We start from the raw sequence: 114,316 nt of genomic DNA, 5'->3' as shown, positions 1-114,316 counted from the left end.
AGCTCATCCAGATCGAGCGTGAACCGACCATCCAGCTCACGCACTTCCTGGCGGATGCTCATCAGATCGCGTGTTCGCCCGCTCATGCGCAGATCTTTCAGAGAGACGTCACCGCCAAGCGAGGCCGAAACCGATCCAGCCGCGACAATTTCCGCATCGGTCAATTGAAAGTCAGCCGACCAGCGTCCCATCAGCAGTGCAGAGGGATGCGTCTCAAGCGCCAGATCCCCAACCGGCTGAATACCATATTCCAGATCATCTACGCGTCCCTGCCAGATGGTGCCGCTCGTTCCAAGATAACGCAGCGCCGGAACCGACTGGCCGGCCCGCTCCATCACGAAGGACAGCGGGGCTGTCGCGACCAGGGTCACAAGCGTCAGAACGACGAGAACACCAAGATAAACCGGCCACTTCATGAAGCCGCCGCCTTTCGGAACGCAACACTTCCGCGAAGGACAGCGCCGCTATCGGCTTCGCGCAGGTCAGCAGAGGTCACGAACAGCCCCTGATTAGCTTCAAGGTTCAACATCCATCCCATAACCGTTCGCGCATCGACCCGGTCAAACCAGACCGTCAACGCGCCATTGCCCGGCTGCAGACGCACAATCTCGAGCCCCGACGCAGATGCCGTGCGACTGAGCAGAAGCTCTAGGCTTTCCGAACTCGTCGAGGCGGCAGAAGCCTCGGTCGAAGCACCGCCATGCAATTGCAGGACGGCCAGCGCTTCCAGTGTTTCATGTGTTTCTTCAGCCTGGCGGGCATAGGCGCGCTTGGCCGAAGCGTTTGCCTCGGACAGAGGCAGATAGATCAGCTGATACAGCACGAATATCAGAGCAAGACCGCCCGCAATGAACAGCATGGCGCGCTCGCGCGTGCTCAAATTCATCCACCAGGATTTCATAGGCTGCCTCCGATCACGGCCTGTCCGATCAGGAAGCCTTCTTCCTGACGCGCGCCGCCGAGCTGCATGGAAAGCCCCATCTGATCGAATGCCTGCTTGAGCGCGTCACGATCCTGATAGGATGTAAATTTGAGACTGGCCGACAAACGCCCCGTCTCGCCGCTGTAATTGAAGGAGACGAGTTCAACCCCTTCGACCTGTTCAAGGCCTTTGTAGAACGCCGACAGAAGGCCGCCAAAATTGGCAGAACTGCTTGTCCCGCCTCCAAGCGTTCGGAGCTTCGCCTGGGAGAGCCGGTGCGGGTCTACCGCGCGGGCTTCATCCGGATAGACCGAAACATACGCCGCACGAGCTTTTTCATAGAGCGCATCAGCTTCCTGATTCAGCTGGAAGGTCGAGACACCCAGAAAGGCGAGCCAGGCCAGGATTACGCTTGCGGCAAGCACAGCACTCTTCTGCCAGACACCCAGATCGAAGCGAAGCTTTGATTTGCGCGCAAATGGCGTCTGCCGCAGATCGAGTCCCACGACAAATGACAGACGCTCTGAAATCAGGTCGACATAATGGCTTTCACCAGCCGCTTCGAAGTTCACACCAGACACTGAAGCTTCAGATGAAAGCATCGCGCCATCACCTTGAATGAAAGGAATTTTGTCTGCCGAATAATCCTGCAGCAAAGCGGGCAAAAGCTCATGCACATGCGCCGGATCCAGCGAAAGCAGGCCATCGCCCTGCGCCAGCAGAAACTGACCATCACCGTCATAGATGAAGGCATCATCCGTATCTGAAAACAGGCTGGTGTCAGGAATGATGAACACACGGTCAGCCAATGCCGGACTGACCGCCGAAACTGCCTCCAGCCAGCCTGCCATGCGCTTTTTCGAAACAATCGCAACTTTGCGGCGGCGCGGATGATCCGGATTGCGCGGACCAAGCGCCACATGAAGCTGGCCGATTGGCTCAGCCAGTTCATCCTCGAGCTGGAAGAGCGCTGTTTCGCGGATTTCCTTTTCCGTGCGCGCGACAGTGTCAATCTCACTGAGAAAAACGTCCCGACCGGAAACGATCAGCAGCACACGGCTGGAGGTGTCATCCAATGCAGCCTCATCGGGCTCCAAAGCGTCCAGCAAGCCATTCGAGCTTTTCAGATACCAGGAAAAGCCCGCATCCGGCGTCGTGTCGTCAAAAGCAATCAGCGTGTTCATTCATCCACTCCGAGGCGACGACGCAACAGTCGGATGGCTCCGCTCTGCCCGCGTTCGAATATCGCCTCATAGCTCGACACAGTGTCGAGATAAACCACCTCACCGCGCAATCGAAACAGATGTGCTTCGACACTGAGCAGGCTATCCAGTCTTTGTTCAGGATCGACCACCGCAAACATGGGCTGGGCGAAGAACTCTTCGGTATCGGCGAATGACCGCCCCTGTTGTGCTTCCAGCTGGCCGTAAATGCTATCGATGCTGACAACGCCCGCAAAAACCGGCGCCAGCAACGGCGCCTGATCGGGGGTCAGCATGTTGATATTGAACTGACCAACCTGATCATTCGGCAGCGTACAGATCAGAGGGCGAATGCGGCGAAAGACCTCCGGCGAATAGCCTCGAATGGCCAGCACTTCCTGCGGCGAAGCCAGATAAGTGTTTCCCGCCGCATAGGGCTTTTCCTGACTTGCATAAAAGGAGGTTTCAGCACCGAAGGAGCGCGGCGCGTTATCCGCGTCGATCCAGTCCTGTGTCGCAGCCAGCATTTCCCGCGCCTGCGTCGGATCAATCTGAAGCGCCTCGAGCATCGCCAGATAGAATGCGCCGGCGTCCACGACATCGGGGTTACTGAGCGCCTCTTCCGACTGAACCAGACTGTTGAGATTGAAGCAGTTGGAGGCATCCGAAATGACCGCGCGGATCTCACCGCCCTCCACCGGGACGACCAGCGGCTCATCCAGGCCGGGCGTGCGACGGTCCAGCTTGCCTTCGGTCAGTTGGAGCGCCTGTTGAAGCTTCACCTTGGCGAAATCTTCGACACCCACAGCCAGCCACAGCGCCTGGCTGCGCGAAGACGACAGGCCCGAAAGCCGATACGCATGTGTGACGGTTTGCACAATCGCCAGCGAGAGCACCGAAAGCGTTGCGACCAGCAGCAAGACAATCAACAGCGCTGCACCGCGTTCTGATCGGGCGTCTGGTCTGAAAACACGCCGGAGAAGGCTCATGACAGAAGCCCCCCGGCTGGCGTGATGAATAGCCACTCAAAGTTTCGGCCATTTTCCAGACCAAGCTCGAGCCTGACGGCGATCGGCGCCCCGATCGGTTGGCCGGGGCCAGACTGCCATTGCGGCACCCAGAAATCGCCCTGACGAAATTCGACGCGGTAGGAGGTGACGCCTTCCAGAAGCACCTGATCCAGCGTTTCGCTTCCCTGCACGGCATCCGGTGTCAGCTCGACCTTGCGCAGAAGCTTGCCCTCTTCCACGACATAGCGAACATTGATGAGCCCGCTGCGCGGCTGCTCGAAATTCGGGTTGAGCCAGCCATCGCGAACAAAAGCGAACAGCAGGCCACGCTCGGCAATCGTGCCGCCCATGAAAATGGATACCGGATCGAGCCCATTTCGTCCCTGAAACTCGCGCGGCACCCATTGGGCGAGATCATCGCGGATAAGCGCGTGCGTCTGACTGATATCGGATACCCGGCGGGTGACATCTGCCATCGCTTCGCGGCTATCTGCCGACCGCATCAGGATCGTCGCCCCGGACGTGGAAATGATCGTGATGACGAACAACGCCACCAATACTTCCATCAGAGAGAACCCCTGATCAGCGCGAGACGGACTATTCATTGCGGAACCCGTTCAGCACGATGAGAGTCTGTTTCTGGCCGTCCTGCTTCACATCTACCGTGATGCGCTTGAGCCCTTCTTCGCCTGTTTCATAGACCCGGCGCTCCCACTCAAAATCGAAGCCGCCCATCTGGGCTTTTCCGACCGTATCACTGGTTGTGAGGATCTTCTGAAGGCGGCTTTCGACGAGCACATTTTCAGCAACCATGGTCGCAAAAGCCCGCGCCTCCAGATCAATGGCAGAGCGCACATTCTGCGTGATCAGCGTCAGCGCTGACACGGCAGACAATGAGAAAACCGCAAGCGCGACCATCGCTTCAAACAGCGAAAAGCCAGCCTCATTGCGCGTGGTTTCAGCGGCGGGAACGGATGACATCCAACCCTCCATCTCGCTGCACGGTAAACCGGACCAGCCCGCCTTTATGGCGCATTTCAATGACAGCGGTCTCGGCAATACCGCTCGGATCAAACCAGATGTCCGGCCGCAATGGTTCTGGTTCATCATCGAGGCTGAATGCGACGCTGCGCGGCTCAATGATATCCGTTCGCTCGAGTTCGACAGCTTCCGGCAGCTGAACCGTCAAAAGGCGCGTACTCGCAGGCGGGGCCTGCCATTCGCCATTGCGAAAGATGAGAGGACTGAGCGTGTGATCCTCAAGGGCCACACCGTACGCAGAGCCGCTCATCATCGCTGCCTCACGCGCCATGCGGACCTGATCCTCAAACAGGCTCTGGGCTTCGTGCAGCGGTGTCGGACTACGCGGAATGGAGAGAATGACAAAACTGCTGGTCAGGCCAACAATGAACAGGGCCACCATGATTTCGACCAGGCTCAGCCCGGCGTCAGATGCAAGTGGCCCTGAACGCATTACTCTTCCCAGTTCCCCACATCTGCATTGAGTTCTTCGCCGCCCGGACGGCCGTCTGCGCCAAGCGAATAGATGTCAACGCGGGCATGTTCGCCCGGATACTGGTATTGGTATTCATTGCCCCACGGGTCTTTCGGCAGCGCAGATCGGGTGAGATAGCCACCTTGTCGATACCGTTCGGCCCGTTCGGAATTTGTTGGCGGCTCGATCAGAGCTTCAAGCCCCTGCTCTGTCGATGGATAGTCCAGCATATCCAGCCGGTATTGTTCCAGCGCAGCTTCGAAGGCACGGATATCTGTCTTCGCTTTGGACACCATTGCCGTATCGCGCGCCGGTAGCACATTGATCAGCACGACCGTCGCCAGCAGGCCCATGATGAAGACTGCGACCATGATCTCGGTCAGGCTGAAGCCTTCCTCACCGGTTTGCCTGTCATCTTGTCTGCGTTTTCTGAAAAGACGTTTCAGCACGATAAACTCCGTTCTCTATCCAATCACCAGCGCGTTCAGGCGCAGGATCGGCAACATGATCGAAAGGACCACAAGGGCGACAATGCCGCCCAGAAATAAAATGATCAGCGGCTCAAGGAGCCCCAGCACAACAGCCGTCGCCGATTCAAACTCGTCTTCCAGATATTGCGCACTCCGCAGCAACATATCCGGCAATTGGCCGCTGGCCTCACCGCTGGCAGCGAGCTGAACCATAAGGGGCGGAAACACGCCTTGCGCTTTCATGGCGCGGCTCATGCCACCGCCTTCTCTCACCCGTATGATGATCTGACTGACGGCATCCTGAAAAACCAGATTTCCGAGACTGCCACGCGCCGCCGCCAGACTTTCCAGCACGGGCGCGCCATTACCAAGCAGCGTCGAGAGCGTACGGGCAAAGCGCGCGCTGTTCATCTGCACCAGCATGTTTCCGATCACCGGCAGCTTCAGCAAAACACCATCGACCGTCCGCTTTACAGGCTTGCGCTTCAGGAGGAAGCTCGCGCCCCAGATGGCTGCAAACAGCGCGATCAACATGAAGAGCCCATAATTCTGCAAGGCATGGGAAATGTTAATCATGACGCGTGTCAGCGTTGGCAGATCCTGTTCCATCGAAGCGAACTGCTCGACAACCTTTGGCACAACAAATGTCATCAGGCCGATGATCACGGCAATCGCAGTAAAGGCGAGCACACACGGATAAATCAGCGCTGCTGTGATGGTCTGGCGAACCTTGCGAGAGCGTTCCAGATATTCGGCCAGACGTTCCAGTACCGCACCAAGCTGGCCGGACGCCTCACCCGCCGCCACAATGGAACGATATAACCCGCTGAAAACTTTCGGATGCTCGGCAAGTGCCTCTGAAAGCTTGAAACCCTCGGTTACGGATGCGCGCACTGCCAGCAGAACTTTTCTGAGCCCTGGCTTTTCAGCCTGCGACGCTGCAGCCTGCAGCGCTTCCTCCACAGGTGTGCCTGAGCGGATCATCATCGCCCATTGGCGGGTGACCAGAAGGAGATCGGATTGTGAGACCGGTGAAGGCTGAAACCGCGCCGTGAACTGGCTGGCTTTTTTCTCTTTGGCCTCACCTATCCTGACGGGCGTGAGCTGACGAACTCTCAGTTCACGACGCGCCGCACGTGCAGAATCGGCTGCGATCAGCCCTTTCTCACGCTTCCCATCGCTCCCGAGAGCCACATACTCAAAGGTTGGCATTTCCGTCTCCATCACGGCGACAGACGCGCAGCACTTCCTCAGCTGTGGTCACGCCATTCAGAACATGGCGGACGCCATTTGCAAACAGATCCTCTGCAGTCTGGAAGGCATAGTCTTCCATCTGGTGTTCAGAGGCTTCCTCATGGATCATGCGGCGCAAGTTCTGATCGACCACGAAGAGTTCAAACACGCCAGCCCGTCCGTCAAAGCCGGTATTGCTGCAAGCCATGCAACCCTTCGCCTTGTAGAAGGTCAGTCCGTCTGCGCTGTCCAGGCCCAGCTCCTTCGCTTCATAGTCGGCTGGCTGATATGGCTCCTTGCAGGATTTGCAGAGACGTCGCACGAGACGCTGCGCCAGCACCGCGCGCAAGGTCGAACTCAGAAGGAAAGGCTCAATGCCCATATCCCGAAGACGGGTCACCGCAGCCACGGCAGAGTTTGTGTGCACGGTCGACAACACAAGGTGACCTGTCAGACTGGCCTGTACGGCAATCTCAGCTGTCTCCACATCGCGGATCTCGCCGACCATCACAACGTCCGGGTCCTGACGCAGAATGGCGCGAAGGCCCGCAGCGAAGGTCAGTCCAACCTTGGTGTTCACCTGTGTCTGCCCAACCCCATCAAGGCCATACTCAATCGGGTCTTCAACCGTCAGAATATTGCGTGTCTGGTCGTTCAGGAGCGTCAAACCGGAATAGAGCGTCGTTGTCTTACCCGAGCCCGTTGGGCCGGTGACCAGCACAATGCCGTTTGGCTGACGCAGAACCTGCTTGAAACGGTCCAATGCGGCCTGATCCATGCCAAGATCAATCAGATCAAGTCGCGCCTGTTCCTTGTCCAGAAGACGCAGAACGACCCGCTCTCCATAGCGGGACGGCAAGGTCGACACGCGAACATCGATTGCGCGCCCGCCAAGGGCGAGTGAAATCCGACCATCCTGCGGCACGCGCTTTTCAGCAATGTCGAGCCGCGCCATCACCTTGATCCGTGACACCAGAAGCGGCGCGAGACGCCGCGACGGGCTGAGGACATCCATCAGCACGCCATCAATCCTGTAGCGGATGGAAAGCTTGTCCTCATAAGGTTCAATGTGAATGTCGGACGCGCGCCGTTTCACGGCCTCGAAGATCAGGCCGTTGATCAGTTTGATCACGGGCGCATCATCTTCGGCGTCCAGAAGATCGGCTGTCTGCGGAATGCCTTCGACCAGGCTTGCCAGATCTTCGCGATCACCCAGACCGGACTCGTCATAGTCGGCATCAATCCCGCGAGAGGCATAGACGTTGGACAGGGCTGCGTCGAACTCACCACGCGTCATGGGCTGCAAGGCAAAGCTGTGCCCGATGGCGCGTCGTGCCTCGATCACAGCGCGCGGGCGCGCCCCTTCGCGAATACCAAGGCGCAGCACCTCGCCTTCCGAGGCCGGAGCCAGAAGGATGACGCCGTTTTCCTTGGCATAACCATAAGAGATGACGGGATCAGTTTCCGTCGACATTCGACCTGTCTTTCACTCTACTCGTACCCGGATCAGCTGTCTGGCGGCGCAGCGCCAAACACATCCGAGATGTATTGATCCATCGCGGATGGGTCGCCCTCATTCCGGATCAGTTCCTGCGCCTGAAGATAACGATATTTCTGGACCGTTGTCAGTTTGGCGTCCGCTGTGTCGCGCACAATGGTCGGACGGATAAAGACCATCAGATTGGTCTTTGTCACATTGTCACCGCGCGATTTGAAAAGATTACCGACGGCTGGAAGGTCTCCCAGAAGCGGTACCTTGCTTTCACTTAAGGACCGCGTCTGCTCGACCAGGCCGCCAAGCACGATGATCTCGCCATCATCGGCGAGAACCGTCGTTTCAATGGAGCGCTTATTGGTGATGATCTCACCAGAAGAAGCGCTACCGGCAATGTTGGACGCTTCCTGCTTGAGCTGAAGCTTTACCACGTCGCCCTCACCGATTTGCGGGGTCACATCGAGCTGCACGCCCACATCCTTGCGCTCAATCGTCACGAAGGCGTTGGTCAGATCGCTTCCAACCGCAGATCCTGTGGTCACAGGCACTTCTTGCCCGACAATGATGGAGGCCGTTTCGTTATCGACAACCATCGCCATCGGCGTCGAAAGAATGTTCGAGGTCACGTCACTCTTCACGGCGTTCAGGATCACCCCGAACAGCGTATCGCCGCTGACACCGCCACCACCGATCGAGATACCTTCCAGTCCGAGAAGAGACGAAATGGCCGACGATTGCAGGTCAGATGCCACATCATCGCTCAGTTCACCTGCACCAGCGAGTGCGCCGGTCAGCGCAAGCATGTTGGGCGCAGAACGCGAATAATTCGTCGTCGCAAAGGGAATGGAACCGTCTGTACCGGAAACAACGAATTGCAGGCCAAGCTCATCAACGGCGTCATCGGACATTTCCACAACAAGCGCTTCAACCATGACCTGCGGACGACGCACATCCAGAGCGGCAACCACACGCTCCATGGCTTCCAGCATTTCGTAATCTGCACTGATCACGATGGAATTGGTAGGTTCATGCGCGGAAATGGTCGGCGCATCCGATCCACCCGCCTCAAGATTTGCCTGTTCCGACAAGGCTCCGCCAAGGCGCTCCAGCACCGGGACGATATCAACCGCCTTGGCATTATTGAGCGAGATCACCCGGATATTGTCGCGTGCGCGCTCTGATGAATCGAGCTGGGTGGCAACCTGGACCGCTCGTAGAACGCTGGTTTCCTCGCCGCGCACAACAACCGTGTTCGTTGTATCGGATGCCACCGCGCGAAAGTTCATGGAGAACTCACTGTCGAGATCATTCAGCAGGGCTTCCATCTCAGAAGCTGGCACGTTTTTGAGGGAGATGGTTTTGACCACCGTCTGATCTTCATCAAGGCGACGCACAATTTCCCGGACGCGCGCCATGTTGGAGGCATAATCCACAACAACCACGGTGTTGCTGTTCTTGTTCGCGACGACCTGCCCGGCCGGATTAATCACCGGTTTGATCATGGTCGCAGCGTCCACGGCGCTGAAATAGTTCAGCTTCAGGATCTGCGTCACAAAGGCATCATCGCCGCGACTGATCATGACTTCTGCATCACTTGCCGCCGTTTGTTCCGGCACGATGCGATACGTCCGGTCTCCGGCAGGCACTGCAACGAACTGGTGAACGCGGAGCGTCGCGAGGAACACATCAAACACTTCACGCGTGGTGAGTGGCGCCTGAGAGGTTACCGTGACCCGTCCACGCACCTGAGGATGCACGATGAAGGTGTAACCGGTAATGATCGACACATCTTCGATCAGGTCTGCGATCTCGACCTCTTTGAGGTTGATCCGGTGAACCTGCTCGTTCGGGGTGTCCATCTGCGCCATAGCGCCTGGCACGCCTGAAAGCCCCAGCACCGCCATGGCGGCGAGAAGTGTCTGGGTCAGCCCGAGACCCGTCCGATGTTTACTCATTGCTTTCCCCGGCAAGTCGTCCAATCTCAATGGTACGCGACATGGCCCGACCATCTCGCGTGAAATCTAGTTCCAGCTGCGTTTCGTCGCGCAGCCTTGGATAAAGGTCTGAAACGGAATCTTCGTTCAGGTCATACCCATTCAAACGGTCCAGACGGTCTCCCGCAACCAGGCTGAGCGTTTCCAGAAGCGCTGGATCAGAATTGCTCTGAATGATCAGACCAATCTGGCCGGCATCATCAACTTCGCGTCGTAGCCGGATACCGTTGTAGAAAACATCCATGCTCTCGACGCGCACATCCGTCAGGTCGACAGTCTGAGAGGTCGGTGCGTCATCTACTTCGCTCTGCGCCCCTGTTTCAGGTCTGGCTGATGCGTCCTGGCGTCCTTCCAGATCAATGTCGAGCACACGGGTTTCATAAGCATACAGCACCTCGCGCTGTCCCGATCGAGACAGGATCACCCGGTCCTCCAGAATGCGTTCCAGCGTGACGCCATTCACGACCCGATCACCCACAGAGAAGCGTTTCACACTGTTATCCGGCAATTGCAGACGAACCGAACTGCTTTCAGGGTCGGTCGATGCGATCAGTGAACGAATCTGCAGATTAAGGGAGGTTTCCGGCGCGCTTTCCTCAATCGCGTCCTCACTCTGAACGAGCTGGCGATCAAAAGGATTGAACCGGCTAAAAATGCCTGGGTCTGCCTGCAGGGTTTCCACACGCGGCGCGGCGGTTTGTTCCGTCATGCGCCCGGTCATATCCACGAACGCTGCAGGTGACAGAAGCACCCAGATGATCCTCGCAATTGCGAGCGCCAGCAATGCCAGACAGATCAGATCGAAGGCCAGTCCGAAACCGGTGCCAATGCGTCCCTTACGCTCCAGAAGAGCGCTTCCAAGACCTGACATTGCTGATTTCGAAACCCGCACGCGTGTTACTTTCATTGAACTCGGCCGAACCAGCTTAAAGGCTGCTTCGGCCGATGTCTTGTGTAGAGCTTTTAATCCTTACCCCCGCAGGGGCGCTGATTAAAACTCTTTCTTCAGCCCGAAGGAAATGGATGGTCCCAGATCATAGGTATCAACCGGAACCGTGACGCCACCACCCTGCTGATAGGCTTCATATCCATCGCCGAAGAGGTTCTCAGCGTTGAACGAGAATTCAAAGCTCGTACCGGCAATTTCGAATGGACGATTATAGACCAGGTCGAAAGTGATCGGCGGCTCTTCAACAATCGCAGGCAGACCGTCAGAGAGGGATTCCCCTGAGCGGATGCGCTCACTTGCATAGTTGAACAGAAGGTTCAGCTCTGAACCGCTATTGGAGTCGCTCAGACCAATCTGCAGGTTCACCAGGTGCTCAGATTGCCCCTGAAGGCGACGACCATCGCTCACGCGACCGGCGGCATTCACTTCAGAGATCACTGGAGCGGTTGGCGTACCACCATTCACGAAGGTTGTGCCATTGGCGTCGATCTCTGAGTCTGACCAGGTGTAGTTGGCTTTGACGGTCAGATCACGGTCGCTGAAGAAGCCCCAGTCCGTCCAGTTATAGACCGGCACGATTTGCTCATACTCAATCTCGGCGCCGTACAGTTTGGCAGACGGCACGTTCAGGAAGCTCGTATTCGTCACGTTACCGATATTGACCAGAACTTCCTCAATCGGATTGGTCATATCCTTGTAGAAGGCACCCACGGTGAGGAACTGACCACGGTCGAAATAGTATTCGGCGCGCAGGTCATAGTTCTTGATCTCAGCATTCTGAAGGAATGGGTTACCAACGAATGACACATCCGTTTCCGTGTTCACGAACTGCGTTGGAGCAAGTTCACGGAACTGTGGACGGGTCAGCGTTTCCGAATAACCGAAGCGCAGCTGGAAATCCTGGAATGGCGTAAAGGTGAGCGTCGCGGCTGGCAGGAAGTCTTCCTTGTTGTCGCAGCTCTGATCCGCCTGACGTTCGATACAGGCTTCAACGAAATTGTTCTCGCTTGGACCATCAATCGTCACCGTATCAACAGCCTGAAGCGCAGATTCAAAACGGCCACCAAGGGCTGCCCGCATGAATGGCGTGATCTGCGTATCGACCTGGAAGTATGCCGCATCGACTTCAAGTGTCGCGATATAGGCTTCCGGGAACTGAATGCCGCCGGTTTCCTGGATGACGCCCGGGCCACCATTAAACAGTGCGCTGTAGATATAATCGAGGCGGATGCCGTCTGTGTTTGCCAGACCACCAACACCTGTCACGTCGAAAATGCGGACATTGGCATAGCGGTCATTCTCGACATACGCATAACCGCCTTTCAGATTGATCTCGCTGAAATAGTCACCGCTGAACGCCAGCGGAAGCTCGAAATCAATGCCGAAATCCGTCGTGTCATCATCGACGCGGCTGTACTGAATACGGTTTGCTGCCGGAGAGCTCGACAGAACAAAGCTTCCGTCATTTGCTTCACGATACCGGTTTGACAGCTGGAACGGCGCATCACGCAGCGCTTCGGAATAAGATCCGCGCCAGTTGACTTTCAGGTCCATCAGTTCCGGGAAATTATGCTCACCAGCAATCTGTGTCGTCCACAGCTGGCGCTCAAACCACTCAAGCGAGTCATCACGGAAAACACCGGCGTCTTCTTCGGTTTCACCGATGACCGTACGGGCTTCTTTTTCGCTTGAACGTGTGCCGAGCGCTGTGAATTTCAGCTCGTGATTATCATAGAGGTTCAGGCCGATCACGGCGAGCGCGTTGGTGCCGACCGTGTTTTGTGTCGAATAGCGTTCGCGTTGTTCTTCCGCTTCGATTTCCGGAGAGTTGGCAGACGGACGAACCGCCTGTCCGCGAATACCCTGACGTGTTGACCAGTCATTCGAATAGCCGATGGAGCCCAGCACACCAAGCTCGATGTCCGGCGTGATGTCATAGCTGTTGCCGCCTGTCAGACCGCCGGACCAGTTCAGGCCCACATCACCGCTCTGCATGACCAGCAGAGAGGAATTGTCCGTCAGAGCGCGACCGAATTCATAATTCTCATTCGAGATATCGAAGTTTGGCAGCTCACGCGCGCCGTCGTCATAACCAAAGATATCGGTGTCAGAACCATCATAGAGCAAGCCGGACTGGAGGCTTGTTTCGGTATCACCGCCAACGCTGACAGACACTTCAAGGAAGCGGTCGTCAGGAATACCCTTGGTACGGATATCAACCAGACCACCACCGAATTCACCCGGGAGGTTCGGAGAATATGTCTTCTGTACGAGAATACCGTCCAGTGCAGAGGTCGGGAAAAGGTCGAGTGGTGCCACACGACGCAGCGGCGCCGGGCTTGGCAGTGGCGAACCGTTCAGGGTCGCACTTGAGTAACGTTCGTTCAGGCCGCGCACATAGACGAATTTGTCGTCTGCGGTTGCGACACCCGCGACGCGGCGCAGAGCAGCCGCCGCATCAGAGTCGCCCTGAAGGTCAAAGTCGCCGGCGTCCAGCAAGCTCGAAACCTCTGAGGTTGAGCGCTTTTCGTCGGGAATAAAGCGGTAGCGAACCTGGACAGTCTCCATTGTGCGCTGATCTTCAGACTCGCCCGCAGGCTCATCTTGTACAGGTGGCTGCTCGGGAACCTGACCTTCCTGGGCGAAACCCGGCGAGAAACAAAGAAGCGACGCGCTCGTCAGAAGCAGGATGCGGACAGGCGTTGAACGGGTGAGCATTTTAACCCCCAGAAAATGGATCGGTGGAGCGGGCTCCACATGAAGTGACTTATGAGTCGGAACGGGGCCGGACATGCCGGCCCCTATCCTTTGCGTTCATCTTATTCGACGGATGTGACGTCGCCGTTCTCGTCGACGGTCCAACCTGCAAACCAGGTGTCATCTTCGTTCTCGACAGCGCCGATGAAATCGACCGCTTCGAGTTCGCCGATGCCGGTGACGTCGAAGGCTGAAACAGCGCTTTCGCTATCGCCAGGAACCACGCCCGGACGGCCCGCACGGAATGTGAAGCCTGACAGGGTCTGGTCGCCTTCGACAATGTTGTCTTCAGCAACTGGCGTCAGTACTGGCTCGCCGCTGTCCTGACGGATGTTGTTCGCGTTATCGAGGAAGAGCGAAGCAACGGTCAGATCACCATTGTCCAGATTGTCGAATGTCTGCTGGTCATCGATGTCGATACCATCGTCGAAGCCGACGATAATGCCGTTCACGATTGTACCGCCCATGCCACGGCGAAGCACCGCACCGGCATCCACAGCTGCGTCACCAGAGTTGATCAGCGTGAAGTTGGACAGGTTAGGCATAGACATTGGCGTCAGGTCGTTTGGACGCTGGTTGTCGCCTTCGATACCACGTGGGTCGTCAGACATGTCGCCTTCGCCCGGATAGACGATTGAGTACTGCAGAGAACCCTGCCAGCCGTCTGTCCAGTCGAGCGAGTCATCACCGCAACCAAGCGCAACGAGGTGATCAGCAGAAACCGTACCGCCGAACCATTCGAAGCAGTCATCCAGGTTGTTGTAGACCTGAACATAGCTGACTTCCGTGCCAGAACCGACGCCCTGGAAGGCGATGCCGTTCAGCTCGTCTTCGTTGGTCAGACGCACACCGGCATATTCAACGCGGGTGTAGAAGATCTGACCGGAGTCGTCGTCAGCTGTCGCGCCGCCGAAGAAGCCAGAAGCGCCTTCACCGGATTTCTGACATTCGATCGTACCGCCTTCAGCGCCGTCTTCTGCACAGTCATTGATAGGAGCACGGCCGTTCAGGACCAGACCGCCCCAAATGCCTTTTGTGGTTTCGTCCGCTGCAACAGAACCGTCCAGAACACCTTTTGCCGTGAAGACGACTGGTGCACTTGCCGTACCGTTCGAGAGGATGCGCGAACCACGGGTGATGACGAGATAGTCGTCATTGCCTTCGGAAACGACCGTGACACCAGCATCAATCGTCAGTGTCGCAGAAGCAGAACCAGCGAGTGGAGCAGCTGGGTCCGGACCGCGGTCCACACCGATGAAGACCGGATTGACGAGTTCGTAAACGATGTCGTCGCCATTGCTGAGCGTGATGTTGCTCGTGATCGCGTTTTCACCATCAATCTGGCAAAGCAGTTTTTCGGTGTTTGTTGCAGCGACCGTGATCGTGCCAGCGTCTTCTGTGCCGGTTGGGCAAACAGCTTCCTGCTCTTCGAACAGCGTGCCAGGCAGAGCGAAGCTCGCCCAGTTGCTTTCAGCCGTTTCATCCGGACCGAACGCACCGATGTAATCGACCGTGTCGAAGAAATCACCTTCCGGCTGTGTCGCTGGAACGTTGAGTTCGTTCTGACCTGGGAAGAAACGATCAACGAGCGAGTTGTTGCCCGTTTCAACATTCGTCGTGTCAGCCGGATCAAGCGGATCATCGTCCTGGGTGAAGTTCACTGGGTTATCCAGGAAGAATGACGCGATGGTCAGCTCACCATTGTCGATGTTGGTGAAGGTCTGAGCGTCATCAATGTCGATACCAGATTCGAAATCGACGATAATGCCGTTCAGGAAGTTACCCTTCGTGCCGCGACGCAGAAGCATACCTTGCTGGTTGCCTGCCGTGCCACGTAGCGTGAAGTTTGAAAGCGTTGGAGACGAGAATGGCTCCAGATCGTTTGGACGCTGGTTGTCAGCTTCGATACCGCGTGGGTCATCAGAAGATGGAACCGTAGAGCGAACCGCTGCGAACTGCAGATTACCCTGCCAGCCGTCTGTCCAGTCAATCGAGTCATCGCCAGCACCGGTAACAACCGCGTACTTCACGTTGACCGTACCACCGAACCACTCAATGCCGTCGTCGAGGTTGTTGTGAACCTGAACATACTCGACCAGCGTGCCGTTACCGACGCCCTGGAAAGCGATGCCGTTGAGTTCGTCTTCGTTTGTCAGGCGCGAACCTGCATACTCAACGATCAGGTATTCAATCGAACCTGAGCTGTCTGCCGGATTGTCACCGCCGAAGAAGCCGGAAGCGCCCTCACCAGACTTTTCGCATTCGGCTGTGCCGCCCGCGATACCGTCTTCAGAACAGTCATTGATTGGCGCAAAGCCGTTGATGACCAGACCGCCCCACTGAGCGTTCGTTCCGAACTCAATGATGGAAGAACCCGTTTCCTCGTCATTGATGGCCGCGCGCGCTGTCATGCGAACCGGAGCACTTTCCGTGCCGTTCACAACCAGCTGAGAACCGCGCGTCACAACCAGATAGTCGTCCGTCGCTGTCGCTGTACCGCCAGCAGATGCGCCATAGACGCGAACGCCTTCGTTCAGAGTCAGGGTTGCAGACGTACCCCCATCCTGGCCGATGAAGACCGGACCTTCGATCGCGATCGTTGTACCGGCTGGGATCTCGACGTCTGTCGTGATTTCACCTGTCAGCGAACAGACATCAATGCTTGAGAAGCCATCAGCCGCCACAGAGTCAAAACGTGTCTCGGACGAACCGGTCGGACAGCCTGCAGTTGGCACAAGATTGATGGTCGCAGACGGTGTAGGTGTCGGCGTTGGCGTAGGTGTCGGTGTTGGTGATGGCACCGGCGCTGGAGCGCCAGGAGAACTGATGTCGGTGTCAGAACACCCGACCAGTGCGATAGCGGCCGCACTCGCAAGCGCGAGCGAGCGCAGGGTTCCTGCGATCTTCATACGTTGAGCCCCCTCAAATGAGCTGTTGGCGTTTTTCTTCAGTCCTGTGGCGCTCGGATGGATTATTATTTTTCCGTAACTACCCATGACTGCATCCAGCTACTCGCACAGCACTGTTACGCTTTTTTGACATTTGCCAGAAAGCTGGCGCCCGCCATCATTTGTGGGGTTTGGGACACACTATCCAAAGTGATAGGAATTCATCACGCACTCAAAAGAGCGTTATATGATTTTCCCTGCAAAAACAGGCCATGCGAAGTAGACGATCCAGAAACCGAGGCACAAAGCAGGTCCAAACGGCACAAGGTCCGCGCCTGGTTTTTGGTCAGTATCCAACATCATTTTCCACTTGTAGATTAGCAAAAGCAGAATCCCTGCCGCACTCGAAAGCATCAAAACCGGCGCAAGTGCGAACGGGCCAAGCCACGCTCCGGACGCGGCAACCAGTTTTGCATCGCCCATACCGATTCCCTCTCGATGACGCACCGAAACATAAAATCGATTGAGGACCCAGATCAGACCATATCCGATGCCTGCACCGAACAGATGCAGACATAAGGTGCCAAGACCATACCAGGCGCTGATGCCGAGCCCGGCCAATATCAGCGCATATGTGATCAGGTTTGGCAGTCGGTAGCGTCGTAGGTCATACCAGATCAGGGCGACCAGTCCGATGAAAAGCGGCAGCGATAGCAGAACGTGCGGCGCGTCATATTCTGCAGACCAGATAAACCAGCTGACAAGTGCGATCGACAACAGAAGCAGACTCCAAACGACGGTCTGGATCACCGCTTCGCGATCTGTCCGCGCAAAAGGCTGAAATGAGTCTTCCTGTTCCATGGATTGCCGCGCTAGTCTCCGTCAAAACACTGAATATGAAAGCGGGAGGAAGGTCTATGGATTTGCAGGAAATGATTGGCGGGGAATGTCATCCAAGCTTTGCCAATGTGGCAGATGCTTTTGCGGAAAACTTCGAGCTTCGCAAAGAGGTTGGCGCCAGCGTTTGTGCGTTTCACAAAGGCGAGAAAGTTGTCGACCTGTGGGGCGGCCACACAGATGAGACGAAAGAGACGTCGTGGAATGAAGACACGATGTCGGTTGTGTTTTCCTGCACGAAAGCCGCAACAGCCCTTTGTGCCCATTTGCTGGTCGAGCGCGGCCAGCTGAATCTCAATGCGAAGGTCGGCGACTACTGGCCGGAATATGCCTGCAATGGCAAGGAAGACACCACGGTTCTGATGATGCTGAATCACAGCGCCGGAGCTGCAGCCTTCAAAGACCCGATCAAACCGGGCGGATTTGCTGACTGGGACTATATCATCGGCGAGCTGGAGCGCATGGAGCCATGGTGGAAGCCAGGCATTCGCAACGGCTATCACATGATTTCGTTTGGATGGACCGTCGGCGAATTGGTTCGGCGGGTTTCTGGCAAATCTCTCGGCACCTTCTTCCGCGAAGAATTCGCCGAACCGCTCGGCACTGACTTCTGGATCGGCTTACCAGAAACACTGGAGTCTCGTCTTGCTCCCATGATCGCATTCATTCCGGGACCGAATGATCCGCTGACGCCTTTCACACAAGCTGTCGTGACAGATCCGGAGTCTTTGCAGCACAAAGCAATGATGAACATGGGAGCCCCGGATTTTAACGCACGCGAAACGCATGCAGCCGAACTCGGTGGAGGCGGCGGCATCTCCAATGCACGCGGCATGGCGAAGCTGTTTTCATGTCTGTCGCCCTCTTCCGATATGCAGATGTTCTCGTCAGATCGCATCGCTGCGATGGGCCAGGTTTCGGCTGCAACGCGTGAGGACGCGACCCTGCTCATTCCAAGTCGTTTCGGTCAGGGTTTTATGGCGAGCATGGACAATCGCGCCCTTCCGGGAGGCCACGAAGCCTCAGTCATCATGGGACGAAACGCCTTCGGACACGTCGGAATGGGCGGTAGTGTCGTCTTCTTCGATCCGGACTGTGATCTGGTCTTCGCCTACTCCATGAACCGCATGGGTGCCGGTATTCTGCTCAATGCCCGCGGTCAGTCTCTCATCGACGCGGCGTATGAGTCTCTTGGTTACCAGAGCAACGCATCGGGCGCATGGATGCCTTAGCTAAAACGCCTGCAAACAGGCTCTTAAACGCCGTTAATTGCATGCGTTTTCTATTAAATTTGAAGGATCACCTGCACCAAATCTTTTTCCGATTTCGCTAGCTTGCTGGCGAAGTTGGAGAGAGTGAGGGCATGAGCGAAGTTGCGCACGACCTGAAACACGCTGAGTCGGAGCGGGAGATACCTCGTCGCCGGGAATTCAGCGTGCATGCAACGCCGCGTCCCGGCCTCGAAGACGCACGACCGCTGAAGAAACGCCGCGTGACGGACCTGAACACGGTCCGCAATATTGCGCGCGCCATAGATATGGCCGGAATGATCCTGATCGGACTGATTGCCCTGTCCGGACTGGCTGGTGGTGTCTTCGGCGTCGAGCTTGGCACAGCCCTTCCCTATCTGATCATGCCGCCTTTCCTTGCCTGGGGGCTCTGGTCTTCCGGCTCCTATCGCTTTCCTTTCTCAGAGAAGATTATCGACCATCAGGCCCGGGTTTCCATCGGTGCTTCAGTGTCGCTCGCGGTTTTGCTCCTGTTCGGGGTCGTGACCGGGCTTGGCGGTGAAAGCTATTATTTTGCAGGCACAGCCGCCGCCGTCTTCGTCTTTCTGCTCGCCGCGCATGCCCATCATGTTGCCCTGACAAAACATCTGACCCGTCGCGGTCTGATGAGCGAAAACGTTGTCATCGTGGGAGCCACGCCAAATGCTGAGCGTCTGATTGCACAGAACGCGTCTGACCGCGAACTCAACATCGTCGCCATTTTTGACGACCGGCTCGGTCGCGCGCCCAATGAGATCAGCGGCGTTCCAGTTGTTGGTACACTCGATGACCTTCTGGCGTGGAGCAAGCTGCCCAAGATCGACCGCATCATCGTCACGGTGACGTCCAATGCGCAATCGCGCGTCCGATTGCTGATCGACCGTCTGCGCTATCTGCCGAACCGTGTTGTGCTATTGCTGGATCTCGACGAATTCAATCCACAGGGTGCCAGCCTTGCGCAGGTCGCCCACACACCCGCCGCCTATGTATCAGGCGCGCCGGAAGATGCACGCCGGGCAACCGTAAAGCGGATTTCGGATATCGTTTTTGCGTCGCTCATGCTTCTGGCGTTCGCGCCGCTGATGGCGCTGATCGCTCTGGCCATCAAGCTGGACAGCAAGGGCCCTGCACTCTTCAAGCAAAAGCGACACGGGTTTAACAACGAGACCATTCGTGTCTGGAAATTCCGGTCCATGCGGCCGGATCAGAAAGCCGAAGACGGCATCATCACGCAGGTGACTTCGGACGATGATCGCGTGACCAAAGTCGGCCGCTTCCTGCGCCGCACCAGCCTCGACGAACTGCCACAGCTCATCAACGTGTTGATGGGAGAGATGTCGCTGGTGGGACCGCGCCCTCACGCTGTCGGCATGACGACAGAGGCAACCGAAGTGCATAAACTTGTCAGTGACTATGCGCACCGCCACCGCGTGAAACCCGGCCTCACGGGCTGGGCGCAGATCAACGGATCACGCGGACCAGTGCACACCGCAGAAGAAGTTCGCGAACGTGTCCGCCTGGATATGGAATATGTGAACCGATCCTCGTTCTGGTTTGACCTCTATATCATGATCATGACGGCGCCATGCCTTCTGGGAGATTCCAGCAATGATCGCTGAACGTCTGACCGCAGGGGCTCCTTCACACGTAGCAGAACCTGAAGCGCTGCCCGGCGAGCGCGTGGTCTGCAATGAAAACTGGCAGCAGATAGCAGCTCCATCGCTCAGCGTTCTGGTGCCGAACTATCGGGACCGTCCGGCAAAACTTCTGGAGGCATTATCTGACTGCATTGCAGCCGATCAAATCGAAGTCGTCATCTATGACGATGGCAGTGACATGCAGGACCTCACCGAAGAAACCGTTGTTGCCGTCCAGCAATTTCGCGGCGCAGCCTGCCTGATCTCGGCGTCAGAAAATCGTGGACGCGCGTTCGGCCGCAACCGGCTTGAACATGTCGCACGCTCGGACTGGATGGTCTTTCTCGACGCGGACATGGTGCCGGACGATGCCTCATTTCTGCAGCGTTATATTGAGCATATTCAGTCGGACGCGCGACCTGCTCTGGTCGTCGGTGGCTTTTCATTGCAGCAGGCAAAAGAGACGCACGCCAATGAGCTGCATTGGGCGCAGTGCGAAGTGTCCGAATGCCTGCCGGCCAGCGAGCGAGCGCAAAATCCGGGGCGCTTTGTGTTCACCAGCAATGTGCTGGTTCACAAACAGATCATGTCGGACGTGCCATTCGATACAGCTTTTTCTGGCTGGGGTTGGGAGGATGTTGATTGGGGCCTGCGTGCCGCCGAGCGATTTCCCGTCCATCATATCGACAATACGGCGACACACCTCGGGCTCGACACACCTGACGTGCTTCTGAAAAAGTATGGACAGTCTGGCCGCAATTTCTGGCTCGCAGCCCATCGCCATCCTGACGCTCTGAAAGATACGTCTCTTTATCGTCTGGCCGGCTTTCTCGCGCCTTTTCCGGGAAAAAGCCTGCTCGCTGCCCTTGCCAGCATGACCGCCCGATTACCCGGATGGAGCATGCCGAAATCCATTCGACTTTTCGCCCTGAAACTTTACCGAGCAACTGTCTATGCGGAGGCTGCTCATGAACAAAGCTGAAGCCATGCCCTACACGCCTGATCGTGGTGTCCTTTCAAAGGTTACGCGTCGTCTGACGCAATGGCGGCATGCTGCGCCCGTGACGATCGCGCCCGAGCGCCCCATCCTGACTTTGTCATTTGATGATTGCCCGAAATCAGCGGTGAATGTCGGTGCACCGATCATGGAAGAGCTGGGTGTGCGCGGCAGCTATTATGTAGCAACCGGCCTGTTGGATCAGGACACGCATATGGGTCGCATGGCCAATCGCGATGATGTCCGCGCCCTGCTCGAATCCGGGCATGAAATCGGCGCACACACACACTCTCACCTGGATTGCCGCAAGGCAGAAGATGAAGTGCTGCTGGATGAGGTGTCCAAGAACCTGCTCGAGCTCGACACCATCACACAGGGCCACCCGATCGAGAGCTTCGCCTTCCCTTATGGTGAGACTTCATTTCGCGCCAAACTCAAACTATCGCGTCGCTTTACGAATCTGCGCGGTGTTCTCAGCGGCATCAATTCGGGCAATTGTGATCGCGCGCAGCTTCGCGCAATCGAACTGGAAGGCGACCCGGCCTCAGCCGAGCAGGCGCTCTTCGCGATCCGCAATCTGGCAGAGCATCCGGGCTGGTTGATCCTCTTCTCCCATGACGTGTCCGACACACCGAGCTCCTATGGTGTCACACCGTCTGCGTTACGCAGCATCATCGAGACGGCGAAGGATCTGGGTGTTGAGATTCTGACTGCTGGCCAAACGGCCAAAAAGCTGGGGTTTGTTGTATGAGCCAGCACGCCCCCCGCGTCTCGGTTGTCATACCGACCATCAAACGCCCTGACGGGCTGACACGCGCCATCGATAGCATTCTGTTGCAGGAAGGTGTGCCGGAAGACGATGCGGAGATCGTTGTCGTCGATAATGATCCTGAAGGCTCAGCTGAGCAGGTCGTCCATCGCTTCAACAATTCGCGCTTCGCGCTTCGTTATGTACATGAGCCTTCGCCGGGCGTTGCGAACGCACGCAATGCTGCGATCAGCGCCATTAACAGCCGACTGATTGCGTTTCTGGACGATGACGAGTCCGCACCGCCAACCTGGCTCGCCACCCTGCTGAACGCGCATGAACAGTATAATGCGGCCGTCACCTTTGGACCGGTCATCACGGCCCTGCCCGCGGACAATCTGGAACACGCAGAATATCTGAAAGCCTTTTTCGCACGCAAAGGGCCTGAAGCGTCCGGCGTGATTGACGACTTTTATGGCTGCGGCAATTCCCTGTTCGACATGGAGCAGATGCCAGAGGGACGCCCCCTCTTTGACACACGCGCCAATGAGACCGGCGGGGAAGATGATTTCCTCTTCCACAAGCTGGATGATCTCGGCAAACGTTTTGCCTGGGCTGCAGATGCGAGCGTGTTTGAACATGTCCCAGCCAGCCGCGCGACCCTTCGCTACACGCTGAGACGCTCATTTGCTTACGGACAATCACCCTCCACCCTGTGTGTGTCAGGTGATCGCTTCAGTCTGCCGGGCCTCCTGTTCTGGATGGCCGTCGGTCTGGGTCAAAGCTTCGTCTATGGCTTTGTGGCGCTCGCCATGATGCTCGTCCGCGCAAAGCGCCGCGCCTTCTGGTACGACAAGACCATGCAAGGCATCGGTAAAGTGTTGTGGTTTGGTCCGTTCGAATTCAAATTCTACGGATTACACGCGACCTGACGAGCCCTGCCGTCCCCGCAAATTCTGAGACGGTTTCAACAGAGGCTCCGCATAGCCCACAGGGGCTTTCCTGCGCGCTTTTGTGCGGTCGCGCGCATCGAGCGCCAGTTTTCCGGCAATCGCGGAATACATCACCCAGGTGATGCTGTTCTGCTGCAGGATCACGCTCTCTGAAATGCTGAAAAGCGCGAAGATGATGAAAAAGCCGAACGCATAAACGGAGGTGATCCGGGTATGCATGGTGAGGAGTGATCGGACGATGTTCAGCAGGAAGTCGATCAGGAAGAACGCAGCTCCCACACGGCCCATCGCCAGCATGATCTCAATCAGGCCATTGTGCGCTGTCGGCACTTCCCACTCTGTTTCCAGACGCACCATATGAGCGGGCGGGCTATCCTTCGCCCAGAATGTTCCATAACCAAAGCCGAGATTTGGCCGGTCTTCCATAATACGAAAGAGGACTTCCCAGATATCCGTGCGCCCTGTGAGCGTGAGGTCACGCCCGAGAATAGCAACCACGGTTTCCGGTGACACCAGCACAACCAGCACCACGGCCATGACGCTGGATATGCCGAGCCAGAGCGCGCTCACCGCAATCAGCTTCCCCCGGCGCATCCAGAGATAGGCTCCGATCACACCGATCCCTAGTAAGAGACCTAACAGCGACGTCTTCGACGTGGACAGCAGAACCAGCGCAAGTGAAATCAGAAAGCAGAAACCCCACAGCTTGCGACGATCGACATCGACGACAATCAGAAACGCGTAGAGAAACGCCGCACGCGCCAGATGTCCGCCCATGGCGTTCTTTTCAAACCACAGCCCCCGCCAGGCACCGACATGTATTTCGTGCATGATGCCAAAGCCCGGCATCAGCGCGCCGGCGAGGAAATTGCCGATCGCCAGGATCAGCCAGGTGACGCCCAGACAGCGCAGCAATTCTTTCCAGGATAACGTCGCAGCCAGATAAAAACCGAAGGCTGTTGTACAGATCGCTGCAAATCCGCGGCGCAGTGATGTCCCCGGGTCGAGCGACCACATCATAGACGCCATGGAGAGCACGGCCAGGGCAACGAGGAAGGGTGAGCGCAGCACAATGGCTGTCATGTTTCGCCAGTTCAGAACGATCTGGCACATCACATAAGCGTAGATTGGCAACCAGATGAAGCGGAGGAAAGCGCCGCCCTCCGGATTTTCTTCTGTTGCAAACAAACGCCCGAGCAAAGCCTGCGAGAAAAGAAGCAGGCAGAAGACGATGATACCTTTTTCCGCATCACGCCAGAACGTCCTGGCGGGTGCTTGAGCGCCCGTGTCTCTATATCGCGAAGCGGTCTGCGAATCTGGCATCAGCCTTCACTCCCGTCGCGACGACCCCGAGGCAATGGCCACCATGGGCTTCGATTTCATCGCGCAGGGCATGAATTTCATCAACCGATGTTTTGTCCAGCTGCATGACCAGCACCACACCGTCCATATGCCGACAGACGGCCAGGCCCGCCCGGCTCTTTTCGATCGGCGGCGCATCAACAATGGCCCAGTCCGTGACATGTCGCAGCTGGCGCCAATAGTCCGGGGCAGGTGTCAGGTTGAGCTTTTGTCCGGGCCTGAGCCCCTTCGCGCGGAAAGACGTGACATATAATTGCGTGGTGCCGACCTGATGGGCCGCAAGCAGCTTTGGAGGACGCTGAACTTTTCCGTCCTGCGAACGCACTTGCGGGTGGACCTGATAGAATGGACGGACATTCAGCGATGCATCCAGAGCACGGCCAGGCTTTCCAAGTTTGGAAAAGGTGCGCCCCTCAAAACCGCGGTATTGCTGGTTATGCACGAGGTCGAGATCAATCAGCCAGGCTGATTTCTGTGAGCGCCCCGACATGATAATCGCAAGGGATGCCGCCACACTCGGCGTATCGACCTTCTCATCCGTGCCAATGAGCATCACCTGACGCCCGCCCTGATGACCGGGAATACGCTCCAGGGAACGGCTAAGGGGTTGCAGATCTCGACGTAGGTCTTTCATGACGCGCGCTTAAGCCCTCACGCTGGCAAGGACTGGAAGCCCGGTTGTACGGGTGACGCAGCTCGCGGTCGCCAGTGTTGGACGGGTGAAGACCCAGATCAGCGCAAACATCAGACCTGTAAAGCCTCCAAACAACAGTCCAGCCGCAGCAACGAGCTTGCGACTGCTTTCCCCTTTTGCTGGCGGACGCGCAGGTTCAAGGATTTGAATATTCTCTGTGTCTGCTTTCGCGATTTCCCGCTTCAGGCGCTCTTCTTGTTCGCGGATGGAAATCGAACGCACCTGGCTCTCAAGGATCGCCCGATTGCGCAGAAGGTCCTGATACTTCGGCTCGAGACGCGTCAGTTGAAGCTGACGCTCCTCAATCTGGCGCTTCTGGCGTTGCAGCTCTTCGAAACGCCCTTCGAGCGCGCTTGAATCGGCCACGAGTTCGGCGCGGCGGGCATCCATGGACTGATAAACCTCATTCGGTCCACGGCGGATCACGCCCGCGCCATTGCCCTGCTGGTCGATCAGTTCCTGCATCTGATTGATGCGGCGATCGAGCTGCTGAACCTGAGGCGTTGATGGCTGGTATTTGGAAAGCAGGCCCTCGCGTTCGAGCTTCAGGTCGAACAATTGCTGCTGAAAGTTTGTTTCGACGGACAGATCAATGGTCGGCTCCGTCAAGGCAAGCTGGGAGATCAGCGCGGAGAGCCGTTTATCGACTTCGCTTTTCTGCGCCTGAACCTTGAACATCTCATCGGTGATGCTGGCATATTGCGCAGCCGTTGTGGTTTTCTCGGTATCGAAATCACCAATCCGGTTTTCGGTCAGAAAGCGCTCAATCGCCTGATCTGCTGCCAGAAGCTTTTCATTCGACGCTTCACGCTGCGTGGTCAGAACGCCCTTGTCATCGCCCAGGAAGATCTCTGAGCGATACTCAATGTAAGTCTCGATCATCGTGTTCAGCACATCAGCTGCAACAATCGGGTTTTCGTTTTTGAAACCGGTGCGGATAACAGGGTTTTTCGGCGCAGCGCCCGCATAGAAATTCTTCTGCACAGCCTGCACCGCCTGCTCATAGATCAGGGGTTTGTCGGCTGCTGGCGCCTTATTGTAGGCCTCGGCCATTTTCGGGTAAATCACCTCAAGGCCAAGCTTCTGGATGACACGGTCGGCAATGACCGGGCTATGCAGAAGCTCGATTTCAGATTCCGTGATTTCTTCCTGACTGAGAACGCTGGCGGTCACATCCCCGACCAGCGGATCAAAGACGCGCTCTTCACCGGCCGTCACCTGGATACGGGAAGTTGCCTGATACTGTTTCGACAAGGTCAGGGCGAAAAGCACGCTTGCGACAAAGATCGGCAATGCCACCAGCAGCACGATCCATTTTGCGCGCCAGAGCATTAAGATTATATCGACAAGTGTTAACTGTGGACGTCCCGACCGGCTCGCAGATGCGGCAGAAACCGGCCTAGCAGCCGTAACCGTCGTCCAACCATCATCCGCAGGCATATTTCAGGCCTTTTGCTCCAAATCCCTAGGGTAGACTCGTCAATTACATTTAATATTTCATTGATGATTAAGGACGATCCTCAGCCCCGAATTGAGGAATTGGCATATACCATGAAGACACAGGCTCTGCTCATTCTTGGCGCGCTCGTTTCCGCTTGTGCCTCGACGTCATCTGTTCAGAATGAAGGCGTTACACCTCCACCAGCTTTTGAAGCGTTCACGCCTTCAAGATCCGCTTACAAGATTGTCCCTGGTGACCAACTGGAAATTTCCTTCCTGGCGGCTCCGGAACTCAGCCGCACCGTCACGGTCGGTCCGGATGGTCGTGTGCAGCTTCCCATGATCCAGCCCGTCATGATTGCCGGACTTTCCACACCACAAGCGCAGTCCGCTGTTCAGCAGGCCATGGCGCAGGCGCTGGTTGATCCGACGATTGATATGCTTGTGACCACCTTTGCACCGCAACAGGTGTTCGTGGGCGGCGAAGTAGGCCAGCCAGGTGTGTTTGAAATGCCCGGCCAGATCGATCCGCTGCAAGCGATCATCATGGCTGGCGGCTTCACCGACAGTTCGAATATGCGTCAGGTTATCCTGGTCCGGCGTGATGCCAGCGGACAAACCCAAAGCTATGCCTTCAACGTGCGGGACGGGATTTACAATCCACAGCTCGCGCGTTTTGGTGCCCTGCAGCGTTTCGATGTGATTTACGTACCGAAATCACCGATCGCGCAGCACAACCTTTTTATACAGCAGTACATTCGTGATGCACTGCCCGTTAATTTCAGTCTGTTCTATGACGTTGCCGGAGGCAATCGCTGAAGCTTAGTGTGCAAGCTTCAGCCACTCACGTGCTGCTTTTTGCGCTTCGGCAATTTCTTCACTGCTCATGTAGTCAGCCAGTTCCTTACGGGACTCCTTGGCTTCGGTGTAACCACGCAGAGCTGCAAGATTGAACCATTTGTGCGCTTTGACATAATCTGTCGCGACACCCATTCCAGTGGAATAGACGAGGCCCATACGGTAAAGGTCTTCCGGTGCAGACTCCGGACCGAGTTCTTCGCAAGGGCTTTCGAGTTGTGTTTCAGAAAAAGCCATTCTGTCTCTCCTGTACTTCTGAGCGCCGCCCCATTTCTTGGGATCGATCACGCCCACCATCACGTCAGCAACTGCCGACAGGTGAAGTAAGGACAAGAGTCATTGCTTGATGGTTAATTAAACTAATTTTGTCGCATTTAAATATAGACAAAAAAATACATGATAACTTTTGATTCAGCTTGGTTTCTGCACTCCTAATATTCGTATGCAAAACAGACTTCACACGCCAACACAAAAGAAGTAGGTGCGACATCCGCATCGTGGCTCGCCCGCTCAAAGCAGGCTATGGTCCACCAAAACTTCGGGATTTGCGCATGTCTTTCGAAATCAAACCCATCTCACTGAAACTCCGCGATCAGAATGCTGAGGCATTTCGCAATGCCCTGATGACCTCTTTCAAAGAGACGGGATTTGCCGTCATCGAGGATCACGGACTGGATCAGGCTCTGATTGATCGCGCCTATAAAGCATCACGCGACTTCTTCGCCCTGCCCGCTGACCTGAAGCAAAACTATTTCGATCCGCAAGGCGGTGGCCAGCGTGGATATACGCCGTTCGGCACGGAGAATGCAAAAGGCGTGGCGGCGATCGACCTGAAAGAATTCTGGCACACGGGCCGCAACCTTCCGGCAGATCACCCGAAAGCCGATATCATGGCTGAAACGCCAAGCGTCTCCGAGGTCAGCGACTTTGACGGTGCCACCAACGAGCTGTTTCAAGCGTTCGACATGCTCGGCCAGGATCTGCTGCGCAGCATCGCGATTGGCCTCGACCTGGAAGCCGACTACTTCACCAAGCGCGTAAAGGAAGGAAATTCCATCCTCCGCCTGCTGCACTACCCGGCTCAGGAAACGCCGCCAGCTGAAGGATCTGTCCGTGCGGCAGCTCATGAAGACATCAATGTCATTACGCTTCTGCTCGGTGCGGACGAAGCTGGCCTGCAGGTCAAGCCGCGCGGCGCTGACAACTGGATCCCGGTCTACGCACCTGAAGGTTCAATGGTGATCAATGTTGGCGACATGCTACAGCGCCTGACGAACAATGTCCTGCAGTCCACCACGCACCAGGTTGTGAACCCGGCTCCCGAGCGGTCCCGTTTCAGTCGTTACTCGATGCCATTCTTCCTGCACTTCGAACCGGATGTTGAAATCGCGTCTCTGGACAATTGCGTGACCGATGAGAACCCAAACCACTATCCGGGTTCGATCACGGCGAATGCGTATCTGCTGGAACGCCTGCGTGAGATCGGCCTGATCAAAGACTGAAACGCGGGGAGATCCGGGAACCAGAAGCAAGCTTAACACTTTGTTCAGAAACCATTCAGCTTCCAGCTGACATGTTTTGCGCATGTGTGTGGGGGCCAGAACAAAGGAGGCTTTCTCATGAAGCCATTCAGGATGGCCGGCATTGCGCTTCTTACGGGCAGCCTTGTCCTCGTCGGAACAGCGACGCCGGCATTTGCAGATGGAAACCCACGCGGTGGACGCGATTTCGACCGCGGTTATGCTGGCAAGAATGATCGCGGCTATGGGCGCCCGGGCGGTGATCGCCGGTATAACGGCCATGACCGCAGAGGCGATCGCGGCGACCGGCGTGGAGGCTGGGATGGCCATTGGGATCGCGGCAAACGTGGCAGAGGCGATCATTATGACCGTCGCTATCAACCGCGCGTGAACCCGTATCGCTATTCGAACTATAAGCGCTTCCCTGGCCCCAACTATCGTCCAAGCTATCGCTATGATCCGAAAGTGCGCGTTCGCTATGCACCGCGTGTCTATTCCATTCCGCGATACCGCAATTACAGCCCACGGTATGGGGTCGGCACACGCGCCTATTATCCGTCCCGTTATGTTGTGAACGATTACTGGCGTTATGGTCTTTATACCCCGCCGCGCGGTCACTACTGGGTCAATTATGATGGCGATGCCTATCTGACCGCTATTGGAACCGGCCTGATCGCTGGCGTGATTATCGGCGCCATTGCTGGCGGATACTGATCCCGAAAATTCAGTGGCTTGCTTTCCGAATGATGCCTGAAAGCAAGCCACGATCACGTTTTAAGGGCGAATGTCTTCCTGTTTCGCCACTGCATATATTCGTAGCATTTCGTGATCTGTTTTATTTCTTTACTTTTCAGTGTGGTAGTTGCCAGCCACAGAAGAACTGCTTTTTTCGCAGTCAATTCACTCCCGATCACATAAAATTTCTGTTACTCTGGACACAATCTAGTCACGATTATGCATAATCGTAGTGGTTGAAGACCGGAATAAATGCGGACACGTCGTTATAGTTGATTTTTAAGACGTTCCGCGGAACCAGTTCGTGTTTGTAGCGTATCGAATATGTAGCTCTTAATTTGCTCGGTGGTGGACATATGAAAAGCTCTTTTGCGCTCCTTTTAGGCCTGACAATCAGCTGCACGCCAGCCGCGATCGCGCAGAATTTGCTGACAAACTCCATTCCCACTACGACACCTGCAAATCCCAACTTTCAGCTCGATGATGTGGACGCACCGACGACGCTCGGTCAGATCAAAGTATCGCAAGGCCAGATGCCTGCGTCTCCTACGAGCCATTTCACAGATTTTGAAACACAGGAACGTTTCTCCACGGCCGCTCAGTTCGAGTTTGGCGGAAAGAACGGATCTGAGACCTTCACAATTGAACCGCGCTTTTCGCGTGAACGTTCCAGCGATTCCGGCCTGAGCTCCTACTCTGCCGAGATCCGTCTGGGTAACTTCATGACGATCGACAAAGGCCGCAAAGGCAAAGGCTGGTATGTCTTCGCTGCGACGGATGGCGAAGCCCTCAGCTTCAAGCCTGGCGCAATTGGCGGCGATACCAACATGTCTGTCTCGCTGACCGAGCAGATCGTGATCGGCGACGTTCAGGCCGGCGTTTCAACCTTTATCGGCGATACCCAGCTGACCATCAGCTATATGGAGTCCGAAGCGAAATACTCAGCTCCCGGCGGTATCAGCAACTCCAAAACCGAAGGCTTTGCCGGCATTTCGCTCGCGAAAAACTTCTAGAGCTTTTCGGACATAGCAAAAAAAGGCCCTCAATCTGAGGGCCTTTTTCTGTATGTGATCCCTGATCTTGTCCGGAACGCTATTCGAAGTCACGTTTCCACTGAATGGACAGGCTCTGACCTTCATTCGGAACGCTCTCTGCCTCAACAGAGACGTTATCGCGGGCTTCCCACTCAACGCTGACACCTGGCGCACCAGAAGCCGTTGAGCTCAGCTCGAGATAAACATCATCTGACAAATACCGGCCCGTCGCGACCTGGAACTGTCCTCCATCGGTCTGACTGACATCCACCGAGTCGAGACCGGTGATGTTTTCGATCCCGCCCATCAGGTCAAAACCGCCGCCGCCAGACAGTTGTGCAAGCGCAGCCGCGAGACGTGCCGCTTCCAGCCCGGTCAACTGAGATGGTGAGCGGCCGAAGAGAACGCGCGAGAGCACTTCGTCTTCGGGCAGACTTGGTTCTGCGCTCAAATCAATGGCAGGCCGTTCCGGCGTTCCGGTGATCGCGACTTTCGCCAGAAAATCTTCCGTATCGCGAACGGCAAGAATATCCAGCCGCGCATCCATTGGATCTCCGGCAATCCGGATATTGCTATCCGCAAATGTGAAGCGCTTGCCAAGCAGTTCGAACCGTCCACGAACAATACGGGCCGTGCCATTGATGTTCGGATCATTCGCCGTGCCTGTGATGGACGCATCAAGTGCAAGCTCAGCATCCATGCCCTTCCCTGTCAGATAAAGACTGCGGGGACCGGAAACCTTGATATCCAGCGTCACACGACGTTCGCGCTCAGGGCGAACCTCTTCGACTTCCTCTTCAAACGAGACGTCGAGTGTGGGGGCAGACGGGCTCGGCAACCGATCCAGATTGAAACGGCCCTCATTGACGGTGAGATCGCCCACAATCTCGAATTTGTCATTGTCCACGCCAAGGCCCAGCGTTCCAGACGCCGTGGCTTCGACCTCGCGCCGGTCAACAACGGAGAGATTGTCAGCGCGGAGTTCCAGTGTGCTGTTGAAGCCCTCCGCCATATTGAGCTGGCCTGTCCCGGTCAGCGTGCCGCCTGTTCGGCCATTGGCATCAAAGCGAGCAAGCTGAAGCACCTGATCAACAATGGTCAGTTCGAAATTGATCGCTTCCAGATCCGTGCCGAAATCCTCATGCTGCAGCAAGCCTTCCGCGAATGTCATTCGCCCTTCCAGGCTGGAAGGTTCAAATGCGAGATTGCCAGAAAGCTCTGTATTGATCTCCCCGCCAAGCTTCAGATTTTCCGGCAGGAAGATCGCAGCCATATTGTCGATCACCCCATAAATGCGTGCTTCAAAGCGTGCATTTTCGACGGGAGTCGGCTCAAAATATGGGAGGCTGGCCTGCGTAACAGCCGGTACATCGAAATCGAGTCGTGCCTGCAGGTCCTGACGATCCGGTGTCGTGATTGTCAGAACGCTCTCTTCTGGGCCAAACACACCGTTGAGATTCAGATCTACCGGATCCACGTCTCGTCCCGGCACGGAAACCTGCTGCAAACCGCCACTGAGCTGGCCAGTCACAATCCCGGCTTCACCGCGATCGAGCGAGAAGGTCAGATTGGCATCACCTTCGACTGGCTCACGGCCCAGCATCGCCAGCAAGCGTCCGAGTGAGACACCTGTCAGGTCAACGCGTGCGGGCTGCGCCGATGCTTCGTTCAGCGTTGCCTCGAGCGTGCCACCCACTGCGCGCAAGGAAATGTCTCCGAAGAGTCCGTCTGGCGTTCGGCGCACAACAAAAGGATCGGTGCTTTCAAAAGGTTCGTTGAGCATCTGACCAACAAACACACCGCGCGCCTCAGGCGCTTGCGATATTGGCTCAATGACTTCACCGGATACCTTCAGCGTTGCGGGCTGACGAAGTCCGCTGAATGTCGACGTGCCTTCATAAGCGGCCTCATATTCCAGTTCGGACATGTCACCGACCACGGTCGCAACCAGATTTCCATCCTCGAAACTGCCTGCCATCAATTGGGTCACTTCAGCACGGGCATTCATGCGGGTACCTGTTTTCGCGAAGCGAACATCAATCGACTCAGCGGGGAGAAGGTCTGGCAGGCTGCCGGTCAGACGCGCATCGCCCTCAATTGCATCGAAATCACCGCCGTCACCAACCAGACTCGCTGTCAGGTCCAACGTCTGCCAGCGCCCGACGAGGTCCGAGACCCGCCAGCGCGCGCCCTGCTGACCGACATTCGAAGTCAGAGTCAGAGGCTCACCATTGTAAACACCGTTTACACGGAGATTGCCGTCGAGAATATCGCCGGACCGGCGACCGCTGAAATTCACAACCGGCCGGACCAGCGCCGCGCCACCGCTTCCAACCTCGGATGCCGCCATTCGCAGATCAATTTCGAGGTCATCCAACATGCCCTCGACCGCGAACGTACCGGTGAGGTCCGGAGCTGTTTCATACAGAGGATAGGTCTCGCTGGTTTCGACCTCACCACTGGCGACCAGCCTGCCCGTATGAGCGCGCTGAAGCTGCCCTGTCACGGTGGCTGCCGACGTCGTCGCTCTGAGTTCGGTAACCGTCAGATCCATCTGCTGATTGAGACGACCACGCGCGCGCAGGCCAACTTGCGGCCCAAGCCAGTCAGACAGCTCTTCTGAAACATTTTCGAGCCCGTTACCTGTCAGATCGACTGAAAAGATCTGTCCCTGGCGACCCTGTTGTTCAATGGTCCATCCACCTTCCACACGGCCAGACGAGAGGAAACCGAACTCTGCGAGATCAACAAAGACGTCACCGTTGAGCTGCGCCGTCCGGACATCGCCGAGAGTCGAGGAACCAACCGCTTTGACACGGGAATTCGGCGTTTCGAGATCGAGATTGTTGATCAGAAGGCTTTGTTCGGAGATGTCATAGGCAATATCGCCAGACAGCGTCAGAAACCCGAAACGGGTTTCGCGTTCGCCAAGGTCGAGTTCAATGGCTTCGCCGCGAATGGCCGTTTTCACATCAATCACGTCACCGACATAGTTGATCGTCAGCGGACCTGATACGACATCAGAGGCGAACACATCCGTGGTAATCCGTCGGCCACTCAAACGTCCATCGAACTGATAGCCATCTCCCTGCGAACGGACATCGCCCGCCAGGACAAACGGCTCAAGATCCACACCATCGGATTGAACCAGCATGTTAGGCCGCAAAATCGTCAGCGCGACATCTGCAGATCGCCTGCGTTGCCCAGACACCATATTTCGCACATCGAGACGCATCGCCTCGGACTGCAGGCTCGCCGTCATGGTTTCGACAGCATCGACGGGATCAAACTCAGTCGAAAATTCGAGCGCAGGTCCCAATCTGGAGACCAGCTCACGCGTCATCGGATGGCGCGCCAGATCGACATTCACAAAGGCAGCCTGTCGCGTAAAGTCCGGTTCCAGCTCGATATTGATCCAGTCCTCACCAGCGATATCGACCACGCCTGTGCCTTTTACGTAGTCGCTCTTTTGCTGAAGATCGATTTCTGCCGTGATGTTCTGGCCATCCGGAATACGCGCAAGGCTCGCAAAGAGTCCGCCCGCAGGACCAACAAGCTTCAGCTCACCATTCAGCGGCGTGCGGCTATCCCAGGCCAGATGAGCGAACAATTCGTCGCCCTCTTCAGACTCAGGACGAACATCCAGATTGATCAGAGCTGCATCGGCTGACCACCAGATGTCACCATTGGCTGCGCCAGCGACACGGCGAGGCAAGACACCTTCCTCAAGGAGGAAGCGATCAATGTTCAAACGATCAAGTCGCACAAGATTCAGCGGGAAGCTTCCGGACGAAGAAGGGTCTTTTTCTTCTCCCGGCTCCAGATCCGGACGCCTGGCAACATTGATATCGCCAAAGCTCACGAGATTAAGTCGAAGCCGTTTTCGAACCAGTCCAAACGGTTTCCAGGCCAGTTCAATGTCCTCAGCCGTGGCCCAGACGCCTTCGCTATCCTGCAGCTCGAGCTTCTGGATCCTGAAGGTCGACAAGAGGTCACCGCGCAGGCCCTCGATCTCGACCGATTGCCCACGTACGTTCATATTTTCCAGACGACGCTCAAGGTCATTCAATCCTGTTGGACTGGACACATACCAGCGCGCTGCAAAAAACAGGACAACCAGCAATACAACCAGAACACCGAGCGCGATCGCGCTGTAGCGCCAGAACCTGCTTTTCTTTTTCGGAGCTGCTTCAGTCATCAGAATGCCTGCCCCAGAGAAATATAAACCTGAACGGGGTCATCATTTTCCGTTTTATCAAGCGGTGTCGCGATATCGACACGCAGCGGGCCGGCAGGCGTATCATAACGCACGCCAAACCCTGCACCTGTGCGCAGGTCTGAAAAGCCCGGTATCTCACGCGTGGTCACACTGCCCGCATCGACAAAAGCCACAACGCCAATATTGCCGCGCACTTGCCAGCGGGTTTCAAAAGCGAGCTCAAGAACCGAACGACCACCGGTTGGCTCATCATCATCCGAGCGCGGACCAATGCCCTGATAGGCATAGCCACGAACGCTGCCGCCCCCACCGGAGAAGAAGCGCGATGTCGATGGAAGTGCTTCGAGGTCAGCGCCCCAGACCGTACCTGCCTTGACGCGCCCTGCCAGGACGACCTTGCCTTCATCAAGCACGGGATAGTATCCCCGAAGCTGTCCATAGGCGCGAATATACTGTGCAGAATCACTCCCGAAGGAGACGGTCGGTTCCAGCCCGCCATCGACGCGCCAACCCTTTGTGGCATTCAGAATGCTGTCGGCTCTATCGAGGCGCGCCTTGGTATAGAGGCCGATGATCTGCAGATCGCGCTCACCAAATTCGTCCTGCTCGCTGACCAGCGAGCCCTTCACGCCATAGCCATAGGAGAAACGCGGACCTTTCACGACTTCCAGTCCACCGGACAGACTGAATGTCTGCCGATTGAAAGCGTCCGTGTCCTCATTCGAGAGCTCTGAGCCGAAGATCAGACCTTTGCCATAGCCAAACTCGTTAGGCCTGCGCCACTGGACTTCGAGAATTTGTTCCAGCTCAGCGATCGCAAGCGATGCGACCAGCAAATCGCCTCTGCGCGTCAAGTTTCTGCGCGTGAGTTCGCTGGTCAGGCCTGCGCCTTTGTCCGTGCTGTAACTGGCGCCCAGTTCAATTGTATTGCGTTTGCGTTCCGCGAGCGTGACCAGAACATCGTAGATTTCATCCCCGTCCGCCGACTCGCCAGATGAGGTATCATCGAGACGGGCATTCGATATCCGGTACAGACGCGTTTCATCGAGGCGTGCTGCGAAAAGTGACAACATGGCAGGATCATAGAGTTCCCCTTCATCGAAGGGGATCAATCTGCGCAGATAGCTCTCTTTTGTCCGCGTATCATCATTGACGAAACGCACTTCGCCGAAACGGACGCGGGGCCCTGATGAGAGACGATAGGTTACATCCAGCGTTCCAGCGTCGCGATCTCCGATCACCGACCGGTCTTCAGCTCCGACAAAAGCGTATCCCAATTCGCGCAGCGTACGTACGAGCTCTGTTTCCTGATTGATGACTTGCGCCGGGATGGCATCATCACCGGATATCAGCTTCATGGCCTCTCGGGTCGCGATGGCGTCCGCCTCACGAGGCCCTTTGTCGATATAGGCGATTGCCAGTTCACCCAGAACAAAGCGCATCCCCGGATCGAGCAGGACAATCGGGTGAAATAGCTCTTCACTGACCTCGTCTTCTTCGATCAGTGTTTCGATGTCGGGGTCATAATAGCCTTTTGCATTCAGCTCGTCGCGAATGACTTTTATGGCTCGCCTGGCCTGTCGTTTCGCTTCAAATGCCGTTTCTGCGACGTCCTCATCAGGCAAGGCATTCCGCAACTCACCCAACAGGTCCTGATTGGGTGTTTCGCTGCTCTGGCGTAATTCGATGCTGTCCGCTGCAGCCGTGTTCACAGACAGAGTCAGAACGGCGCAACAGGCTATGATTGTGTGAGTGGAAAGCGACTTTATCGAACTCAAACAGGTCTGCGATAAATACCCAATCCTATGGCGATTATTCAAAACTTCCCCAACACCAAAAGCGGTTCATTTCATGATCGGCTGGAACCGCAGGCCCGACAGTACATTTGTATCAAAAGAATGATCACATCCAATCGCAGCTTATAACGTTCAAATCCCGTTCGTGTTCCCCAAATCACATATATGACAATGATTTCATCGACCGACCTTTCACTGAGCGCAAGCTGAAATGATCAATTGGCTCTTGCGCATATTCTGGTTGGTCGTTTTGCTGGGGATTGTGGGCACGGCTGTGCGATCACTGCCGCCGGAACACAACCCGATTGCCGACCTCTCAATGGATGATCCGATCGGCATTACGACCGAAATGAAGCTTGCACGTTTTGCGCATGAACCAGATGCGTGCTTTGCCTATCTTGATCGCTCGGAAATCGCATATACGCGTCTCGACGATAGCCCGGAAGGTGAGAACTGCGGCTTTTACGATGCGCTCACGCTCGACCGATCTGAACTTCCCTATTCAGGAACGCTCCGCATGACCTGCGCACTCACCGGCGCGCTTGCCACCTGGGAACGACAAGGCATTCTGCCTCGCGCTTCTGAGGAGCTGGCCTCCCCTCCCGTTCGCATCCTGACCTATGGAAGCTATGTCTGTCGCCGCAAATATGGCCGCTCGACAGGTAGCTTCAGTGAGCACGCCACGGGCAACGCTGTTGATATCTGGGGATTTGAACTGGAAAACGGTCAGATCATCAGCGTCAAATCGCATTGGGGCACTGACACAGCTGAAGGACGTTTTCTGAAAGCTGTGCGCAATGATGCCTGCCGACTGTTCGGCACTGTTCTGGGCCCTGAATATAATGCGGCTCATGCAGACCATTTTCACTTCGATATGAGCTTTTCCGGAATCTGCAGATAGCGCGCTAATTTTTTGGAACCGACTGGCTGGTGGCGAGTTCCTCTGATGTCCACAAGGACTTTCCCCCACAGTCTTGCGGAAGCCCGATCCGCATTCGACCCGCTGAAGTTCCCCCCGTCCGATATAAAACTTCAGCGGGTCACCTTTTTTCCTCGGCGTTTCAGATCCGAAAACATTCTTCCGACATTCGAATGAAAATATAAAAATCGAGTAATTTCAGAATATCCTGAAACATAAATCTCCACGTTTGTCGCACCTGAACAGAATTGACGATTTGCTCAAACTGAGCTTGAGTTGTGGCAAGATTGAACGCAATCAATCGTTCGGGGATTTTAAATGAACAACTATAAGCTGAGCGGCCTTTTGGCAGCGACGTCCATCTTTGCTCTGTCAACGATGGCTTTTTCACCTCAGGCAGACGCACTGACGGTTCGGGACGATGTCACCGTTGGTGGATCTGAAACACTCGCCGATGACCCGCAATGGGATGGCGTGGTTCAGATTTTCATGGGCTATCCAGGTGGCTCGATCAACTACAACTGTACGGGCACATTGATCAATCCACGTACAGTGCTGAGCGCTGCTCACTGTTTCAACGATTATCCGTCCACGTATTACGGGTCGAATGGTGAGCCTCTCACGCCGATTATCGCTTACGGCCCGGATACATTCACTGCACTCTTCGGATGGCTGGATGCTGGCGCATCGGGCACATCGTTTGAATTTGATGCGCGCAACGGGCTTGTTCTCGGCAATCAGGTCATCATCCATCCTGACGCAGATCCGGCATTCGGATCAGCACTCGGCTTCCCAGCCGCTGACGTTGCAATGGTCAGTCTTTCAAGTCCGCTGGCAAACATCCCGAGCTATTCCATGCTCTTCAGCCCGGTCGGCGTCGGTGAACATGTCACCATGGTCGGCTATGGCGGCCACGGTGTTGGCTCAACGGGCGACGTTGGCATCGATGGAAAACGTCAAGCCGGTGAAAACCTGATTGGCATGCTCGGTTCGCAGGTCGACTTCCTGTCTGCGATCTTCGGCACTGATGCTTCTGCTGCGTATGCTGGCGATCCTGGCGCCTCTCAGTCCATGTATTGGATCGACTTCGACAGTCCGGTTCGCACAGGCGAAGAATGCGGACGCGACGGCATTGGCGACTGGGCTTGCTCTGACGGCACCGACTGGTGGTATTTCGATAACCCGTTCACGAACACCTGGTTCAACACATCACTCTCCAACGACATCTTCCCAGGCGACGCGCTTCCGAATGAAGCTGGCACAGCCGGTGGCGATTCAGGCTCAGCGATTTTCTTTGATCAACTGGGCGACCAGCCTCTGATTGGCGGCGTTCTGTCTGGCGGCTATGGCTTCCTGTCTCCAGTGCCATCTGGTTATGGCGATGTCAGCTATTACAACCCGCTCTATAATTTCTATGAGTTCATCTCGATCGCGAACCCTTACAAGTATGTGAGCGCGGTTGGCGGCGATGGAAACTGGAGCGATGCGGAACATTGGGTTCAGGATCTGGACCCAGGCTATTTCATCATTGATGAAAACGGAAATCTCGTAAACGGTCTGCCAGACGCTCCGGAACCTGGCGTCGGTGGTACCGATCCATCTGAAGGCGTTGTGCTGGACGTTGACATCAATCCAGAGACGTCAGGCGAGACAGACGCGACATCTGCGGGCGTCAATGCAGCAGCTGATGTGAGCCTTGCCAGCCTTTCTCGTCCGTCAAATCAGGCCGTGCCGGGTGCGATTTTCAACGGTACAAGTGACATTGGAACCGGCGTTGTCAGCATGGCGCGCGAAGGCGGCAGTGTTGATGGCACGGCGACACCTGAATTGATCACCTACCTTTACGGTGACATCGGCACACCAGGCCCACTCGCTGGACCAGGCTCAACGGGCTTCGTACCGACGAATGGTCTGAACGCAGACGGTTATTTCAATTATTTTGACGTGACCCTCAGCCAGGCTGGCACGACCACTGTCGATATGGACGTTGTCATTGATAGCCTGACACTCGCAAACACAGACGCAGGCCTCTACATTCCAGAAGAGTATCTGCTGCTGTCTCTGATCGAAGCGCAGATCATCGGTGGCACCGTTCAGGCTGACGGTATTCTTGCGTCTCGCGATGTTCTGAACTTTGGCGGCATGCTGACCGGTGGTGGCACCATCCTCGCCGACACAGTGTGGAATGCGGGCCTTCTTGCGCCAACAGAAGGCATGACCATGCTTTCTGACCTCGTGCTGACGTCTCAGAGCATTTTCGGGTACTCGGGCGCGTCTTTGCTGGTCGATGGTGATGTTTCACTCAATGGCGGCGTCATGTTCGGCACACCTTATGCCTGGGGCGATCAGGGCCTCCTGATCGAGTACACAGGCGAAGCAACCGGCGAACTCGCAGAGGCAGATCTTGCAGGCGTTCTCTATGCCAGCTTCGCCTCCGGTGCCGGCCTCGTTTACTACGAGATCGAAGCCGCTGACTTCAGCACAGAGCTTCCGGATACGGCTGACTCGAACGTTCTGGCCATCGCAGACCACCTGGACGATGCGCGTGGTTCGCTCGCACTTTCGTCAATCTATAGCCAGATCGACTATATGAGCGGAGAACCTCTGGCGGATTCACTGTACTCGCTTCTGCCGGATACAAGCTTCAGCGTTCGCAACGTTGCCGTGGCCAGCGCCGAGCAGGTCAGCACGCACCTCGCCCGCCGCTTCTCCAGCATTAAAGCTGGCAAAGCTGATGGGCAGGCCGTGAACCAGATGGGCGGATCACCAATCCAGACCGCTTCACTTGATGGCATGTCTGCTTTTGCCATGTCGGCCGCCGCTGCAGCCGATGGCGAACCAGCAGCCGCTAAGGAAGGCTGGGGCACATTCGTTGAACTTGCCTACATGACAGGCGACGAAACCAACTCACTGACAGGCAATGACAGTGACCTAGACGGTTACTCCATCACAGCCGGTGGTGATGCCCAGATAGATGATGGTTTGCGCCTCGGTGCATTCTTCAACTATTCCGACGCTGAAAATTCGGGTTCAGCGACCCTTGGAAGCGTTGAAAGCTCTGGCTTCTTCGTAGGCGCTTATGGCCTGTACGACTTCGACAATGGCGTGAACCTTTCCGGTTATTACGGCATTGGCGAAACAGACTATGACATCACGCGCGTTCAGATGCTGACCGGCGGTATGACGCTTGGCGAAACAAACGCGACGCAGGCGATTGGCGGCGTGGCCCTGTCGAGCCTCTATGGTGTCTCATCCAGCGTGTTCTTCGAGCCATCTGTCTCCGTTGAATACTTCAATGCAGATCTCGACGCATACACGGAGTCCGGAACAGCAGGCGGCCTGATCATCGACAGCCGCTCCATCACAAGCACACAAGCGAAGATCGGAACTCTGGTTCACTTCTTCGATCCGGCTAGTGATGCAGGCTTCCGTCCAACGCTTGGCCTTCGTTACGTGCAGGATCTTTCTGCTGATGACGAAGCTGTTGTCTCACGTTTTGCAGGCACCAATTTCGGTAGCTTCACAACGGTATCCGGCGATCTGGATGACAACTGGTTTGAAGCTGAAGCGCGGGCTCAATTCGTGAAGTCGGACCGCTACGAAGTCAGCGGCTTCCTGACCCAGACGCTCGATCGCGATGATCTGGACTACACGTCATTCGGTCTCAACATCCGTATGAAGTTCTAAGCGACCCCATCCTTAAAACGAAAAGCCCGCCCTCGTGTCACGAAGGCGGGCTTTTTTATATATCGGCTTTGACCTCTACAGTGAGCCGGTGAGATCCATCGGACCGGAGAATGAAAGCGTGCGGACTTCTGTTCCACCGCTATAAGGCGCGTACACATCAGCTGTGCGCGATACTGGTGCCTCAATCTCTCCATTTCGCATCTTCAGCCAGTCGGCCACAGATACACCGAGCTGCAAGCCCCGACGGCCATCTTCTGGCGATGTGATATAAACCTGCTCCAGGTCCACAATGGTTGCGATCGTATCCCCAGTGTGTGTCTGCGACGTCTCAATGACGATCCGTTTCGCGCGCGATTGCGCATCAGTCGACACTCTCACCACCTCACCAATCTGATCGAGGCGCTCATCGAAAACTGGCAGTCCAACCCAGGCATGAGACTCTCTGAAGCTGTCTGCCGGAGCCATTGCCGTCACACCATAATCAGGCAAACGGTCTGTTGAATTGGCATTGAAGCTGGCGGGGTCAGCGAAAGACGGGGCGCTGAAAATAAGTCCCGTCGCGAGTGCGGCTACGAGACGTTTCATCTCGGTCTCCTTGATAGGGCTGATATTGTGTTCTTGCCCAATCAAGCTTTGAAGCCCGGCCGAAGTTCCAAATATTTTGTAATATTTCTCTGCAGAGGTTTTCGGAACTTCCAGAATTTAATCTCGTTTAAGACCGCAGATACCGAAGGAGAGAAACCATGAAATTTCTGACCGTTACATCTGCAATTATTGGCTCCACTGCATTTCTCGCAGCGTGCACATCCACCGGTTACACTGAACGTAACGCAGCAGCAGGTGCTGCAGCAGGCGCCGTCGCAGGTGCCGTTATCGGCAACAACACAGGCAATGGCGACGCTGGCACAGGCGCAGCTGTCGGCGCGGCACTTGGTGGTCTGGCCGGCGCAGCAAAGGGCTGCACTGAATCAGCCGACTGCGACACACCAGGTGTGAAAGACCAACCTGACGAGAAAGACAGCGACGGTGATGGCTATGTTGACGCTGTTGACCGCTATCCTTACGACTCGCGTCGCTGGTAGTTCCTCAGTCATAACACGCACAAAGCCCGGCTCTGCCGGGCTTTTTTATGCCCCACACATCCGATTGCGATTGAATATTTCTCTTTTTTGCGAGAAAAGCGGATAATCAATCTTACGGAGGCCCTAAATGCGCATCGGTGTTCCAACAGAAATCAAAAAACAGGAATCTCGTGTCGGCCTGGCGCCCGAAAGCGTTGGCGAGCTGATCCGCGCTGGCCATGAGGTCTTTGTTCAGCATGATGCTGGTGTCGGTTCGGCGTGCACAAATGAAGAGTATGAAGCCGTCGGCGCAAAAATTCTGCCTGACGCAGACGCCGTCTTCAAAGCAGCTGAGCTGATCGTGAAGGTTAAGGAACCTCAGCCTGAAGAATGCGCAAAGCTGACACCGGACCATACCCTCTTCACCTATCTGCACCTTGCCGCCGATCCGGTACAGGCAACGGGACTGATGGAATCCGGCTGCCTCGCCATCGCATATGAAACGGTGACGGACCATGAAGGCCGCCTCCCCCTGCTCACACCGATGAGCCAGGTCGCCGGTCGCATGTCCATGCAGGTCGCAGCCTGGGCGCTGATGCGTACCACACGCGGCCGCGGCGTGCTGCTCGGGGGCGTACCCGGCGTTGCACCTGCCAAGGTCGTGATCATTGGCGGCGGTGTCTCCGGTACGAATGCTGCCGAGATTGCGGTCGGCATGCGCGCAGACGTGACGATCTTTGATCGCAACAACAAACGCCTTGCCGAGATTGATGCGCAATTCAATGGCGCCGTTAAGACGATGTATTCGACCAATGCGAGCCTCGCCGAAGCCGTCAAACACGCTGATCTGGTAATTGGCGCTGTCCTGATCCCGGGCGCTGCCGCACCGAAGCTGGTCTCACGCGAGCAGCTCACAACCATGCGTCCCGGCGCCGTCCTCGTGGACATCGCCATCGATCAGGGCGGCTGCTTTGAAACCTCTCATGCAACGACACACGCAGACCCGATCTATGAGATCGACGGCATTCTGCACTACTGCGTCGCCAACATGCCTGGCGCTGTCCCGCGCACATCCACATATGCGCTGAATAATGCGACGCTGCCATTCGTGCTCAATATTGCCAACAAAGGCGCCAAGGCAGCGCTGAAAGCTGACCCGCACCTTGCAGAGGGCCTCACCGTGGCTGATGGCAAGATTGCGCATGAAGCCGTAGCTCATGATCTGGACTTGCCCTTTGTTTATCCAGACTGGATGACGAACTAGGCGTAACCTACACCGGATGATTGCATCCGCCGCGTAATCAGCCCCATACTCCCCTGCATGTGAACTGGAGCGGAGTTGGGGCTTTTTCATGAAAAATCGGGTTTTGAGTGCAGTCGCCGTCTTTGTCGCTGCGATGGCGGCCGGTTGTACGACATCGACTGTCGCACAGGAAACGCCGGCTACAATGACGAGTACAGCATCACCAGGCTGGTCGCTCGTCATTCATGGCGGTGCAGGCGTCATTCGCCGCGACTCCATGTCAGCGGAAACCGAAGCTGCGTATATGTCTGCGCTTGATGGCGTCCTCTCAACCGGCGAGACCATGCTGGCAGGCGGGAGCCCTGCGATTGATGTGGTTGAGACGATCATCCGGTCTCTCGAAGACGATCCGCTCTTCAATGCAGGGCGCGGCGCCGTCATGACGGAAGTCGGCACGTTCTCGCTAGACGCTTCACTCATGCGCGGCGATACGCTGGATGCTGGCGCCGCGGCGGGCCTCTCCAACGTCAAACACCCGATCTCAGCAGCACGCAAAGCGATGGAGCAGTCGCCGCATGTCATGCTGGCTGGCGATGGCGCTGATCAGTTTGCCGCCCAGCAGGGACTGGAAATCGTCGATCCGAGCTGGTTCTACACCGACCGTCGCTGGGAAAGCCTGCTGAAGGCTCTGGAACGTCGCGGTGTCGCCTCACCTGAAAACCTTTATGGGCCCAAACCGCAGACCAACCCTGTTGAGTCCATTGAGCGTGAAGACCTGTCAGATCTCGCCTTCCCGGATGACCGGAAATACGGAACGGTTGGCGTTGTTGCAAAGGACCAGGACGGCAATATTGTTGCAGGCACCTCAACCGGCGGCACGACAGCGAAGCGCTGGGGCCGTGTCGGCGACAGTCCGGTTATTGGCGCCGGCACTTACGCAAAGAATGATGTGTGCGGCGTGTCTGCCACGGGAACCGGTGAATATTTTATCCGGCTCAGCATCGCCTATGCCATTTGCTCCCGTGTCGAATTGCTCGGCGAAACCGCACAGGAAGCGGCTGACTATATCATCCACACATCCCTGACGGATCTTGGCGGAGACGGCGGCGTGATTGTGCTCGGTCCGGATGGCACACCCGCCTGGTCGTTCAACACCGAAGGCATGTATCGGGCAAAAGCATCATCTGATGGCAAGAAGCTGATCGAGATTTTTGGCGACTAGCACCGATAAAAAAAGGACGGCCATGCCGTCCTTTTTCGTTAAAGCTAGAATGCGATTTCCTTGCCGACGAGCCCCGGCAATTTCAACAGGATCAACAAATCTCTCAATTCCTGACGTGCTGCAACGTGGCTCATGGTGAAGGTTATGTTCGAACCTTCTTCGGTCAGGTCCAGAAGCGTCAGCCCCATCGGGAAGAGCTCGCGATAAATCACACGCTCCGAAAGCCCCGGCGCCAGTCGGAAGCCAATCCGTTTCGCCAGATTATCGAGCGCCTCACCAACGCGCTGTTTGTTGCGTGCTTCAAGCGGCGACATACGGTTACGCATGACGATCCAATCGATCGGCTTGCGCGTTGTCTGCGCTTTATGCTTCCGGCAAGCCCAGACCATTTCTGCGTAGAAACTTGGACGCACCACTTCGAGCGTTTGCGGGTTCACATCGCCCAGCAGGTCGAAATCGACAAAGCTGTCATTCAGCGGCGTGATGAGCGTGTCTGCGCAGGAGTGCGCAAGTCGCGACAGAAAGGTGTCACCACCCGGCGCGTCAACAATCACATAGTCGCACGCAGCCTTGAGGCGCTTCAGGCTACCAAGGAAACGTTCGGCTTCCTCAGCTTCAGCTTCATCAAGGTTTCGCGCCACGCTCGCATCAACCCGCAGGGTTTCCGGCATGGGAATACGAGAGCCTGTGGAGTTGATCCAGCGCAGACGATTTTCCAGATAACGCGTTGAGCTGCGTTGGCGTACATCGAGGTCGATCATGCCAACCTTCTGCCCCATGCGCATAAGCGCAACAGACAGGTGCATCGCAACAGTTGATTTTCCGGCGCCGCCCTTCTCATTGCCAATGATAATGACGCGGGCTTCGTGCGCATCGACTGGAGGCTTTTCAGCCGCCGTCGTGTCGTCTCGGTTCAAGAGAGCAAATCCTTCAGGTTTCAAGAGCAAGCTCCATTTTGCATCGGACTATCCTCCAGAGTGAATGTCACGCCTTCCTATTGCGGCTCATTCGACTCAAGCAGTCGAAACGCTCTGCAGACCTGACTGACGTTAAGAGGGTTCGCAGCGCGTCATTCTACGAGTCGGCAGTTGGGATCGACAGCGAATGAGAAAGAACAGCCAGAGAGCTGTGCAAAACATCATCGAGACCAGGTCTGCCAAACGGTTCCTATCTGGGCTCTTTTGTTTTCTTTGAACTTTCACCCGTCACAGCGAGAGGCTAAGTCCACGAATCACAAACAAAGCGTTTAATCATGAGTCGGAAATTGACTGATTTGGGTTAACCAAGCGTTTAAGAAAATTAACTCAGCTTGACGAAGCAAGCGTGGCAGCGCATGGGCTGGGGAAAATTGACAGGGAGCCCGTCCACCATGATCATCGTTCGAACGCTGACTGATTTGCGCAGCCTAATCGGCAATTGGCGCGCAAAAGGCCACCGGATCGGCTTTGTGCCAACCATGGGCGCGCTGCATGCAGGACATTTGTCACTCGTTGATAACGCCGTTCGCCAGAGCGACCGCGTGGTGACAAGCATTTTCGTCAATCCAACACAGTTTGCAGCGCATGAAGACCTCGGCAGCTATCCGCGGCATGAAGCAGAAGATGTCGCCAAACTCACCGCACATGGCTGTCATGTGGCTTACTGTCCGGACGTTGCAACCATGTACCCGGAAGGTGAAGAAACCCGCGTCTCGGTACCTGAACTCGGTGCAAAACTGGAAGGTGAGTTCCGACCACACTTTTTCGGCGGCGTGGCCACGGTCGTGTCCAAGCTCTTCAATCAGGTTCAACCGGACAAAGCGTTCTTCGGCGAAAAGGACTATCAGCAGGTTCAGGTCATCAAGCGTATGGTGAAGGATCTTTGCATTCCGGTCGAGATCGTGCCCGTTCCAACTGAACGTGATGTCGACGGGCTCGCACTTTCATCTCGCAATGCCTATCTGACGCCAGATGAGCGCCGGATCGCTCCGGCGCTTAGTGCCGCCATGCACCGGGCAGCCATCCGTCTTCGTAACGGAACGCCGGTCATTGCGGCGACCGAAGAGGCCATCCGCACCATTGAAAAGGCTGGCTTTGACCGCGTCGAATACATCAAGGCCTGCAACGCAGAGAACCTTGATATCATCACAGATGCCATGCCTGAGCGACCAGCCAGGCTTCTTGCCGCAGCCTGGCTCGGCAAGACACGCCTGATTGATAATATTCCGGTCTAGAGCACTTCAGGCCAGAGATCGCTCATCAGTACGGATTGTCCACTCGGCTGCACAATCCGCACATGTTTGCGCTGCAGTTCGCGCGCATGATGCACCCCGCAGCTATGCGCGATCATGGCCACGTCCTTTTCCATTTTCTCGACAAAGTTCTGAACGCGCTTCGCCTTGACCGCCGGATCGAGACCGTTCTGGAGGTGCGGCTTATGCGTCGTCACACCGGTCGGGCAGTTGTTGGTGTTGCAAGCCATCGCCTGAATGCAGCCAATGGAAAACATGAAGCCACGGGCTGTGTTCACGGCATCGGCACCTGCGCAATACGCCCAGGCGACTTCCGCTGGCGTGATAAGCTTGCCTGAACAGATCACTTTGATCCGGTCACGGAGGCCATGGCGGGTCAGCGTATCGACAAGCATGGGCAGAGATTCCCGGAGCGTCAGCCCCACATTGTCGAGCAAAGCCATTGGCGCAGCCCCCGTTCCGCCATCTCCACTATCCACCGTGATAAAATCCGGCGCCTTGTCCTGTCCCACCACATGAATATAGCGGCACAGCTCCTCCAGCCAGTTCGTTGAGCTGATGACGGTCTTGATGCCAACAGGCTTCTCAGAAAGCGCTCGCACGCGGCAGACAAAGTCGACAAGCTGTTCAACAGAGCCAACTTCGGGGTGCCGATTGGGCGAAATGGAATCCTGACCTTCCGGGATGCCGCGAATAGTCGCGATCTCTTCGGTAACCTTTGCACCCGGCAGGAGCCCTCCCTTTCCCGGCTTGGCACCCTGAGAAAGCTTCAGCTCGATCATTTTAACTTCGGGGCGCGCTGCGATCTCTTTCAGTTTTGAAGGACTGAACGCACCGCTATGGTCGCGAACGCCATATTTCGCCGTTCCGATCTGAAAGATAATGTCGCCGCCGCCTTCCAGGTGATAGGGCGACAAGCCGCCCTCCCCGGTGTTCATCCAGCAACCAGCCAGCGCCGACCCGCGAGACAGCGCCTGCACCGCTGGCTTGGAGAGCGCCCCAAAACTCATGCCAGAGACATTCACCACGGAATGAGATGTGTAGGGGTTTGGACAATCCGGGCCAAAGACCACAGATTTTGGCGCTTCAGATGGCCCAGCAATCGGCGGGAAAGCTGCGTTGACGAAAATCGGTGTGCCAGCCGAACTGAGAGAGCGCGTCGACCCGAAAGGTTCGGTGTTGTCCTCACCTTTGGCTGACTTATAGACCCAGTCTCGCTCCGCCCGGTTAAATGGCAGCTCTTCGCGGTCCAGCGCATAGAAATACTGACGGAAAAACTCACCCAGCCGTATAAAGAGTTCGCGAAAGCGCCCTACAACCGGATAGTTCCTGCGGACCGCATTCTTGCTCTGATTGGCATCGATGAAGAACATCACAATCGCGGACAGAACCAGCAGCCCAACGAGAAGTACGAAAATCGTCGACAGGATTTCGAGCCCCTGCACCGTCACCTTGGTCAAAAAATCCAGCACGTTGTCCCCACCTCCTGTTCGGCGCTCCCGAGAGACTCTCCCTCGCTAAATAGCGGAATAGCCGATCCAGAGCGCAGCGCAAACCAGGATGGCCGCGAGGGCATGCGGCAGATAGTTCATGATCGTGAAAATACGGATCCGCTTCTCGAAATCAGCCTTGTCGTTCACGTTCGGGAACGGCACATCAGGCTCTGGAACGCCCAGAAATGAACAGAGCGGCCCCCACCCTTCTTTCACATGCATAACCAGAAGACGATCTTCCGGAATCACCGCCTTCACCTCGGCCTCATGCGCCTTGAAGACAGCAATCGCAGCCTCCCGGTTCTCAAAGGCATTGTTGAACACACGCTTCCAGATCAGGTCATCGAGCATCGGTTTCATTTTGCGGATAAGCGGTACAACACGCGCCAGCCAGCCAGGCATGCGCCTCGAAACCTGATAGATTGTGCTCTCCGCACTCGCATACCAGCTTTCTGGATCGCGCGTTGTCAGAACGACCTTCGCGTCGGGATATTTCTCAGCAAGTTCCTTGTAGAAAATGCAGGCCGGAAAATCGACGCAGGCCTGAAAGCCATCAAATGTATGATCCCAGTCCGGCTCGCCGCCCTGCGAAATATCATACCAGAGATCAGCCTGCTTCTGATCGGCAAACACCTCCATCATGTGATGGCACTTGTCATAGCCGAGCGTTTCAAGCGCCGCTTTCATGGACAGCGTTCCAGTACGCCCAAATCCTGCGCCAATCACTTTCAATGTCATGCTTGCCTCCCATCTCCCACCATCGTGCTGGGATATTGAAGGCCTTAAGCAGACTTAGCAATCACCAGACGCCAGCTTCCTTAAGGGCAAGACTAAGCTCCGGCGGCACATCGGCTGCTCCGGTGGATGACAGATCCGACGGCGCATCCTTTGGCGCAAGATATCGCCACCCCTGAAACGCTTTGCGTCCCTGTGGCTCTGTCAGAATGAGCTCCGGCTCAAGCGCCAGCTCACAAAAAGAGCGGCCGTTCACATCTTCAAGGTTCCGGACTTCGTGGATCTTCTGACGCACAAGAATGACGCCCTTGATCACCCAATAGAGGGACCCGCCATCCATAAGCTCATCAGCCATTTTCGGCGTTTGCCGCGTTTGATGCACCGGATGGTCATCCAGCCCAAGTTTCCGACGTTCCCGGACAACCTGCTCCTGCCAGACGGCAAGATCCTCAACGCCGCTGGCGCCGACACACAATTTTACGAGATGAATCATACGGTCAATCTATATCAGATCAGCCGCAATTAAAGTCAGTCCGACTTCGCCATAAGGGTTTTTGCACTGCTTCCGAGCTGTGTCTGATAAATTTTCTGATCGCGCTCTGTCGCAAAGAAGAACTGCACATTGGTGACACGCACGCGATAGGCTCGCTCAAAGTCCTGGCCCAGAAAGCTTCCCTGCACATCCACCTTGAATGCCGTCACATATGTGAAGCCCAAATCCGTGTTCGGCTGCAGAAAATAGGAATGCTGATAGGTATCGACCTTGGCCCCCTGCGGCGTCTCGAACGGGGCCAGCGCGCGATAATCAACACGCAGGATTTCACTCATCACAGGCTCAAGCATGGCATAGCCTGCCAGGTGTTCTGCCGCCCACACATCCAGCGGGCCATCATTGTCCGACGGCACATGCTCGAACTTGATCTGCCAGGCTGCACCGATTTCCTGCGCTTCGACAATCGAGCCCATGCTTGCGCGCAGATCATCAGCGAAAAGCCAGGAGTCCGGCGCATCCTGTGCGCCCCATTCATCTACGGCGCGATCAAGCTCAGTGCTCTCGCCCTCCGCTTCGAGAACTTTCCAGCGGGCTTCCAGATCGACAATGCGCGGATCATAGGCCACTTCACGGAAGGCTTCACCATCGGTGATTTCCACGACAAAAGCGGCACGAATACTCGAGGGAGGTTCGACGCGTGAAAGCGCCGTTTCCAGCGGCGCATCAGCGGTTGAAATCAGAAACGCCGCAGCGATCAGATCCAGTATCATTCCCGATCCTTTTCACCCTCCCGGGCCGTCAGATCAGGCTCAGGTCGTATCAGACCTCACTGAAACCTAAATCCGCGCCAGGGTCGATCTTAAATGTTTTGGGTATTTGATACTCAAAGGCTTTACGAAGTTTCAACATTTTGAAGACACGTGCAGAAAAAGCTTTGAAATGCAGTTCTGCGCCCGAATTCCCATAAATGCTGGGCGTCATGCCAAAATTCCGGCGATAAACACCGTTCGCGTAAGCCGCATTCGCCCGGACCAGAGACATATAGGTCTGAAATTCGCAGCTCAGTGAGACATTCATCACGCCGTGATTAACGATACGGTGCGGCCCGAATTGCGGCCACGTCGCCATCAGTCCCGGCTCCAGATCAATGATCTGAGCGGAGTCGTCAAAGGCGAGTTCGAACGGCACTTCTTCTTCCGTTTCCTTCAGAACCACACGCTCGATGTCTTCATCTTGCAGGAATGGCTCCTTCGGCGTGTACAGCCAGACGCGCTTTACGCCGCGCACCTGCCAGAGCGTCACAAGCGGTACATCAAAATGGTAATAGACCTGAACATCCGGAGAGGAGATCAGAACGCCCATATCCTGTTTGAAGGTTTTCACGCCCGGAGACTGCGCTTCAATATCGCCGAACATATCGGCGCAAAGGTCGCGATATTCCGGCAGCGCGAGATTAGCTTTGCGCAGGTTCAGCCAGATCCGGCCATGCTTCACCGCTTCCAGAATATCTGCACCGCTCAGGCCTTCTGCTGTGCCTGCACGCAGAGCCTGGCGCTTGGTCGGGTCCTTGCCCATCGTATAGATGCCAAGCTGCTCACGCGGGTAGCGATCCAGGAGCTCGATCAGTCCATCATCGCTGAACATTTCGCGTTCATGCAAATTATGCTTCGCGATGATGTTCTTTTTTGAAAAGCCTTGCGCCTTCTCGGCATCCCAATCGGTCAGGATCTGTGCAGACATGGATCATTCCCCAGTTTGAAGCTGGAAATGCATAAGGCATGCCAGCTAACACTCCGGGAACACGCTTATCGCAGAGCCGCAAAATTGCTGTTACGAAGCCGGATCTGATTGATCCGGCCTGCGTAAGATTTTCTCAACCATAAAAGCGCTTCAAGGGCCTTACTTGCTCCACTTCGGCGCACGGCTGGCCAGGAAGGCGTTCACGCCCTCAATACCTTCTTCTGTCTGCCAGCGACCGGCAGAGTATTTGGCGGTCGTATGCGAGAGATCCTTATCGAAGGACTTGCCGACTGTATCTGCAAACAGACGCTTGATGTCAGAGACAGCACCCGGCGCATTTTCAAAGGCCAGCTTGGACAGATATTCCAGCATGTCTTCCATCTCGGTCTCGTTCGAAACCGTATAATGCACCAGGCCAATGCCCTCAGCATAATCGGCATCGAAACTTTCGCCTGTCAGGAACAGCGCCTTTGCCCAGCGCGGACCAATTGCATCAGCGATATATGGCGCGATTACAGCCGGGATCAGTCCGAACCGGACATCGTCAAACTGAAAGTTCGCATCTTCCATCGCAACCGCGACGTCACAAGCCGCGATCAGACCGATGCCCGTGCTCACAGCCGGACCTTCGACCAGCGCAACAGTTAGCTGCGGCAACTCCTTGAGTTTACGAAGCATTTCAGCAAGCGCATACGCTTCATCTTCATTCTGATCCTTGGTGTAATCCTGCGCCAGCTCAAACCAGTGCGGATCAATACCCGAGCAGAAATCATCACCCGCACCACGCAGAATGACCATGCGAAGCTGATCTTCCCCACGCAGGGTTTCGAGCGCATCGGCAAGCTCTTCGACCATTTTGAAGTTCAGCGTCGAACGCTGAAGCAGGATCATCGCCACACCGCCCGGTGTCGCATCGAGTTGAATGGTTTCGTAAGTGCTCATGACGGGTCCGCCTTGATTGGAACTGTTCTTTTCACCTGATTGCGCCAAGCGATGGCGCAAGACAAGGATTGTCTCCTGTCCATATCATAACGACCGTGGGTTCATAGCGTTGCCGCAAGCGCGGTTTGTCGCAAGAAGGGGGCATCAGGCCCAATAAAATCAAAAAGCTCACGCCTCATTCGGCACAGAGTCTTCACACATTAAGGTTAATCTCGGATAGAGGTTAGCGACATGACATCTATTCTGAGCCGAGTGCCATATCTGAAAGACATTCCGGCCCGCGCCCTGAAGGCTGCGGAGAAGGATATGTCATGGTTTTCCGTCCCCGGCGGCGGCAACCTCTTCGATGAAGGCGCAAGCTCTGACGCGATCTATTTCGTTCTGAGCGGCACGCTGGGCGCCTTTCGCCGGTCTATGGATGGACGGATCGAATTTTTGGGTCACATCCGTCCCGGAGAGCCGGTTGGCGAAATGGCCATGCTGGCCGGTGAGCCCCACTCCAATTCTGTTTTCGCGATCCGTGACAGCGAGGTCGTTAAACTCCCCCGCGCGACGTTCATGCGTCTGGTCCGCAGTTCACCGGAAGTGATGGAGAAAATCTCCCGTACGCTTCTGGTTCGTTTGCGTCAGTCCCGCCGCCAGCGCGTCAGGGCTGAGCCAAAGGTGTTCGCGCTCACAGCCGCGTCCCCGACCATCGACCTTCGCCTGCGTGCCCGGTTGATTTCTGAAGCTCTGGCCCGCCTTGGACTAAAAGCTGCCATTGTCGGCGATGAGGGTGACCACAAGTCGGCAGAGTATTTCGACGATCTCGAAGCCAATCATGACATCGTAATCCTGATCTCGACCATGGGCGACAATAACTGGTTTCGCCTGTCGCTTCGCCAGGCGGACCGGATCTGGGTGATTGGCCGCCCGGATGCGCGCCCCTCCTCGCCGCTTCTTCCAGATGAGACCTCGCCGGCCAAACGCTTTCGCTTCATCGATATCGTTCTGATCGAGCACAATAACGGCCGGCGTGTATCGACGCCCGCTGACTGGATCGATGCTTCCGGAGCAGCGCGATGTTTTCGCTGGAAGGGCCTTGGCGCAGATGAAAGCGATCGGCTTGCCCGGATCATGGCCGGGCGCTCGATTGGTCTTGTTCTTTCGGGCGGCGGTGCGCGCGCCTATGCCCATATCGGACTTGTCAGAGCCCTGCGCGAAATCGGCTGTCCGATCGATTTCGTCGGCGGTGCCTCCATGGGCGCGATCGTTGCGGCTTGCGTAGCCAAGGGCTGGAGCGATGACGAAATCGATTACCGGATCCGTAAGGCCTTTGTGGAAAGCAATCCCCTCGGCGACTACACCCTGCCGGTGGTGTCTCTCGTTCGTGGCAAGCGCGTCGACCGACGGCTGAAAGAACATTTTGGAGATGGCTGCATCACCGATCTGGAGATGCCCTTTTTTGCGGTGTCCACCAATCTGAATGACGGCGCGATCCGCATGCATACGCGCGGCGTGCTTCGCCAGGCATTGCGCGCGACCATCTCGCTACCGGGAATTCTCCCACCCGTCGTGGACAATGGCGAAGTGCTGGTCGACGGCGCGGTGCTCAACAATTTCCCGGTCGGTATCATGAAAGACACCCATCGGGGCTATACCATTGGATGCGATGTCGCGCGTGCACCTGAAGGCTTGCAGGCGTCAGACTTTGTGAATCCGCCAAACTTCTTCGGATGGGTAATGCGTCATGGCATTTCCTCCCCGCCACCGATTGCCAGCCTGTTGATGAAGACCGCGACCATCAATGTCGATCCGAATGAGGGGCGCTCACACGCCGACATTCTGGTCTTGCCGGATCTGCCCGACATCGATCTGCGCGATTGGCAGGACTATGACCGGACAGTCGAGGCCGGATATGAAAGCGCGAAAGCCTCACTCGCCAATGCGAGCGGACCGATTGCCCGCATTCTCAAGAATGAAGTGAAGTGGACATCCTCAAACTGAGGCTAGGCCAGACGAGATCCGTTCGGAACTTTCTGATCCGGTGAAAACATGACGATCGCACCTGCTTCATCAGCAAACCCGAGCGTCAGAACCTCCGACATAAAGGGGCCAATCTGGCGCGGCGGAAAATTCACGACGGCTGCGACCTGCTTTCCAACCAGAGTCTCGAGATCGTAGTGTGTGGTAATCTGCGCTGAAGATTTCTTTTCACCAATTGCAGGCCCGAAATCGATTTTCAGCTTGAAAGCCGGTTTGCGCGCTTCCGGAAACGGTTCGGCGGAAACGATGGTCCCGATGCGGATGTCGACCTTAAGAAAGTCATCAAACGCAATGTCTGGCTGGGCAGGTGCTGTCGCCTTAAAATCCATATGCATGACACGCCTCCAATCTGGCGCTGATGTAGCCAGCTGCTGTCGCTGCGACAACTGAAAGGAGTGTTTAGCGGCGCGGGCTGCTCTATGCTGCCCGCTATTCAGGGGATGAGTCGGTCTGGGAGAGGAAAATGGAAGCGCTACAGGATCTGTTTGGGAATGGCATTGATCTGGCCGCCGTCGCATCGGGCGCAGGCCTTTTCGGCGGCGGCGCAAGCACGGCGCTCGTCATGCTGGTCAGCGGCGCCTTCAAGCGGTTCGTCATAAGAACGCTGATGACTGCCATCCTTACAGGCGTCGGATTTCTGTTCCTGCTCGATTATCTGGGTTTTGAAATCGTACCGCCCGAAGAGCTTCGCTCGGTAAGCCCACAAATCTCACCTTATGGTCAGTCCTTCGATGCTGCGCCTGGCGCCCTTCCCGAAAATGGTCAGGAAGACGCCCGCATACAGGATGGAAAGCGCGCTTATATCGTGCGCTCACCTTTCTCGCGTCAGGACTGAGGCCTTACGCAGCAATCGTGCGAGAGATCGGATACTGGCGCTCGGCATCCATACGGAAGCGTTCGTACATTCTCCAGACCGCTTCATTGCGATAAGTGAAGCCGAGCTTGTGCAGATCCTTGTAAATCTTGTCGACAGCGTAGTCTGGTCCCTGCGTCGCCAGTGATACAACGATGCGTGTGTAGGCTGTCGGGTCAGTCCGTTCTCCGAAATGCGCCAGGGCCCAGTTTGCGAGTTGGCGGCATGCGGTGGTGGAGACCTGATACTCTCTGACGAGACGGTCTTCAGCGGAGGAGTCGTGATTGTGGTAGTAGGTCATTTTTTTCTCCCAATCACCCACTTTTTTTGATGGGGCTTGTCGGGAGATTATCGCAACGTCAGCTTGCGATCAGATTGAAAACCGGCCGTCAAACAACCGGTTTTCAGTAATCATTCAGAAGCCATAACAGGCAAAGGGCTAGCCCTGTGCTTTGATTTGCTCAACAGCAACCAGCATGAGCTCTTTCAGCTGAGCCAGGACGTCTTCACGCGACTTCGCGACGCCTTTGGCTTCAAAGTCACCGAGGACTTTGCGGATCACGTCTTCGTCGCCTGGTTCTTCCAGGTCAGCAACCACGACGGTCTTGGCATAGTCTTCGGCTTCCTGACCGGCATAACCGAGCAGATCAGCCGCCCAAAGGCCAAGCAATTTGTCACGACGAGCGGTAGCTTTGAAAAGGGATTGCTGGTCGAGCGAATATTTTGCCTCTTCGGCACGTTCGCGATCATCAAACTGAGACATGCGTTCTGATTCCTGATCAATCGGATTTCAACTGGCCTTCTCTTAGCCCGTATTGAACTGGGTTTTCCAGTAAAACCGACATGAAAAGTACCAGAAAACAGTCTCCCTTAGGGAAAGCCGAAGGAATTTACGCGATTTCCTGTCTCGGATATGGCAAAAACATGAGAAACCGTGTAGGGCTCGCCAGCTTGATGGCACGCTTACCTGGCGTGTGCAGGCAACCGGAGAAATGACCGCATGTCCCGCCGTCGCAAGATTTATGAAGGCAAGGCCAAAATTCTGTATGAAGGCCCGGAACCAGGTACACTCATCCAGTACTTTAAAGACGACGCGACCGCGTTCAACGCGGAAAAGCGCGCTGTCCTGGATGGCAAAGGCGTCCTGAACAATCGCCTCTCCGAATACTTCATGACCCGCCTTGCAGGCATCGGTATTCCGACCCACTTCATCAAGCGCCTCAACATGCGTGAGCAGCTGGTCAAGCAGGTCGAAATCATTCCTCTGGAAGTGGTCGTGCGCAATGTCGCCGCCGGCTCTATCGCGAAACGCTTCGGTATTACCGAAGGCGAAGCCCTGCCGCGCACGCTCGTCGAATTCTACTACAAGAAAGACGAGCTGGGCGACCCGCTGGTCACCGAAGAACACATCGCCGCATTTGGCTGGGCCAATCCTCAGGAAGTTGAGGATATGGTTGGCACAGCGCTGCGCGTGAACGATTTCCTTGCAGGCCTTTTTGCCGGTGTCGGCATCCGTCTCGTCGACTTCAAGATCGAGTTCGGTCGCCTCTATGAAGGCGAAATGGTTCGCACCGTACTTGCTGACGAAATCAGTCCTGACAGCTGCCGTCTCTGGGACATGGAGACGAATGAAAAACTGGACAAGGACCGCTTCCGCCGCGACCTTGGAAACGTGACGGAAGCTTATGCGGAAGTTGCAACGCGTCTGGGAATCATTAAGACGTCAACCGACATTGCCGAGGTGATTGACATCCGCGGCGAACGTAACGGAGACAAGTAGTCCATGAAAGCGATCGTTTATGTTGACCTGAAAAACGGTGTGCTCGATCCACAGGGCAAGGCCGTCTCCGAAACGCTGACCCGTCTCGGCTTCAATGAGGTCACAGGTGCCCGTATCGGCAAGCGCATCGAGCTTGAGCTCGAAGATGGCCTGGAGCCGACGGCTGCTGAAGCCCGCGTCAAGGAGATGTGTGAGACGCTGCTCGCCAACACGGTCATTGAGCGCTACGATATTGAGCTCATTCAGGGCTGATCTCAAAGTCTGAAAGTTTGTCGTAAAATCGTCATCGCCTCACGTTAGGCGATGAGGCTGACAGCGTTTGGAGTTTGAAATGTTCAGAAATCTGATGATTGCATCAACGTGTCTGGCAGGCCTGGCCGTTACGGCTTGCGGCCCTTCCAGCGCTCCATCTGAAACCCGCGCCGAGCCTCAGCTTGTCTTTCCGGATATGCCTGCGCCGGGCAATTTCAATCGCGCCTACACCCTGACAGAGAATGCGGCTGGAAACATTCGCGTTTTCACCCGCGAAACCCGCGATGATACCGATCTCTTCATCACGGAAAAGCAGGCTGACGGAAGCTGGTCAGAGCCTGTCAAACTCGACTGGCCAAAACGCTACAGCAACGCCAATCCTCATTTCAGCCCGCTTGACGGTCGTCTCTATTTTGCGAGCGACCGTCCCCTGCCCGGCGAAGAACGCGGCAATGACATGAACATCTGGTCGATCGAACGACTGGAAGACGGATGGGGTGAAGCTGCCCCTGTGGCCGGTGACGTCAACACGGGCGCTGGGGAGACGTCGGTCACAACGACGGCGAATGGTGAGATGTTCTTCGTCTCGAAACATCCGCGTGGCCAGGGCGGTCAGGACATCTATCTTGCAACGCTGGACAACGAGACTGGTGAATGGAAGCTTGGTTATCTTCCTGAAAAGATCAGCTCTCCGCGCGTCGAGTCTCACATCGCGGCAACGCCAGACGGCCAGCATATCATCTTTTACTCCTACCGCTCACCAAAGCTTGGTGTGGTGGATCTCGTCGCAGCCAGCCGCAATGAAGCTGGCGAGTGGATTGGTCCCTACAATCTCGGCCCGGTCATCAATACGCGCGGCATTGATTATGGCGCAGGCTTCTCCGAGACCGGAGAGACCTTCTTCTTCTCACGAGAGGGCCAGATCATGTCACTTCCGACAGCCGAACTCCTGCCCATCCTTACAGAAGCTCAAGCGGCCTATGAAGCTGGCAATGAGGAAGGCTTTCTTGGCATGGGCGGCGAATAAATTTCGAAATTCTGCGACGGAATTCGAAACTGGCCACGTTCTACTCATGTGATCGAAAGAAAACGCCGACACGGATCAATGATTGGACACCCCGTCCGCCCCCGTCACCTGATCCGAAACAGGCGCAGCCTGACCGGTCACATGCATTGGACTGGCTGAAATGCCCGGTCAACGCAATTGAGAAAGCCCGGCATTCGTCCTCTGGTGCCGGGCTTTCGATTTCCTCTCATTCCCCCATTTGCGACTCGGCAAATTCAAGGTAAAGCAGGCGGCATGAAAACTGCCGTGATTGTCTTTCCTGGTTCTAACTGCGACCGCGATGCGCTGGTCGCGCTTGAAACCCTTGCGCCAACGCCGCCACAACGTATCTGGCACAAAGAGACCAGCCTGCCAGCGGACCTCGATTTCGTCGTGGTACCAGGCGGCTTCTCCTACGGCGACTATCTGCGCTGCGGTGCGATGGCCGGCAACTCTCCGATCATTGCAGAACTCAAACGCTTTGCAGAAAAAGGCGGATACATTCTCGGCATTTGCAATGGCTTCCAGATCCTGACCGAAACCGGCCTTCTGCCTGGAGCCCTTCTGCGCAATGCTGCGCTGAACTTCGTCTGCCGCAATGAGCGCCTCATCCCGGTCAACACGGATTCGGCCTACACACGCGGTTATGCCGCCACCAGTGAGATCACCATTCCGGTTGCTCACCATGATGGCAATTATTTCGCTGATGCTGAAACACTGGAACGGCTCGAAGGCGAAAGCCGGGTCGCATTCCGCTACGCCGATAATCCGAACGGCTCTGCCAACGACATTGCGGGCATCCTCAGCGAGAATGGTCGCGTGCTCGGTATGATGCCACACCCGGAACGCGCTATTGGCGGGCATGAAGGCGGCGCCGATGGCCGCGCCCTGTTCGAAGGCGTCGTGAACAGCATGGCGACAGCCTGAGGTCTCGGCTCCTACAACAGCCCCACTGCCCTGCAGGCATAAACAATACCGACCGCCGTTAGCAGCCATTTCGTCCAGTCACGAAATGAAACATCTGACATGCGGTGAAGAATAAGGCCGCCAATCCAGGTTCCGATCATGGACAACGGGATGGCGGCAATAATCAGCCAGACCGGCGGAAACACCACATCGTCACTCGCATACAGTGCCGGAAGGCTCCAGATCACCGCTTTGGTGAGATGTGCAAAAGCCTGCGTTGCGCCTTTGGTCGCAACAATTTCCTTCCGTGTCATGTCTGACTTCACAAAGAAAATATCGATCACTGGCCCGACCACACCTGCAAGCGTATTCAGACTGAGCGCGACAAAGCCCAGAGCCTCGGCATGATATTTCTGCTTTACATCGAGGGCGAACCACCGCTTCGGCAACCAAGGCAGAAATGCAAGAAAGCTCAGCAGGATATAAAGCATGTTCTTGTCCGGTCGCCAGAACAGGAATGCCAGCAGGATCATCACTGGCACGCCGCCGATCAGATAGCGACCGAAGACAGACCAGGAAATGTGATCGCGCAGCAAAAAGGCGCGCCAGCCATTCGAAACCAGCTGAATGGCGCCATGGAAGATCATGGCCATGGAAATCGGCATGAGCGCCGTCAGTACGCCCATCAGGATCAGGCCACCCGCCATTCCAAAAATGCCAGAAATGATCGCTGTCACCAGCACGGTCAGCATGATGGTCATTGCTGCGACTGCGCCCAATTCACCCTCCCGCGATAAGACCTGAAAACGCTGAACCATTAACGCCAGCGTGCAGAGCCCCCAAGCCTCGCCACAAACCCATTCGTAAGACGAATAACCTGTATTAAGGCGCTGCGACAGTGTTTCGCCTGCCCGTCCCGCCTTTAAACCCTTAGTTTTAGTGAGCTTAATGGGAGGCAGACATGCACTTTGATTTCTCAGAACGAACACAGGACTACATACAGCGCGTCAGTGACTTTATGGATGCGCACATCTTCCCGAATGTGGAAACCTATCGCCGCCAGCACGACGAAGTTGGTCGCTGGAACATTCCACCCATCGTCGAAGAGCTGAAAGCCAAAGCAAAGGCGGAAGGCCTCTGGAACCTGTTTCTTCCGCCCAATGCAGAACATGATACGCCAGATTATCATGGCGCGGGCCTCAGCAATCTCGAATACGCGCCGCTCGCTGAACTGATGGGACGCGTCAGCTTTGGCTCAGAGGTGTTTAACTGCGCTGCCCCCGATACCGGTAATATGGAAGTGCTGCATCGCTATGGCAGCACGGCCCAGAAGGAAGAATGGCTCAAACCATTGCTCGCTGGTGAGATTCGCTCCGCCTTTCTGATGACCGAGCCGCAGGTCGCATCTTCAGATGCCACAAATATTGAGACCCGAATTGAGCGCGATGGGGATGAGTACGTCATCAATGGACGCAAATGGTGGTCATCAGGCGTCGGTGATCCCCGCTGCAAGGTCGCCATCGTCATGGGTAAGACCGACCTGAATGCGCCCAAGCACGCTCAACAGAGCCAGATTCTCGTTCCAATGGATGCACCTGGAATCGAAGTCGTCCGAATGCTGCCTGTGTTCGGGTATGACGATGCACCTCACGGCCATGCTGAAGTCGTTCTGAAGGACGTTCGGGTTCCGGTCGACAATCTCATTCTTGGTGAAGGTCGTGGTTTCGAAATCGCTCAGGGGCGGTTGGGGCCGGGCCGGATCCACCACTGCATGCGCACGATCGGTGCCGCAGAAGTAGCGCTTGAGAAAATGTGCAGACGCCTGCTTTCGCGCGAAGCCTTCGGCAAACCGGTCGCTGAACACTCCATCTGGGAACAACGCGTCGCCGAAGCACGTACCGATATCGAAATGACACGCCTTCTGACGCTGAAAGCGGCGTATATGATGGATACAGTCGGCAACAAGGTTGCCAAGAACGAAATCGCCATGATCAAGGTCGCGGGTCCGCGCGTTGCCTGCAAGGTCATCGATGATGCCATTCAGGCACATGGTGGCGGCGGTGTGACCTCAGACTACGGGCTCGCTGAATCCTATGCAGGCATTCGGACGCTGCGCCTCGCCGATGGGCCTGACGAAGTCCATTGCCGTACCATTGCACACAATGAGTTCCGAAAGTATCGCGACAAGAATTACGGCAAGACCGTTGATGCGGAGAAGATGACAGAGGTCGTAGGCTCACGCTAAAGCGAAGCAAACACAGAAAAGCCGGGCACTCTGCCCGGCTTTTTGCATGCTACTGGTAACTTACCACCTCAAATTCAACGCCATCTTCATTATGAAAATAAAACCGGCTGCCCGGATCATAAGTCTGATGGGAGTGCGTCTCATATCCGGCCTTCAATACGCGTTGTTCTATCGTATCGAGATCGTCGACCAGAATGCCGACATGATTGAGACCGCCTTTGCTTGAATAGCTATCAAGCCGCTCCGTTACGTCACCACCTGGTGTGTAGATCGCCAGATACAGGTCATCTGTACCGACATGCACTGTGGTGCCCTGGTTTTTCGACAATCCGTGCCAGCGGATCTTCCAATCAAAGATCTGACAGAGCTTTCTTGCGAACCGGTATGGATCGCTGGACGTGAAGTTTATGTGCTCAAGAGCCGGAGAAGCCATCGGACGTTTCCTCTTGTTCTGGTTTCAATTTCGATGGCATGGGTATAATTTCTCAAGCTAACTTGAGATCAAGGGTTTTCTTATGAAAAAACCAAATGACATTCTGTCGATCGGTTATATCGCCGAACGCACCGGACTGAGCGTATCAGCCATTCGGTTTTACGAAGAAAAAGGTCTGATCACGCCGCATCGAAATGCGGGTGGCCACAGGCGTTATATGCGTTCCGATATTCGAAGACTTTCCTTTGTGATGGTGGCGCAACAAATGGGGTTCTCGATCGACCAAATCCGATCCTACATGAAACGACTGCCAGAGGGGCGAACCCCAACCGCAAAGGACTGGAAAGCCATCAGCAGTGAATTTCGCGACGTTCTGGAGCAGCGCATACAGTCTCTGTCCCGCCTGAGGGACAGACTGGATGGCTGCATCGGCTGCGGCTGCCTGTCTCTTGATAAATGCCAGCTTTACAACTCGGACGATAAGGTTGGCCTGACAGGGGCCGGTCCACGATTGATTCTCGGCGAATCAGAAGGATAGACTTGATTATCCGATTGGCTTGCGCCCTACTCCCTGACGAAAATAAGGGAGGAAAATTTGACTTACGCACCATTTGATCTGACGGGTAAAGTTGCCCTCGTCACCGGCGGAAACCGGGGTATCGGTTATGGTATGGCTGAGGCCCTGGCTGCTTCCAATGCCCATGTCGCCATCTGGGGACGGAATGCGGAAACGAATGCTGAAGCCGTGTCCACGCTATCCGAACTTGGCGCAGGAACGGTGAAAGCCTGGTCTGTCGACGTTGCCGATGAAGACGCTGTCGTCAAAGCCATGGCCGAAACGAATGAAGCCTTTGGGCGTCTCGATAGTGTGATCGCCAATGCTGGTGTTGGCTTTGGCGCGCCATCCTTCATCGACATGGATACCGAAACCTATCGCAAGAATATGCGCGTCAATCTCGATGGCGCTTTCTGGACTCTGCGTGAAGCGGCGCGCTGCATGGTCGAACGCGCCAAGGCAGGTGATCCGGGCGGCTCGCTCGTTGGTGTGGCATCGCTTGCCGCCATCGAGGGCGCAGCCCGCAACGAAGCCTATGCAGCGACCAAGGGCGGTCTGATCTCAATGCTGAAGGCGATTGCGGTCGAGTATGCACGTTACGGCATTCGGGCAAACGCCATTCTGCCAGGCTGGATCGCGACAGACATGACCAGCTATGCGCAGGGCAATGATACGTTTGAAAACAAGGTCATCTCCCGCGTACCGGCGCGCCGCTGGGGTGAACCAAAAGATTTTGGCGGCGTTGCCGTCTATCTGTCATCAGATGCGTCCAGCTATCACTCAGGTGACTCGCTGCTTGTCGATGGCGGATACGCGATCTTCTGATAACTCGTGATCGTCGCACGAAAAAAGGCACCTTCCTGTGAAGGTGCCTTTCTTGTTTTCAGAAGCCTTTTCCGATTACTCGGTTGGCTCCTCAGTCATTTCTTCTTCAGCAGCGTCAGCGGCTTCTTCTGCTTCTTCAGCAGCGTCATCGAGAGCTTCTTCAGTTTCAGCAGCGGCATCTTCGAGTGCCTCTGCAGACTCATCCATTGCCTCTTCTGTTGCTTCTGCAGCGTCGTCCATTGCTTCTTCAGCTTCAGACGTCATTTCCTCTGCAGGCGTTTCGACTTCTGCAGGTGCTTCAACTTCAACTTCTGTTTCTTCCGATGCTGGCGCACATGCCGCAGCGAGACCGGCTGCCATAACGGCGATAACCAAACGTTTCATGATAACCCCTTCTTTCCCAATGGCCGATTCACGGCTATGCCTGTATTCATCACATTTTTGCGTGATCGTCACGAGACATAAATTTAAGCATGGCAATGAAACCGCGAAAAATGGTGGTTTTGAGCCAAAAAAGTGCAAGAGGGAGAACAATATGGGCTTGAAGACACGGCTGAATAGCTTGTTGGATATCCAACATCCTATCATGCTGGCAGGCATGGGTGGGGTATCTTATGCCGAGCTGGTCGCCGCGATGTGCAGCGCTGGCGGGTATGGCGTTCTGGGTATGGCGGGAACATCGCCAGAGTTCATCGACGCGCAAATGAAAAAAGTTAAGACGCTGACAGACAAGAAGTTTGGCGTCGATCTGCTGGCTGCAGACCCGAAAAGCCTCGAAGCCTCTGTCGACGTGATCATCGAAAACGGCGCCGATAGCTTCGTTGCAGGTCTCGGCGTTCCAATGCCAATCATGAAGAAGCTCAAGGACGCTGGCGTCAAAGTCATGGTTGTCGGCGGCGCTGTGAAACACGCAATCAAGGCCGAGGAAGCCGGTTGTGACGCTGTTATCCTGCAAGGCGGTGAAGGTGGTGGACATACCGGCCTTGTCGGCACCCTGCCCCTCGTTGCACAGGCCGTTGAAGCGGTCGACATTCCGGTCATTGCTGCTGGCGGCATTTATGACGGTCGCTGTATTGCTGCGACGCTTGCACTCGGCGCTGTTGGCGTCTGGATGGGCACCCGCTTCATTGCGTCTGAAGAAGCCCACGCTGCCAACATGTACAAGCAGGCGGTCGTTGGCGCATCTGACATCGATACGACCCGTACGCGTTGCTATTCTGGCAAGCCAATGCGTTGCCGCACCAATGATTATATTCTCGATTGGGAAGCCCGTCCGGAAGATATCATGCCGTTCCCGCAGCAGGCGGTTCACTCTAATCAGGTCGACGTGATTGGTGGGATTGGTGGCGTCACAGACGAAGCGCGCCTCAGCATGGACAAATCCTGCTTTGCCATGGGCCAGTCTGCCGGTGGCATCAAAAAGGTTCAGAGCGTCCAGGAAATCGTCAACGATCTGGTTGCTGATGCGGAAGCTGCGATCAAATCATCCAGCAGCCTGCTCGCTTAACGCACGCGAACTTCAAACGATTATGCCGCCGCGAGGATCCTTTCGCGGCGGTTTGTCTTTTTCATCTGTCGATTTTTTCTCAGCCGCTCGTTCGGCATCCTTGCGGAGCACATAATCCATCTTCTGTGCTGCAAGCTGTTTGATATCCGGCTCGCGGGTACCAATCGGGACAGGAAAGCGAACCTCCCGTCCCGTCTTTTCATCAATCGCAATGACTTCGAGTGCCTTATCGGTGACAGGCATGACCTCAATCAGGATGCTGCCCCGCTCCGCACTCATATGTGGCGCTTAGGCGGCTTTCGGCAGACCGAGCTGCTTCCAGATTGCAAGCAGAGCTGCCACCAGATCATCCATCATGGCCTCGGTGTGCACCGGTGAAGGCGTGAAGCGCAGGCGCTCTGTGCCTTTCGGGACCGTCGGATAGTTGATCGGCTGAACATAAACGCCAAAGTCAAACAGCAGCGTGTCAGAGAGCGCCTTGCAGCGTTCCGGATCACCGACCAGAAGCGGCACGATGTGCGTCTCGGATTCCATCAGTGGAAGACCTGCGTCACGGAATTTCTGCTTCAGCATCTCGGCTTTGGCCTGATGCTCTTCGCGCAGACGGCGTCCCTCGTCAGAGCGGAGCTTCTTGACGCTCGCCAGAGCGCCCGCTGCCATGACAGGGCAAGTCGACGTCGTGAAGATGAAGCCGGGTGCCATGGACCGGATGGCATCAACCACCGATTCGTCAGACGCGATATAGCCGCCCATCACGCCATAAGCCTTCGCAAGCGTGCCTTCGATGATGTCGATACGGTCCATCACGCCATCGCGCTGCGCAACACCTGCACCTTCATGGCCATACATGCCGACCGCATGCACTTCGTCCATATAGGTGATGGCATTGAACTCGTCCGCCATGTCGCACAGCTCTTCCAGAGGCGCGATATCGCCATCCATGGAATAGACCGACTCAAAGGCGAAAACCTTCGGGCGGTTCGGATCGTCGTTTTCGACGAGCGCACGCAGATGGCCCATATCATTGTGACGGAAAATCCGGCGGTCACATTTGGCCCGGCGAATACCCTCGATCATGGAAGCGTGGTTCAGCTCATCGGAATAGATGATCAGATCCGGCAAGATGCGTGACAGCGTCGACAGCGTCGCTTCGTTCGACACATAGCCAGATGTGAACAGCAGGGAGGCTTCCTTGCCATGCAGGTCAGCCAGCTCGCGCTCCAGATCAACGTGAAAACGTGTCGTACCAGAGATGTTGCGCGTACCACCGGAACCAGCACCAAAGGAATCAACCGCCTCATGCATGGCATTGATGACATCATCATCCTGACCCATGCCGAGATAATCGTTCGAGCACCAGACGATAATGTCTTTCTCACCGTGATCGAAACGTGCAGTCGCACGCGGGAAAGAACCACGATGTCGCTGCAGATCGATGAAGACGCGATAGCGACCCTCGTCACGGATGGTGCTGATCGCATTCTCGAACGCTTCAATGTGTTTCATTTTTCTCTTCGCCTCGCGGACGGTGCTGTCTGTCTGAGCACCATTTCGTGCCTGACATTAATCAAAACCATCCAAAAATAAAAAGAGCCCTTTCGCCGCAGAGGCTGAGGGTCGCAGTCAATTATGTCTAATTTGCCACACTCGCGCAACAGAAATCTGTTTTTAAAGCATTTTTATGCAACCGATAGAATTTATCTATCGTGACATTCGGCTTTTCCGAAATGAAATTCCTGCAGAAAAGACAGTTCAACGGTCCTGCCGCACTGAAAACACGTCCATTTTTTGTGGGTTTTGCACAAACCGGTTGAATTTCATCGATCAAAAAAGGCTTGCTGCAAACTTTCAATGTTAGCGTTCTCCACTGGAATGGGAGACTTTTCATGCGGAATCGTTTGGTCGTCATGTTGTGCGCACTTGCATTGGCACCTGTGTCATATGCTCAGAATGCGTCAGATATCGCCAGCGTTCAGAGCGGACATGACTGCGAAGGCTGCAACCTCTTCCAGGCCGAATTGTCCTATCGTGATCTCGAAAAGGTCAATCTGTCTGGTTCACGCCTGCGTCAGGCGGATCTCAGCCTCTCCACAATGAACGATGCGAATTTCCGCGCGGCAAACCTCTCTGTTGCGAATCTGTTTGCCGGGCGTTTCACCAGCGCTGATTTCCGCGACGCAGACCTGTCGCAGTCGAATATGGTCGGCGCCTATTTCGGCAGTGCTGACTTCCACGGTGCCAAACTCGCTGGCGCAAATGTGTCAGGTGCCGAAATGGCAACGGCCAAAGGACTGACACAAGCGCAACTCGATCAGGCATGTGGCGATGAAGCGACAGAATTACCTGAAGGACTGCGCATCCCATCTTGCCGGAAGCTGCTTCGCCGATAAACTCAGAATTCGGACGGCTTACAAGGATTTAAGTCGATCTGAATTCGTTAAGAGTCTATTTGAGCACTATGCGTTTTTCACATCTCGTTCCTTGTTTGATCCTTGCAGCGCTCAGCACGCCTGCCTTCGCCTTTCCAGGACAAGAAAAACCAACCGTCGTTATGCTTCAGCGAAGCATTGGTGGCATGATCAGCGGCTCTGATCTCACGCGTGCCAATTTCAATGGCCGCATTCTCCGCAATGCCAGCTTTGTCGACAGTGACCTCACCCGCTCATCCTTTGAAGGTGCACTTGGTCAGAACGTTCGCTTTGTGGATACAGACATGCGCGGTACGAACTTTTCTCATGCCCGCCTCGAAGACGTCGCCTTCATGAATGTGAAGCTCGACGAAGCGCGCTTTCGCGATTTTTCCTCGCAGAAAATGGCGATGCGGACCGTAGACGTCACGCGCTCAGATCTTCGCCGCACGCATTTCGAGGGTGCGCAATGGACGGATGTTCGGATCACGCAGTCAGACATGTCTGATCTTCGGCTGACAGCAGCCCGGCTCAACGATGTCGCGTTTGAACATGTCTCATGCGCCGATGGCGATTTTTCCTCTGCCAATCTGAATGATGTTGAGTTCCGCAACACCAACCTCTCCGGCGTTGCTTTCATCAGCAGTGTTCTCAACGATGTCCGTTTTGTTGATGTCACCGCCCGCGACACGCAATTTCAGGATTCGCGCCTGAACGACGTCTCCTTCGTTCGGACAACGGGGCTTTCGACGGAGAGCTTTGTTGGTGCTTGCGGATATGATGTCCACGGCCTTCCCGATGGCGTCGTCCTGCCACGCTGCTAATACGTCCTGACACCTACATATGAAAAAGGCTGCGAATAAATCCGCAGCCTTTCAACATTGATTGCACCGGTTTAATTCAGCGCGCACCGTAACGGTCATCGATCTCCTTTGCTCGCTCAGCCGCCTTTTCAGATGACTTCTCTCTTTCGCGCTTCGCTTGCTCAGCTTTTGCAATCGTCAGATTGACCTTGTTAATTCGCGCGGCAAGCTGACGTAGATTGTCCGCCGCAGCCCCCGGCTTGCCGTTCATGGCGTTGTATACCGCCTGCGACAGATCAGAGAGACTGCGCTTCATTGTGTTGTAATCACCTTCTTCCATCGCAAGCAGATCATTCTGCGAGAGAGTTTCGACCCAACTTAGAAAGCGGCTACCCTTGGCATAGACCGTATGTGCATCGGCCTCGCCCCACGCGCCCTTATGTTCGTTGAACATTTGACGCCATTGCTGAAACTCAGTCAAAGGTTTTGGCGTTTCTGCCAGAGCTGGAAGTGTGAAGATCGCCAACAATGCGGCCAATAATAACTTTCTCATATGCGTCCCCTGTAAAAAAACGTCATTTCGACCATGACGCGCCCACGTCCAACTGCGGGCGCACTTCAATCGAAACTTACGTAAAAATGACAAGGAACAACATTCAAATCCAGTGCGAAAAGCAGCAAAAAGCACTGATTTTTATATATTTATTTGCACGTCGGAGTGTCCTGTGAGCCGAGCGTTTTACGTGTGTTCGGATTCAGGAATTCCGCGATGAGACTTTTCGTTTTGACGCTTTAGCCTCTTCCGCCTCGATATGCGGTGCGTAGGTGCGAATGGCCTGTTGAAGCTCGGCGAGCTTGTCTCGCATCAGAAGATCAATATCTGGGGTATCAAGTTCAGCGGTCGGACGCCCGAACAGAAAACCTTGTCCCACCGTGCATCCGAGCTCCCTGAGCTGACGTGCAACCTCTTCTGTTTCAACACCTTCAGCCGTCGTCTCCAGCCCCAGGCTGCGGCCAAGCGAGATCATCGCATCGACAATCTTGCGGCTGTCTTCTGTGTCTGACATCGAAAGTACGAACGACTTGTCGATCTTCAACTTGTCGAATGGCAATTCCTGCAAATGATGCAGACTGGAATAGCCTGTGCCAAAGTCATCAAGCGCAATGCGCATGCCGCAATCTTTGAGTTTTCGAAGGACATCGCGTGCAGCATCGATATCCTGGATCAGAGAGTTTTCCGTGACCTCCACCTCAAGGCGGGATGGCGTGAATCCGACCTCATTCAGGACACGCATGAATTTGTCACTCAGCTCAGGGTCACGCAGCTGCACAGGCGATACATTGAGCGAAAGATAAATACCCTTATCGGGCCAGTCCGCAGCCTCCAGGCAGGCCTGCCGCAGCATATGGAGCGTTAAATCGCCAATCAGCCCTGTGTCCTCCGCGATGGGAATGAACACACTTGGTTCGATTTCGCCTTCGATCTCGTGAGTCCAGCGGGCCAGAATTTCATAGCCCTCATGGCGACCTGTGCTGAAATTGATGAAGGGCTGAAAATAGGGCCGAATCTCATCCAGCTGAATCGCCTGGCGCAAATGCAGTTCCAGTTTCGCGCGTTCAACGATCTTCTGATTCATATCGACTTCGAAGAAGCGATAAGCGCCGCGTCCGGCATCCTTGGCACTGTAAAGGGCCAGATCCGCGTTGTTTAGAAGCTTGTCGCCCGTTTCGTCTCCGTGGGAGACCGCAATGCCGATACTCGCACCAATACGGCAAGTAATGTCGTCAATCTCGAACGGCGCCTCGAGCGCCTTCAGAATGCGTGTCGCCAGCCTGGCTGGATCATCTTGTTTCTGGTCGTGGATACGCGCCAACAAGGCAAACTCGTCACCCCCAAGTCGGGCAAAACAATCATGTGCTCGGATAAGCTCGCCAACCCTTTCAGCGATCGCCTGAAGCAGGCGGTCACCGACAGCATGGCCATAAAGGTCATTGACCGGTTTGAACCGGTCCAGATCAATCATCAGAACAGCAAATGACAGATTACTGCGAGACGTCTCCGAGACGGCTTCCTGCAGACGCTCATTGAAGTGACGACGGTTCGCCAATCCTGTGAGCGCATCGTTCATCGCGAGTTCCTGAAGACTCTGTTCGGCCTGCAGACGCTCGCGCATCTCGGCACGCATGCGCCGATACATTTTGAAATAAAACAAGCCGCTTGCGACGGCCAGATTCGTGAGAACCATAAAGATCTCATCGAGTTCCCAGGCCTCATGAGATTCGGAAAAGCTGTGGAACTGTTCGAAGATATCAAGTTCGGCACTAAGGAAGAAAACGCAAACACAGCTGATAACAATCAGCACGACATCGCTGATTGCTTTTCGATTCCAGGCAGTCCACCACCGCCAGAAGCTCTCAAACCGTGACTTCATTCCTTTGATTATCCTGCACTTCTTTTGGGCAAGACTAGCTGAACACGAATAATTCGGTCTTAACGTCTCAGCTTGAATTTTTAAGCACTTCCGCTGGGTAAGGTCGCATTGCGCGCGGTATGGGTGGGAACCATTTCACCCCGCTGCACTTTCATTCAATGGATTGAAACGGTTTAATCGCCGCAGGAATCATCCAGAGGGATTTGGGGTCACCATGGAAGAACTATTTACGACGTCAGGGTTGTTCACCCTGCTGATGCTCTTTTTGCTGCAAGCCGTTCTGGGCTTCGACAATCTGCTGTATATCTCAATTGAATCAAAGCGCGTCGGTGAAGAAGGCGGCAAGGCAAGTCTTGTCCGGCGCTGGGGCATCGGACTGGCCATCCTGTTCCGGATTGTGCTGCTGGTCATCATCGTGAATCTTTTCACCTTCCTCGCAGCGCCATTCCTGACCATTCCCTGGACAGGCATCTTCGAAGCAGAGTTCAATCTGCAAAGCCTCGTCACATTGTTTGGTGGTGGCTTCATCATCTATACGGCGATGAAAGAGATTTCGCATCTGCTCGCTGTCGATCCACTTGAACATGCTGAGCATGGTGAGAAAAAGTCTGTCGTTCAGGCCATTATCCTGATTGTGACCATGAATGTGGTGTTTTCCTTCGACTCCATTCTGTCGGCGATGGCGATTGCCAACACCCGGACAGAAACGGGCGAGATTGAATATCAGGTCTGGATTATGGCTGTCGCGATCATCCTGTCAGGCATTGGCATGATCCTGCTGGCTGACCGCGTATCCGAATTCCTAAAGCGCAACAGAATGTACGAGGTGCTCGGCCTGTTCATTCTGTTCATTGTAGGCGCCCTTCTTGTCTCAGAAGGAGGCCACCTTGCGCACATGAAGATTTTCGGTTTCGAAATCCACGCCATCGAGAAGTCCACCTTCTACCTGGTGATCTTCGTTCTGGTTGTCACCGACATCATTTCCACCCGTTACCAGAAAACCCTGTGGGCTCAGCGCGAGGCGGAGATACGTCGTAAGGTTGACACTCTGGCAGCCGCAGAAGGCATCAAAACGAGTGGGCGGAGCGAGTAGACGAGCTGGGAGCAACATTTGAGATCCTCCTGAGATCTGAGTTTGGGAAGAAAGAGTTATTGTTGTGAATATGAGAGCTGATGGATTGTTGATCGATCAGCTCGCCCTTCCCCCCGGAAGCAATTCACTGCGAAGCTGAATCTGGATCAGATCGGCATACGCAGGATCTCCTGATAAGCTGAAATAACAGAATCACGGACAGAGACCACGGTTTCCAGTGTGGCTTCCGCTGCCGCAACGGCGGTCACCACATCAACCAGATCAGCGCGCCCGGTAGCGGCCTGAACCATAGCTGTTTCAACCGTTTGTCCGGCTTGAGACGTTGTATCCACCGCTTGCGTGAGCAGCTTGCCGAAGCCTGCCTCGCCGACATCCGGCATCGACGAATTGCCCTGATCGGCAATTGCTTTTGCGGTGTTCATGTATGCGCGCGCAGCGCCTAAAGAATCAATCGCCATGATCTAATTGCCCCCGGCCACTAACGACGCAGAAGATCCAGCGCGCGATTGATCATCGTGCGGGACCCCTCAATGATGTTCAGATTGGCCTCGTACGTGCGTTGCGCCTCGCGAATGTCTGCGAGTTCGACGAGTGTCTGAACGTTAGGAAGTTTCACATAACCCTGCGCATCAGCGGCCGGGTGTGTCGGGTCGTACTCGACCGGAAAAGCGGACATATCGTCTGAGGCCCGCGTCACTTTCACGCCGTTTGCGCCGGTTTCACGATCCAGCACTTCTTTGAAGACCGGAACGCGGCGGCGATACGGATCGCCACCCGGTACATCCGCCGTTGTGTTCGCATTTGCGACGTTTTCGGCAGCCAGGCGAATACGGGTTGTCTGTGCACGCAGGCCTGTGGAGGCAGCAGCCAGAGCAGAATAAAGATCTGCAGACATGTGTTCGTCCTCTCTTCACCATGCCGGGCGCCAGGCACCGACGAAACCTCTATTGTGGTTTGCGCGCCGCCATGCGGATCATCGACAAACCCTTCTGGTACAAGCCGATGGCCGCATCGAAATCCGTCCGGATCTGATTCAGCTTCAGCATTTGTTCCTCAACCACCACGGCATTGCCATCCATGGTCACTTCGCTATCCGGCTGTGCCACCGTCTGGACATTCGGGGATGCTGGGGGGCTTCCCTTCAGGTGCTGCGACGATGTGGTTGCCAGTCCGACCCGTCCGACTGACGGATTCTGATAGCGGGACACGCTCCGCTCGAACGTCGTCATATCGACATCTTCGGGGACGTATCCGGGGGTGTTTGCGTTCGCGACGTTTTCCGCAACGGACTTCTGGCGCTGCCCCAGCATGTCGAGGCGCGACGTCAGAAGATTGAAAGCGGAAAGGTCACTCGGCAATTTCATACCGGTAAAATACTGCCGAGTTGGTTAATGTCCTTTTAAGAACAAATCGTCGTTTCGGTTAAGACCTCTTTAACCCGCCCGGTCCGGGTGGTAGTAATCGTAACAGGAATTTGCCAGAGATTCGGGTGTCATGGACGAACTGTCTATCCTACGCAGCGTTGCCGCGCTCCTGATCGTTCTCGCACTCTTGGCGGGCCTTTTCTGGGGATTACGACGCTTCTCGGGCCTCACACCAAATACAGAGAATAAATCAGATCTGAAGGTCACAAGCTGGCGCCCCTTTGACGGGCGACGCCGACTCGCCGTCATACGTTGGGGAGATGAAGAACACCTCGTTCTGACCGGCCCGACTGGAGATACGCGCATTTCATCCCGCAAGCTCGCCGCTCAGAACGCTGCCCCCGAAACCCCGGAGGATCTGTCGTGAAGCTATTTGGCTCATGCCTTCTGGCAGGACTGATATGCCTCGGCCTCCCCGCTTTTGCGCAGGAAGTCACCGTTGATCTCGGGACAGGTGCGGGGCTGAACCGGAATATCGTTCAGCTTATTGCTATCATTACTGTTCTCAGTCTCGCCCCGTCGATACTGGTCATGACAACAAGCTTTGTGCGGATCGTTGTGGTTCTGTCACTGTTGCGCACCGCGATTGGTCTGCAGCAAAGCCCGCCGAATGCGGTGATCATCTCACTGTCGTTATTCCTGACAGCGTTCGTAATGGCACCGACATTCAGCACCGCCTATAATGATGGCATCGAGCCCTACATGGCGGAGGCCATTGGCGTCGAAGAGGCCGTGCCTCGCACGCTTGCGCCCATCAAAGCCTTCATGGCAGAGCACGCCAATGAAGCCGATGTCGAGCTCTTCGTCGGCATGGCGAATGTGGAGGAGCTGCCTGATACCATGGCTGAGCTTCCTTTTGAGGTGATCGCCCCAGCCTTCATGATTTCCGAACTGAAGCGCGCGTTTGAAATCGGCTTCATGATCTTTCTGCCGTTTCTGATCATCGACCTCGTGGTCGCATCCATTCTGATGAGCATGGGTATGATGATGCTGCCACCGGTGACCATCTCCCTGCCCTTTAAACTGATCTTCTTTGTGCTGGTCGATGGCTGGCGATTGCTGACAGGCTCTCTGGTCGAGAGCTTTGTCGCCGGACCACCGCCCGGCGGCTAACCATCAGCTTGCGCGCGCCCAAAGCGCCTTTAATTGCGCAGCAGTTTCATCCGACTTTTCAATGAGCCCCCAATGGCCCGTATCCCGAAGGATATGCAGCGGAAAGCCCCACATTTTGTGGAAACGCTCAGCCACATCCATTCCCACAAATGGGTCGTGCTCGCCCCAGAGCACCATGCCGCACTCTGGCAGGTTTTTGAGGTCATCAACCCAGGAACCACGAAAATTCAGTCCCGCGGCTGAGCGATAGAGCTTCACGATGGAGCTGCGCATGCGCTTGTCAAAATACGACACATCGTGATCGGCTATCTCTTTCGGCATGCCTGCATCAATCAGGCTCTGCTTCATGTCCATGAAAGACGACAGAAACATGCTCACTTCACCCAGAACAGGCGTCGCCCAGGTTCTGGCCATGCGGTGGCCTGAATATTCGCGATCAATAAGGGCGTTGGCGACCGCAAAGGAACGGATCAGATCTGGCCTCAGACTGCACGCGCGTAGCGTCAGCAAAGCGCCCCAGTCATGGCCGACAATGTCTATCGGTCCACCCGATGCCTGAACGGCCTGCTCAAGCTGCGTGATGAGCCAGTCTGTGTAGGCTTCTTTTGTGCAGGAAAAGCCGGAAGGAATGTCGCATCCGAACCCCGGCAAAGCAGGGGCGAAATATTCCGATTGTGACAGCCCGAGAGATGAGATCAATGGCTGCCACATGAAGGGGGTATCGGGAACCCCGTGTACGAAAACGACCGTCATGTTCCCTCCCCATCAGATTGTGCGCTGCCTCTATTCGAGATCTTCTTTCAGCACGGTCATCTGGAATTGATAGGATGTTTCACCTTCTTCCTCAATCCGGAAGAGCAAGGCGATGAATTCACTACCAAGATAAACTTCGAGGGAATCGGAAGCTTTATCGCGTGAAACAACGCGGATATCTGAATTCAGTTGTTTCTTCAGATATGCTTCTACGCGCTGAGTTTCTTCAGGGCTCATGGGCTGTCCTTTCTGATTTCGCACCTGTCATTACAGGTGAAACAGCGGAATAAAAAGCATTGACCCGACGATTCGCCGGGTCAATCACTTCGCTATCCTGTCAGATAACGCTCATTCATGGCCTTCGTTGAAAAAATTCTGTTCCATCTGCTTGGCCGCGCCCATGCATGGACCAGACACAGGCTTGGCCGGTACGCCTGCCACGGTGCATTCCGGAGCCACTTCCTTGAGAACAACGCTGCCAGCACCGATCAATGCGCCATCACCGATTTTGATATTGCCGAGCACTTTCGCGCCGACACTGACCAGAACGCCATTTCCGATTTTCGGGTGACGGTCTTCAAATTCCTTGCCGGTACCACCGAGCGTCACACCTTGCAGAATTGAGCAGTCATCGCCCACGACCGCCGTCTCGCCAATAACGATGCCCGTTGCATGGTCGAGCATGACACCTGACCCGATTTGCGCAGCCGGGTGAATATCAACGTTGAAAAGCTCTGAGGATCTCGACTGGAAGAAAAAGGCGAGCGTGTCCCGGCCTTCATTCCATAGCCAATGCGCGAGACGGTGCGTCTGCAGCGCCTGAAACCCCTTGAAGAACAGGAAAGGCTGAAGGAAAGAGCGACATGCCGGGTCGCGCTCCATAACAGCGCTCATATCGCGCTCGGCGGCTTTCGCCAGCCCGGGATCCGATTCATATGCATCTTCAAAGATTTCACGAATCTGAAGTGCGTTCATCTCTGTGCTGGAGAGCTTTTGTGCCAGATAATAGGATAAAGCGTCCTGCAAATGATCATGCGTAAGAATGGCGGCATTCAACAGGCTGGCCAGAGTTGGCTCTTCAGCAGCACTCGCAGCAGCCTCAAAACGAAGGCGCGCCCAAACAGGCGCCGTCGCGCCCGGCGACCCAGTTTTCCTGGAATCGCGGATTTCTGTCGAAGCTTCAGCGGTCATAAAGACCTCCCTCTTGGACGGCAGCGCCGTCAACGTGCCAGAAAAGCGTTAGCAATGTATTCCGGCAATTTTCCAATATTGGCGAGCCTGTATGCGTTTAACAACATAACATGGGTAAACAAGTCCGTGATTTCACCCTTGTCCATCATGTCCATGACATCACGAACATGCACACGGCGCACGGCCAGATCCTCCGTCTGATCAGGCTCTCCCGCACATGGCGACAAACCATATGCGAGAAATGCATACCCAACTTCATCCGTGATGGAATTTGAAAAATGTGCGTTCTCCATCAGGGGAATATAGTGGTCGGCCGCCAGATTCGTTTCCTCTGCCAGTTCACGTTTCGCCGCGTCGAGCGGTGCTTCCCCAAGCGGGCCACCACCTTCTGGTAGCTCCCAGGAATAAGCGCCGAAGCAAAAGCGATCCTGCCCAACCAGATAAGTAAAGCCGTCTTCGTCGACCGGCAAAACACCAATGGCGTGCTGTTTGAAGTGCACCTTGCCATAGATGGTTTCATGACCGGTCGGCGCAACACACTCATAATGGTGAACACTAAGCCAATTGGTTTCGTAGACTTTCTGCTCGCTGAGCACTTTCCAGCCTGTCTGAGCGGTCATGCCAAAGCCTTGTTCGCCGTTCCAACATCCTTTTCTGAATGACTCGTCTTTTGCTTATGACCAAGCACAAATACGGCGGGTGCGAAATAAAGTGCCAACAACGCTGAACCGCCGACACCGATTGAAATCGCACTGGCCAGAGGCAGCCAGAACATGTCTCCCGTTAGGATCAGCGGCACAAAGCCCCCCATTGTCGTGAGAGTCGTCGCAACGATATGGCGCGTTGCTTCAACAATCGTATCGATCTGCGCCTGGCGGTCGCCTTCCATGCAGGCCGGATTGGCCTTCAGCGCCGAGAGCACGACAATCGTGCCATTGATGGAGATACCAAGCAGTCCCATTGCACCGATGATCGCATTGAAGCCAAACGGCAAACCAAATGCCCAGACGCCAATGAAAGCCAGTCCGATCGACAGAAAGCCCGCACTGAGCACCAAAGCTGACATCCGGAATGAGCTGAAAACGAGCGCAACGCAGCCCGCCATGGCGATTACAAGTGGAACCGCCGTTCCCAATAGATTGCCCACAGCATTGCCCCGTTCGGCGGCTTCACCGCCCAGAACGATGTTATAGCCGGGCGGCAATTGAAAACCCGATTGATCAAGCCGCGCCTGGAAGTCTTCAAAGACGGGCGCAGGCAAGACATACGGATCGAGAGAGGCCCGGATCATATTTGTTCGCTGGCCATCCTTGCGGGTAATGATCGAAATCTCCGGTGTAATTTCGAGCGAACCGAGCGCCGACAATGGAGCACCAAGACCGCCATCCGGACCGACGCCTACGCGCTTGTCTTTCAAGCTCTCCAGCGTTCCGCGGCGGTCATCTGGTGCGATCACACGGACCGGAATTTCCTCAACGCCTTCAAGCACGCTGCCCGCAAACAAACCTTCCAATTCCGCGCTGATTTCCTGCGCAAGATCCTGCAGGCGCACACCGGCGAGTTCGGCTGATGTTTCATCGGCATTGAAGCGGATTTTCGGCGCTCCGACCTCCATGGTCGCCCAGGTGTAAGTCACGCCCGGTGTTTCGGACAGAATCGTACGCAACTGATTGCCCAACCGGTCAAGCGTGCCGATATCAGACCCTGTCAGATAAAACTCAATCGGTGAGTTTACCGGCGGCCCTTGCTCGAACGGCAGCGCAAGGAAGCGCGCATCTGGAAAGCTCGCCCGTAACTCACGTTGCAGCATTGGCAGGATTTCATGCGTTCGCTCAACCGATTCGAGCGTCACCCAGCCGGAGGCGAGCCCGGTCACACCATTCTGCAGATTAAACGCATTGTAGTAGACGCGCGGCGCGCCCTCGCCGATCACCCAATGGACATCCTCAACACCCGGATAGCTCCGGATGAGTTCCGTTGCCTGCTCCGTCAGCGTGACCGTGTCATAGATGGATGCGCTTGTTGAAAGCTGCACATCCAGTTGAAGCTGGTTGCGTTCAGTCTGAGGGAAGAACTGGCTGGGAAGTACCACAATGGCCAGATAGAAACCGAGGAAAGACAGCGCCACGCTGATCCCAATCGGCACATATGGCATGCGCAAGGAGTGCTTGAGGGACCAGCGGTAACCTTCTGAAAGATTTGGGAAACTGATACCATCCCGCCACCATCGTGGCTTTTCACCGACACGTCGATCTCGGTCAAACCAGCCCGCAAAAGCAGCGACGATCGTCATTGCCACGAAGAATGACGAACAGACGGCGAAGGTGACCGAAACGCCAATCATGCCGACAAACTCACCCGCGCTGCCAGGCATCAACGCGATGGGCGCAAACGCAAATGCGGTCGTCAGAGTCGATGCGAGAAGCGGGCCAAACAAGTGCCCAAGAGACTGTTCCAGCGCTTTCATACGGCTGGCACCTTTGGCGCGCTTGAGGTCGAATTCATCGACCACAACAATGGCATTATCGATCAGCAAACCAAGCGCAATCACGAGACCTGTCACCGACATTTGGTGCAATGGCATGCCAAATATCCGGAACAGGATGAGCACCAGACAGACCGTCAGGGGCAAAGCCGAACCAACAATCAGAGCGGCCCGCCAGCCCATGAAAATGAACAACACAACGAAAACGATAAGGGCTGAGAACACGAGATTCTTAGCCAGTCCGTTCAGGCGCGCTTCTGTGTACTCGCTCTGATCGAACACGACATCTACACGCAGCCCTCGAGGCAAGGTCTGGCGAAATTCTTCAACAATGTCGCGCGCGCCAGCCGCCCAGAGGTCGACGCGGTTATCGGCCTCCACATAGGCCCCAACCATGATAACCGGCTGGTTGTTAACCCGCGCCATCACAGCTGGCGGCGTTTGCTCTGTCTTTCGAACATCTGCCACATCGCCGACCCGGATCGCTGTACCGTCATCTCTCTGTATCAGAGGCACAGACCGAACGCGGGCAATGGATTCAAATTCACCTGCGATTTCGAGGCCGAGGTTAGAGGATTCATTACGAAGCTGCCCTGCCGGAGCTTTTGCATCTGCCCGGGCGATCAGACCGGCCGCCTGCTGCGCACTCAGCCCTGTGGCTGCCAGTTTATCCGGATCAATGACGACGCGAATTTCTTCGGTCACTTCACCAAAGATCTCGGTTTCCTCTGTGCCGGGATAGTTCTGGAAACGATCTTCCAGCTCTCCGGCTAGGCGGTTCATGACAGCGAGCGGCGGTTCGCCCTCGCCAACCCAGCCAATGGCAACAGCCAGCGTAGTGGCACCGACATATTGTCTTTGAACATAAGGTTCACCGACGCCTGCAGGCATTTGGGACTTTGCCAGCTCGACCTGCTGGCGGATAAGCGTCCAGCCTTCTTCGACTTCCGACTGACTGATATCCTCACGCAGACTGATGCGGATTTGCGAAACGTTCGGACGGGATGTCGAAATCAGCTCGTCAATTTCGGTTAGTTCCTGCAGCGCGCTTTCAAGCGGCTCGGTGACAAGAGCTTCAATCCGCTGAGCGTCGGCACCGGGAAAATAAGTAAGCACATACCCATAACGCTCAACGAGGGTCGGATCCTCCTGACGTCCGAGATTGAGCAAAGCCCCGATCCCGGCGGCCAGAATGATCAGCACCGTCAGAATGGTCAGATGGGCCTTGCGATAGAAAAGCGTCGCCAGAGACATATTCAGCCCTCACCGCGTGCGTCAGATGAGGTGGTCACCGGCGTTACGAGCATTCCGGGCGTCAGGCGGTGAAGGCCATCTCGCACGAAGACATCTCCGTCCTGCAACGCGCCTCGGACAAAGGCTCTTTCAGCTTCAGAATGGATAAGATCGACGAGACGCTTTTCGATCCGATGGTGCGCACCATCTTTCATGACGACATAGATCGCCCAAAGACCACGATCTGACTCTGTCAGAGCGGTCACCGGGACCCACATGCCTGACTGCTCTATGGCTTGCTGCGTTTCAAGACGCGCTACGCTGCCCGGCGAAATACCTGCATCTTCCGGCACGTCGAAGACAGCCGTCATTGTGCGCTGATTGGTTTCGATGATGCCCGTCAGTGTGCGAAGGCGGGCCGAAAAGCTCTGCGCTTCGACACGGATAGGATAGTCTGAACCTACGCTAAGCCGCGAGGCAACGTCGAGCGGCAGGCCGACCGAGATCTCAAGCACGCCATCTTCGACGACTTCCAGAACCGGCTGTCCGGGCGGGGCAATCTCGCCCTCATCCATGAAACGCCGGGTCACGACACCATCGAAAGGGGCATCAAGGTGAGAAAGCGCGATCCGAACACGCAGGTTTTCGGCCTGAGCCTGCGCTGCCAGAAGGCGTGCTTCCGCAGAGGCCGCCTGAGCTGAGGCCTCATCAAAGCTTTGCGAGGCAAGCAAGCCCTTCTCCTCAAGGATGGTCTGGCGCTCGACGGTGGCATTGGCCAGCTTCAGAGCGGCTTCGGCTTCGCGAATATTGGCGAGAGAGGCATTCAGCTGCGCTTGCAGGGAGCGAGTGTCGAGTTTCGCCAGCGTCTGTCCGCGGCGCACTTTGTCGCCAACATCGGCTGCGATGTCGACCAGTCGGCCACCTGCCTCAAATCCCAGAGAACTCGACCTGCGCGCTGTCACCAATCCGGTATATTGTTCCTGTATATCGAAAGCAGAACTGGCGCGCACTTCGCCAACACTCACGGAAATCGGGTCCGGTGCATCATGTGCGATGTTCACGGCGCTCGTCTCGCCGCGCTGTGAAAGAATGAAGATGATCACAGCCAGGATGGCCGCGCCAATCGTCGCGAGGAAAATTATCCCTCTGCTCAATCGCGGCGCAGATTTGTCACGTGAACCCATAAATGCCTCCCAGCTGGTGAGAGTACATGTACTTCAGAAAACACCGTTTGAAAAGTGAACGGTGTTCATTATTGCGAATTTGGGAAGGATTTCGCGCTCAGGCAGAGAGGCCGCGTGCAAGGAGATCGGCATGGAACTGGATGAACTGATCGCGCGAAACGGGCCGACCACCAATGTCCATTTCACCGAACCCCGGGATATGGATCATCAACAGAGCAAGGCCGTGCATACTGGACCAGAGCGACTTCGCCGTCAGGTCTCGCGGCAGATCCCTTCGGAACAGCCCTGCTTCCACCCCCTGATTGACCTGATCCAGCAATGCTTCATAGGCTTTCATGCGACTGGATTCTGGACAGGCCTCCTTAAATGCAGGCGCTGGATCACCCTCCTCATCCAGACTTGAAAATGCAGCGATATAGTGGTGCGGCCGCTCTATGGCTGTGTGGATATAGGTTTCCACACAATCGCGAATGATACGCTCTTTCGGTCGATCCGGATTGGACGTGACTTCCTCAATGCGCTTGATGAGGCGTTCGAAAAATGCCTCCTTCAGACAGGTCATCAATTCCGTCTTCGACGCAAAATACTTGTAGATTGCCGATGGCGAATAATCGATTTCATCTGCCAGACGACGGATGGACAGCCCTTCCGGCCCCTCTTCGCGAAACACGCGTTCAGCCGCATCGATGATTTCATCGCGCACACGTCTACGGCGGCGCTCTGCAGGCGTTTCGAGAAGATTTGTCTCAGATGTGGTTTCGCTGGTGGACATTGATATCGACATTACCCAGTTATTTATCGAGTTTTGAATGCTGACAACAAAAAAGTGAACAGCGTTCTCCAATTGAAAGAGGAACAGATGGTCTTTGCCAAATTCAACCTGCCCCAAGCCGACGCACAATTGCCGGCGCCTGGTACAAATGGCCTGAGCCCAACCGAGTTCCTTTCGACCCGGCGCTCAACGCCGGTCAAAACCATGAACCCTGATAGCGCCGCACCATCAGATGATGAGCTGCAGGAAATGCTTCAGGCCGCCATGCGTGTGCCCGATCATCGCAAGCTCGGTCCCTGGCGGATCATCATATTCAAGGGTGATGCGCGTTCGAGGTTTGGTCAGATTTTAAAAGAACGACATGCTGAGCTCAATCCGGATGCCAGCCCTTCCTCACTGGACGAAGAGGCCAATAGACTCCTGCGCGCACCGCTCTGTCTGACCGTGGTATCCTCCCCCGATCACAGCCACAAAACGCCGGTTTGGGAGCAGGAATTGTCGGCAGGCGCGCTCTGCATGAACCTGCTCTATACGGCCCATGCTGCCGGATACGGCGCCTGCTGGATCAGCGAATGGTGGGCCTTCGACAAGGAAATCGATCGCAAGCTCGGCCTGAAAGACGGCGAGCGCGTCGCCGGACATATCTTTATTGGCGAAAGCCGGATGGGTCTGTTTGAACGCCCAAGGCCTAATTATTCAGATCGGGTCACACACTGGGATGAGGCTTCCGCCTAGCCCCTTCCGCGATATGGCGCGACACCGGTTTCGGGAACCCAGAGGCCCTCCGGAACCGGCCCAGATTGCCAGAAAACATCAATCGGAATGCCGCCACGCGGATACCAGTATCCTGCGATACGGAAATAGCGCGGCTCCAGAAGCTCCATCAGGCGCTTTGCAATATAGATCGTGCAATCCTCGTGAAAGGCACCGTGATTGCGAAACGACTGAAGGAAAAGTTTCAGACTTTTCGACTCCACCAGATGTTCATTCGGCGCGTAGTCGATGACAATATGCGCGAAATCTGGCTGACCGGTCACAGGACAGATCGATGTGAACTCCGGCGCAACAAAGCGCGCGCAATATAGCATGTCAGGATGCGGATTAGGAACACGCTCCAGCGTTGCTTCCTCAGGCGTTTCAGCCGCTTTTGCGTCCGAGCCAAGCTGCCCCAGTCCGGTATAGATTTCTTCGGCCATTCTTCTTAGCTCCGCACCAAAAGAACCATATAGACGAGATAACCAAGCAGCAGCAGAGCCCCTTCCCAGCGCGAAATTCGTTTTCCCGAAAATGCGAACAGGAATAACAGCATGACTGAAATGCCCAGAGCGCCCAGATCACGCGTCAGATTGATTTCGTCCATGGGCAGGTTGAACGGCATGATACCGGCCGTAACGCCCAAAATGCCAAACACATTGAATGTGTTGGAGCCAAGAACATTGCCCAGTGCGACATCAGGCTTTTTCTTCAGGGCTGCGATTGTGCACGTCACAAGCTCTGGAAGACTGGTACCGATCGCCACGACAGTGATACCGATAACGGTCTGCGAGAGCGCAATGCTCTCAGCCAGTTCAATACAGCCCTCGATGAGGAACCGCGCACCGAAAATGATGCCAGCCAGACCGCCCAAGGCCATAGGTATGGACGCGTAAAGCGGTAAATGCCCATCCATGAGCTCAGCTTCATCGCTGTGCATATGGGCTGCCGTCTCATCCCCGGTTTCGGTTCGATCTGTCAAAAAGCTCGCGACGATAATACCAACCAGAATAACGAACAGAACAATGCCTGTAATGCGCGACGCAAAGCCATTGAAATAGATCAGAGCGGCAAGCGCGAGGGTCGCGCAGAGCATGAAAAATCCATCTCTGTACAGGGCTTTGGGATGGGAAATGATCGGATAAATTAGCGCTGTAACGCCAAGCACGAGCAGAATGTTGGCAACATTCGATCCAAGGACATTCCCGACCGCAATACCCGGACTGTTCTCCGAGACCGCATTCAGTGACGCCACAAGTTCCGGCGCCGATGTGCCGAAACCCACAAGCACCGCGCCGATGAACAGATCAGACACACCGATCTTGCGCGCCAGACCCACAGCTCCCCGGACAAGGACCTCGCCTCCAACGATCAGAAGCACAAGTCCGAAGGCGATATAGATCCACATCATTAGCATTACAGAAAACTCTCGAAAAACTGGCGCCCGTTATGGACGAGCAAGGCGTTTTCGCCAAGCATGTCAAAACTGCTTTGACGATAATTTGCAGTGGGAGGAAAGCTTATGGCCATTACAATCGATTTATCTGGTCGCGTGGCACTTGTCACCGGCTCTGCAACCGGACTTGGCGCCAGTCTGGCCCTGAAACTCGCACAAGCCGGTGCACATGTTATTCTGAACTATTCCAGAAGCGCGAAGGAAGCCGAAGCAACGGCTGATGAATGCAGAGCGCTGGGAGCGCAGGTGCAGGTCGTTCAGGCCGATGTTGGCGAAGACGCCGATTGCAGGAAGCTGGCAGACGCTGCGTCCGGGCTGGGGCGACTAGACGTACTGGTCAACAATGCCGGCATTACCAAGCAAGTCCCGAATCACGCCGATCTGGAAGGCCTCAGCAAAGATGATTTCCTTCGCCTGTATGGCGTGAATGTTGTTGGCCCCTTCATGATCGTTCGTGCTTGCGAAAAATTGCTGCGGGCCAGTCATGAAAGTACGGGCGTGTCGGCGTCGGTATTAAATGTTTCATCCATTGCCGGCGTCACGGGCATTGGCTCGTCAGTCGCTTACGCTGCCAGCAAGGGCGCCTTTAATACAATGACACTGTCGCTCGCACGGGCGCTTGCCCCAGCCATTCGCGTGAACGCCATTTGCCCGGGCTTTATCGGTACGCGATGGTTCAAGGACTATATGGGCGACGAGAAGTATAGTGACTTTGAAGACACAGTTCGGAATGCAACACCCCTGCGACTCGCAAGCTCGCCGGATGATATCGCAGACGCTGGCTTCTTCTTTCTAACAGATTCAGCGGCCCATATCACCGGAGAAACCCTGATGGTTGACGCTGGGACGCATCTGGGATTCGCACCACTGACCGCACGTTAACGTTAAAGGTGCGTGATATTTTTCGCGCACGTTTTATGATCAGGCGTGCTTTTCATCTGCCCAGTGCTTAGGCAGAAAACCCCGCAATACGGTAGCCAAGACTTATCGTATTGCGGACACAAGCGCATCATCCCATTTCTCCATGGAGCGATCACGTCGTGTGAGGGGATCTTTTTTCAAAGCATCACATAAGCATGTCGTGACGCCCTCGCGCTCTATGAGTGCGGATATGAAAGTAATTGGGGAAACAATAAAATGATCCGGAAACTTCTTCTGGCTGGCGTCGCCGCTATGGCTGTTTCAGCACCTGCTGTTGCTGAAGTCAGTGGCAACGTCGCTCTCTCAACCGAGTATGTCTGGCGCGGTATCTCTCAGAGCAACGAAGATCTGGCTGTATCTGGCGGTTTCGACTTCTCTCAGGACATCTTCTACGTCGGCACCTGGGCATCGAATGTTGACTTCGAAGATCCAGACGACACGAACCTCGAGCTCGACCTGTATGGTGGTGTCGCCAGCGAGTTCGGAAACGGCGTAGGCTGGGACCTCGGTTTCATCTACTACATGTACCCATCTGCAGACTCTTCTGACCTCGACTTTGTCGAGCTGTATGGCGGTCTGTCGACTGAGCTTGAAAATGGTCTGGCTCTCGGTGGTTACCTGTACTGGGATCCAGATAACGAAACAGTTTACCTGGACACGTCTGCTGGTTTCGCTGTCACGGACAGCTTCGGTGTTGATGCAACACTCGGCGCTTACCTGGACGGTTTCGACGAGTACACAAACTGGAGCCTCGGCGCGACTTACTCTGCAGTCGGCCTCGACTTCGACCTGCGTTACTGGGGTAACGACGTTGATGGCGGCGGCGACATCGCTGACGACCGTATCGTCTTCACGATCGCTAAATCTCTCTAAGCGATCGACAGCCCGGTTTACTGAGCTTTTCGAAAGGCCGCACGGCAACGTGCGGCCTTTCTCTTTGACTGATCCTTCCGAGCGGCAACTGCGTACAGAACGGAAACTTCGGATGTTTCATGTTCAAAAGTCTCCAGCCTTCCTACACGGCCGTGATCGTCGGCGCTTTCGGCGGCATTGGCCGCGCAGTTTTCGACGCCATAAAGGTAGATCCGCACTGTGAAAAAATCTTCGGGCTATCACGCTCGAGCATACCTGCGATCGACTATGACACACCCCAGTCTCTCGAAGAGGCAGCCACTCAGATTAGCACTGAAGTTTCTTCCATAGATGTGCTGATCATCGCGACTGGTGCGCTCACCGCCCCTAATGGCACGCCCCCGGAAAAATCCGTATCTCAGCTTACAGCAGAAGCCATGGAAGAGATTTTCCGCATCAATACCATCGGCCCAGCTATAACGCTGAAGGCGTTTACGCCGCTTCTGGCGCGTGATCGACGAACGCTCACCGCTACGCTATCTGCCCGGGTTGGTTCTATCGGTGACAATGCGCTTGGAGGCTGGTTCAGCTATCGCGCTTCGAAAGCAGCCCTCAACCAGATCACGCATAGCGCTGCGATCGAGCAATCGAGGCGCAATGATCAGTCGGTATGTGTTGCCCTGCATCCAGGGACCATTGAAACCGGGCTCAGCAAACCTTACGCGCGTAACCGGTTCACACATTCCGCCGAAGCCTGCGCAACAAACCTTATTCAGGTTCTGGACACGCGCACGCCCGAGCAGTCTGGAGGCTTTTTCGACTATGCCGGCAAGGAGATTTGCTGGTGATCACGCGGAATCTGATCTTCATTCTGGGCGATCAGCTCAGTCGGTCTCTGCCAAACCTCATGAGTGCAGACCGGAAAAAAGACATCGTCTTCATGTGCGAAGTTGCCGAAGAAACAACTTATGTCCCGCACCATAAGCAAAAGCTGGTTTTCATTCTGTCCGCTATGCGCCACTTCGCAGAAGAATTGCGCGAAGACGGCTGGCAGGTTGACTATGTTAGGCTCGATGATGCGGACAATTCCGGCAGCTTCACAAGCGAGCTGACACGCGCTGTCAAACGGCATAAGCCCCAATCTGTTACGCTGGTTCATCCTGGCGAAAAGCGCGTTCTGGGCGATATTCAGCGCTGGCGCGACACCTCAGAGACTCCACTGAAGATTTATGATGACAATCGCTTTGTCACGGATCTGGCATTCTTCCAAAAATGGGCTGAAGGTCGCAAAACGCTTCGCATGGAATACTTCTACCGTGAGGTTCGGAAGGCTACGGGTCTGCTGATGCAGGGCGACGATCCGGCCGGCGGAGAATGGAATTATGATCAGGATAATCGAAAACCCGCCAGCGATGATCTATTCCTGCCAAAACGTTTGCGATTTGAAGCGGATGCCATAACGCGCGACGTCATCGACATGGTTGAAGATGAGTTCGCAGGTCATTTCGGCACCACGGAAGCCTTCGGCTATGCTGTGACGGCCTCAGATGCGGAGCGGGCGCTCGACCACTTTATCAAAGAAGCCCTGCCTTGTTTTGGCGACTATCAGGACGCCATGCTGTCTGGGCACCAATTCCTCTATCACAGCCTGATCTCACCTTACATCAATGCAGGCCTGCTCGACCCGATGAAGGCATGTCAGAAGGCAGAAGACGCATGGAAGGCTGGAAAGGCGCCGCTGAATGCCGTCGAAGGGTTTATCCGTCAGATCATAGGCTGGCGCGAATATGTGCGGGGCATCTACTGGACGAGCGAAGATAACTATACGCGCCAGAACGCGCTGAATGCGAACCGTCCCCTGCCCGGCTATTTCTGGTCAGCAGATACGAAAATGGCCTGCGTAAAAGCAGTCGTTGAACAGACCCGCGACCAAGCTTATGCCCATCATATTCAAAGGCTCATGGTGACAGGCGTCTTCTGTTTGCTTGCCGGGATTGATCCTCATGAAGTCCATGAATGGTATTTGTCGGTCTATGTCGACGCGTTCGAGTGGGTAGAGGCCCCAAATGTGATCGGGATGGCACTTTATGCCGACGGCGGAAAGCTTGGCTCCAAGCCATATGCGGCCAGTGGCGCTTATATCAATCGCATGTCGGACTATTGCGAGAGATGTCAGTACTCGGTCTCAAAGAAAACGGGAGAGAATGCCTGCCCCTATAATTCGCTCTATTGGGACTTTCTTATCCGCAATCGGGAAAGGCTGGAGAACAATCCACGCATATCGCGGAGCTATTCGACCTGGGACCGGATGAAAGACGACCGAAAGGCGGACTATCTGGCGACCGCCAAAGGCTATCTCGCGCAGATTGAACACCTCTGAGCACGATCACAAGACGCGTGAATGCCGACCAAATTCGCTGACGCGAATTGACAAATGTAAGTGGACTACACTTACTGCAGCGAAAACAGAGTAAATCGTCTGCTGGAGGTCACATGTCTGCTTTTGCCCCGCTCTTTGAACCCTTTACATTTTCCGGGCTGAAGCTCGACAATCGCATCGTCATGGCACCCATGACGCGCTCCTTCTCTCCGGATGGTGTTCCGGGCCAGGACGTTGCCGATTACTATGCGCGCCGCGCGGCGGCCGATGTCGGTCTGCTCATCACCGAAGGCACGACAATCAATCGTAAAGCCTCCTCTTTCGACACGCGTGTCCCGAACTTCTACGGCGATGCATCCCTGAAAGGCTGGGCGCATGTGGTTGACGAGGTGCACAAGGAAGGCGGCAAAATCGCGCCGCAAATCTGGCATGTCGGCATGATGCGCAAGGAAGGCAGCGGCCCATTTCCAGACGTCAAATCAGACAGCCCGTCCGGCCTGACGCACAAGGCGAAACCTGTGTATGAGGAGCCAACAACCGAAGAGATCGAAGCGATCATCAAAGCGTTCGTCGATGGCATCGTTACAGCGAAAGAGCTTGGCTTTGACTGCGCTGAAATCCACGGCGCTCACGGCTATCTGGTCGATGAGTTCTTCTGGCATGTGATGAATACGCGTTCTGACCGGTTTGGCGGCTCTCTGAAGGCTCGCGCACAGTTCGCTGGTGAAATCATTGCCGAGGCTCGCAAGCTGGTTGGGCCGGACTACCCGATCATCCTGCGCATTTCGCAATGGAAACAGCAGGACTATGCGGCACGTCTGGCAGAAACACCGAAAGAGCTGGAAGACTTCCTGACCGTTTTCGCAGACGCTGGCGTCAGCTGCATTCACTACTCTCAGCGTCGCTTCTGGGAACCGGAATTCCCGGAAATCGATGGCGAAGACGGTCTGAATTTCGCAGGCTGGGGCAAGAAAATTACCGGCCTCCCGGCGATTACGGTTGGCTCGGTCGGACTGGCGTCTGACTTCCTTGGCTCCTTTGCCGGCGAAAGCTCGAAGACGCGCCCATTGATTGATGTCGTCAATCGCCTCGACAAAGGTGAGTTCGACCTCGTGGCTGTCGGCCGTGCACTCCTGCAGGACCCGCACTGGGCGACGAAGGTCAAAGAAGGCCGCGAGAGCGAGCTGAAAGACTATGATGGCGCGGCTATAAAGACACTTTTCTAATCAGTGGGACATCGGTTGCCGCATCACCTGCGGCAACAAATTCAATGTTCGGCAGCGGGAATAAGAGCTTGCCACCTCGCGCAAGGAACTCGGCTTCCCGCTCCACAATGCCATCGCGGAAATGCCATGGCAGAACGAGAAAATAATCCGGCTTGGCCGCACGTGCCACGGCTTCCGGCACAATCGGAATGTGCGTGCCTGGTGTCACGCAGCCCCATTTATCCGGGTTCACATCCGAAACCGCATCGAGCAGATCTGCACCAATTCCTGCATATTGCAGGATGACATTGCCTTTGGTGGACGCCCCCAGCCCCATGATCCGCTTTCCGGATGCCTTCAGATGGGTCAGAATTTCCTTCAGCTTCCGGGCATGCGCAGCAGATCGTTCTGCAAAGGCCTGATATGGTGCTGACGTCAGAAGACCCGCGTCTTCTTCTTCCTGAAGAACCTTTTCAACGGCTGCACGATTCTCAGTGAGACAGGTGTTCCGGGCATGTGTCGCCGTCACCGCAAAAGAGCCGCCATTCACAAGGTTCATCTCAACATCGATGATTTTCATGTCAGCTGCGGCGAGAATGTCTTTCACCACGGACAATGAATAATATTCGAGGTGCTCCTGACAGACCGTGTCATAAGCAAGCTGGCTCATCATGAGCGGCAGATAGCTCTGCTCGAAATGCCAGATCCCATCGTCAGCCAGCACGGCTGCAACATCGCGCACAAAACTCACCGGATCCGGCAGGTCATAGAACATTGCAATAGACGTGACGATGCGGGCTTTTTTCGAAGAATGGTATTCAAAAGCGCGTTTCGAGAAGAAGTCGACTTCCAGAGCGATATCATCAGGATAGAAGCGTTTGAACTTCGCTGCGCTTGGATCAATGCCGATCCGCTTGATACCTGCCGTGCGGTACGCCTTCAATGAGGTCGCGTCGTTCGCACCGATATCGAGAACCACATCTCCTGCCTCGAGAGGGCGAACGGCTGTTTCCAGCTTCTGTATTTTTGCATCCAGATGACGCACCATTGAGGCATTCAGACCTGACCGATACCCGTAGGTTTCACCGTACATGAGTTCACCAGGATAGTCGTGTGCGAGCTGGACCAGTCCAGAAGATGGGCACCAAGCAAGCTCCAGTGGCGTCACCGATACCGGGTCTTCTGCAGACTTTGGAAAGACGCCTGTCAGGGCCTGCGACCCGAGATCCATCAGGCTCTCCAGCGGCGCCCCTGTAAAGCGACAGGTTTTCCGCCGAGGAAATGATCCTACATGTGTCTTATCCAGAGTCATTCCTGTATCCTCGCAGAAAAATTACCGGGCTATGACTGATTGATTACCTATTCCGACTAAATTTGTGTAAAAATTATCATGGTGAGCCAGATGTCCCAAACACATTCAAAAATTCAGAGAAGTGACGCTGAGTGGAAAGAGCGCCTGACGCCCGAACAATACCGCGTCGGTGTCAAAGAAGGCACGGAGCGCGCGTTTACCCCCGGCAATCTCAACGACGAACATCGTGACGGGCTGTTCCACTGCGTCGGATGCGATACACCGCTTTGGTCCTCAGAACACAAATTTGAATCTGGCACAGGCTGGCCAAGCTTCTGGCAACCGGTTTCGGAAGATGTCGTCGCCACAAAACGTGACTTCAAGATGATCCTTCCAAGAACGGAGTGCCATTGTGCCGTATGCGGCCTGCATATGGGACATGTGTTCAATGACGGACCAGAACCAACGGGCATGCGTTGGTGCATTAACGGCGTGGTCCTGAAATTCGAACCAGAAGAATAGAAAAAAGCCCGGCTCATAGGCCGGGCTAGTCTCACCGGACGCTCGCAAGCTTTGAGGGGGCTAACGTCGCCATCCGGCTAATTTTTGCCTGATCAGTAGGTCGACCAGGAAACCAGCAATTCGTGCGTTTCACCGCCATCCTGCGGATCAAATTTCAGCGTTTCCGCGAAAGACTTCGCGGCACGCAGGAACGCAGCATTGCTACAAGAAACAACCTTATGGTCGCTTGCTGTTCCGGTTTCTGCCACCTGCAGCTGGATTTCGCATTCGCCCGAAAGGCCGCGATCTGCCGCAGTGTATGGATATTCAAGTGAGCCGAGAGAAGCCGGAAGGGTTGTTCCCTTCACATCAATTGCGATGTCTTTTGCGCCATCCCGATCACTGTTTCCTGCCATTGCGACCGGCGTAACGCTAGCAACAAGGGCAAATGTGCCGAGCACTCCCAATATTTTTTTCATGACAGTTATATGACACATTTGCGTATTATTGTCCATATCCGGACGTTTTCAGAGGCAATAAATTTCACAGTGTTCTGATCTATTTATACTTTTTTACGACAGTTTTGTGACTACGCGCATTTAGATGTGTCACAAAAGACGTAGCTGAGGCTCGTCTAATCACTGCACTCATCCGGAATCAGCGGGCATTAAACTCAGTGCTTCCCAAACCGTGCCCATGCCGCATACTCTTCCGTCAGAATGAGGTATCGGGAGACAAATATGAAGAAACAGAAGCACCTGATTTGGGGGGTAAGCCTGATGGCCTTGATTGCCGGGGCTGTCGCACCTTCATATGCAGACCCACCTAATGAAACAGAGATGACAGCAGAAAATATGACAACGCCTCCTATCGCAGAACGCAGACCCGTCACGATTGAACAGGTCGGTCGGACGCGGACTGATGCCTACTCCTGGATTCGGGATGACAACTGGCAAGAGGTCATGAAAGACCCGAGTGTGCTGCAAGCGGATATCCGCGCTTACCTGGAAGCAGAAAATGCTTACACCAAAGCCATTCTCGAAGATCCGACAGAAGCTCTGCGTGAAGCTCTGTTTCAGGAAATGCGCGGTCGCATCAAAGAGGATGACAGCTCCGTTCCTGCTGTGGACGGCCCGTATGCGTATTACACATTCCATCGGACTGGCGGCGAATATGGCGTCTATGCTCGAAAGGCTGCAGCAAGCGCCTTTGATGAAACGGCAGAGCCAGAGATCCTGTTTGATGGCGATGCGCTCGGCGAAGGCCTCGCCTATTTTGATACCGGCGAGATCGCACAGTCACCGAACCATACACTGCTGGCTTCAGCGATCGATGACAAAGGCTCTGAATTCTACACCATCACGGTAAAAAACCTTGAGACCGGCGAAATGCTGGATGATGTCATCGAAGACACGACAGGCGATTTTGTCTGGGGTGCAAACTCCGATGCCATCTTCTGGGTCAAGCGTGATGAGAATGGCCGTTCCTCGGCTATCTATCAACGTGTCCTGGGGTCTGGCGAAGACAAGCTGATCTACGAAGAAGAAGATCCAGGCTTCTTTGTCGGCATCGAAGAAAGCCCATCTGGCGACTATCTCTTTATCCGGACAGCCGGTCACACTTTCGGAGAATACTATTTCTTCCCGTCAGATGCGATTGATCCAGAGCCCACACTCATCGCGCCGCGCCTGGAAGATGAACAATACGATGTCGTTGATTTCGATGGCGCTTTTTACATTCTGACGAATGCGGATGGAGCGGTCGACTTCAAGATTGTCAAAGCACCGATCGACAATCCGGGACGTGAAAATTGGGAAGAGGTCGTCCCGCACCAACCAGGTACACTTATCCTCGGCCTGGAAGCTTTCAAGGACCATCTGGTGCGCATGGAGCGCAAGGAAGGGCTGCCAACGATCGTCATTCGGGCGCGCGAAACCGGTGAAGAACATGAGATCGCTTTCGACGAAGCAGCCTACGATCTCGGCATCTCCGGCGGCTATCAGTACGATACGACAAACCTTCGGTTTGACTATGCATCGCCATCAACGCCGGACCAGGTGTTTGACTATGATATGGCGACACGAGAACGCACACTCCGGAAAACCCGCGAAGTACCAAGCGGACACAATCCGGAAGACTATGTGGTCGAACGCGTCATGGCACCTGCGGCTGACGGAGAAGAGATTCCTGTCACCTTGCTACGCCGCAAAGATACGCCTGTCGACGGCACAGCGCCGCTCCTGCTCTATGGTTATGGATCTTACGGCATTACCATTCCGGCAGACTTCCGCACCTCTCGCCTGTCACTTGTTGACCGAGGCTTTGTCTATGCCATTGCGCACATTCGCGGCTCTATGGCGAAAGGCTATCAATGGTATCTGGATGGCAAGCTGAAGGATAAGGAAAACACCTTCACTGACTATGTCTCTGCAGGCCGCTATCTCGTCGAGAACGGTTATGGATCAGAGGGACGCGTCGTTGGTCATGGTGGTTCGGCAGGCGGTCTCCTGATGGGGGCCGCTGCGAACCTCGATCCTGAGCTGTTTGGCGGCATTATCGCGGCTGTTCCATTTGTCGATGTGCTGACGACCATGTCGGACGAAGAATTGCCGCTGACGCCTCCGGAATGGCCAGAATGGGGCAACCCGATCACCAGCGAAGAGGATTACGATACCATCCTGGCGTATTCTCCAATCGATCAGGTTGAAAACCGCCCCTACCCGGCCATGTTGATCACGGGCGGTCTCACGGACCCACGCGTCACCTACTGGGAGCCGGCAAAATGGGTGGCAAATCTGCGCCATGAAGCACCAGAAGCCGGTCCATACTTCCTCCGCATCAATATGGATGCCGGACATGGCGGCGCATCCGGGCGTTTTGAAGGCCTGAAGGAAGTGGCGACGGAGTATGCCTTTGCACTCGCAGCCGTTGGCCTAACTGACACGCTTGACCTGCAGCGCAAAACCGAGCCAGCAGACGCTGAATAGCTGTTGCTTCGCTTATTCGACACAAACAAAAAACCCGGCCAGATGGCCGGGTTTTTCTTTATCTTTCCAGAAACGAGAGAACGCTTAGTTCTGACGCAGTTCTGCCAGCTGCGCTTCAGCGGCTTCCAGACGCTCATCGAGTGTGAGGCAGCTTTCCGGAAGGTTCTCACCGAGGACTTTCAGGCGCTCACAGCCTTTCTTCTCGTTTTTCAGACCTTCGACACGAACAGATGCTTCAAAGATTGCGAACTGACGCTGTGTTTCAACTTCAGCGCTCATGAAGCCCAACCAACCCTGAGCAGCACGACGGCCATCAGCGAAGCGTGTACCAGCCTGGAAGGCCTCACGAGCAGCTTCACGATTGCCAAGCTCATAGTTGGACTGACCGATCAGAACGTTCGCATAACCCGGCTCTTTCAGACCACCTTTGTTCAGAGCTGTCTGAAGCGCAGAAATCGCTTTCTCATACTCGCCAAGCTCAAAGTACGAACGACCAAGACGTTCGTCCATTTTGCCGTTTTTAGCCTGTTGAGCGGCACGCTGGATCACTGGGATCGCCTTGTCGTACTCACGTGCCACCTGATACAGGTTTGCCAGCAGCTCGAGACGCTCCATCGTCGGAGAAATACGACCCGCATTGATCTCTTTCTCAAGGATTTTCGCGGCTTCATATGGCGCGTTGAAGCGGTTGTAGAAGTTCACAATCCGCATCAGCTCGTCTTCTGTTTTCAGAAGGCCAGCGAGGTACATTGCTTTTTGAACTTCAAACGCTTTGCGTTCTTCGTTCGCAGCAAAATAGTCACCAGAGATCGCGTCCCAGACCTTACGGTCATTCGGATCTCGCTGCAGCAGACGCTCCAGGAGTTGAGCCTTTTTCGCTTTATTGCCCGTGCGATCATAAAGGAAAATCAGGAAGTCGATAACCTGACGGTCAGCATTCTGGCCGTCGGATGCAAGGACTTTCTCAGCGTAAGGCAGCGCGCCCTTATAGTCTTCCAGCTTCTGGTGAATGATCGCCATCTGCCAGTTCTGATCACGCGTTGGCGTTGCGCCCGCATTGATCCATCTTTCCATGTATTCCTTGGCTTTTACGACATTGTCGTCGCGCAGATAGAGCTGGCCAATATTGTAATAGGTCTGAGCGACATCGTCGCCGGTGATCGCACCCGCTTGAATGGCGGCTTCGAGGTCTTTGATCGCACCGGCAGAATCGCCCTGCTCAATCTTGATCGCAGCAGACAGACGAAGCACCGCGCCACGTTCATAGCAGTTAAGCTCCATAGAGCGAAGCTTGTTCAGCTCTGAAAGTGCGCCCGCTGGGTTTTGTTCCTGAAGAAGCTGGGTCTCCGCGTTCAGATAGACCTGACCGGTTTTGGAACTGAATTCAGTTGCCTCACACGCTTGAGCGTGCGCTGTTCCGGCCGTCATGGCTGCAAAAACTGCAGCTCCGAGGACCGATGTCATCCAAGTTGCTTTCCGCATGGTGTTCACTCCCTCGCCGTGTCGGCATCAATCGTCATTCAACTCATAACGGATTGGATAGACAAGGTTTTCCTGACCCATCGCAACACCGTTGCTAACTCTTGCAGCAAAAAGCGCCTTTCTAACGGCCTGCTCGCTACTGCGTTTAAAAATTCTGTCCGAGCAACTGGCTTCCACATTATACGGCCTTCCCTGCGGGTCGATCGCAAATGTTACGTCACAGTCACCGTTCAATCCGCGCGTCATGGCGATTTGCGGATAGTCGGGTACGGGCTGCCGGATCGGGATCGCGACTTGTCGCGTCAGTCCAGGCTCTGGCAATCCGCCGAATGGCATCATATCACTCCCCGGCATTTCTGGCTCCACCGCCTCAACGGGCTTGTAGGAAATGATCAGGGTATCAGTTTTAATCTGTTCAGGCGTCCTAGGTTCCGGCAGGTCGAGCGGCGTCACCTTCTCAACACGCGTGGTCTTACGTGGTTCTTCAATTTTGTCTTTCTGAGGCACGACCCTATCGAACGGTCGAAACTGGACTTCTGCAAGTTGAACCGTATCGGTTCGAACCAGCTGTCCCATCATGAAAAACAATCCAACCGTAAGCCCCGCTGCGGGAACTGCACTCAGGATCAGACCTAACGTTTTACTCCTGCTCGTTTGTGTATCAGCCATTTCGTTTCCTCCGGTTTGAGAGGGCTTAAATGCCCCCTCTCCGAAGGGTTATACCATAACATTACAGAGCGATCTATAAATTGTTACGGTATAACTTCACTACTGCTGCAATGTGAACGAGATCGGGTAAACCACGTTCTTACGTTCAGCAGGCTTGCCTTTCACGATCTTCGGCGCAAATTCCACACGGCCTACCGCACGCTCAGCTTCGCGTGTGAACACGCTATCCGTACAGGATGCTGAGATGTTGTAAGGCTTGCCACGTGTATCCACGTCGAAACGCACTTCGCATTCACCTTCAATACCACGTTCCGCAGCGCGGGTCGGGTAAGATGGTACCGGCGGACGGATCGGCTGAGCATCGCGGTCAGACACGGCGACCGCGTCCATTGCGAAGCTTGAAACCGCACCAACCTGAAGTTCTGTCGGCGCTGAGCCCTGAATCTGCGGTGTAGGCAGATCCACATTGGACTTGTTAGCCGAAAGCTTCGGTGGTGGAGGCGGCTTGTTAGCGGTTTCAATCCGCTTAGCTGCCTGACGTTGCGTCCGACGAATTTCCTGCGTTTGCTCCTGAGGCGTAATACGCTCAAGTGTACGGAATTCACTCTCACCCAGCTCCACCTTTTTAGGGACAATCAATGCCCCCATCATGATGAAGAGGAAAAAGGTGATAACCGCAGCCGCAACAGCGGAAACTGGTAGCGCTAATGCTTTCATGACACGCTCCTTTCCTAGTCGAGTTCCGTTGAGATGTTCACAGCGGACTCTGGGTCAGCAGACACGATTGCCTGCATGGCCTGGTCAAGAACTTCAGCTTCTGAGTCATTATCGACCTGGAGAACCAGTTTGCCCTTCGGGTTTGAGTCACGAAGTTCACGGATGGTGAATTCGAGTTCCCGAATGTCAATTTTCTCCTTGTCGACAAAGACGTCGCTGTTGCTGTCGATCGCAACCAGAATACCGAGCGGCGTGACAAGATCATCATTCTCAACATCGACGCGACTGATCTCGACGCCGGGTGTCTTGATGAACTGAGCCGTCACGATGAAGAAGATCAGGAGGATGAACGTCACGTCCAGCATGGGCGTGAGGTCGAGTGCCTGTTCTTCAGCTGCGCGAGCACGAACTTTACGAGCCATGGCTTCCTCCTATCACGTTGCATCGACCGTGAAGCCGACGCTCTCAACGCCTGCACTTCGGGCCTGGTCAACCACCAGAATAACGAGTCGGTTCTTCGCACGTGGATGCGCCTGAACGAGCACGGCACTTTCTGGTGTCTCCGCTATCAACCGCTCAATGTTGGCACGAACAGATCCGACATCAGCGATACGGCTGTTCACATAAACCAGACTATCTTCGGAAATCCGAATGAGAATAGTCGGTTTCGGATCGACTGGCGTATCCGGCGGGGCCGGAGGTGGCGGTGTCAGATCCAGTGCCTGTTCCTTAATAAAGGTGGCGGTTACGATGAAGAAGATCAAGAGGATGAACACGATGTCGAGCATCGGTGTCAGGTCTACCTCTGACTCCTCAGCGGGTTTGGTGCGTCCTCTCATTCTTCAATCTCCAACTTGTCAGCGACAGTTTCCACCTTGCGAGAGACCGTACGGTCCATGCTTGAGGTGAAAATGATGCCGGAGAGTGAAGCAACCATGCCTGCCATTGTTGGAATGGTCGCACGAGACACACCACCCGACATGGCCTGAGCGTCGGAACCCGATGAAAGGGCCATAACGTCAAACACGGTTACCATACCTGTTACCGTACCGAGCAGACCGAGGAGCGGCGCCAATGCCACCATCGCCTTGGTCAGTGATACGTTTTGCTCTGCTTTCTGCCGGACTTCCGACACAAGCTTGTCGCGGACCCAGTGGGCCCAGGTGGACTTGCGGTCCGACCGGGCATTCCACTCGTCGATCGTGCTCTTCGCAACCTGGGCGTGCCCGAAGTTGAAGTAGAAGAGCCGCTCGAGGATCAGGACCCACATGATGAATGTGGCGCCCATGATCACGACGAGTACGGGGCCTCCGCGATCGAGAAAGTCAAAAAGATCAGCTAGCATGTGCTTGCCTCTTTTCCCAATGTGACGACTTACGCCGCCACACCCTCATTCTCAGCGCGCAGAGCAACCAGACCTGCTGCTTGTTCGTCGAGCATTTGAGACGCCGAACGAGAAGCTGCTGCACAAACAGCGTGGATCAGGAGGAGCGGGATCGCCGCGCACAGACCCATAACCGTTGTCATAAGAGCTTGAGAGATACCATCAGCCATCAGCTGTGGATCGCCCGCACCGTAGATTGTGATCGCCGTAAAGGTCACGATCATACCGATAACTGTACCAAGCAGACCCAGCAGCGGCGCAACAGATGCAAGAACTTTCAGAATGTCGTTGAAACGCTCGATTTTCGGAGACTCTTTGAGGATCTGCTCGTCGAGTTTCATTTCGAGAGTTTCGACGCCGTCCTTGCGATGTGCTTCATAGACTTTGAAGACACGAGCCAGTGGGTTGCCGTCGCCAGCTTGCTTAGACTTCGCAGTCGAACGCATGGAGCCCGTCATCAGGATGATGGAAACCAGTTTGAACAGACCAAGCAGAACGCCGATGATACCAAGACCAATGATCACGTAACCAACTTCACCACCCGCTTCGATGCGGTCGTTGAACGTTGGCAGTTTGCCGTATGTGTCAAACAGTGTGCCTTTTGTCGGGTCGATCGGAGCCATAATGACTTCGCCTTCACCGGCATTGATCAACTTGGACATTGAGCTGCTGAAGTTGCCTGGAGGCTGTTTTGCAAAAGCTTGCAGTTTGCCGTCAGACATTTCAACGAAACGGTTTCCGTCAACCGTGACAGCGTTGAAGATACCAACGCGGAAGACTTCTTTGGTTTCTGTCTGACCTTCAGCACCGATCTGCTGAACTTCAGCTTCAAAAGACTTAACTTCTGACTGAGCGATCATCTCGGTCAGGATAGCTTTTGGAAGCTGGTCGAGGTCACCACGTGTTGGCAGTGTTCGCGCCTGAGCGATTTCAGACAGCGTGTCTGCACGGCCCGGGTACTCAGCGGAAGCAAGCGAGTTACGGATAACCGGCATGGATTCCTGAGCAGCCTGACGGAACTGACCAAGCAGCTGACCGAAGTCACCAGCCTGCTCTTCAAGTTCAGCCTGAAGCGTGCCGATTTGCGTTTCGTTTGCAGCGAACTCGTTTGCAAGCGCCTGGCCACGGCCTTCAGCAGCAGCAAGTTCGTTGCGGAGAGACGACATGCTGGATTCTTGTTCAGCAGTTGCCTGACGGAATTCACGCAGACGCTGTTCGTTTTCCGTTGTCAGCGCGTTTGAGTCGCGGCGAACAGCAGAAAGAACGTCAGACAGTGATGTTTGAGCGAATGCCGGCACAGCAGTGACGACAGCACCGGCGCCGAACAGAGCCGCGGCGGCGAGTGCTTTGAGAGATGTTTTCGTGTTCATCATTGGATAATAAAACCTCTGGAACTGGCCGGGGCTTACTCAGCCGTTACAGCGAATTTGGAAACAGGACCCATCAGAATGTCCTGCTGCTTCGTGCCTTCTGCGATGCGGATCGCATCAGAGATTGGGCGACGGTAGCTGCCAGAAAGGGTTTCCCAAGCGCCATCTTCACGGTTCCAACGAGCGACTTCACCGTTTGCTTCGTTCAGATAAACGAGCGAAACGCGGCCATACTGGAACATTTGAACAGCGACGGTTTCGCCAGCTGCGTTCGTGATCGTACCTTCGAACGTATCGATCGTACGGCCATATTCCATTTCTGCCTGGTAAGCTTCAACGATGAGACGGTAACGCTCAGCCGGAGACACGTCCGGAGAGTCCATCGCAGCATCGAGCTGGTCGAGGCGCTCCTGACGAAGCTCTGGTTTGAACGGCAGGTCAGCAGAAACGAACTGTTTCAGATCTGTGATCATGTCGAGCATCATCGGCGTCATCTGAGCCGTGATTTCGTCGACGCGGCCAAGCTGGTCTTCAAGAGACGCAAGCTCTTCACGTTGAGACGCAACAACGCGCTCTTGCTGAGCTGCGTAAAGTTTCGCTGCGTCAAGGCGTTGCAACATTGTGCGGTACTCGCGCACGAGATCGCCGCGCTCATCATCCAGCTGGTTGATTTGGTTCTGGACCTCTTCAGCTTTCCGAGTCGCTGCTTCGCCCGTCTGAATAGCTTGGCTAAGCGGCGATTGTGCCACAGCTGGCAAACCTACCAGACAGAGACCAGCAACAAGTGCGTTGCAGGCCGGAAAAAGAACATTTCTCATGTTCGCCTCTCACTCCCATTGTGCGCGTGACATCCACGCAAAAATCCGGGCAGCAGAAAGCCTCATGCCCCTGCTGCGAAAAACTCATAGTCCTGCACACACACGCAGGCAAAGTTGTGAAGCCTTGGACGCGAACGCCAATCTGGACCCCAAGCGGATGAATCACCCATCCATTTGTTCTTATTATTGTCAGCAGAACTGACCTTAGATTCTGTCGCCTGTCCCCTAGCGACACGTTGACGCTATCAATCTCCACAAAAAGATCAATACACCAACTTGAACTGTTATGTTATATAACCACACTCCATGTTGGTCGACCTGTCTAATACAGTTTCAGCTGCTTTTGGTGTTTCAAGCAAGCGGAACAATCCACCTTTACATTCAAACGGTCGAGTCAAAATTATCGAAAAATCAAAACGCAACAATGTTTGAATTGAATCAACCCATTGCAGGTGGAAGCATTCAAGAGCGTTCAATCTATCCATGAAGCCGAGGAAAACCCGCCGCTGCATAGCTGTCCTAACAAATGACAAAAGTGATCTCGTAGCGATCAAAAAGATCCGGCAAACCTTTGCAGCGCTCCGAACTGACCAGTCACTGCTTAAGGATGAAGCAGCAAGGCGCGCAAAAACTGCGCATTCGCCTGCACGACCAGGAAGATCGCGACCAGCAGTTTGATTGACAGTTTTTCGGAATGTTCCCGACGAAATAAATGCGGAGCCCCCCTGCAGAAACCTCATCAGGTTTCTGTCCAAATGCCCTGTGTGCTTTGGATAAAATGCCCGCAATATGCTCTCCCAGATGCACCTGTCCTAGGGAGATCGCGGCAAACCGCAAGCGAATTCTCCGACAACGCGAAAGATTTCATGAAGGTGACACAAAACCCGCCACCGAAGCCGCTGGTTCCGCTACCAGCTTTTTCGGAGCGACATCCATAGTGCACTTTCCGGTTCTCGACCGGCGACATGACCGGGTGATGTTGAAACAGCCCCCGAGAGAGACGCGCTGACATTCTGCCCAAGCAGAACACCATAGCGGGCTTCAAAGTCGATCTGGCGCCCCGAAGGTGTCAGCCCTGCTGCCAGTGTTTCAACGATCAGCCCTTCACGACTCGCACCTGTGACAGCATCAAAATACAGGGTTCCTGTTTCGGCCCTTCGCGGTTGAGCAATGACCAGATCAAGGCGCCCTGCCCCAACGTCACGCCCAGCCCCGACCGACCAGCGGCTGGTCCAGATGCCGGACGTATCCAGCCCCTGAAGCTCCGCCGTGGCCATCTCGACACCGCCGGACAAGACCCAGCCCATTGGCGCCAAGGCTCGTCCTTCCAGAAAATAGCTGAAAAGCCGGGATTCATCATGAGGTAGCCCAAAGCGTGTTTGCAACTGCGTTCCGAGCGCGGTTTCTTCGTCCTGAGAACTTGCGATCGCGCCCCTCAGCGACCAGCGGTCAAAATTTCGACCGATGCCAACGCCACTGGCCTGGCGAGCCTGCGCGTCGGAGGTAAAAGCATCCAGTGTGAGCGGCCCGAAGGATTGCGAAAATTGCGCCCAGCTCCCCTCGCTTGTGAACGGGCTGGACATACCATCTTCCTGAAACAGGGTGACGGATGGCGCGAGCCCCGGACGTACACCGCCTCGACCGAAAGCAATTTCCTGATCGCCAAATGCGTAGCGAGCCGAGAAGGTCGGCCTCACGTCTGGCTGATATGGAGCGGTGAAATCGGTCACGGGTGCCGGTTGGTGCCAGCTCAGCGTCATGCCATTCGCCTCAATGGCGCGTGACTTTCCCTGAAACCAATTTGATCGCGCTTCAAAATTCGACGTTCGCACACCCGGTACCTGCTCCAACGCACTGGCGTCCACCTGAAACGCACGCTCATAGCGGTCAATCAACGCCACCCGGTCAAATGCACCGGAATTCTGACTCCAGTCTCCAAATGCCCCAGAGGTGGTGGAAGAAAACAACTGAACAGAATTCAGCGAGCGGCCTTCAACGGTGAAACTTGTCGAACCTTGCGGTGAAAAAGCCTCGACGAGATTGAGAACGCCAACCCCCGAAACGGCATCAGCTCCAACGCCAGCAGCCTCACCTCGAATCAAATCCGGATTTGGATCGACATAGTCATCTGCCGTATCGAGCAAGACACTCAGGGCATCCTCTGGCGTCAGGTTTGGAAAGGCCTCGAGAAGAAGTGCCAGACTGCCCGCGACATACGGGGCGGCAAAAGACGTTCCGGATATGCGGTAATAGTCGCCCACGTCGTCTGCGTCATTGCATCCGCTGCTCTGCCCAGCCGAACAGGTCGGTGCGTCAGGAAAGACAATATCATCATCCGGGCCGCTCGAAACGACGCCTTCGCCCGGCGCGAGCAGATAATAGAATTTTGAATCTTCACCAGCTCGGTTTGAAAAATCAGATATACGGCCAATGTCGTTTTCCGGCGTATCCGGATCGTCTCTCGCGATAATGGAGCCAACGGCTACGACCCGCCCGAGCGACGACGCCTGACCAGCAATATAAGCAGGCTCGTTCGGAGACAGTCCCTTCGCCGGTACGACATTTCCGTCTTCATCCAGCGTTTCAGCCTCCCCGTCATTGCCGGCTGAAATGACGACCAGCACCCCGGCTGCGGCAGCGGAGCGGATGGCGTTTTCAAGGCTTGGGTCACTGTCGATCTCACCGCCGAGCGACATATTGATCACCCGTGCCCCCTGCTCCACCGCATAGTCGATGGCGCGAACAATATCTGAATCGAAGAAGCTGCAGCCGCCATCGTCTCCGGTCTCCTGACAGGATCCCGGCCGGTCTGCTCTGACAGACAGGATAGACGCGTTGTATGCCACACCCTGAATACCTGAATCATTCTTCAGACCCGCGATCTGACCCGCAATCAGTGTCGCGTGGCCATCGCCATCAACATCATCTGCTTCCCGGTCGGCCGCATTCACATCGAAGCTGAGACGGACTTGCCCCTGCAGGTCCGGGTGGGATCCATCCGCACCCGTATCAATCACGGCAACAAGAATGCCCTCGCCGGTCGCTCCATCCGCATAAGCGGATGATGCACCAATCAGCTCCAGACCGCGCGTTGCCAGATACTCTGATGTCTCAAATTCACTCGGCGATGCCGTCGGTGTTGGAGATGGTGTCGGCGTAGGCGTGGGTGTTGGAGTGGGCGTTGGAACCGGCACAGGTGTGAAGGTCGAACCGCCCCCGCCGCCGCCTCCACCGCCAGCACACGCGGCGAGAAATAGCGACGAGACAGCCATCACGCTCACGGTTTGAACGAACGTCGCGCGTTGAAATCTTTTAAGATTGCGCATGGCGTGTCTCCCAGCTGACCATGCAACAGCGTTACCCGTCCGCCATCGGGACGCAAGAGGCAAAGCTGCGCGTCGCGCAAGCAGGCTGTTTAATCAGAAGGAAGAGTGGCTGGGGCGCCAGGATTCGAACCTGGGAATGCCGGTACCAAAAACCGGTGCCTTACCGCTTGGCGACGCCCCAATGAGGCGCCGTATCTACATAAAGCCGGCACGGTATGCAACACGCAAAATTCAGTTTCCTGATTTTCCTTGCACCTTTTTCGCCCGATCCGCCTTTTGTCGATGATCTGAAGATATTCTTTGCAATATTTTTTAAAATCCTTATCATTTATCGATAAGACACAATTCAGTGTTTTTCCGTAGGAGACAATATTGAAGACTTTCATCAGCTCACTTCTGGGCGGTCTGGTTGCTCTGATCCTCTTTCTGGTTCTTGTGCCAATCGTGATCGGGCTCGGAATCGGCATTATGGCGGCCACATCAGGCGGCGGTAATAAAGCGCCGACGGATGCCATCGTCCTTGAAATCGACCTGAGAGACGACTTTGCAGATCAGCCCGCATCGTCCGGCCCGGCCGTTCTCTTTCAGACTACGAGCTTTATTGACATTCTTGGGAAGCTCGACGCGGCCATCGACGATGACCGTGTGAAAGGCGTTTATATTCGCGCCAGCGAAATGGGCATCGGTAGCTCCCGCGCCGAAGAACTTCGCGAAGCTTTTCTCAAACTCCGTGCTGCTGACAAGTTCATCGTCGCACACAGCCAGGGCATGATGGGTGCAGGGCCATCCACGCTTCGTGCGATCTCTGCGGCTGATGAAATTTATCTACAGCCAGGCTCGGATATAATGGTGAATGGCATTTCCCTTGAAACGCTCTTCTTCAAGGACTTGTTCGATAATCTGTCCGTCAAAGCCGAGATTGAGCAGTTCTACGAATACAAGAACTCGCCAAACGTTTACAAGGAAACAGACTATACAGAGCCACACCGCGAAGCCATGACCGCGCTCGCAAGCGATATGTGGCGGATCTCCCTCGAAGACATTGCTGCAGATCGTGGGTTTGGAAGTGTATCCGACCTCAAAAATCTGCTCGAATCCGGACCTTTAAGCCCGGACGAAGCCGTCGCAGGGAATATTTTCGACGGTCTGAAATGGCCGGAAGATGCCGCAGAAGATGTCCTGGAGCAGGCAGGCGAGTCGGCTGAGTTCCTGCCTATTGCGCAATATCACCCCGCCCTTGCAAAACCGACAGCTCCTCTCATTGCTGTTATCGGCGGCGAAGGCGCAATCATCACAGGAACTGGCGATCAGGGACTGTTCAGCGACGAATCCGTCATGGCGTCCGATCCAATTGCTGAAGCCATTCTGAAGGCCGGCCGTGACAAGAATGTCGAAGCCCTCGTCTTCCGCGTCGACAGCCCGGGAGGCTCTCCAACCGCTTCTGACCAGATCTGGCGCGCAATCGAACGCGTCCAGGATGAAGAAGGCAAACCTGTTGTGGTCAGCATGGGTAGTGTCGCAGCTTCCGGCGGTTACTACGTCTCCGCAGGAGCAGACGCGATCCTTGCAAACCGTACGACCATCACCGGGTCTATCGGCGTCTATGGTGGCAAGCTGGCCATTGCAGACGGCCTGCGCCGCATTGGCATCAACCCAAGCGCTATCACAGTTGGCGGCGAGTTTGCTTCAGCCTTCAACACTGAAACCTTCACTGAGGCCCAACGCGCCGAGTTGTGGGAATCTCTGAAGCGCACATACGACCGTTTCCTCGAAATCGTATCTGATGGACGCGGACTTGATACCGCGCGTGTTCATGAAATTGCCAAAGGACGCGTCTGGAGCGGCGAAGCTGCAAAGCAAATCGGTCTTGTGAACGAAACCGGTGGCTATATCGACGCGATTGCCAAAGCCAAGGAACTCGCTGGGATTGAAGCTGGTACGAAGGTGCGGGTGAAGCTTTACCCAACACCAGAAAATCCATTCCAGGCTTTCAGCGAGCTCTTCGGCGCTTCAGCTGAATCAGCCGAAGCGGCTGCGACGCTGAACCAGGTATTGGGAGACGAGCGTTTCCAGACGCTGCTGAAAGAAAGTCTCGCTCTGCAAAAAGGTGGAACGCAGATGAGTACGCCTGAAATTCGCGAAAACTAGTCGCGCTGTATTTCAGCTTAAATGGGAAAGCCCCGGCCAGAAATGGTCGGGGCTTTTTGTATGATCTATGCACGGGTGCCCTAGACACCTAAGCCCTAGCTTTTTTTACGCAGCAACGACGAAACGGAAGCGTAAAGCGAAGTCGTCCTGTGACAAGCCAACTGACCATTGATCGGCCACGTCTTGGCGTCCTCATCCGAACCATTTGGCCCACACAGTGACATCCGCAAAAGTGTAGCCATCTTTCGGCTCAATGCGCACCGGGCTCGCTTAGCGTTTAGCAGCTGTGTGAGATGCTATTGCCAAAATCCTCAGCCTCTCGCCAGAACACACAAGCAAACAAAGAAAAAGGCGGACCGAAGTCCGCCTTTCCCAATTCAGCTTGTCTGTTCCGCTTAGAAGCGCAGTTTGACAGACGTGTAGATCGTACGACCGAATGGGTCGTAAGTCGCAGGGTATGTGTTTGCCTGCTCTTGGTTGTCACCGATGATTGGTGGCTCTTCGTCGAACAGGTTGTCGACACCAAGCGTCCACTTGACGTTGTCGTTGATGTCCCAAGAACCACTCAGACCAAAGAGGTCATAAGCATCAAGGCTCTCAACGATGTAGTCTGTTTCTGGATCATCATCATCCACACCGTTCAGGTGTTCCCAACGGAACTGAGCGGTGAATGGACCATTTGCCCAAGACAGTGTTGCGTTGTGCTTGTACTTCGCGATTGGATCGTCACAGAAGACGAGACCGAAGTTACCCGCACACTCAACAGGATCAGCACCTTCGTATGCGTAGAAGTCCCACTTGTCGAGGAACAGAGCCGCATAGCTCAGGCCAAACGTACCAGGGATCGCGTCGAACTCAGTCTCATAGCTGACCGCGACGTCAACACCTGATGTTTCCAGAGAACCAGCGTTTGCAAGGTTCGCAGAAACCAGCGGCTCGCCGAGCGCGCTACGGTTTACAGCCTGACAGAATGCGTTGTTCGGATCCTGAGTTGGGTTGTTCGCTGGCAGGTAACACTGTCCAAGGATACCGCCGACGCCACCAGCCAGTGAGGTGATGTAGTCTTCGATTTCGATGGAGTAGTAGTCAACAGAAGCCGACAGGCCAGGAATGTAAGATGGCGTCCAGACAACACCAGCCGTCAGCGTTTCAGCTTCTTCTGGCTGGAGGTCAGGGTTACCACCGAACAGACCTTCGATCTGAGAGTTACGTTGCTCGTATGTGCCTACGTTAGGAACACCGGTCGCTGTACACAGAGCGGCAATGCCTTCACCTTCTGGATCTTGCGATGCTGAGCAAGGGTCAGTCGCTGGCGGGAAGCCGTTAGAGACTGCAGAGAACAGCTCAGAGATGTTCGGCGCACGAACAGCTGTGTTGTACAGAACGCGGAAGCGAACGTCTTCAACCGGAGCCCACTCACCACCGATTTTGTACGTTTCGGTCTGACCGGACGTAGAATAATCGGAAATACGGTAAGCGCCTTCAAGAGCCAGGATGTCTGCGAATGGCGCATCTTCGAGGATCGGCACATAGACTTCACCGAAGAAGTCATAAACGTCGAAACCACCAGAGAGCGGAGGCGCAGAGTTGAAGCCAAGCAGGTTGCCTGTGCCGAGGTTATCGTCCGGACGGAAGTCATAGCTTTCTTCGCGGTATTCGAAACCAACAGCCCAACCGATACCACCGCCAGGGAGCGTGAAGTAAGACGACGTGTCGCCGTTGATCGACGCACCGAAGATGGTTTGGTTGTATTCAGACTTGGAAGACAGACCGGCAGAAATGTAGTCTGCTGCTTCGTCAGAAATTGCGTTCGTACCGAAGATGTTGACCGGCACACAGCCGCCGCTTTGGTCGCGACAAACGATGTTGCCATCAGCATCGGTCGTAGCATCAACACCCTGCAGGAAGCGTGACAGAGAAATGTCACCCGTCAGGTCGTTGTTGTCTTGTGTACGGCCAGTCTGGAAGAAGACGTCATAGCCGATACCTGGACCGAACTCGCCACGCAGGCCAGCCTGGAACTGGAATGCGAAGAAGTCGTCGTTAGATGCACGAGCGCCTGTCTCGAGCATACGACGGCCGAGGTAAGGCATAACCATGCCGTCAACCGGGTCGCCATAAGCACCATCGATCTGAGCCAGAACAGCCGCAGCTTCTGGTGTCAGGAATGGGTTATCCGTACCGATTGTGATGGTTGTGAACGCAGGCGTTGGAGCCAGCTGTTGCGGAACCTGGTTAAAGGCACCCGTGAAACGAGCATAAGCTTCGATTTCAGGTGTGATTTCGTAACGAGCAACCGTTGTCGTGTTGAAACGTTCTTGCGGAAGCTGAAGGTAGTTCACAGGAGCGTAGTTATAACGGTCGCTGTTTGCACCCGCATTGACCCAAGGGCGAATGCCGCCACCATCGGTGAAGATCGCCTGGCCTGTTGATCCATCAGAGAATGTGAAGGAATCAAAGAGGTGACCAGCTGGGACACCTGAAGAACCGCCTGGTTCCAGACCGTCAGCGCCGTCGCCGAGAGCAAATGTAGAGAAGTCGCGCTGCCCCTGGAACACAGCTTCACGGTTTGTGTAGCCGAGGTTCATTGTCACGTTACCGCGACCATCAGCGAAGTTTGCACCCATCGTCAGGTCAGCATTCCAGTACTGAGCGTCGCCGTATTCCAGCGTCGACTCATAACCGATGTTTGCTTCCAGACCTTCGAAGTCGTCTTTCAGGATGAAGTTTACAACACCTGCAACAGCGTCAGAACCGTAAACAGCTGATGCACCACCCGTGATGACTTCAACACGCTCAACGAGCGCTGGTGGAATGTTGTTCAGGTCGACAACACCGCCAGCAGTCGTTGGAACGAAACGCTTACCGTCAACCAGAACCAGCGTACGGTTTGAACCGATACCGCGCAGGTTGGCCGTTGCGTAACCACCGCCCGGGTTGTTTGACGTACGGTCAAAACCTGGAACAGCTTGTGGCAGAGTGTTGAGGACGTCCTCAGTGTTGACCGTACCGGTCAATTCGAAAGTTTCAGAGCTGACCGTAGCAATCGGGCTGTTTGCAACAAAGTCCTGCTTGACGATGCGCGAACCCGTAACCTGTACGGTTTGCTGGCGAGCTTCCGCTTCAGTGTCTTCCTGAGCGATAGCTGGTGCGACTGCCATGCTGCCAAGAACACCCGCAAATACGGATGTGGCAAGAAGGCGGGTCTTGAAAATGTTCCCGTTCACGTTTGAACCTCCAGTTTACAAACTGTGCGCGGCCGAATTCCTGAAGAAACCCAGCCACACATATCGACACCCCAGTAGTCGATCTGGTCCTGACGCTACGGGTCGCGTCACATAAGCGTCAATGCAAAGTTACACGGCTGTCACACAAAGCCTGCGAATGTGGCAAAAAAGCTTCACCCCACTCACTGAACGCGCGAAATTTCTACTGTTTCGTTCACGCTCAAGGCAAAAACGACCACACCCCACGCCAATAAAGCGAAATTCAGCATGAAAAGAATCAAGCACGCACGCAGAAAACCGGTAACTCGTCCCGTCGAATAAACACGACGTAACATGCGATATAAATATACCAGTGGTCCGATAAAAATGAGCCACCAAACCCAAACCTGGTGCAGCCAGAGTAATGTCAGGCAAACGCTCATCAGGAAGTAGAGCCAGGTCTGAAAGTGCAAGGCTGTGATGACGTGGTCGTATATATATACACCTTTCCGGAACGGAAAAACGAGGATCAGACACAGAACCAGCATAGGGGCGAGCATGAAAGCGAGCCGCGGTGCCCAGTTGCGGACCGCCATATAGAGAAGCACCCGATTCTCAAGTAACTCGACGCCATTGGCCATAAGCTCCCGGAGCTCTGCGTCATCCTCATCCGTATAACCGCTCTGCCGAATGACTTCCTGGAGTAATGCGTCCTGATCTATCCGCCCGCCTTCATCGCGAGGAAGATCACTCACTTCACCTTCGGGAGAAACAAGAACCGGTCCCTTGTCAGGATCAAGTACGGCGATACCAACTTTCCCGTCCGCTTCAGCCTGCCGGGAACTTCCCGCCCCCTCTGCTTCGTCCTCGTTCCCGGTGTCAGACGACCGGCTCTCCTCTGTTTCCTCCGGTTCAGCCTCCGTGTCCGTTACGGCGATCTCCTCCGATCCTGCAGCGTGCGGCTGAAACCAACCCGTCGCATCGCCCAGGCTGAATAAAACAAGGAAGAAGATGAAACTGGCGAGAAGATAAAGCCGGAACGGCGGCACATACCGCTGACGCTTGCCATCGAGGTAATGTCTGGTCACACGCCCGGGAATGAACAGAAGCGCTGGAATGGTGCGGGCTATGCGACCATCCAGCGAGAAGAAATCACCCAGCGCCTCAGCGGTGAGCCCAAAGATCGGCCGGTGAAAATTCTGAGCGAGCTGCCCACAGGCATGGCAGTATTTGCCAACCGTCAGCGTCTCGCAATTACGGCAAGGTTCACCCTCAACGGAGCCATCTTGTTCAGATTTGGACAGGCCGCCCAACGACATGGCAGCGGCCGTCTCCAGTTCATCGCTCATTACCAGCCCCCTCGCCCAGAAAAGCCGGCGAAATCAGTCTTTCCGGCAGATATAACGTGAACGGTGCACGTCTTCGGGATTGTCTGCATATCCAGTCAGGTTTGGATCGACCAGATTTTTCGCAACCTGATACCACATTGGAATGATTGGCATCTCGTCGAGCATGAGTTGCTCGGCTTCCTTCAGAATAGCCTTGCGAGCTTCCATATCGGTTTCGAGATTGGAAGCTTCCACAAGTTCATCATACTCTGCGCTCGCATAATTGCCGTAATTCATGACGCCCGTCCGGCTTTCCAGCAGGAACAGGAAGTTCTGTGGGTCATTGTAATCTGCAACCCATGCGGCATCACCAATTTCAAAATCGGCCTGACGCAAGCGCGCGTACTGGACCGCCGTATCCTGCATCTGAATCTCGGCTTTCACCCATGGTGCGATGGAATTCCAGTTCGCCTGAACAGCAGGCGCAACCTTCGGATTGTCGTCTGTCGAGCGGTAAATATACGTGAACTCGAATGGGTTGTCGGGGCCATAGCCAGCTTCTTCCAGCAAGCGTTTCGCCTCAGCCTGGCGCTCTTCCTGAGACATGTCAGCCCAATAGACCTCTGCACCGCCGTCATAGTTCGCGATGCCTGGAGGCACGAGTGAGTAAGCTGGTACGTATCCAGCTGTCAGAACTTCGTTGACCATGAAGTCGCGATCAAGTGCCATCGCGAGTGCGTTGCGAACCCGCACATCCTCGAACTTCGGAAGCTCTGTGTTGAAAGCGTAATAGGTCGTAATCAGCGCAGGTACGGCACGAACCCAGCCAGGAAATTTCTCTCTCAGTTCCTGAGTACGCTGACCTTCAAACGCATTATTCATATCGAGACGCCCTGTCTCGATATAGCGTTCGATCGCATCTAGGTCTTCATAAGGGAAATAGACCACTTCCTTGAAGCAAAGGTCTTCGGCGCCATCGAATTGGGTGTTTACAACCGAACGAATAAAGTCGCGGGTACGCCATTCCGTAAGCTTGTAGGGACCATTGACGACAATGTTTTCCGGCTTGATCCAGTCGTCACCCAATTCCTCAACCTTGTGTTTCGGTACTGGGAAGGCCGTGTAGTGCTTCAATAGACCCGGCAGATACGGTGCTGGGTACTCAAGGTCGATCACCAGCGTCTTGTCGTCCACCGCCGTCACACCAAGCTCTTCCGCAGGCAGGTCCTGGTTGTAATAGCCTTCAGCGTTTTTGATCAGGAACAGAAGAGACGCGTATTGCGACGCCGTCTCAGGGTTCAGAATTCGTCGAAACGCATATTCGAAGTCATAAGCCGTAACGGGAACACCATCTGACCAGTTCGCGTCCTTGAGCGTGAAGGTCCATTTCGTCGCGCTCTCGTCAATCTCATAGCTTTCGGCCATGCCCAGGACCGGAGTCGCATCTTTACCGTCGGTGAACAGGCCAATGAACATGTCGCCAATGACGATGTTTTCCCACTGCGATGAGACTTTATGCGGGTCCAGCGTGTCCGGATTGGCACTGATGCCACGGCGGAGGGTTTCGGCACTATTACTACTATTGCTACCACCGCAAGCCGCGAGGAAAGCAGCCGCTGCGACCGTTACATACTTGAGTGACGTGGACCAGTTGGGCATGCTCGCTCCATTACAAAACTTTTATGACACGACGTCGAAGATTGGCGCGACGTTTATTTCAGTTCAAGCTTATTGCTGACAAAGTTGAATGGGGAAAGTCCACCAAAATGAGAAAATCCTGTCTTTTAGGCGCTGTAGGCGTGAGTCTGATAACACTTCCGGCATTGGCACAGGAAAAGACGCCTCTGGAATCGATCTATGCCTGCGCAAACATTTCAGACAACACCGAGCGTCTTGCCTGCTTTGACGCAGCGGTAAGCGCGACTCGCCAAGCGGAAAACCAGGGCGAATTCAAGACGATAACCCGCCAGGAAGCCGAAACCGTCCAAAAGGATGCCTTCGGTTTCTCCATGCCGAGTCTGCCAACCTTCTCGCTGCCGGGCTTTGGCGGCGGCTCCGATGACGACTCAGTGAAGAAAGATGATTCGGGACAGATTGAAGAAGTGACCCTGCCCCTGAAGTCAGCGACGACCGACGCCTATGGCAAGGTGGTTCTGGTGTTCGAGAACGGTCAGGTCTGGCGTCAGAATGACAGTGACAAGATCCGGATCAGCCGCAAACGTCCACCGACGTCTGCGGTTATCAAGCGGGCTGCGTTCGGCAGCTATCTCATCCGACTGAATACGGGTGAACGCTTCAAGGCATCGCGCGAGCAATAGCCCGCGCGAGCTGACCGGGATCAGCGCTCTTTCGGGTCGACGGCGTCACGCACGCCGTCTCCCAGAAAGTTCAGGCACAAGAGCGTTACAGCCATAATCACAGCCGGATAGATCAGCAGCCACGGCTTGGACGACATTTGCGCCTTGCCCTGCGAGAGCAGCACGCCAAGCGACGTCAGCGGCTCGTTGATGCCAAGACCGATAAAGCTGAGAAAGCTTTCCAGCAAAATCACCTGCGGAATGATCAGGGTGATGTAAATCACCACCGGTCCAACGATGTTCGGCACGATATGACGAAGAATGATTGCAGGCTGTGACACACCAGCGGCCCTGGCCGCCTCAATGAATTCCTTCGTCTTCGTCGTCAGTGTCTGGCCACGCACAATGCGGGACATTGTGAGCCATTCAACAGCACCGATGGCGATGAAGATCAGATAGAGGTTCCGCTCAAACACCGTCGTCAGAAGAATGACGAAGAAGATAAACGGAATGGCGTAGAGCGCATCGACGAGACGCATCATCACCTGATCAACCCGACCTCCAAAAAAGCCGGCGATCGCGCCCCAGGTTACACCGATCACCAGGCTGACAAACGTCGCAAGCAGACCGACGGCCAGCGAAACGCGAAAGCCGAGCATCATGCGGGCAAACTGATCGCGTCCGAGCGTGTCGGTGCCCAGAATGTGCAGATGCTCAAAGGTTGGCGGCAGGCTGACACGGTCCGTGTAGATCGTGGCATAGTTATGCGGCCAGAACAGCGGCACCAGAAGCGAAATAGCCGTGAACAGGCCAAGCACGATCATCGCAAACACCGCAGCCTTGTTCCGGAACAGGCGAGCACGCGCATCATCCCAGAGGGAGCGACCTTCGACAGCTGCCTGCTCGAGTGCAGCTTTGTTCTGAGCGTCCTGAATTCCGATCATCAGTATTTCACCCGCGGGTCGAGAATTGCGTAAAGAATGTCAGCGATCAAATTCATCAGAATGATCAGGCTGGCAAAAAGGATCACAACGCCCATGACAAGCGTATAATCCCGGTTCAGCGCACCATCGATAAAGAAAGATCCAATGCCCGGCAGGCTGAATACCCGCTCGATCACGAGCGAACCTGTGATCACACCGACCGATGCCGGACCAAGATAGGAAATAAGCGGCAGAATGGCGATTGGCAGCGCATGCTTGAGCACCACTTCGACTTCCGACGCGCCTTTAGCACGGGCCGTACGGATGTGGTTGGAGCGCATCGCCTCAATCATACTCCCCCGCATGATCCGCGATATTCCTGCGATGTAATAGAGGGCAAGTGTCAGCACCGGTAAGGTGATGGTGTATGCCGTCATCCGCCCCATATCGAGACCGCCGGGCGCGAAGAAATTGGTGCGGAATCCAAAAATTTCGATCCCCACACCAAAGATCAGCGCCGCAACCGGACCGATTACATAGGATGGAACGGATATGCCGAGCGTCGCAAAGCCCATGAGGAAGTAATCGAGAAAGCTGTTCTGTCTCAGCCCCGCAATAATGCCGAGCCCGCCCCCGACGAAAAAGG

General features: G+C 55.2%; 108 protein-coding genes and 1 tRNA gene (2 of these 109 cut by a window edge). 40 read left to right on the top strand and 69 right to left on the bottom strand.

The genetic code is table 11. The features are described 5' to 3' along the window. The 15 genes from gspN to ACFQDM_RS04960 form a co-directional block, all read right to left on the bottom strand. On the bottom strand, window positions 1-416 hold the 5' portion of the coding sequence (gspN, locus tag ACFQDM_RS05030; protein WP_377376294.1) for a type II secretion system protein N. It extends 325 nt beyond the left edge of the window; 416 of the gene's 741 nt are visible here — the first part of the coding sequence; its start codon is at window positions 414-416; its stop codon lies off the left edge, out of view. After that, window positions 413-901 (bottom strand): type II secretion system protein GspM, encoded by a 489-nt coding sequence (gspM, locus tag ACFQDM_RS05025; protein WP_377376291.1) that lies wholly within the window; start codon window positions 899-901, stop codon window positions 413-415. Before gspM ends, gspN begins: the two co-directional genes overlap by 4 nt. Then, window positions 898-2,106 (bottom strand): type II secretion system protein GspL, encoded by a 1,209-nt coding sequence (gene gspL, locus ACFQDM_RS05020; RefSeq protein WP_377376288.1) that lies wholly within the window; start codon window positions 2,104-2,106, stop codon window positions 898-900. The genes gspM and gspL overlap by 4 nt, the downstream gene beginning before the upstream one ends. After that, window positions 2,103-3,113: a type II secretion system minor pseudopilin GspK gene (gspK, locus tag ACFQDM_RS05015; protein ID WP_377376286.1), complete on the bottom strand. Its 1,011-nt coding sequence runs from the start codon at window positions 3,111-3,113 to the stop codon at window positions 2,103-2,105. The genes gspL and gspK overlap by 4 nt, the downstream gene beginning before the upstream one ends. Then, on the bottom strand, window positions 3,110-3,739 hold the full coding sequence (gene gspJ, locus ACFQDM_RS05010; RefSeq protein WP_377376283.1) for a type II secretion system minor pseudopilin GspJ: 630 nt from the start codon (window positions 3,737-3,739) through the stop codon (window positions 3,110-3,112). Before gspJ ends, gspK begins: the two co-directional genes overlap by 4 nt. Beyond that, entirely contained in the window at window positions 3,732-4,115 is a 384-nt protein-coding gene (gene gspI / locus ACFQDM_RS05005; RefSeq protein WP_377376280.1) for a type II secretion system minor pseudopilin GspI, read from the bottom strand. Before gspI ends, gspJ begins: the two co-directional genes overlap by 8 nt. Next, on the bottom strand, window positions 4,093-4,608 hold the full coding sequence (locus tag ACFQDM_RS05000) for a prepilin-type N-terminal cleavage/methylation domain-containing protein (RefSeq protein ID WP_377376277.1): 516 nt from the start codon (window positions 4,606-4,608) through the stop codon (window positions 4,093-4,095). Before ACFQDM_RS05000 ends, gspI begins: the two co-directional genes overlap by 23 nt. Next, window positions 4,608-5,081, bottom strand: coding sequence for a type II secretion system major pseudopilin GspG (gene gspG / locus ACFQDM_RS04995; RefSeq protein WP_377376352.1), 474 nt, complete (start codon window positions 5,079-5,081; stop codon window positions 4,608-4,610). Before gspG ends, ACFQDM_RS05000 begins: the two co-directional genes overlap by 1 nt. Before the next feature lie 12 nt (window positions 5,082-5,093). Next, window positions 5,094-6,311 (bottom strand): type II secretion system inner membrane protein GspF, encoded by a 1,218-nt coding sequence (gene gspF / locus ACFQDM_RS04990; RefSeq protein WP_377376274.1) that lies wholly within the window; start codon window positions 6,309-6,311, stop codon window positions 5,094-5,096. Next, window positions 6,298-7,806: a type II secretion system ATPase GspE gene (gspE, locus tag ACFQDM_RS04985; protein ID WP_377376272.1), complete on the bottom strand. Its 1,509-nt coding sequence runs from the start codon at window positions 7,804-7,806 to the stop codon at window positions 6,298-6,300. The genes gspF and gspE overlap by 14 nt, the downstream gene beginning before the upstream one ends. Before the next feature lie 32 nt (window positions 7,807-7,838). Then, window positions 7,839-9,782 carry a type II secretion system secretin GspD gene (gene gspD, locus ACFQDM_RS04980; RefSeq protein ID WP_377376270.1) on the bottom strand — a complete coding sequence of 648 codons (1,944 nt, stop codon included), beginning with the start codon at window positions 9,780-9,782 and terminating at the stop codon, window positions 7,839-7,841. Next, window positions 9,775-10,692, bottom strand: a complete 918-nt coding sequence (locus ACFQDM_RS04975) for a type II secretion system protein N (protein ID WP_377376267.1) — start codon at window positions 10,690-10,692, stop codon at window positions 9,775-9,777. The genes gspD and ACFQDM_RS04975 overlap by 8 nt, the downstream gene beginning before the upstream one ends. A 120-nt stretch (window positions 10,693-10,812) precedes the next feature. Beyond that, window positions 10,813-13,488 (bottom strand): TonB-dependent receptor domain-containing protein, encoded by a 2,676-nt coding sequence (locus ACFQDM_RS04970; RefSeq protein ID WP_377376264.1) that lies wholly within the window; start codon window positions 13,486-13,488, stop codon window positions 10,813-10,815. 101 nt (window positions 13,489-13,589) lie between these two features. Beyond that, complete coding sequence (locus tag ACFQDM_RS04965) at window positions 13,590-16,436, bottom strand: hypothetical protein (RefSeq protein ID WP_377376261.1); 2,847 nt, start codon at window positions 16,434-16,436, stop codon at window positions 13,590-13,592. A gap of 222 nt (window positions 16,437-16,658) precedes the next feature. Next, window positions 16,659-17,276 (bottom strand): prepilin peptidase, encoded by a 618-nt coding sequence (locus ACFQDM_RS04960; protein ID WP_377376259.1) that lies wholly within the window; start codon window positions 17,274-17,276, stop codon window positions 16,659-16,661. A gap of 56 nt (window positions 17,277-17,332) precedes the next feature. On the opposite strand from ACFQDM_RS04960, the gene ACFQDM_RS04955 reads away from it, so the two are divergent. The 5 genes from ACFQDM_RS04955 to ACFQDM_RS04935 all read left to right on the top strand — a co-directional run bounded on the left by ACFQDM_RS04955 (window position 17,333) and on the right by ACFQDM_RS04935 (window position 22,894). Continuing rightward, a complete protein-coding gene (locus ACFQDM_RS04955; protein WP_377376256.1) occupies window positions 17,333-18,544 on the top strand; it encodes a serine hydrolase domain-containing protein in 1,212 nt (403 codons plus the stop codon). A 131-nt stretch (window positions 18,545-18,675) separates the two neighbouring features. After that, a complete protein-coding gene (locus ACFQDM_RS04950) occupies window positions 18,676-20,199 on the top strand; it encodes an exopolysaccharide biosynthesis polyprenyl glycosylphosphotransferase (RefSeq protein ID WP_377376254.1) in 1,524 nt (507 codons plus the stop codon). Further along, the gene (locus ACFQDM_RS04945; protein ID WP_377376250.1) at window positions 20,189-21,199 is read left to right on the top strand and encodes a glycosyltransferase family 2 protein; all 1,011 of its coding nucleotides are present in this window, start codon (window positions 20,189-20,191) and stop codon (window positions 21,197-21,199) included. Before ACFQDM_RS04950 ends, ACFQDM_RS04945 begins: the two co-directional genes overlap by 11 nt. Beyond that, on the top strand, window positions 21,186-21,965 hold the full coding sequence (locus ACFQDM_RS04940) for a polysaccharide deacetylase family protein (protein ID WP_377376247.1): 780 nt from the start codon (window positions 21,186-21,188) through the stop codon (window positions 21,963-21,965). The genes ACFQDM_RS04945 and ACFQDM_RS04940 overlap by 14 nt, the downstream gene beginning before the upstream one ends. Further along, complete coding sequence (locus ACFQDM_RS04935) at window positions 21,962-22,894, top strand: glycosyltransferase (RefSeq protein ID WP_377376244.1); 933 nt, start codon at window positions 21,962-21,964, stop codon at window positions 22,892-22,894. Before ACFQDM_RS04940 ends, ACFQDM_RS04935 begins: the two co-directional genes overlap by 4 nt. Here the strand turns inward: ACFQDM_RS04935 and ACFQDM_RS04930 are convergent. The 3 genes from ACFQDM_RS04930 to ACFQDM_RS04920 are packed head-to-tail and all read right to left on the bottom strand — an operon-like array spanning window position 22,880 to window position 26,411. Further along, window positions 22,880-24,238, bottom strand: a complete 1,359-nt coding sequence (locus tag ACFQDM_RS04930; protein ID WP_377376242.1) for an O-antigen ligase family protein — start codon at window positions 24,236-24,238, stop codon at window positions 22,880-22,882. The genes ACFQDM_RS04935 and ACFQDM_RS04930 overlap by 15 nt on opposite strands. After that, the gene (locus ACFQDM_RS04925) at window positions 24,207-24,911 is read right to left on the bottom strand and encodes a hypothetical protein (protein ID WP_377376239.1); all 705 of its coding nucleotides are present in this window, start codon (window positions 24,909-24,911) and stop codon (window positions 24,207-24,209) included. The genes ACFQDM_RS04930 and ACFQDM_RS04925 overlap by 32 nt, the downstream gene beginning before the upstream one ends. Before the next feature lie 9 nt (window positions 24,912-24,920). Then, on the bottom strand, window positions 24,921-26,411 hold the full coding sequence (locus ACFQDM_RS04920) for a GumC family protein (protein ID WP_377376237.1): 1,491 nt from the start codon (window positions 26,409-26,411) through the stop codon (window positions 24,921-24,923). A gap of 111 nt (window positions 26,412-26,522) precedes the next feature. Here ACFQDM_RS04920 and ACFQDM_RS04915 point away from each other — a divergent pair, with 111 nt between their 5' ends. Continuing rightward, window positions 26,523-27,230 carry a polysaccharide biosynthesis/export family protein gene (locus tag ACFQDM_RS04915; RefSeq protein WP_377376235.1) on the top strand — a complete coding sequence of 236 codons (708 nt, stop codon included), beginning with the start codon at window positions 26,523-26,525 and terminating at the stop codon, window positions 27,228-27,230. Window positions 27,231-27,233: 3 nt separating this feature from the next. Here the strand turns inward: ACFQDM_RS04915 and ACFQDM_RS04910 are convergent, their stop codons facing one another. Beyond that, the gene (locus tag ACFQDM_RS04910; RefSeq protein ID WP_377376232.1) at window positions 27,234-27,506 is read right to left on the bottom strand and encodes a hypothetical protein; all 273 of its coding nucleotides are present in this window, start codon (window positions 27,504-27,506) and stop codon (window positions 27,234-27,236) included. 260 nt (window positions 27,507-27,766) lie between these two features. On the opposite strand from ACFQDM_RS04910, the gene ACFQDM_RS04905 reads away from it, so the two are divergent. From ACFQDM_RS04905 to ACFQDM_RS04895, 3 genes are all read left to right on the top strand, one after another. After that, on the top strand, window positions 27,767-28,771 hold the full coding sequence (locus tag ACFQDM_RS04905) for an isopenicillin N synthase family dioxygenase (protein ID WP_377376229.1): 1,005 nt from the start codon (window positions 27,767-27,769) through the stop codon (window positions 28,769-28,771). 117 nt (window positions 28,772-28,888) lie between these two features. After that, window positions 28,889-29,503 carry an RcnB family protein gene (locus ACFQDM_RS04900; RefSeq protein WP_377376226.1) on the top strand — a complete coding sequence of 205 codons (615 nt, stop codon included), beginning with the start codon at window positions 28,889-28,891 and terminating at the stop codon, window positions 29,501-29,503. A 377-nt stretch (window positions 29,504-29,880) separates the two neighbouring features. Further along, complete coding sequence (locus ACFQDM_RS04895) at window positions 29,881-30,537, top strand: hypothetical protein (RefSeq protein ID WP_377376224.1); 657 nt, start codon at window positions 29,881-29,883, stop codon at window positions 30,535-30,537. A gap of 79 nt (window positions 30,538-30,616) precedes the next feature. On the opposite strand, the gene ACFQDM_RS04890 is transcribed toward ACFQDM_RS04895, so the two are convergent. Both ACFQDM_RS04890 and ACFQDM_RS04885 read right to left on the bottom strand, forming a co-directional pair. Further along, entirely contained in the window at window positions 30,617-34,756 is a 4,140-nt protein-coding gene (locus tag ACFQDM_RS04890) for a translocation/assembly module TamB domain-containing protein (RefSeq protein ID WP_377376221.1), read from the bottom strand. Then, entirely contained in the window at window positions 34,756-36,489 is a 1,734-nt protein-coding gene (locus tag ACFQDM_RS04885; protein WP_377376218.1) for an autotransporter assembly complex protein TamA, read from the bottom strand. Before ACFQDM_RS04885 ends, ACFQDM_RS04890 begins: the two co-directional genes overlap by 1 nt. 295 nt (window positions 36,490-36,784) lie before the next feature. Between ACFQDM_RS04885 and ACFQDM_RS04880 the strand changes: the two genes are divergently transcribed. Further along, a complete protein-coding gene (locus ACFQDM_RS04880; RefSeq protein ID WP_377376215.1) occupies window positions 36,785-37,474 on the top strand; it encodes an extensin-like domain-containing protein in 690 nt (229 codons plus the stop codon). Window positions 37,475-37,810: 336 nt separating this feature from the next. Continuing rightward, on the top strand, window positions 37,811-41,179 hold the full coding sequence (locus tag ACFQDM_RS04875; protein ID WP_377376213.1) for an autotransporter domain-containing protein: 3,369 nt from the start codon (window positions 37,811-37,813) through the stop codon (window positions 41,177-41,179). 75 nt (window positions 41,180-41,254) lie between these two features. Here the strand turns inward: ACFQDM_RS04875 and ACFQDM_RS04870 are convergent, their stop codons facing one another. Next, on the bottom strand, window positions 41,255-41,764 hold the full coding sequence (locus ACFQDM_RS04870; RefSeq protein WP_377376211.1) for a hypothetical protein: 510 nt from the start codon (window positions 41,762-41,764) through the stop codon (window positions 41,255-41,257). A 158-nt stretch (window positions 41,765-41,922) separates the two neighbouring features. On the opposite strand from ACFQDM_RS04870, the gene ACFQDM_RS04865 reads away from it, so the two are divergent. The 3 genes from ACFQDM_RS04865 (at window position 41,923) to ACFQDM_RS04855 (ending at window position 44,705) form a co-directional block, all read left to right on the top strand. Beyond that, window positions 41,923-42,261, top strand: coding sequence for a YMGG-like glycine zipper-containing protein (locus ACFQDM_RS04865; protein WP_377376208.1), 339 nt, complete (start codon window positions 41,923-41,925; stop codon window positions 42,259-42,261). Between the two features lie 127 nt (window positions 42,262-42,388). Beyond that, a complete protein-coding gene (gene ald, locus ACFQDM_RS04860) occupies window positions 42,389-43,504 on the top strand; it encodes an alanine dehydrogenase (protein ID WP_377376206.1) in 1,116 nt (371 codons plus the stop codon). Between the two features lie 88 nt (window positions 43,505-43,592). Beyond that, on the top strand, window positions 43,593-44,705 hold the full coding sequence (locus ACFQDM_RS04855; protein ID WP_377376204.1) for an isoaspartyl peptidase/L-asparaginase family protein: 1,113 nt from the start codon (window positions 43,593-43,595) through the stop codon (window positions 44,703-44,705). A 44-nt stretch (window positions 44,706-44,749) separates the two neighbouring features. Here ACFQDM_RS04855 and ACFQDM_RS04850 read toward each other — a convergent pair whose 3' ends face one another. Further along, on the bottom strand, window positions 44,750-45,622 hold the full coding sequence (locus ACFQDM_RS04850) for a division plane positioning ATPase MipZ (RefSeq protein ID WP_377376202.1): 873 nt from the start codon (window positions 45,620-45,622) through the stop codon (window positions 44,750-44,752). A 452-nt stretch (window positions 45,623-46,074) separates the two neighbouring features. Between ACFQDM_RS04850 and panC the strand changes: the two genes are divergently transcribed. Next, the gene (gene panC, locus ACFQDM_RS04845; RefSeq protein WP_377376200.1) at window positions 46,075-46,917 is read left to right on the top strand and encodes a pantoate--beta-alanine ligase; all 843 of its coding nucleotides are present in this window, start codon (window positions 46,075-46,077) and stop codon (window positions 46,915-46,917) included. Here panC and ACFQDM_RS04840 read toward each other — a convergent pair. From ACFQDM_RS04840 to ACFQDM_RS04815, 6 genes are all read right to left on the bottom strand, one after another. Continuing rightward, on the bottom strand, window positions 46,914-48,404 hold the full coding sequence (locus ACFQDM_RS04840) for an FMN-binding glutamate synthase family protein (protein ID WP_377376350.1): 1,491 nt from the start codon (window positions 48,402-48,404) through the stop codon (window positions 46,914-46,916). The two genes, panC and ACFQDM_RS04840, sit on opposite strands and share 4 nt — an antisense overlap. Window positions 48,405-48,452: 48 nt before the next feature. Continuing rightward, a complete protein-coding gene (locus tag ACFQDM_RS04835; protein ID WP_377376197.1) occupies window positions 48,453-49,166 on the bottom strand; it encodes a sulfotransferase family protein in 714 nt (237 codons plus the stop codon). A gap of 61 nt (window positions 49,167-49,227) precedes the next feature. Further along, window positions 49,228-49,656 (bottom strand): DUF1489 family protein, encoded by a 429-nt coding sequence (locus ACFQDM_RS04830; protein WP_377376195.1) that lies wholly within the window; start codon window positions 49,654-49,656, stop codon window positions 49,228-49,230. 35 nt (window positions 49,657-49,691) lie between these two features. Then, window positions 49,692-50,426, bottom strand: a complete 735-nt coding sequence (locus ACFQDM_RS04825; protein ID WP_377376193.1) for a hypothetical protein — start codon at window positions 50,424-50,426, stop codon at window positions 49,692-49,694. Window positions 50,427-50,475: 49 nt separating this feature from the next. Then, window positions 50,476-51,396, bottom strand: a complete 921-nt coding sequence (locus ACFQDM_RS04820) for a hypothetical protein (protein WP_377376191.1) — start codon at window positions 51,394-51,396, stop codon at window positions 50,476-50,478. Window positions 51,397-51,555: 159 nt separating this feature from the next. Further along, window positions 51,556-52,338, bottom strand: a complete 783-nt coding sequence (locus tag ACFQDM_RS04815; RefSeq protein WP_377376188.1) for an enoyl-CoA hydratase-related protein — start codon at window positions 52,336-52,338, stop codon at window positions 51,556-51,558. A gap of 231 nt (window positions 52,339-52,569) precedes the next feature. Here ACFQDM_RS04815 and ACFQDM_RS04810 point away from each other — a divergent pair, with 231 nt between their 5' ends. Beyond that, window positions 52,570-54,324, top strand: coding sequence for a patatin-like phospholipase family protein (locus tag ACFQDM_RS04810; RefSeq protein ID WP_377376187.1), 1,755 nt, complete (start codon window positions 52,570-52,572; stop codon window positions 54,322-54,324). A gap of 2 nt (window positions 54,325-54,326) precedes the next feature. Here ACFQDM_RS04810 and ACFQDM_RS04805 read toward each other — a convergent pair whose 3' ends face one another. Beyond that, entirely contained in the window at window positions 54,327-54,698 is a 372-nt protein-coding gene (locus ACFQDM_RS04805; RefSeq protein ID WP_377376186.1) for a tRNA-binding protein, read from the bottom strand. A gap of 128 nt (window positions 54,699-54,826) precedes the next feature. Between ACFQDM_RS04805 and ACFQDM_RS04800 the strand changes: the two genes are divergently transcribed. After that, complete coding sequence (locus ACFQDM_RS04800; RefSeq protein WP_377376184.1) at window positions 54,827-55,198, top strand: hypothetical protein; 372 nt, start codon at window positions 54,827-54,829, stop codon at window positions 55,196-55,198. 4 nt (window positions 55,199-55,202) lie between these two features. Here the strand turns inward: ACFQDM_RS04800 and ACFQDM_RS04795 are convergent, their stop codons facing one another. Further along, a complete protein-coding gene (locus ACFQDM_RS04795; RefSeq protein WP_377376182.1) occupies window positions 55,203-55,517 on the bottom strand; it encodes an ATPase inhibitor subunit zeta in 315 nt (104 codons plus the stop codon). 138 nt (window positions 55,518-55,655) lie between these two features. Continuing rightward, the gene (locus ACFQDM_RS04790) at window positions 55,656-55,979 is read right to left on the bottom strand and encodes a DUF1476 domain-containing protein (protein WP_377376179.1); all 324 of its coding nucleotides are present in this window, start codon (window positions 55,977-55,979) and stop codon (window positions 55,656-55,658) included. Between the two features lie 237 nt (window positions 55,980-56,216). Between ACFQDM_RS04790 and purC the strand changes: the two genes are divergently transcribed. From purC to purQ, 4 genes are all read left to right on the top strand, one after another. After that, window positions 56,217-56,996 (top strand): phosphoribosylaminoimidazolesuccinocarboxamide synthase, encoded by a 780-nt coding sequence (gene purC, locus ACFQDM_RS04785; protein WP_377376177.1) that lies wholly within the window; start codon window positions 56,217-56,219, stop codon window positions 56,994-56,996. Between the two features lie 3 nt (window positions 56,997-56,999). Next, window positions 57,000-57,248 (top strand): phosphoribosylformylglycinamidine synthase subunit PurS, encoded by a 249-nt coding sequence (gene purS, locus ACFQDM_RS04780; protein ID WP_377376175.1) that lies wholly within the window; start codon window positions 57,000-57,002, stop codon window positions 57,246-57,248. Window positions 57,249-57,327: 79 nt separating this feature from the next. Then, window positions 57,328-58,275 (top strand): TolB family protein, encoded by a 948-nt coding sequence (locus ACFQDM_RS04775; protein WP_377376172.1) that lies wholly within the window; start codon window positions 57,328-57,330, stop codon window positions 58,273-58,275. Window positions 58,276-58,548: 273 nt separating this feature from the next. Beyond that, window positions 58,549-59,220 carry a phosphoribosylformylglycinamidine synthase subunit PurQ gene (gene purQ, locus ACFQDM_RS04770; protein WP_377376169.1) on the top strand — a complete coding sequence of 224 codons (672 nt, stop codon included), beginning with the start codon at window positions 58,549-58,551 and terminating at the stop codon, window positions 59,218-59,220. An 11-nt stretch (window positions 59,221-59,231) separates the two neighbouring features. On the opposite strand, the gene ACFQDM_RS04765 is transcribed toward purQ, so the two are convergent. Beyond that, window positions 59,232-59,978, bottom strand: a complete 747-nt coding sequence (locus ACFQDM_RS04765; protein ID WP_377376167.1) for a TSUP family transporter — start codon at window positions 59,976-59,978, stop codon at window positions 59,232-59,234. A 182-nt stretch (window positions 59,979-60,160) separates the two neighbouring features. On the opposite strand from ACFQDM_RS04765, the gene ACFQDM_RS04760 reads away from it, so the two are divergent. Continuing rightward, window positions 60,161-61,444, top strand: a complete 1,284-nt coding sequence (locus ACFQDM_RS04760; protein ID WP_377376165.1) for an acyl-CoA dehydrogenase family protein — start codon at window positions 60,161-60,163, stop codon at window positions 61,442-61,444. Between the two features lie 49 nt (window positions 61,445-61,493). Here ACFQDM_RS04760 and ACFQDM_RS04755 read toward each other — a convergent pair whose 3' ends face one another. Beyond that, on the bottom strand, window positions 61,494-61,877 hold the full coding sequence (locus ACFQDM_RS04755) for a VOC family protein (RefSeq protein ID WP_377376162.1): 384 nt from the start codon (window positions 61,875-61,877) through the stop codon (window positions 61,494-61,496). Window positions 61,878-61,959: 82 nt separating this feature from the next. Here ACFQDM_RS04755 and soxR point away from each other — a divergent pair, with 82 nt between their 5' ends. After that, window positions 61,960-62,415, top strand: coding sequence for a redox-sensitive transcriptional activator SoxR (gene soxR, locus ACFQDM_RS04750; RefSeq protein ID WP_377376159.1), 456 nt, complete (start codon window positions 61,960-61,962; stop codon window positions 62,413-62,415). 57 nt (window positions 62,416-62,472) lie between these two features. Beyond that, complete coding sequence (locus ACFQDM_RS04745) at window positions 62,473-63,258, top strand: SDR family NAD(P)-dependent oxidoreductase (RefSeq protein WP_377376155.1); 786 nt, start codon at window positions 62,473-62,475, stop codon at window positions 63,256-63,258. 75 nt (window positions 63,259-63,333) lie between these two features. Here ACFQDM_RS04745 and ACFQDM_RS04740 read toward each other — a convergent pair whose 3' ends face one another. Then, entirely contained in the window at window positions 63,334-63,642 is a 309-nt protein-coding gene (locus ACFQDM_RS04740; RefSeq protein ID WP_377376153.1) for a hypothetical protein, read from the bottom strand. A gap of 151 nt (window positions 63,643-63,793) precedes the next feature. Between ACFQDM_RS04740 and ACFQDM_RS04735 the strand changes: the two genes are divergently transcribed. After that, window positions 63,794-64,765, top strand: a complete 972-nt coding sequence (locus ACFQDM_RS04735; protein ID WP_377376150.1) for an NAD(P)H-dependent flavin oxidoreductase — start codon at window positions 63,794-63,796, stop codon at window positions 64,763-64,765. Between the two features lie 12 nt (window positions 64,766-64,777). On the opposite strand, the gene ACFQDM_RS04730 is transcribed toward ACFQDM_RS04735, so the two are convergent. Together ACFQDM_RS04730 and hemA are read right to left on the bottom strand one after the other, a co-directional pair. After that, window positions 64,778-65,044, bottom strand: coding sequence for a DUF6898 family protein (locus tag ACFQDM_RS04730; RefSeq protein ID WP_377376147.1), 267 nt, complete (start codon window positions 65,042-65,044; stop codon window positions 64,778-64,780). A 9-nt stretch (window positions 65,045-65,053) separates the two neighbouring features. Further along, on the bottom strand, window positions 65,054-66,271 hold the full coding sequence (gene hemA / locus ACFQDM_RS04725) for a 5-aminolevulinate synthase (RefSeq protein WP_377376144.1): 1,218 nt from the start codon (window positions 66,269-66,271) through the stop codon (window positions 65,054-65,056). 380 nt (window positions 66,272-66,651) lie between these two features. Between hemA and ACFQDM_RS04720 the strand changes: the two genes are divergently transcribed. Both ACFQDM_RS04720 and ACFQDM_RS04715 read left to right on the top strand, forming a co-directional pair. Continuing rightward, window positions 66,652-67,155 carry a pentapeptide repeat-containing protein gene (locus tag ACFQDM_RS04720; RefSeq protein WP_377376141.1) on the top strand — a complete coding sequence of 168 codons (504 nt, stop codon included), beginning with the start codon at window positions 66,652-66,654 and terminating at the stop codon, window positions 67,153-67,155. A gap of 161 nt (window positions 67,156-67,316) precedes the next feature. Further along, complete coding sequence (locus ACFQDM_RS04715) at window positions 67,317-67,997, top strand: pentapeptide repeat-containing protein (RefSeq protein ID WP_377376138.1); 681 nt, start codon at window positions 67,317-67,319, stop codon at window positions 67,995-67,997. Between the two features lie 76 nt (window positions 67,998-68,073). Here the strand turns inward: ACFQDM_RS04715 and ACFQDM_RS04710 are convergent, their stop codons facing one another. Together ACFQDM_RS04710 and ACFQDM_RS04705 are read right to left on the bottom strand one after the other, a co-directional pair. After that, on the bottom strand, window positions 68,074-68,622 hold the full coding sequence (locus ACFQDM_RS04710; protein ID WP_377376135.1) for a hypothetical protein: 549 nt from the start codon (window positions 68,620-68,622) through the stop codon (window positions 68,074-68,076). A gap of 109 nt (window positions 68,623-68,731) precedes the next feature. After that, on the bottom strand, window positions 68,732-70,408 hold the full coding sequence (locus ACFQDM_RS04705) for a putative bifunctional diguanylate cyclase/phosphodiesterase (RefSeq protein WP_377376132.1): 1,677 nt from the start codon (window positions 70,406-70,408) through the stop codon (window positions 68,732-68,734). Window positions 70,409-70,622: 214 nt separating this feature from the next. On the opposite strand from ACFQDM_RS04705, the gene ACFQDM_RS04700 reads away from it, so the two are divergent. After that, the gene (locus tag ACFQDM_RS04700; RefSeq protein ID WP_377376129.1) at window positions 70,623-71,501 is read left to right on the top strand and encodes a TerC family protein; all 879 of its coding nucleotides are present in this window, start codon (window positions 70,623-70,625) and stop codon (window positions 71,499-71,501) included. 146 nt (window positions 71,502-71,647) lie between these two features. Here the strand turns inward: ACFQDM_RS04700 and fliE are convergent, their stop codons facing one another. The 3 genes from fliE to flgB are packed head-to-tail and all read right to left on the bottom strand — an operon-like array spanning window position 71,648 to window position 72,865. Continuing rightward, window positions 71,648-71,959 carry a flagellar hook-basal body complex protein FliE gene (fliE, locus tag ACFQDM_RS04695; RefSeq protein WP_377376126.1) on the bottom strand — a complete coding sequence of 104 codons (312 nt, stop codon included), beginning with the start codon at window positions 71,957-71,959 and terminating at the stop codon, window positions 71,648-71,650. Window positions 71,960-71,979: 20 nt separating this feature from the next. Continuing rightward, entirely contained in the window at window positions 71,980-72,396 is a 417-nt protein-coding gene (gene flgC, locus ACFQDM_RS04690; RefSeq protein WP_377376124.1) for a flagellar basal body rod protein FlgC, read from the bottom strand. 49 nt (window positions 72,397-72,445) lie between these two features. Further along, window positions 72,446-72,865, bottom strand: coding sequence for a flagellar basal body rod protein FlgB (flgB, locus tag ACFQDM_RS04685; RefSeq protein ID WP_377376121.1), 420 nt, complete (start codon window positions 72,863-72,865; stop codon window positions 72,446-72,448). Window positions 72,866-72,995: 130 nt separating this feature from the next. On the opposite strand from flgB, the gene ACFQDM_RS04680 reads away from it, so the two are divergent. Both ACFQDM_RS04680 and fliP read left to right on the top strand, forming a co-directional pair. Further along, window positions 72,996-73,292, top strand: a complete 297-nt coding sequence (locus ACFQDM_RS04680) for a hypothetical protein (RefSeq protein ID WP_377376120.1) — start codon at window positions 72,996-72,998, stop codon at window positions 73,290-73,292. Beyond that, window positions 73,289-74,038, top strand: a complete 750-nt coding sequence (gene fliP, locus ACFQDM_RS04675; protein WP_377376118.1) for a flagellar type III secretion system pore protein FliP — start codon at window positions 73,289-73,291, stop codon at window positions 74,036-74,038. Before ACFQDM_RS04680 ends, fliP begins: the two co-directional genes overlap by 4 nt. A gap of 3 nt (window positions 74,039-74,041) precedes the next feature. Here fliP and ACFQDM_RS04670 read toward each other — a convergent pair whose 3' ends face one another. The 7 genes from ACFQDM_RS04670 to ACFQDM_RS04640 all read right to left on the bottom strand — a co-directional run bounded on the left by ACFQDM_RS04670 (window position 74,042) and on the right by ACFQDM_RS04640 (window position 81,668). Next, window positions 74,042-74,791, bottom strand: coding sequence for an alpha/beta fold hydrolase (locus ACFQDM_RS04670; RefSeq protein WP_377376116.1), 750 nt, complete (start codon window positions 74,789-74,791; stop codon window positions 74,042-74,044). A 30-nt stretch (window positions 74,792-74,821) separates the two neighbouring features. After that, the gene (locus ACFQDM_RS04665; protein WP_377376113.1) at window positions 74,822-75,028 is read right to left on the bottom strand and encodes a DUF3126 family protein; all 207 of its coding nucleotides are present in this window, start codon (window positions 75,026-75,028) and stop codon (window positions 74,822-74,824) included. Between the two features lie 111 nt (window positions 75,029-75,139). Then, window positions 75,140-75,982 carry a serine O-acetyltransferase gene (gene cysE, locus ACFQDM_RS04660; RefSeq protein ID WP_377376110.1) on the bottom strand — a complete coding sequence of 281 codons (843 nt, stop codon included), beginning with the start codon at window positions 75,980-75,982 and terminating at the stop codon, window positions 75,140-75,142. Window positions 75,983-76,011: 29 nt separating this feature from the next. Then, entirely contained in the window at window positions 76,012-76,602 is a 591-nt protein-coding gene (locus ACFQDM_RS04655) for an NUDIX domain-containing protein (RefSeq protein ID WP_377376107.1), read from the bottom strand. Beyond that, on the bottom strand, window positions 76,599-79,721 hold the full coding sequence (locus tag ACFQDM_RS04650; RefSeq protein ID WP_377376106.1) for an efflux RND transporter permease subunit: 3,123 nt from the start codon (window positions 79,719-79,721) through the stop codon (window positions 76,599-76,601). Before ACFQDM_RS04650 ends, ACFQDM_RS04655 begins: the two co-directional genes overlap by 4 nt. Window positions 79,722-79,723: 2 nt before the next feature. Then, window positions 79,724-80,884: an efflux RND transporter periplasmic adaptor subunit gene (locus ACFQDM_RS04645; RefSeq protein WP_377376103.1), complete on the bottom strand. Its 1,161-nt coding sequence runs from the start codon at window positions 80,882-80,884 to the stop codon at window positions 79,724-79,726. 97 nt (window positions 80,885-80,981) lie between these two features. Continuing rightward, window positions 80,982-81,668 (bottom strand): TetR/AcrR family transcriptional regulator, encoded by a 687-nt coding sequence (locus ACFQDM_RS04640; RefSeq protein WP_377376100.1) that lies wholly within the window; start codon window positions 81,666-81,668, stop codon window positions 80,982-80,984. 75 nt (window positions 81,669-81,743) lie between these two features. Between ACFQDM_RS04640 and ACFQDM_RS04635 the strand changes: the two genes are divergently transcribed. Beyond that, on the top strand, window positions 81,744-82,391 hold the full coding sequence (locus ACFQDM_RS04635; protein WP_377376097.1) for a nitroreductase family protein: 648 nt from the start codon (window positions 81,744-81,746) through the stop codon (window positions 82,389-82,391). Here ACFQDM_RS04635 and queF read toward each other — a convergent pair. After that, window positions 82,388-82,852 carry a preQ(1) synthase gene (queF, locus tag ACFQDM_RS04630; protein ID WP_377376095.1) on the bottom strand — a complete coding sequence of 155 codons (465 nt, stop codon included), beginning with the start codon at window positions 82,850-82,852 and terminating at the stop codon, window positions 82,388-82,390. The two genes, ACFQDM_RS04635 and queF, sit on opposite strands and share 4 nt — an antisense overlap. 5 nt (window positions 82,853-82,857) lie before the next feature. After that, a complete protein-coding gene (locus tag ACFQDM_RS04625; RefSeq protein ID WP_377376092.1) occupies window positions 82,858-83,826 on the bottom strand; it encodes a calcium/sodium antiporter in 969 nt (322 codons plus the stop codon). Between the two features lie 105 nt (window positions 83,827-83,931). Between ACFQDM_RS04625 and ACFQDM_RS04620 the strand changes: the two genes are divergently transcribed. The 5 genes from ACFQDM_RS04620 (at window position 83,932) to ACFQDM_RS04600 (ending at window position 89,244) form a co-directional block, all read left to right on the top strand. Continuing rightward, a complete protein-coding gene (locus ACFQDM_RS04620; protein WP_377376089.1) occupies window positions 83,932-84,747 on the top strand; it encodes an SDR family NAD(P)-dependent oxidoreductase in 816 nt (271 codons plus the stop codon). A 255-nt stretch (window positions 84,748-85,002) separates the two neighbouring features. Continuing rightward, window positions 85,003-85,659: a TorF family putative porin gene (locus ACFQDM_RS04615; protein WP_377376086.1), complete on the top strand. Its 657-nt coding sequence runs from the start codon at window positions 85,003-85,005 to the stop codon at window positions 85,657-85,659. 119 nt (window positions 85,660-85,778) lie between these two features. Next, window positions 85,779-86,486 (top strand): SDR family NAD(P)-dependent oxidoreductase, encoded by a 708-nt coding sequence (locus tag ACFQDM_RS04610; RefSeq protein ID WP_377376083.1) that lies wholly within the window; start codon window positions 85,779-85,781, stop codon window positions 86,484-86,486. Further along, a complete protein-coding gene (locus ACFQDM_RS04605; RefSeq protein WP_377376080.1) occupies window positions 86,483-88,018 on the top strand; it encodes a cryptochrome/photolyase family protein in 1,536 nt (511 codons plus the stop codon). Before ACFQDM_RS04610 ends, ACFQDM_RS04605 begins: the two co-directional genes overlap by 4 nt. A gap of 113 nt (window positions 88,019-88,131) precedes the next feature. Further along, on the top strand, window positions 88,132-89,244 hold the full coding sequence (locus ACFQDM_RS04600; protein WP_377376077.1) for an NADH:flavin oxidoreductase: 1,113 nt from the start codon (window positions 88,132-88,134) through the stop codon (window positions 89,242-89,244). On the opposite strand, the gene ACFQDM_RS04595 is transcribed toward ACFQDM_RS04600, so the two are convergent. Then, window positions 89,225-90,535, bottom strand: a complete 1,311-nt coding sequence (locus ACFQDM_RS04595) for a class I SAM-dependent methyltransferase (protein ID WP_377376074.1) — start codon at window positions 90,533-90,535, stop codon at window positions 89,225-89,227. The genes ACFQDM_RS04600 and ACFQDM_RS04595 overlap by 20 nt on opposite strands. A gap of 90 nt (window positions 90,536-90,625) precedes the next feature. Between ACFQDM_RS04595 and msrB the strand changes: the two genes are divergently transcribed. Continuing rightward, window positions 90,626-91,036, top strand: coding sequence for a peptide-methionine (R)-S-oxide reductase MsrB (msrB, locus tag ACFQDM_RS04590; protein ID WP_377376072.1), 411 nt, complete (start codon window positions 90,626-90,628; stop codon window positions 91,034-91,036). A gap of 92 nt (window positions 91,037-91,128) precedes the next feature. Here msrB and ACFQDM_RS04585 read toward each other — a convergent pair whose 3' ends face one another. Continuing rightward, the gene (locus tag ACFQDM_RS04585) at window positions 91,129-91,494 is read right to left on the bottom strand and encodes an energy transducer TonB (protein WP_377376070.1); all 366 of its coding nucleotides are present in this window, start codon (window positions 91,492-91,494) and stop codon (window positions 91,129-91,131) included. A 360-nt stretch (window positions 91,495-91,854) separates the two neighbouring features. Here ACFQDM_RS04585 and ACFQDM_RS04580 point away from each other — a divergent pair, with 360 nt between their 5' ends. After that, window positions 91,855-94,002, top strand: coding sequence for a S9 family peptidase (locus ACFQDM_RS04580; RefSeq protein WP_377376349.1), 2,148 nt, complete (start codon window positions 91,855-91,857; stop codon window positions 94,000-94,002). Window positions 94,003-94,086: 84 nt separating this feature from the next. Here ACFQDM_RS04580 and ACFQDM_RS04575 read toward each other — a convergent pair whose 3' ends face one another. From ACFQDM_RS04575 to ACFQDM_RS04525, 11 genes are all read right to left on the bottom strand, one after another. After that, window positions 94,087-95,484: a tetratricopeptide repeat protein gene (locus tag ACFQDM_RS04575; RefSeq protein WP_377376068.1), complete on the bottom strand. Its 1,398-nt coding sequence runs from the start codon at window positions 95,482-95,484 to the stop codon at window positions 94,087-94,089. Between the two features lie 27 nt (window positions 95,485-95,511). Beyond that, complete coding sequence (locus ACFQDM_RS04570) at window positions 95,512-96,153, bottom strand: energy transducer TonB (RefSeq protein WP_377376066.1); 642 nt, start codon at window positions 96,151-96,153, stop codon at window positions 95,512-95,514. Between the two features lie 99 nt (window positions 96,154-96,252). Next, on the bottom strand, window positions 96,253-96,870 hold the full coding sequence (locus tag ACFQDM_RS04565) for an energy transducer TonB (protein ID WP_377376064.1): 618 nt from the start codon (window positions 96,868-96,870) through the stop codon (window positions 96,253-96,255). 14 nt (window positions 96,871-96,884) lie between these two features. After that, the gene (locus ACFQDM_RS04560; protein ID WP_377376061.1) at window positions 96,885-97,292 is read right to left on the bottom strand and encodes an ExbD/TolR family protein; all 408 of its coding nucleotides are present in this window, start codon (window positions 97,290-97,292) and stop codon (window positions 96,885-96,887) included. A 12-nt stretch (window positions 97,293-97,304) separates the two neighbouring features. Then, window positions 97,305-97,709 (bottom strand): ExbD/TolR family protein, encoded by a 405-nt coding sequence (locus ACFQDM_RS04555; protein ID WP_377376059.1) that lies wholly within the window; start codon window positions 97,707-97,709, stop codon window positions 97,305-97,307. Continuing rightward, on the bottom strand, window positions 97,706-98,215 hold the full coding sequence (locus ACFQDM_RS04550; RefSeq protein WP_377376057.1) for a MotA/TolQ/ExbB proton channel family protein: 510 nt from the start codon (window positions 98,213-98,215) through the stop codon (window positions 97,706-97,708). The genes ACFQDM_RS04555 and ACFQDM_RS04550 overlap by 4 nt, the downstream gene beginning before the upstream one ends. Window positions 98,216-98,244: 29 nt before the next feature. Further along, window positions 98,245-99,627: a MotA/TolQ/ExbB proton channel family protein gene (locus ACFQDM_RS04545; protein WP_377376056.1), complete on the bottom strand. Its 1,383-nt coding sequence runs from the start codon at window positions 99,625-99,627 to the stop codon at window positions 98,245-98,247. Window positions 99,628-99,659: 32 nt separating this feature from the next. After that, window positions 99,660-100,442, bottom strand: a complete 783-nt coding sequence (locus ACFQDM_RS04540; protein WP_377376054.1) for a DUF3450 domain-containing protein — start codon at window positions 100,440-100,442, stop codon at window positions 99,660-99,662. Window positions 100,443-100,726: 284 nt separating this feature from the next. Then, entirely contained in the window at window positions 100,727-101,182 is a 456-nt protein-coding gene (locus ACFQDM_RS04535; protein WP_377376051.1) for a hypothetical protein, read from the bottom strand. A 168-nt stretch (window positions 101,183-101,350) separates the two neighbouring features. Continuing rightward, the gene (locus ACFQDM_RS04530) at window positions 101,351-103,768 is read right to left on the bottom strand and encodes a S8 family peptidase (protein WP_377376048.1); all 2,418 of its coding nucleotides are present in this window, start codon (window positions 103,766-103,768) and stop codon (window positions 101,351-101,353) included. 106 nt (window positions 103,769-103,874) lie between these two features. Continuing rightward, window positions 103,875-103,949: transfer RNA gene (locus ACFQDM_RS04525), tRNA-Gln, on the bottom strand. A gap of 191 nt (window positions 103,950-104,140) precedes the next feature. Here ACFQDM_RS04525 and sppA point away from each other — a divergent pair. Then, complete coding sequence (gene sppA, locus ACFQDM_RS04520) at window positions 104,141-105,916, top strand: signal peptide peptidase SppA (protein WP_377376045.1); 1,776 nt, start codon at window positions 104,141-104,143, stop codon at window positions 105,914-105,916. 395 nt (window positions 105,917-106,311) lie between these two features. Here the strand turns inward: sppA and ACFQDM_RS04515 are convergent, their stop codons facing one another. The 3 genes from ACFQDM_RS04515 to ACFQDM_RS04505 form a co-directional block, all read right to left on the bottom strand. Beyond that, window positions 106,312-109,143, bottom strand: coding sequence for a TonB-dependent receptor domain-containing protein (locus ACFQDM_RS04515; RefSeq protein WP_377376043.1), 2,832 nt, complete (start codon window positions 109,141-109,143; stop codon window positions 106,312-106,314). A gap of 182 nt (window positions 109,144-109,325) precedes the next feature. Next, window positions 109,326-110,471, bottom strand: a complete 1,146-nt coding sequence (locus ACFQDM_RS04510; RefSeq protein WP_377376040.1) for a DUF3667 domain-containing protein — start codon at window positions 110,469-110,471, stop codon at window positions 109,326-109,328. Between the two features lie 33 nt (window positions 110,472-110,504). Continuing rightward, entirely contained in the window at window positions 110,505-112,109 is a 1,605-nt protein-coding gene (locus ACFQDM_RS04505) for a peptide ABC transporter substrate-binding protein (protein ID WP_377376038.1), read from the bottom strand. A gap of 140 nt (window positions 112,110-112,249) precedes the next feature. Between ACFQDM_RS04505 and ACFQDM_RS04500 the strand changes: the two genes are divergently transcribed. Next, window positions 112,250-112,768 carry a hypothetical protein gene (locus tag ACFQDM_RS04500; RefSeq protein WP_377376036.1) on the top strand — a complete coding sequence of 173 codons (519 nt, stop codon included), beginning with the start codon at window positions 112,250-112,252 and terminating at the stop codon, window positions 112,766-112,768. A gap of 20 nt (window positions 112,769-112,788) precedes the next feature. Here the strand turns inward: ACFQDM_RS04500 and ACFQDM_RS04495 are convergent, their stop codons facing one another. Together ACFQDM_RS04495 and ACFQDM_RS04490 are read right to left on the bottom strand one after the other, a co-directional pair. Next, window positions 112,789-113,691 (bottom strand): ABC transporter permease, encoded by a 903-nt coding sequence (locus tag ACFQDM_RS04495; RefSeq protein WP_377376033.1) that lies wholly within the window; start codon window positions 113,689-113,691, stop codon window positions 112,789-112,791. Further along, on the bottom strand, window positions 113,691-114,316 hold the 3' portion of the coding sequence (locus ACFQDM_RS04490; protein ID WP_377376031.1) for an ABC transporter permease subunit. Its footprint extends 346 nt past the window's final position; 626 of the gene's 972 nt are visible here — the last part of the coding sequence; its start codon lies off the right edge, out of view — the gene reads right to left on this strand; its stop codon occupies window positions 113,691-113,693. The genes ACFQDM_RS04495 and ACFQDM_RS04490 overlap by 1 nt, the downstream gene beginning before the upstream one ends.

Source organism: Ponticaulis profundi (assembly GCF_042659465.1).
GTDB classification, from domain to species: domain Bacteria; phylum Pseudomonadota; class Alphaproteobacteria; order Caulobacterales; family Hyphomonadaceae; genus Ponticaulis; species Ponticaulis profundi.
The sequence above is the reverse complement of the archived record's forward strand: the minus strand, read 5'-3'. Positions and strand labels throughout refer to the sequence as shown.

Excerpts from the sequence above, each read along its gene's own strand:
- ACFQDM_RS04715 (WP_377376138.1), top strand. The coding sequence starts at position 67,317 with ATGCTTCAGCGAAGCATTGGTGGCATGATCAGCGGCTCTGATCTCACG.
- msrB (WP_377376072.1), top strand. The coding sequence starts at position 90,626 with ATGTCCCAAACACATTCAAAAATTCAGAGAAGTGACGCTGAGTGGAAA.
- cysE (WP_377376110.1), bottom strand. The coding sequence starts at position 75,982 with ATGACCGCTGAAGCTTCGACAGAAATCCGCGATTCCAGGAAAACTGGG.
- ACFQDM_RS04530 (WP_377376048.1), bottom strand. The coding sequence starts at position 103,768 with ATGCGCAATCTTAAAAGATTTCAACGCGCGACGTTCGTTCAAACCGTG.
- ACFQDM_RS04565 (WP_377376064.1), bottom strand. The coding sequence starts at position 96,870 with ATGAAAGCATTAGCGCTACCAGTTTCCGCTGTTGCGGCTGCGGTTATC.
- ACFQDM_RS04600 (WP_377376077.1), top strand. The coding sequence starts at position 88,132 with ATGTCTGCTTTTGCCCCGCTCTTTGAACCCTTTACATTTTCCGGGCTG.
- ACFQDM_RS04620 (WP_377376089.1), top strand. The coding sequence starts at position 83,932 with ATGGCCATTACAATCGATTTATCTGGTCGCGTGGCACTTGTCACCGGC.
- ACFQDM_RS04935 (WP_377376244.1), top strand. The coding sequence starts at position 21,962 with ATGAGCCAGCACGCCCCCCGCGTCTCGGTTGTCATACCGACCATCAAA.
- ACFQDM_RS04665 (WP_377376113.1), bottom strand. The coding sequence starts at position 75,028 with ATGAGCCCTGAAGAAACTCAGCGCGTAGAAGCATATCTGAAGAAACAA.
- ACFQDM_RS04720 (WP_377376141.1), top strand. The coding sequence starts at position 66,652 with ATGCGGAATCGTTTGGTCGTCATGTTGTGCGCACTTGCATTGGCACCT.
- ACFQDM_RS04730 (WP_377376147.1), bottom strand. The coding sequence starts at position 65,044 with ATGAGTGCGGAGCGGGGCAGCATCCTGATTGAGGTCATGCCTGTCACC.
- flgB (WP_377376121.1), bottom strand. The coding sequence starts at position 72,865 with ATGAAATTGCCGAGTGACCTTTCCGCTTTCAATCTTCTGACGTCGCGC.
- purQ (WP_377376169.1), top strand. The coding sequence starts at position 58,549 with ATGAAAACTGCCGTGATTGTCTTTCCTGGTTCTAACTGCGACCGCGAT.
- ACFQDM_RS04560 (WP_377376061.1), bottom strand. The coding sequence starts at position 97,292 with ATGGCTCGTAAAGTTCGTGCTCGCGCAGCTGAAGAACAGGCACTCGAC.
- ACFQDM_RS04625 (WP_377376092.1), bottom strand. The coding sequence starts at position 83,826 with ATGCTAATGATGTGGATCTATATCGCCTTCGGACTTGTGCTTCTGATC.
- ACFQDM_RS04540 (WP_377376054.1), bottom strand. The coding sequence starts at position 100,442 with ATGAGAAATGTTCTTTTTCCGGCCTGCAACGCACTTGTTGCTGGTCTC.
- ACFQDM_RS04835 (WP_377376197.1), bottom strand. The coding sequence starts at position 49,166 with ATGACATTGAAAGTGATTGGCGCAGGATTTGGGCGTACTGGAACGCTG.
- ACFQDM_RS04595 (WP_377376074.1), bottom strand. The coding sequence starts at position 90,535 with ATGACTCTGGATAAGACACATGTAGGATCATTTCCTCGGCGGAAAACC.
- ACFQDM_RS04970 (WP_377376264.1), bottom strand. The coding sequence starts at position 13,488 with ATGCTCACCCGTTCAACGCCTGTCCGCATCCTGCTTCTGACGAGCGCG.
- ACFQDM_RS04645 (WP_377376103.1), bottom strand. The coding sequence starts at position 80,884 with ATGGGTTCACGTGACAAATCTGCGCCGCGATTGAGCAGAGGGATAATT.
- ACFQDM_RS04915 (WP_377376235.1), top strand. The coding sequence starts at position 26,523 with ATGAAGACACAGGCTCTGCTCATTCTTGGCGCGCTCGTTTCCGCTTGT.
- gspI (WP_377376280.1), bottom strand. The coding sequence starts at position 4,115 with ATGTCATCCGTTCCCGCCGCTGAAACCACGCGCAATGAGGCTGGCTTT.
- ACFQDM_RS04680 (WP_377376120.1), top strand. The coding sequence starts at position 72,996 with ATGGACGAACTGTCTATCCTACGCAGCGTTGCCGCGCTCCTGATCGTT.
- ACFQDM_RS04900 (WP_377376226.1), top strand. The coding sequence starts at position 28,889 with ATGAAGCCATTCAGGATGGCCGGCATTGCGCTTCTTACGGGCAGCCTT.
- gspK (WP_377376286.1), bottom strand. The coding sequence starts at position 3,113 with ATGAGCCTTCTCCGGCGTGTTTTCAGACCAGACGCCCGATCAGAACGC.
- ACFQDM_RS04640 (WP_377376100.1), bottom strand. The coding sequence starts at position 81,668 with ATGTCGATATCAATGTCCACCAGCGAAACCACATCTGAGACAAATCTT.
- ACFQDM_RS04830 (WP_377376195.1), bottom strand. The coding sequence starts at position 49,656 with ATGATTCATCTCGTAAAATTGTGTGTCGGCGCCAGCGGCGTTGAGGAT.
- ACFQDM_RS04895 (WP_377376224.1), top strand. The coding sequence starts at position 29,881 with ATGAAAAGCTCTTTTGCGCTCCTTTTAGGCCTGACAATCAGCTGCACG.
- soxR (WP_377376159.1), top strand. The coding sequence starts at position 61,960 with ATGAAAAAACCAAATGACATTCTGTCGATCGGTTATATCGCCGAACGC.
- ACFQDM_RS04825 (WP_377376193.1), bottom strand. The coding sequence starts at position 50,426 with ATGATACTGGATCTGATCGCTGCGGCGTTTCTGATTTCAACCGCTGAT.
- ACFQDM_RS04800 (WP_377376184.1), top strand. The coding sequence starts at position 54,827 with ATGGAAGCGCTACAGGATCTGTTTGGGAATGGCATTGATCTGGCCGCC.
- ACFQDM_RS04735 (WP_377376150.1), top strand. The coding sequence starts at position 63,794 with ATGGGCTTGAAGACACGGCTGAATAGCTTGTTGGATATCCAACATCCT.
- ACFQDM_RS04585 (WP_377376070.1), bottom strand. The coding sequence starts at position 91,494 with ATGAAAAAAATATTGGGAGTGCTCGGCACATTTGCCCTTGTTGCTAGC.
- queF (WP_377376095.1), bottom strand. The coding sequence starts at position 82,852 with ATGGCCGAAGAAATCTATACCGGACTGGGGCAGCTTGGCTCGGACGCA.
- gspF (WP_377376274.1), bottom strand. The coding sequence starts at position 6,311 with ATGCCAACCTTTGAGTATGTGGCTCTCGGGAGCGATGGGAAGCGTGAG.
- ACFQDM_RS04930 (WP_377376242.1), bottom strand. The coding sequence starts at position 24,238 with ATGCCAGATTCGCAGACCGCTTCGCGATATAGAGACACGGGCGCTCAA.
- ACFQDM_RS04870 (WP_377376211.1), bottom strand. The coding sequence starts at position 41,764 with ATGAAACGTCTCGTAGCCGCACTCGCGACGGGACTTATTTTCAGCGCC.
- ACFQDM_RS04535 (WP_377376051.1), bottom strand. The coding sequence starts at position 101,182 with ATGAGGTTTCTGCAGGGGGGCTCCGCATTTATTTCGTCGGGAACATTC.
- ACFQDM_RS04940 (WP_377376247.1), top strand. The coding sequence starts at position 21,186 with ATGAACAAAGCTGAAGCCATGCCCTACACGCCTGATCGTGGTGTCCTT.
- ACFQDM_RS04815 (WP_377376188.1), bottom strand. The coding sequence starts at position 52,338 with ATGAGCACTTACGAAACCATTCAACTCGATGCGACACCGGGCGGTGTG.
- ACFQDM_RS04755 (WP_377376162.1), bottom strand. The coding sequence starts at position 61,877 with ATGGCTTCTCCGGCTCTTGAGCACATAAACTTCACGTCCAGCGATCCA.
- ACFQDM_RS04495 (WP_377376033.1), bottom strand. The coding sequence starts at position 113,691 with ATGATCGGAATTCAGGACGCTCAGAACAAAGCTGCACTCGAGCAGGCA.
- ACFQDM_RS04655 (WP_377376107.1), bottom strand. The coding sequence starts at position 76,602 with ATGACCGCTCAGACAGGCTGGAAAGTGCTCAGCGAGCAGAAAGTCTAC.
- ACFQDM_RS04920 (WP_377376237.1), bottom strand. The coding sequence starts at position 26,411 with ATGCCTGCGGATGATGGTTGGACGACGGTTACGGCTGCTAGGCCGGTT.
- purC (WP_377376177.1), top strand. The coding sequence starts at position 56,217 with ATGTCCCGCCGTCGCAAGATTTATGAAGGCAAGGCCAAAATTCTGTAT.
- ACFQDM_RS04955 (WP_377376256.1), top strand. The coding sequence starts at position 17,333 with ATGGATTTGCAGGAAATGATTGGCGGGGAATGTCATCCAAGCTTTGCC.
- ACFQDM_RS04635 (WP_377376097.1), top strand. The coding sequence starts at position 81,744 with ATGGTCTTTGCCAAATTCAACCTGCCCCAAGCCGACGCACAATTGCCG.
- ACFQDM_RS04925 (WP_377376239.1), bottom strand. The coding sequence starts at position 24,911 with ATGAAAGACCTACGTCGAGATCTGCAACCCCTTAGCCGTTCCCTGGAG.
- ACFQDM_RS04855 (WP_377376204.1), top strand. The coding sequence starts at position 43,593 with ATGAAAAATCGGGTTTTGAGTGCAGTCGCCGTCTTTGTCGCTGCGATG.
- ACFQDM_RS05000 (WP_377376277.1), bottom strand. The coding sequence starts at position 4,608 with ATGCGTTCAGGGCCACTTGCATCTGACGCCGGGCTGAGCCTGGTCGAA.
- ACFQDM_RS04865 (WP_377376208.1), top strand. The coding sequence starts at position 41,923 with ATGAAATTTCTGACCGTTACATCTGCAATTATTGGCTCCACTGCATTT.
- purS (WP_377376175.1), top strand. The coding sequence starts at position 57,000 with ATGAAAGCGATCGTTTATGTTGACCTGAAAAACGGTGTGCTCGATCCA.
- ACFQDM_RS04610 (WP_377376083.1), top strand. The coding sequence starts at position 85,779 with ATGTTCAAAAGTCTCCAGCCTTCCTACACGGCCGTGATCGTCGGCGCT.
- ACFQDM_RS04790 (WP_377376179.1), bottom strand. The coding sequence starts at position 55,979 with ATGTCTCAGTTTGATGATCGCGAACGTGCCGAAGAGGCAAAATATTCG.
- ACFQDM_RS04705 (WP_377376132.1), bottom strand. The coding sequence starts at position 70,408 with ATGAAGTCACGGTTTGAGAGCTTCTGGCGGTGGTGGACTGCCTGGAAT.
- gspD (WP_377376270.1), bottom strand. The coding sequence starts at position 9,782 with ATGAGTAAACATCGGACGGGTCTCGGGCTGACCCAGACACTTCTCGCC.
- gspL (WP_377376288.1), bottom strand. The coding sequence starts at position 2,106 with ATGAACACGCTGATTGCTTTTGACGACACGACGCCGGATGCGGGCTTT.
- ACFQDM_RS04875 (WP_377376213.1), top strand. The coding sequence starts at position 37,811 with ATGAACAACTATAAGCTGAGCGGCCTTTTGGCAGCGACGTCCATCTTT.
- ACFQDM_RS04650 (WP_377376106.1), bottom strand. The coding sequence starts at position 79,721 with ATGTCTCTGGCGACGCTTTTCTATCGCAAGGCCCATCTGACCATTCTG.
- ACFQDM_RS04760 (WP_377376165.1), top strand. The coding sequence starts at position 60,161 with ATGCACTTTGATTTCTCAGAACGAACACAGGACTACATACAGCGCGTC.
- ACFQDM_RS04880 (WP_377376215.1), top strand. The coding sequence starts at position 36,785 with ATGATCAATTGGCTCTTGCGCATATTCTGGTTGGTCGTTTTGCTGGGG.
- ACFQDM_RS04575 (WP_377376068.1), bottom strand. The coding sequence starts at position 95,484 with ATGCGGAAAGCAACTTGGATGACATCGGTCCTCGGAGCTGCAGTTTTT.
- gspM (WP_377376291.1), bottom strand. The coding sequence starts at position 901 with ATGAAATCCTGGTGGATGAATTTGAGCACGCGCGAGCGCGCCATGCTG.
- ACFQDM_RS04960 (WP_377376259.1), bottom strand. The coding sequence starts at position 17,276 with ATGGAACAGGAAGACTCATTTCAGCCTTTTGCGCGGACAGATCGCGAA.
- ACFQDM_RS04975 (WP_377376267.1), bottom strand. The coding sequence starts at position 10,692 with ATGTCAGGTCTTGGAAGCGCTCTTCTGGAGCGTAAGGGACGCATTGGC.
- ACFQDM_RS04775 (WP_377376172.1), top strand. The coding sequence starts at position 57,328 with ATGTTCAGAAATCTGATGATTGCATCAACGTGTCTGGCAGGCCTGGCC.
- gspE (WP_377376272.1), bottom strand. The coding sequence starts at position 7,806 with ATGTCGACGGAAACTGATCCCGTCATCTCTTATGGTTATGCCAAGGAA.
- ACFQDM_RS04570 (WP_377376066.1), bottom strand. The coding sequence starts at position 96,153 with ATGGCTGATACACAAACGAGCAGGAGTAAAACGTTAGGTCTGATCCTG.
- ACFQDM_RS04510 (WP_377376040.1), bottom strand. The coding sequence starts at position 110,471 with ATGAGCGATGAACTGGAGACGGCCGCTGCCATGTCGTTGGGCGGCCTG.
- ACFQDM_RS04615 (WP_377376086.1), top strand. The coding sequence starts at position 85,003 with ATGATCCGGAAACTTCTTCTGGCTGGCGTCGCCGCTATGGCTGTTTCA.
- ACFQDM_RS04700 (WP_377376129.1), top strand. The coding sequence starts at position 70,623 with ATGGAAGAACTATTTACGACGTCAGGGTTGTTCACCCTGCTGATGCTC.
- ACFQDM_RS04550 (WP_377376057.1), bottom strand. The coding sequence starts at position 98,215 with ATGCTAGCTGATCTTTTTGACTTTCTCGATCGCGGAGGCCCCGTACTC.
- ACFQDM_RS04555 (WP_377376059.1), bottom strand. The coding sequence starts at position 97,709 with ATGAGAGGACGCACCAAACCCGCTGAGGAGTCAGAGGTAGACCTGACA.
- ACFQDM_RS04740 (WP_377376153.1), bottom strand. The coding sequence starts at position 63,642 with ATGAAACGTTTGGTTATCGCCGTTATGGCAGCCGGTCTCGCTGCGGCA.
- ACFQDM_RS04890 (WP_377376221.1), bottom strand. The coding sequence starts at position 34,756 with ATGACTGAAGCAGCTCCGAAAAAGAAAAGCAGGTTCTGGCGCTACAGC.
- ACFQDM_RS04795 (WP_377376182.1), bottom strand. The coding sequence starts at position 55,517 with ATGACCTACTACCACAATCACGACTCCTCCGCTGAAGACCGTCTCGTC.
- ACFQDM_RS04810 (WP_377376187.1), top strand. The coding sequence starts at position 52,570 with ATGACATCTATTCTGAGCCGAGTGCCATATCTGAAAGACATTCCGGCC.
- ald (WP_377376206.1), top strand. The coding sequence starts at position 42,389 with ATGCGCATCGGTGTTCCAACAGAAATCAAAAAACAGGAATCTCGTGTC.
- flgC (WP_377376124.1), bottom strand. The coding sequence starts at position 72,396 with ATGTCTGCAGATCTTTATTCTGCTCTGGCTGCTGCCTCCACAGGCCTG.
- ACFQDM_RS04670 (WP_377376116.1), bottom strand. The coding sequence starts at position 74,791 with ATGACGGTCGTTTTCGTACACGGGGTTCCCGATACCCCCTTCATGTGG.
- ACFQDM_RS04950 (WP_377376254.1), top strand. The coding sequence starts at position 18,676 with ATGAGCGAAGTTGCGCACGACCTGAAACACGCTGAGTCGGAGCGGGAG.
- ACFQDM_RS04505 (WP_377376038.1), bottom strand. The coding sequence starts at position 112,109 with ATGCCCAACTGGTCCACGTCACTCAAGTATGTAACGGTCGCAGCGGCT.
- panC (WP_377376200.1), top strand. The coding sequence starts at position 46,075 with ATGATCATCGTTCGAACGCTGACTGATTTGCGCAGCCTAATCGGCAAT.
- hemA (WP_377376144.1), bottom strand. The coding sequence starts at position 66,271 with ATGAAACACATTGAAGCGTTCGAGAATGCGATCAGCACCATCCGTGAC.
- ACFQDM_RS04820 (WP_377376191.1), bottom strand. The coding sequence starts at position 51,396 with ATGTCTGCACAGATCCTGACCGATTGGGATGCCGAGAAGGCGCAAGGC.
- ACFQDM_RS04580 (WP_377376349.1), top strand. The coding sequence starts at position 91,855 with ATGACAGCAGAAAATATGACAACGCCTCCTATCGCAGAACGCAGACCC.
- ACFQDM_RS04965 (WP_377376261.1), bottom strand. The coding sequence starts at position 16,436 with ATGAAGATCGCAGGAACCCTGCGCTCGCTCGCGCTTGCGAGTGCGGCC.
- ACFQDM_RS04805 (WP_377376186.1), bottom strand. The coding sequence starts at position 54,698 with ATGCATATGGATTTTAAGGCGACAGCACCTGCCCAGCCAGACATTGCG.
- gspJ (WP_377376283.1), bottom strand. The coding sequence starts at position 3,739 with ATGAATAGTCCGTCTCGCGCTGATCAGGGGTTCTCTCTGATGGAAGTA.
- ACFQDM_RS04545 (WP_377376056.1), bottom strand. The coding sequence starts at position 99,627 with ATGATGAACACGAAAACATCTCTCAAAGCACTCGCCGCCGCGGCTCTG.
- ACFQDM_RS04945 (WP_377376250.1), top strand. The coding sequence starts at position 20,189 with ATGATCGCTGAACGTCTGACCGCAGGGGCTCCTTCACACGTAGCAGAA.
- ACFQDM_RS04910 (WP_377376232.1), bottom strand. The coding sequence starts at position 27,506 with ATGGCTTTTTCTGAAACACAACTCGAAAGCCCTTGCGAAGAACTCGGT.
- fliE (WP_377376126.1), bottom strand. The coding sequence starts at position 71,959 with ATGGCGATTGATTCTTTAGGCGCTGCGCGCGCATACATGAACACCGCA.